72 protein-coding genes, 17 pseudogenes and 1 riboswitch are annotated in these 94,323 nt (G+C 32.4%); of the genes and pseudogenes, 49 read left to right on the top strand and 40 right to left on the bottom strand.

Annotated features, from left to right (window positions below; translation table 11 throughout):
• The first annotated feature begins 313 nt into the window (after positions 1–313).
• The 3 genes and pseudogenes from ABH960_RS24870 (at position 314) to ABH960_RS24880 (ending at position 3,056) form a co-directional block, all read left to right on the top strand.
• Positions 314–850 (top strand): PadR family transcriptional regulator, encoded by a 537-nt coding sequence (locus ABH960_RS24870; protein WP_016093795.1) that lies wholly within the window; start codon positions 314–316, stop codon positions 848–850.
• A gap of 24 nt (positions 851–874) precedes the next feature.
• Entirely contained in the window at positions 875–1,516 is a 642-nt protein-coding gene (locus ABH960_RS24875; RefSeq protein WP_016093796.1) for a CPBP family intramembrane glutamic endopeptidase, read from the top strand.
• 109 nt (positions 1,517–1,625) lie between these two features.
• A pseudogene (locus tag ABH960_RS24880) lies at positions 1,626–3,056 on the top strand (IS4 family transposase).
• 447 nt (positions 3,057–3,503) lie between these two features.
• On the opposite strand, the gene ABH960_RS24885 reads toward ABH960_RS24880, so the two are convergent.
• The 3 genes and pseudogenes from ABH960_RS24885 to ABH960_RS24895 all read right to left on the bottom strand — a co-directional run bounded on the left by ABH960_RS24885 (position 3,504) and on the right by ABH960_RS24895 (position 5,438).
• On the bottom strand, positions 3,504–4,355 hold the full coding sequence (locus ABH960_RS24885) for a pentapeptide repeat-containing protein (protein ID WP_404449037.1): 852 nt from the start codon (positions 4,353–4,355) through the stop codon (positions 3,504–3,506).
• 88 nt (positions 4,356–4,443) lie between these two features.
• Positions 4,444–4,747 (bottom strand): annotated as a pseudogene (locus tag ABH960_RS24890) (helix-turn-helix domain-containing protein); the annotation flags it as partial.
• Positions 4,748–4,811: 64 nt separating this feature from the next.
• Positions 4,812–5,438, bottom strand: a pseudogene (locus ABH960_RS24895) (recombinase family protein).
• A gap of 247 nt (positions 5,439–5,685) precedes the next feature.
• On the opposite strand from ABH960_RS24895, the pseudogene ABH960_RS24900 reads away from it, so the two are divergent.
• Positions 5,686–6,712, top strand: a pseudogene (locus ABH960_RS24900) (DUF4158 domain-containing protein); the annotation flags it as partial.
• A gap of 82 nt (positions 6,713–6,794) precedes the next feature.
• Here ABH960_RS24900 and ABH960_RS24905 read toward each other — a convergent pair.
• Positions 6,795–7,091 (bottom strand): hypothetical protein, encoded by a 297-nt coding sequence (locus ABH960_RS24905; protein WP_404449039.1) that lies wholly within the window; start codon positions 7,089–7,091, stop codon positions 6,795–6,797.
• Between the two features lie 944 nt (positions 7,092–8,035).
• On the opposite strand from ABH960_RS24905, the gene ABH960_RS24910 reads away from it, so the two are divergent.
• The 3 genes from ABH960_RS24910 to ABH960_RS24920 all read left to right on the top strand — a co-directional run bounded on the left by ABH960_RS24910 (position 8,036) and on the right by ABH960_RS24920 (position 10,491).
• Positions 8,036–8,521, top strand: a complete 486-nt coding sequence (locus ABH960_RS24910) for a DUF6241 domain-containing protein (protein WP_002130387.1) — start codon at positions 8,036–8,038, stop codon at positions 8,519–8,521.
• Positions 8,522–9,065: 544 nt separating this feature from the next.
• A complete protein-coding gene (locus ABH960_RS24915; RefSeq protein ID WP_404449042.1) occupies positions 9,066–9,365 on the top strand; it encodes a hypothetical protein in 300 nt (99 codons plus the stop codon).
• Between the two features lie 418 nt (positions 9,366–9,783).
• Positions 9,784–10,491 carry an IS6-like element ISBwe3 family transposase gene (locus ABH960_RS24920; RefSeq protein WP_404449044.1) on the top strand — a complete coding sequence of 236 codons (708 nt, stop codon included), beginning with the start codon at positions 9,784–9,786 and terminating at the stop codon, positions 10,489–10,491.
• Between the two features lie 468 nt (positions 10,492–10,959).
• On the opposite strand, the gene ABH960_RS24925 is transcribed toward ABH960_RS24920, so the two are convergent.
• Positions 10,960–11,172, bottom strand: coding sequence for a hypothetical protein (locus tag ABH960_RS24925; RefSeq protein ID WP_404449046.1), 213 nt, complete (start codon positions 11,170–11,172; stop codon positions 10,960–10,962).
• 575 nt (positions 11,173–11,747) lie between these two features.
• Here ABH960_RS24925 and ABH960_RS24930 point away from each other — a divergent pair.
• The 8 genes and pseudogenes from ABH960_RS24930 to ABH960_RS24965 all read left to right on the top strand — a co-directional run.
• Positions 11,748–11,921 (top strand): annotated as a pseudogene (locus ABH960_RS24930) (IS6 family transposase); the annotation flags it as partial.
• Between the two features lie 174 nt (positions 11,922–12,095).
• On the top strand, positions 12,096–12,680 hold the full coding sequence (locus tag ABH960_RS24935) for a sigma-70 family RNA polymerase sigma factor (RefSeq protein ID WP_404449048.1): 585 nt from the start codon (positions 12,096–12,098) through the stop codon (positions 12,678–12,680).
• Positions 12,664–13,479 (top strand): DUF4179 domain-containing protein, encoded by an 816-nt coding sequence (locus ABH960_RS24940; protein ID WP_404449050.1) that lies wholly within the window; start codon positions 12,664–12,666, stop codon positions 13,477–13,479. The genes ABH960_RS24935 and ABH960_RS24940 overlap by 17 nt, the downstream gene beginning before the upstream one ends.
• Before the next feature lie 329 nt (positions 13,480–13,808).
• Positions 13,809–14,031 (top strand): annotated as a pseudogene (locus tag ABH960_RS24945) (YxeA family protein); the annotation flags it as partial.
• A gap of 392 nt (positions 14,032–14,423) precedes the next feature.
• Positions 14,424–15,191, top strand: a complete 768-nt coding sequence (locus ABH960_RS24950) for an ABC transporter ATP-binding protein (RefSeq protein ID WP_001244390.1) — start codon at positions 14,424–14,426, stop codon at positions 15,189–15,191.
• The gene (locus ABH960_RS24955; protein WP_404449052.1) at positions 15,181–17,163 is read left to right on the top strand and encodes an FtsX-like permease family protein; all 1,983 of its coding nucleotides are present in this window, start codon (positions 15,181–15,183) and stop codon (positions 17,161–17,163) included. The genes ABH960_RS24950 and ABH960_RS24955 overlap by 11 nt, the downstream gene beginning before the upstream one ends.
• Before the next feature lie 81 nt (positions 17,164–17,244).
• Positions 17,245–17,916, top strand: coding sequence for a response regulator transcription factor (locus tag ABH960_RS24960; RefSeq protein ID WP_404449054.1), 672 nt, complete (start codon positions 17,245–17,247; stop codon positions 17,914–17,916).
• Positions 17,913–18,935 (top strand): sensor histidine kinase, encoded by a 1,023-nt coding sequence (locus ABH960_RS24965; protein WP_404449056.1) that lies wholly within the window; start codon positions 17,913–17,915, stop codon positions 18,933–18,935. The genes ABH960_RS24960 and ABH960_RS24965 overlap by 4 nt, the downstream gene beginning before the upstream one ends.
• A gap of 272 nt (positions 18,936–19,207) precedes the next feature.
• Here ABH960_RS24965 and ABH960_RS24970 read toward each other — a convergent pair whose 3' ends face one another.
• From ABH960_RS24970 to ABH960_RS24985, 4 genes are all read right to left on the bottom strand, one after another.
• Complete coding sequence (locus ABH960_RS24970; RefSeq protein ID WP_404449058.1) at positions 19,208–21,037, bottom strand: FtsX-like permease family protein; 1,830 nt, start codon at positions 21,035–21,037, stop codon at positions 19,208–19,210.
• 16 nt (positions 21,038–21,053) lie between these two features.
• A complete protein-coding gene (locus ABH960_RS24975) occupies positions 21,054–21,815 on the bottom strand; it encodes an ABC transporter ATP-binding protein (RefSeq protein WP_000595175.1) in 762 nt (253 codons plus the stop codon).
• A 279-nt stretch (positions 21,816–22,094) separates the two neighbouring features.
• Entirely contained in the window at positions 22,095–23,171 is a 1,077-nt protein-coding gene (locus ABH960_RS24980) for a sensor histidine kinase (RefSeq protein ID WP_404449060.1), read from the bottom strand.
• Positions 23,168–23,854 carry a response regulator transcription factor gene (locus tag ABH960_RS24985; protein WP_404449062.1) on the bottom strand — a complete coding sequence of 229 codons (687 nt, stop codon included), beginning with the start codon at positions 23,852–23,854 and terminating at the stop codon, positions 23,168–23,170. The genes ABH960_RS24980 and ABH960_RS24985 overlap by 4 nt, the downstream gene beginning before the upstream one ends.
• 757 nt (positions 23,855–24,611) lie before the next feature.
• Between ABH960_RS24985 and ABH960_RS24990 the strand changes: the two genes are divergently transcribed.
• Entirely contained in the window at positions 24,612–25,319 is a 708-nt protein-coding gene (locus ABH960_RS24990; protein WP_404449130.1) for an IS6 family transposase, read from the top strand.
• Between the two features lie 117 nt (positions 25,320–25,436).
• Here the strand turns inward: ABH960_RS24990 and ABH960_RS24995 are convergent, their stop codons facing one another.
• Entirely contained in the window at positions 25,437–26,285 is an 849-nt protein-coding gene (locus ABH960_RS24995; RefSeq protein ID WP_404449064.1) for a LysR family transcriptional regulator, read from the bottom strand.
• A gap of 652 nt (positions 26,286–26,937) precedes the next feature.
• Here ABH960_RS24995 and ABH960_RS25000 point away from each other — a divergent pair.
• From ABH960_RS25000 to ABH960_RS25025, 6 genes and pseudogenes are all read left to right on the top strand, one after another.
• Positions 26,938–29,041: pseudogene (locus ABH960_RS25000) on the top strand (peptidoglycan D,D-transpeptidase FtsI family protein).
• 466 nt (positions 29,042–29,507) lie between these two features.
• Positions 29,508–30,953: a L,D-transpeptidase family protein gene (locus ABH960_RS25005; protein WP_404449066.1), complete on the top strand. Its 1,446-nt coding sequence runs from the start codon at positions 29,508–29,510 to the stop codon at positions 30,951–30,953.
• Between the two features lie 574 nt (positions 30,954–31,527).
• A complete protein-coding gene (locus tag ABH960_RS25010; RefSeq protein WP_404449068.1) occupies positions 31,528–32,346 on the top strand; it encodes a C39 family peptidase in 819 nt (272 codons plus the stop codon).
• Between the two features lie 26 nt (positions 32,347–32,372).
• Positions 32,373–33,053: a response regulator transcription factor gene (locus ABH960_RS25015; protein WP_149191230.1), complete on the top strand. Its 681-nt coding sequence runs from the start codon at positions 32,373–32,375 to the stop codon at positions 33,051–33,053.
• Positions 33,050–34,897: a sensor histidine kinase gene (locus ABH960_RS25020; protein ID WP_404449070.1), complete on the top strand. Its 1,848-nt coding sequence runs from the start codon at positions 33,050–33,052 to the stop codon at positions 34,895–34,897. Before ABH960_RS25015 ends, ABH960_RS25020 begins: the two co-directional genes overlap by 4 nt.
• Positions 34,898–35,099: 202 nt before the next feature.
• Positions 35,100–35,318, top strand: coding sequence for a hypothetical protein (locus ABH960_RS25025; protein WP_404449072.1), 219 nt, complete (start codon positions 35,100–35,102; stop codon positions 35,316–35,318).
• 207 nt (positions 35,319–35,525) lie between these two features.
• On the opposite strand, the gene ABH960_RS25030 is transcribed toward ABH960_RS25025, so the two are convergent.
• Positions 35,526–35,750, bottom strand: a complete 225-nt coding sequence (locus tag ABH960_RS25030) for a hypothetical protein (protein ID WP_000486589.1) — start codon at positions 35,748–35,750, stop codon at positions 35,526–35,528.
• 431 nt (positions 35,751–36,181) lie between these two features.
• Positions 36,182–38,296: a phosphatidylinositol-specific phospholipase C domain-containing protein gene (locus tag ABH960_RS25035; protein ID WP_404449074.1), complete on the bottom strand. Its 2,115-nt coding sequence runs from the start codon at positions 38,294–38,296 to the stop codon at positions 36,182–36,184.
• Between the two features lie 558 nt (positions 38,297–38,854).
• Between ABH960_RS25035 and ABH960_RS25040 the strand changes: the two genes are divergently transcribed.
• The 4 genes from ABH960_RS25040 to ABH960_RS25055 all read left to right on the top strand — a co-directional run bounded on the left by ABH960_RS25040 (position 38,855) and on the right by ABH960_RS25055 (position 43,953).
• Positions 38,855–41,059: an N-acetylmuramoyl-L-alanine amidase family protein gene (locus tag ABH960_RS25040; protein ID WP_404449076.1), complete on the top strand. Its 2,205-nt coding sequence runs from the start codon at positions 38,855–38,857 to the stop codon at positions 41,057–41,059.
• A gap of 530 nt (positions 41,060–41,589) precedes the next feature.
• Positions 41,590–42,303, top strand: coding sequence for a response regulator transcription factor (locus ABH960_RS25045; protein WP_404449079.1), 714 nt, complete (start codon positions 41,590–41,592; stop codon positions 42,301–42,303).
• Complete coding sequence (locus ABH960_RS25050) at positions 42,300–43,379, top strand: sensor histidine kinase (RefSeq protein ID WP_033728918.1); 1,080 nt, start codon at positions 42,300–42,302, stop codon at positions 43,377–43,379. The genes ABH960_RS25045 and ABH960_RS25050 overlap by 4 nt, the downstream gene beginning before the upstream one ends.
• Before the next feature lie 76 nt (positions 43,380–43,455).
• Positions 43,456–43,953: a DM13 domain-containing protein gene (locus ABH960_RS25055; RefSeq protein ID WP_404449082.1), complete on the top strand. Its 498-nt coding sequence runs from the start codon at positions 43,456–43,458 to the stop codon at positions 43,951–43,953.
• Between the two features lie 87 nt (positions 43,954–44,040).
• On the opposite strand, the gene ABH960_RS25060 is transcribed toward ABH960_RS25055, so the two are convergent.
• Positions 44,041–44,190 carry a hypothetical protein gene (locus ABH960_RS25060; RefSeq protein ID WP_201053798.1) on the bottom strand — a complete coding sequence of 50 codons (150 nt, stop codon included), beginning with the start codon at positions 44,188–44,190 and terminating at the stop codon, positions 44,041–44,043.
• 341 nt (positions 44,191–44,531) lie between these two features.
• On the opposite strand from ABH960_RS25060, the gene ABH960_RS25065 reads away from it, so the two are divergent.
• Positions 44,532–45,359, top strand: coding sequence for a DUF1835 domain-containing protein (locus ABH960_RS25065; protein ID WP_404449084.1), 828 nt, complete (start codon positions 44,532–44,534; stop codon positions 45,357–45,359).
• 123 nt (positions 45,360–45,482) lie between these two features.
• Here the strand turns inward: ABH960_RS25065 and ABH960_RS25070 are convergent, their stop codons facing one another.
• Positions 45,483–45,677, bottom strand: a complete 195-nt coding sequence (locus ABH960_RS25070) for a hypothetical protein (protein ID WP_404449134.1) — start codon at positions 45,675–45,677, stop codon at positions 45,483–45,485.
• Positions 45,678–46,036: 359 nt separating this feature from the next.
• A riboswitch (cyclic di-AMP (ydaO/yuaA leader) is annotated at positions 46,037–46,182 on the top strand.
• An 88-nt stretch (positions 46,183–46,270) separates the two neighbouring features.
• On the opposite strand from ABH960_RS25070, the gene ABH960_RS25075 reads away from it, so the two are divergent.
• The 5 genes from ABH960_RS25075 to ABH960_RS25095 all read left to right on the top strand — a co-directional run bounded on the left by ABH960_RS25075 (position 46,271) and on the right by ABH960_RS25095 (position 51,659).
• The gene (locus ABH960_RS25075; protein ID WP_404449086.1) at positions 46,271–47,767 is read left to right on the top strand and encodes an amino acid permease; all 1,497 of its coding nucleotides are present in this window, start codon (positions 46,271–46,273) and stop codon (positions 47,765–47,767) included.
• A gap of 25 nt (positions 47,768–47,792) precedes the next feature.
• Positions 47,793–48,284: an MgtC/SapB family protein gene (locus tag ABH960_RS25080; protein WP_404449088.1), complete on the top strand. Its 492-nt coding sequence runs from the start codon at positions 47,793–47,795 to the stop codon at positions 48,282–48,284.
• Between the two features lie 774 nt (positions 48,285–49,058).
• The gene (locus ABH960_RS25085) at positions 49,059–49,850 is read left to right on the top strand and encodes an alpha/beta fold hydrolase (RefSeq protein ID WP_404449090.1); all 792 of its coding nucleotides are present in this window, start codon (positions 49,059–49,061) and stop codon (positions 49,848–49,850) included.
• Between the two features lie 502 nt (positions 49,851–50,352).
• A complete protein-coding gene (locus ABH960_RS25090; RefSeq protein WP_404449092.1) occupies positions 50,353–51,105 on the top strand; it encodes a YhfM domain-containing protein in 753 nt (250 codons plus the stop codon).
• Positions 51,106–51,491: 386 nt separating this feature from the next.
• Positions 51,492–51,659, top strand: coding sequence for a hypothetical protein (locus tag ABH960_RS25095; protein ID WP_186317327.1), 168 nt, complete (start codon positions 51,492–51,494; stop codon positions 51,657–51,659).
• A 59-nt stretch (positions 51,660–51,718) separates the two neighbouring features.
• On the opposite strand, the gene ABH960_RS25100 is transcribed toward ABH960_RS25095, so the two are convergent.
• From ABH960_RS25100 to ABH960_RS25120, 5 genes and pseudogenes are all read right to left on the bottom strand, one after another.
• Positions 51,719–51,991 carry an HU family DNA-binding protein gene (locus ABH960_RS25100; protein ID WP_404449094.1) on the bottom strand — a complete coding sequence of 91 codons (273 nt, stop codon included), beginning with the start codon at positions 51,989–51,991 and terminating at the stop codon, positions 51,719–51,721.
• A 93-nt stretch (positions 51,992–52,084) separates the two neighbouring features.
• Positions 52,085–52,522: a hypothetical protein gene (locus ABH960_RS25105; protein ID WP_404449136.1), complete on the bottom strand. Its 438-nt coding sequence runs from the start codon at positions 52,520–52,522 to the stop codon at positions 52,085–52,087.
• A gap of 32 nt (positions 52,523–52,554) precedes the next feature.
• Positions 52,555–52,896 (bottom strand): hypothetical protein, encoded by a 342-nt coding sequence (locus ABH960_RS25110; RefSeq protein ID WP_404449096.1) that lies wholly within the window; start codon positions 52,894–52,896, stop codon positions 52,555–52,557.
• 80 nt (positions 52,897–52,976) lie between these two features.
• Positions 52,977–53,703 (bottom strand): annotated as a pseudogene (locus tag ABH960_RS25115) (methyl-accepting chemotaxis protein); the annotation flags it as partial.
• 27 nt (positions 53,704–53,730) lie between these two features.
• A pseudogene (locus ABH960_RS25120) lies at positions 53,731–54,273 on the bottom strand (MCP four helix bundle domain-containing protein); the annotation flags it as partial.
• 323 nt (positions 54,274–54,596) lie between these two features.
• Here ABH960_RS25120 and ABH960_RS25125 point away from each other — a divergent pair.
• A pseudogene (locus ABH960_RS25125) lies at positions 54,597–54,905 on the top strand (HBL/NHE enterotoxin family protein); the annotation flags it as partial.
• Positions 54,906–55,613: 708 nt separating this feature from the next.
• On the opposite strand, the gene ABH960_RS25130 reads toward ABH960_RS25125, so the two are convergent.
• From ABH960_RS25130 to ABH960_RS25140, 3 genes are read right to left on the bottom strand one after another with little or no spacing between them, the layout of a single operon-like run.
• Entirely contained in the window at positions 55,614–55,727 is a 114-nt protein-coding gene (locus ABH960_RS25130) for an LPXTG cell wall anchor domain-containing protein (protein ID WP_404449098.1), read from the bottom strand.
• 53 nt (positions 55,728–55,780) lie between these two features.
• Complete coding sequence (locus ABH960_RS25135; RefSeq protein ID WP_187770559.1) at positions 55,781–55,936, bottom strand: MSCRAMM family protein; 156 nt, start codon at positions 55,934–55,936, stop codon at positions 55,781–55,783.
• On the bottom strand, positions 55,908–56,120 hold the full coding sequence (locus tag ABH960_RS25140) for a hypothetical protein (protein ID WP_404449100.1): 213 nt from the start codon (positions 56,118–56,120) through the stop codon (positions 55,908–55,910). The genes ABH960_RS25135 and ABH960_RS25140 overlap by 29 nt, the downstream gene beginning before the upstream one ends.
• 579 nt (positions 56,121–56,699) lie before the next feature.
• On the opposite strand from ABH960_RS25140, the gene ABH960_RS25145 reads away from it, so the two are divergent.
• From ABH960_RS25145 to xerS, 13 genes and pseudogenes are all read left to right on the top strand, one after another.
• Positions 56,700–57,929 (top strand): helix-turn-helix domain-containing protein, encoded by a 1,230-nt coding sequence (locus ABH960_RS25145; RefSeq protein WP_404449102.1) that lies wholly within the window; start codon positions 56,700–56,702, stop codon positions 57,927–57,929.
• A 93-nt stretch (positions 57,930–58,022) separates the two neighbouring features.
• Positions 58,023–58,366: pseudogene (locus ABH960_RS25150) on the top strand (DDE-type integrase/transposase/recombinase); the annotation flags it as partial.
• 773 nt (positions 58,367–59,139) lie between these two features.
• Complete coding sequence (nheA, locus tag ABH960_RS25155; protein ID WP_002203998.1) at positions 59,140–60,309, top strand: non-hemolytic enterotoxin subunit A; 1,170 nt, start codon at positions 59,140–59,142, stop codon at positions 60,307–60,309.
• Positions 60,310–60,359: 50 nt separating this feature from the next.
• On the top strand, positions 60,360–61,514 hold the full coding sequence (nheB, locus tag ABH960_RS25160) for a non-hemolytic enterotoxin subunit B (protein WP_215556871.1): 1,155 nt from the start codon (positions 60,360–60,362) through the stop codon (positions 61,512–61,514).
• 274 nt (positions 61,515–61,788) lie between these two features.
• Positions 61,789–62,946, top strand: coding sequence for a non-hemolytic enterotoxin subunit C (gene nheC / locus ABH960_RS25165; protein ID WP_404449105.1), 1,158 nt, complete (start codon positions 61,789–61,791; stop codon positions 62,944–62,946).
• A 136-nt stretch (positions 62,947–63,082) separates the two neighbouring features.
• On the top strand, positions 63,083–63,223 hold the full coding sequence (locus ABH960_RS25170) for a hypothetical protein (protein ID WP_404449107.1): 141 nt from the start codon (positions 63,083–63,085) through the stop codon (positions 63,221–63,223).
• 109 nt (positions 63,224–63,332) lie between these two features.
• Positions 63,333–63,473 (top strand): annotated as a pseudogene (locus ABH960_RS25175) (recombinase family protein); the annotation flags it as partial.
• Between the two features lie 443 nt (positions 63,474–63,916).
• Positions 63,917–64,078, top strand: a complete 162-nt coding sequence (locus tag ABH960_RS25180; RefSeq protein ID WP_198285756.1) for a glycine zipper domain-containing protein — start codon at positions 63,917–63,919, stop codon at positions 64,076–64,078.
• 363 nt (positions 64,079–64,441) lie between these two features.
• Positions 64,442–66,106 (top strand): M4 family metallopeptidase, encoded by a 1,665-nt coding sequence (locus tag ABH960_RS25185; RefSeq protein WP_404449109.1) that lies wholly within the window; start codon positions 64,442–64,444, stop codon positions 66,104–66,106.
• Between the two features lie 197 nt (positions 66,107–66,303).
• Entirely contained in the window at positions 66,304–67,011 is a 708-nt protein-coding gene (locus ABH960_RS25190; protein WP_404449132.1) for an IS6 family transposase, read from the top strand.
• Positions 67,012–67,195: 184 nt separating this feature from the next.
• Positions 67,196–67,564 carry a DUF898 family protein gene (locus ABH960_RS25195; protein WP_404449111.1) on the top strand — a complete coding sequence of 123 codons (369 nt, stop codon included), beginning with the start codon at positions 67,196–67,198 and terminating at the stop codon, positions 67,562–67,564.
• A gap of 645 nt (positions 67,565–68,209) precedes the next feature.
• Positions 68,210–68,374, top strand: a pseudogene (locus ABH960_RS25200) (HNH endonuclease); the annotation flags it as partial.
• Between the two features lie 970 nt (positions 68,375–69,344).
• Positions 69,345–70,418 (top strand): tyrosine recombinase XerS, encoded by a 1,074-nt coding sequence (gene xerS, locus ABH960_RS25205; RefSeq protein WP_404449113.1) that lies wholly within the window; start codon positions 69,345–69,347, stop codon positions 70,416–70,418.
• A gap of 651 nt (positions 70,419–71,069) precedes the next feature.
• Here xerS and ABH960_RS25210 read toward each other — a convergent pair.
• The 11 genes and pseudogenes from ABH960_RS25210 to ABH960_RS25260 all read right to left on the bottom strand — a co-directional run bounded on the left by ABH960_RS25210 (position 71,070) and on the right by ABH960_RS25260 (position 83,735).
• Complete coding sequence (locus tag ABH960_RS25210; protein ID WP_404449115.1) at positions 71,070–72,341, bottom strand: tripartite tricarboxylate transporter TctB family protein; 1,272 nt, start codon at positions 72,339–72,341, stop codon at positions 71,070–71,072.
• A gap of 319 nt (positions 72,342–72,660) precedes the next feature.
• Positions 72,661–72,945: pseudogene (locus ABH960_RS25215) on the bottom strand (ribonuclease); the annotation flags it as partial.
• A 102-nt stretch (positions 72,946–73,047) separates the two neighbouring features.
• Positions 73,048–73,743, bottom strand: coding sequence for an ABC transporter ATP-binding protein (locus tag ABH960_RS25220; RefSeq protein ID WP_002204028.1), 696 nt, complete (start codon positions 73,741–73,743; stop codon positions 73,048–73,050).
• Positions 73,740–74,552, bottom strand: coding sequence for an ABC transporter permease (locus ABH960_RS25225; protein ID WP_404449117.1), 813 nt, complete (start codon positions 74,550–74,552; stop codon positions 73,740–73,742). The genes ABH960_RS25220 and ABH960_RS25225 overlap by 4 nt, the downstream gene beginning before the upstream one ends.
• A gap of 81 nt (positions 74,553–74,633) precedes the next feature.
• Positions 74,634–75,140, bottom strand: a complete 507-nt coding sequence (locus ABH960_RS25230; RefSeq protein ID WP_002204026.1) for a nitrous oxide reductase accessory protein NosL — start codon at positions 75,138–75,140, stop codon at positions 74,634–74,636.
• Positions 75,140–76,417, bottom strand: coding sequence for a right-handed parallel beta-helix repeat-containing protein (locus ABH960_RS25235; protein ID WP_002204025.1), 1,278 nt, complete (start codon positions 76,415–76,417; stop codon positions 75,140–75,142). Before ABH960_RS25235 ends, ABH960_RS25230 begins: the two co-directional genes overlap by 1 nt.
• A gap of 316 nt (positions 76,418–76,733) precedes the next feature.
• A pseudogene (locus tag ABH960_RS25240) lies at positions 76,734–76,952 on the bottom strand (DUF2187 family protein); the annotation flags it as partial.
• Positions 76,953–78,177: 1,225 nt separating this feature from the next.
• Positions 78,178–80,034, bottom strand: a complete 1,857-nt coding sequence (locus ABH960_RS25245; protein WP_404449120.1) for an ABC transporter ATP-binding protein — start codon at positions 80,032–80,034, stop codon at positions 78,178–78,180.
• Positions 80,021–81,790 carry an ABC transporter ATP-binding protein gene (locus ABH960_RS25250; RefSeq protein WP_404449122.1) on the bottom strand — a complete coding sequence of 590 codons (1,770 nt, stop codon included), beginning with the start codon at positions 81,788–81,790 and terminating at the stop codon, positions 80,021–80,023. Before ABH960_RS25250 ends, ABH960_RS25245 begins: the two co-directional genes overlap by 14 nt.
• 169 nt (positions 81,791–81,959) lie before the next feature.
• The gene (locus ABH960_RS25255; RefSeq protein WP_258550634.1) at positions 81,960–82,091 is read right to left on the bottom strand and encodes a hypothetical protein; all 132 of its coding nucleotides are present in this window, start codon (positions 82,089–82,091) and stop codon (positions 81,960–81,962) included.
• Between the two features lie 144 nt (positions 82,092–82,235).
• Entirely contained in the window at positions 82,236–83,735 is a 1,500-nt protein-coding gene (locus ABH960_RS25260; protein WP_002204021.1) for a DHA2 family efflux MFS transporter permease subunit, read from the bottom strand.
• Between the two features lie 192 nt (positions 83,736–83,927).
• Between ABH960_RS25260 and ABH960_RS25265 the strand changes: the two genes are divergently transcribed.
• A complete protein-coding gene (locus ABH960_RS25265; RefSeq protein ID WP_016093733.1) occupies positions 83,928–84,833 on the top strand; it encodes a TetR/AcrR family transcriptional regulator in 906 nt (301 codons plus the stop codon).
• Between the two features lie 497 nt (positions 84,834–85,330).
• Here ABH960_RS25265 and ABH960_RS25270 read toward each other — a convergent pair.
• The 3 genes and pseudogenes from ABH960_RS25270 to ABH960_RS25280 form a co-directional block, all read right to left on the bottom strand.
• Positions 85,331–85,552: pseudogene (locus ABH960_RS25270) on the bottom strand (DDE-type integrase/transposase/recombinase); the annotation flags it as partial.
• Between the two features lie 3 nt (positions 85,553–85,555).
• A pseudogene (locus ABH960_RS25275) lies at positions 85,556–85,820 on the bottom strand (tautomerase family protein); the annotation flags it as partial.
• A 44-nt stretch (positions 85,821–85,864) separates the two neighbouring features.
• Positions 85,865–86,413, bottom strand: coding sequence for a DUF4865 family protein (locus tag ABH960_RS25280; RefSeq protein WP_404449124.1), 549 nt, complete (start codon positions 86,411–86,413; stop codon positions 85,865–85,867).
• Between the two features lie 237 nt (positions 86,414–86,650).
• Between ABH960_RS25280 and ABH960_RS25285 the strand changes: the two genes are divergently transcribed.
• Positions 86,651–87,475 carry an MBL fold metallo-hydrolase gene (locus tag ABH960_RS25285; RefSeq protein WP_016093926.1) on the top strand — a complete coding sequence of 275 codons (825 nt, stop codon included), beginning with the start codon at positions 86,651–86,653 and terminating at the stop codon, positions 87,473–87,475.
• A 328-nt stretch (positions 87,476–87,803) separates the two neighbouring features.
• Here the strand turns inward: ABH960_RS25285 and ABH960_RS25290 are convergent, their stop codons facing one another.
• The 3 genes from ABH960_RS25290 to ABH960_RS25300 all read right to left on the bottom strand — a co-directional run bounded on the left by ABH960_RS25290 (position 87,804) and on the right by ABH960_RS25300 (position 90,732).
• Entirely contained in the window at positions 87,804–88,343 is a 540-nt protein-coding gene (locus tag ABH960_RS25290) for a helicase (RefSeq protein WP_215599840.1), read from the bottom strand.
• A 385-nt stretch (positions 88,344–88,728) separates the two neighbouring features.
• A complete protein-coding gene (locus ABH960_RS25295; protein WP_113937300.1) occupies positions 88,729–89,301 on the bottom strand; it encodes a tyrosine-type recombinase/integrase in 573 nt (190 codons plus the stop codon).
• A 588-nt stretch (positions 89,302–89,889) separates the two neighbouring features.
• Positions 89,890–90,732 (bottom strand): arylamine N-acetyltransferase family protein, encoded by an 843-nt coding sequence (locus ABH960_RS25300; RefSeq protein WP_404449127.1) that lies wholly within the window; start codon positions 90,730–90,732, stop codon positions 89,890–89,892.
• A 1,113-nt stretch (positions 90,733–91,845) separates the two neighbouring features.
• Between ABH960_RS25300 and ABH960_RS25305 the strand changes: the two genes are divergently transcribed.
• The gene (locus tag ABH960_RS25305) at positions 91,846–92,901 is read left to right on the top strand and encodes an alpha/beta hydrolase (protein ID WP_016093769.1); all 1,056 of its coding nucleotides are present in this window, start codon (positions 91,846–91,848) and stop codon (positions 92,899–92,901) included.
• A gap of 530 nt (positions 92,902–93,431) precedes the next feature.
• On the opposite strand, the gene ABH960_RS25310 is transcribed toward ABH960_RS25305, so the two are convergent.
• On the bottom strand, positions 93,432–94,323 hold an 892-nt coding region (locus tag ABH960_RS25310), incomplete at its 5' end, for a sialidase family protein (RefSeq protein WP_483862333.1).

The raw sequence follows: 94,323 nt of genomic DNA on the forward strand, positions 1-94,323 counted from the left end.
AATCTTTAAAGCACCTACATATAGACTTTCGAAAAAAAGAAACAATCTCGCCTATCATTGACGTTACATGAGCTTAGCTTGATAGCGATGGGGTACCGCCACATGCCCATCAACCTAAGAAATTCTTTTCTCCCCATAACGAAAAAATAATCCCAATTCTTATAAATAGTGGTATTTTTATATTTGAAAAATTTAAGCCCAAGTACAAAAAACTAGGGGATTCATAATGTATAATTTCATACATTCAAATAAAAAGTTATTGCTCAATATATCGAAACGATATATAATTTAGATATAAAGTTGAGGTGACAAAATGCTTGAATATATCATATTAGGTTTGTTACATGAGGAATCGATGAGCGGCTATGACTTGAAGAAGAATATCGATCACTCTATCGGTTTTTTCTACAAGTCCAGTTTTGGTAGTCTATATCCCGCACTTAAAAGGCTCGAGGAAAAAGAATGGGTAAGTGTAAAAAATGTGAAGGGTGATAGTAAAAACAAAAAAAATTATACGATACAGAATGCAGGAAAAGTTGCACTTTTCAAATGGCTTGAGCAGCCTTTACAAACTACTAAAAATGAACACTTAGTAAAAATATTCTTTATTGATTATCTAGAGAAAGACAAACGCTCGAATCTTTTAAAAGAATTTTATTATCATTTAAAAAATCAAAAGTCTAAGCTTCAACAAGTCGAGGAAATTGTTGCAGTACAAACGTCTCAGTCAAGTAATTCTGAAGAATTTTACCATCGTTCTTCACTCCTCGATTATGGCGTTCGTCATTTAGAAATGGAGATAAGCTGGCTAGAATATCTTATGAAAAGAAAAAACAATACATGTAAGTAACATCTTTAGTTAATGGAGGTTCAAATGAAGACAATTTTGTTCGAGAAACGTCCCTTTCTTGAAATGGTGATTTTTGTAGTCGCTATGTTAGTCAGTACTTTTTTTATTCCACAAATAAAAGGATTAGTATTCATACTACCGATTGTATATTTTTTAATAGAGAGAATGGCTAGAAAAAGGACAAGGGAAAGTATTGGATTTAATCGAAAAAATATCTTGAGCGATTTGAAACATTCTTGGCCACTTGTAATATTGGTTGGCGTGATTTTACAAGTGATTTATTTCCTTTTGTATAAAAATATATTTCCAGAAGTGTTAGATCATGTATTAGAAAGAGCTGATTTCATTGAAGCAATTAATGGGAATTTACTTTTCACTTTATTAATATTAGCTTTAGGAGAAGAAATTACTTTTAGAGGTTTAGTGCAAGGAAGACTTAACTGGCTTATAAAACCTGTTTATTCGATTTTATTATCATCTATCATTTTCACATTGATGCATATATCTATTGGGAATTTTATTGTGGTTTTAATAGATTTAATAACAGTATTCATAGATAGTATGATTTTTGGGGTTATTTTCTATAAAACGAAGAATATCTATATTTCTTGGATAGCTCATGCATCTGCCAATATCGTTGCTGTTTTACTTATGATGACTATTTAAATTAAAAAAATCCATTCTATATTCATTAAGCTGAGATAAATTTGTATTCAAATTACGAAAAAAACGCTATTCTTTTTGTAGAATTATACAGGAAGGATGGCGTTTTTGTATGAATTTATCGATTTTAGATGAACTAGAATTGTTTTCTAAAGAACTACAACGATATATGTCACCGTATGCTTTGGAACAGTTAGCTAAAGAGATAGGATTTGTTCAACGAAAAAGTAAATACCGCGCACAGGATTTTGTGGCTCTATGTGTTTGGTTAAGCCAAAATATAGCAAATACTTCATTGACACAACTATGTAGCTGATTAGAAGTTAACACAGGTATTTCTATGAGCCCAGAAGGACTCAATCAACGCTTTAATTCCCAAGCTGTACAGTTGTTACAACAAATATTAGCCTCTTTACTCCATCAACAATTTTGTTTATCTAGCCAAATTCCAACATCGTATACAAACTATTTTCGTCGGATTCGTGTATTGGATTCTACACATTTTCAGGTTCCAGATAAATTTGCCTCTACATATCAAGGTTCAGGAGGTAGTGGTCAAAGTGCTGGTGTGAAAATTCAATTAGAGTACGATTTACTAAGTGGTCAATTTCTACATGTTCATGTAGGATCGGGAAAACACAATGATAAAACGTATGGATCCACTTGCCTAACGTCTCTTCAACCACACGATGTATGTATACGTGATTTAGGATACTTCGACTTAAAAGATCTACATATTATAAGCGAGTGTGATGCTTATTTTATTTCACGATTAAAGCTCAATACTCGTATATATCAAAAGAATAGGGAACCTGAATACTTTCACAATGGAACGATAAAAAAGCATTCTGAGTACATTCAACTAGATATGGAGCAATTTATTGACCAATTAAAGTCTGGTGAAACATATGAGATTCCTGAGATTTATATCGGAATGTATCAAAAACTTCCTGCAAGACTTATCTTATATAAATTAACTGAAACACAAATGAAACGTAGGCAAAAAGATTTAGCATCTAAAGAACATAAGAAACAAATCACCTATAAAGAACGCAGTAAGCGGCTTAGTGCAATAAACTTTTACATTACGAATATCCCTTCGGAATATCTACCAAAGGAACAAGTATACGATTTTTACTCCTTACGATGGCAAATTGAATTGATATTTAAAACATGGAAATTATTTTTTCGTATTCATCATTGTAATTCTGTAAAATTAGAACGGCTAGAGTGTCATTTATATGGGCAATTAATTAGTATCCTTCTTTGTTCCTCCACTATGTTTCAAATGCGTCACTTACTCCTCGTCAAAAAGAAACGAGAATTAAGTGAATATAAAGCGGTCTATATCATTAAAGATTACTACCTACTTATATATCAATCTCTACAACAAAACACCCAGGAACTATCAAAGACCTTTCTTCGTTTGTTCAATCTCTTGCATAAAAATGGGCGGAAGTCTCATCGATATGAGAAGAAAACAGTCTTTGATATATTGGGTGTCGTGTACAATTATTTCGTTACTCACAATCATGTAGCTTAATTAAAAAAATGAAACCCGTTAGGGTTTATTTGGTATGCAGATTTTTAGAAAGCTGATATCAACTCTTTAGAAAATAGAAAAAATCTAGTTGACGGACTTTTACTTAATCTTAGCTTGATGGCGATGGGGTCCCGCCAACATAACGCGAATTTCGTACGTTAAGGAATTATTAGATGTCTTTTTTTGATATGAACCATCATATGGGTGTTTTTGCCCATCCCCTCGAAAAGGGGGAATAAGAAAAAAGCAAGTTTCTTAAAGGGGCCCCGTCAGGAAAATGCGTATTTACAACGATAAGGAAATTCCAATATTAAAAAATCCAACTTCCCCGTAAATTTATAGAGAAAATTGGATTTTGTATTTCTTCATTAATGCTCTCTTTTCTTGAATAAGGCTGATAGTAAAACCATCTTCAAAAGTCCTATTCAATACGAAAATATATACAAATTAATTAATCCAATGAGAAGGTCGATGTATATGAGAGGGTAATGATGTCTTTACATCACCTTTAGCCGAATTAATCTGCATTTGGGTCAAAAACATACTGGTGGACAGATTTGCGCCACTGAAATTAACATCTCGCAAATCCGCACCAATAAAATTCACTGCCCTTAAGTCCGTATTTCTCATGTCCGCGGCAATCAAATAGGCTCCCCTAAAATCAGTTGCTCTTAAATCTTTTCCCTTAAATTTTTTACCCATCAAATTAGCTCTCGCATGGTTAAAATCTTTAATTTTTCGAAGACTCGGCATTTTATCGATTGTATTTCTTCTGACAAAATCACTTGCTGAAGTAAGCAATTCATTTAGAGAAAATCGATATATCACTAAATCAAGTGACAATAAATTATCTGCGTCCAACTCCGTTAAATCCTGCAATTCCTTTAACTGTTTTCTCAATTTATCAGCTAAATCATCCGGTATATTGTAAGACAGAGCTTCTGCTACGTATGCTATCATCTCATGTATTTGCTCCATGATGGGAAATACTTGAAACATTTTCTTCCCAATCTCAGGGTGTTCTCGCCAACTCTGACCGTTAAAAGTAACTTGAGAAACGACTTGTCCAGCACCCAAACAATCAAATACTGTACAGCCTTTGAATCCTTTTTCCTTCAACTGACTATGAATTTGGCAACTATAATCAGACTGCAAATTCATACAAGGAGTGCCTGCCGATTTGTTAATTGGAAAATCGCTTGATGCTACAATATTAAGTGCTGTACAGCAAAGTCCAAAGCACTTCGTACAATCAGCTGTTAAACTTTCTCTAATGTTTTTGGCTGTTTTATTATTCATTTTCTACCTTCTATCCTTTAGTTAAAAAACTTTTTAATTTATTATATAAGACTTGAATAACCTGGTCCTTTAATGGAGTAAGAAATGGCTATTTGTTCTCTTCCGATAGCTTTCTATATAATGAAGCCCTGGATACATTTATAATTGCGCAAATTTGATTTACAGTCATTCTTCCCTCTTTATATAGTTTTACTGCATAATTCATTCCTGCATGATTTTTATGATATTTCTTTAACTGGCCTTTTAAACTATCCTTCTTTCTTAGCCAGCTCAATCCCTTCACCTTGACGCATACGGATTAGATCTCGCTCTAATTGATTAACACCAGCCATTACTGTAATTAAGAATTGGCTGTATAGATCATCTATTGACAAATATGTCCATGTATCCTTGGGTAGGGTCCCGTCAGGAAAATGCGTATTTACAACGTTAAGCCGATTTTCGTGAAGGGCCCCCTTAAAGGAGAAACTTGCTTTTTTCTAAGGTGGATTCGTATTCTTTGACTCTTCTATAAAATGTATTACTCTTCATTCCTACTCTTTGCATTGCTTCTACTGCAGTAATTTTATGATTTTTCCATTCTTGATAAGCTTCTATAAAATTATCATCAATTTCAACTTTCTTACGCCCAAATTTCACTCCTTTTTGAAGTGCAATTGTAATCCCTTCTTTCTGCCGATCACGTATCCTTTTTCTTTCATCTTCAGCCATATAACTTAATAACTGTAGAATTAAGTCTGAGATAAGGGTTTCAATGCCATTTAAATCTTTATATTTCATTGTATTAAGAAGGGGCATGTCTAACACAACAATATCAATTTCTTTTTTCTTAATTAATTCCTGTCATTCGTCTAAAATCATTTGTTTATTTCTCCCCAACCGATCTAGCGATTGAATATATAAAACATCTCCTTTTCTCAACATACGTTTCATAAGTTGATATTCAGGTCTTTTGAAATCCTTTCCACTAGCTTTTTCTATAAAAATATATTCTTCAGGGATTCCTAGCTCTGTTGCAGTTAAAAGTTGTCTGTCAATAGATTGGTCTTTACTACTTACCCTAATATAGAAAAAATTCCTCAATATAAGTCTCCTTTCCCAGTTCAAATGCTTGGCATACTCTATAATTTTAATCATTATAAGTTATAATAATAATATTATTTTAGCTTCACAAAGTATACAAACAATATGACATATTTCAAAAATAAATATGTTGTATTTATGAAATATTAAAACCTTATCAAACTCAGTGTGTCAAAAAGTATACTTTTTGACACACTATAAGCTATTATAAATATAATACATAAGGAGGTGTAGAAAACAAATAAATATGAATACTCAAAAGCGATTAACTATTTTAACAACAGATGAAATACATCAACTTTATAGTAGACCACTGTTTACAGCTAAAGAGCGTGTGCAATATTTTTCCCTTTCTCAAATGGAAAATGAATTATTATATACATTACGATCAATAAAATCTAAGGTCTATTTTATTCTTCAACTTGGATACTTTAAATCAAAACAATTATTTTTTCAATTTAACTTATCGGAAGTGGAAGAAGATATTCAATATATTCTCAAAGTACATTTTAGCAGTGCTGAATTCTTGGATTTTAGTCCTGTTGATAAAAAAAACTAGAATAAATCAACAACAACTTATTCTTAAACGATTTAATTATCATCTTTGTGACTCACATTCTCGACTAGACTTAAAAGAACAAGCCTGTCGAGCTGCAACTGTAAGTGGTAAACCCATTTTTATTTTTCGTGAGTTAATAAACTACTTAACTAACAAACGTATTGTTAGTCCTGGTTACAGCTTTATGCAAGAGATTGTAGGAAATGCTATTACATATGAACAACAACGACTCATTACTATTATACAAACTCAACTATCTGAGACCGATAAACAGCATTTAAAAGAATTATTATATAATTCTTCTGGGTTATATGAAATTACTCGGATAAAACATGAGCCTAAAGATTTTAGTATGAATGAAATTAAACGTGAAATTGAATGCGGGAAAGATATCCATTCTCTTTTTCAACTGGCCAATATAATTTTGCCTAAACTAAATATCTCTAATGAAAGTATTAAATACTATGCTTCTTTAGTAGAGTATTATTCTGTATATAAGTTAAAACGGTTTAATGAATCCCTTATTTATATGTATTTACTATGCTTTATTTTTCATCGTTATCAAAAAATGAATGATAATTTGATTAATAGTTTTATTTATAAAATGAGAAAATACAACGATGATATACTATCCTTCGCTAAAGACCAAGTATATACCTATTACACAGAAAACCAGAATAACGGTATCGTGTTAAACATACTAAAGAACATTTCACCAATTGCCTGGCAGCATATCAATTTTTATGGACGTTATGAATTTAGTAAATCCCCAACTGTAGTAAATTTAGATGCAATTATTAAGGAAACTGATATTCTAACCAGGTTAGCACAAGAAAATTCATTAAAAGAAAAACCTTAAACAAAACAGCAATCTTCCTTTTTAAGAAAGATTGCTTTCTTATTCCCCCTTTTCGAGGGGATGGGCAAAAACACCCACGTTGTAATTCGATTGTGTAGTTCCATGTACCACCGCTATGAAGGTTGATTTGTGTAAAATCTACTGTCGTAGCTCCAGAACCATAATAGTTGTTATCTGTAAAACCACTAACCCCTGATGTATAACCGTTGTAACCACCGTAAATATAACCTGCCATAATAAAACAGCCTCCTCAAATTATTAAAGTTTTTTTTGACTCGATGCTCTTATTTCTTTTTGTTGCTGGAGCATCTTCCTCCGGAGCCTCACTCAGATCATATTGATCTGCTGTTGGAGTAGAACCCCCATCAGCCTCGACAAGCTTGTCTCTTAGAGGTACAGACCGCAAATCAGAAAAAACAAGTTAAGCAAACTTCAACATAAAATAATGTGAACCTTGTTCCGCTAAGAGTATTTGGATGCAACACAATATCATTTGTGTTACATTACAGGAAGAAAATCTATTAAAATTGGCCACTAATGCTACGCGATTTACTGAAAACAATCCATTTTTATATGCAACATAATTAAAATGAATCGAAAACTCTTAGTGTAGTTGTTTTCCAAAATGTGGGGATACCCCTATTTAATCAAGTTATCTAGTAAATTAGCTCCTTACCTTATTAAGTGAAACGAAAGTAGAATAAATAAAACATTTAGGAAATTTTTTTAAATAATAGTTTTAATAGATAACTGATGTACTTCTTCTATAAACTATAAAAGGGGGGTCTTCCACATCACTATCAAACTAAGACTTAGGAAATTTTCAGGGGAGTGGTGTAGATTATTTAAGAATTTACATACATCATAAATCCTAATGGGGTTTGTTTTTTTCAATTAAGCCGCTCGATCTTTAGAAATGGTACAATTGTAATTGACACCTAATATATCAAAGACTGTTTTTTCTCTTATTGATGAAATCAAATTGGTTGAAAGCGCAGGTTACCTATTAGAAAAGGAAAAAAGGATCATATAAGGAATTGTTGTACTGCACTGATAAATTATACCTGTTTTTAAAAAGAACATAGAATTTATGCTTAAATTATTAAAGAGCGCAAATGTCGAGCTGCTCTATAAAAGTTATATTGCAAATGGCTCTTCATAGTAAAGGAGGATTAATAAATGAGAAAAATAACGAAAGTATCATTGATTTTAATTTTTTGTATAGCGATCGGTGTTTTAACAGGTTTTAAAGTTGGGGATTACCTCGGGAATCACAAAGAGGAGGAAATGATCAACTCGGTTAAAGGGGAAAAAGTCGAAGTGGCAGTGGAAGCTGAAAAACGCATAAATGATACAATGCTCAAAATGACTAATCAAAAGGTGTTATCCGATAAGAAAGAGGGCTTTATCAAAATGAGTGCCGAGAATATTCAAGAAGTAAAAGAGGCAATCACTAAAAGCACTCCAATGTATGTAAAGCATTTAGGAGAGTATCGTATGATCATCGATCGATGGGAACACGGGGATTTTTCTCAAATAGTTAAAGAGCATAATATGTTGAGTAAGTGGAAAGATGGGAACGACGGTAAAGCATATAAAGAGGCTACGCCAGAGCAAGAAAAGGAGTATCTCTTGAAACAAGCAAAAGCTGAATTAAATAAATAATCTACAACAAACAAAGGGTGAAAAAATCGCTCTTTGTTTGTTTTTAGTGTTTATAGGTGAAATGTTGCAAATTTCATTTTCGTTTGAACTTTATTTAAAATATAAGCTGTCCATATACCAAATTCTTAGAGATTAAAAGAGGAACATTAGTTGTTCCTCTTTTTATTTTAAACAACAAGAAAGCAGAATAGCCAATGACAAACACAAATAGAGAGATAGGTCGGATTTAATATTTTATATTTATACACATTTATATGTATATTTTATTTGTATAGATTATAAACCAATAAAAATATATACCTTTCTGTAAGAATCCCCCATTCTTCTATATTAACCAATACTTATATTTTTTAAGAATTTATTATTAAATATATATTGATTTAAAGTTTTTTATTCAAAATATCCATTGGAATTTTCAGGTTCCTTAGACCGTTGTTTGTTCTCTTTATAAATTCACATAATTTTCAAGTATAAAAAGCACATCTGTTAATAAAAATAGAAACCTATCTGCGGATAGGTTTCTTGTTTATACTTATCGTATCCTTTGAACAATGAGTCAGTTATTAATTTTCATTATAAGTTTAATGTTTACGAAAATAAAAATACAATCCCGAAAGCCAGTGATATTTTAAACGATTTTAAAGAAAGTAAAGTGTTGTGTGAAGGGAAGTATTTTTTAAATGTACAGGTGGTATCTTACGAACAAAATTCAGTGACTTATTTAGATGCAGATTATCCTGAAAACAATATTCTTTTTGTAGTCGGAAAGGATGGAGAATTTAGAGATATAAGGACATTAAAACGTACCGGATGGCTTAAGTATACCGTAGTTCCATTCCCCTAGTAATTGATGTAATAAAGTAGGTAAGAAGATTTTTATAGCTACAACACCTCTATTTAGTAACACAGTATTTTAAATTTTAGTTGTAGTACAAAGTTTAGTTTTTATGTTTCAATCTAAAAAGATAGTCCGATATTTTTTTAGGAAGGAGTTTGAAATATTACACTTAAAGAAACGGGTGCGTTAGTTCAACAACGAACTCAAAAAGGCCGGTGTAAAATCGGCTTTTTTACTTAACTAAAAAATCAACAGTGTCATTTAACAGAGCCAAATAAAAAAAAGCCTCTATCTTAAATTACTAAGTAATAAAAGATAGAGGCTTTTCTTATCAAGTCCTTACGGACTTAATGGTTCTGGTGCAAAAAATCTCTTAAACCTGGACATACTGATATTACTACTCTACAAAAGGTGTGTGATCAGTATGGAAAAGGAGAATTTGTTCAAATGGAAGCATTATCAGCCTGAACTAATCTTATTAACAGTAAGGTGGTACCTACGGTACAATTTGAGCTTTCGTAACCTGGTGGAAATGATGGAGGAAAGAGGATTATCAATTGCTCACACAACGATTATGCGCTGGGTTCATCAATATGGACCTCAATTAGAAGAGAAAGTACGACATCATCTAAAATCAACCAATGATTCATGGAGAGTCGATGAAACCTATATTAAAGTAAAAGGGCAATGGATGTATTTATATCGTGCCGTTGATTCAAAAGGGAATACCATTGATTTTCATCTAAGTAAATCAAGAGATAAACAAGCCGCCAAGTGCTTTTTCAAGAAAGCCCTGGCTTTTTCGTACGTTTCTAAACCTCGCGTGATAACAGTAGATAAGAACCCTGCCTATCCTGTAGCAATTCAAGCGTTGAAAGAAGAAAAACATATGCCTGAAGGCATCAAGCTAAGACAAGTTAGATATCTCAATAATATAGTGGAACAAGATCATCGTTTTATTAAGAAACATGTGCGTTCTATGTTAGGGTTCAAGTCTTTTGGCACAGCTACATCCATTCTTGCAGGAGTAGAAGCTATGCATATGATTAAAAAAGAACAGATTGATTTACGGGATCAGTCTGTTCAAAATCAGAAAGAATTCATCCATCAATTGTTTGGGCTAACAGCATAAAATACAATTCTGCTCGAAATATATGCGCTATATTCTCTTTTATTTTATCTTTGCACCAGAACCAGAAGATGACCGTCTTTGATATTCTAGGGATTGTGTATAAAACGACGGTGAAGCATAGACAAGCTGCCTAGCGAAAAAATCGCGTTTTAATAGGCTTCTTTAGCATGCCTACTTTTTTATCACTTGCTAGTTTTGAAACAAGGATCATTTCGTACCTAGTAAATTACTTGGTTAGCTTGATGGCGATGGGGGATTGCCAACTAAACGCTAATTTCGTACGCTAAGGAATTTTTAAGTTGAAAAACTTGGTTTTACCATACGTTAACAAAGTACCATAAACGACATTTAATGTTTGTTATGGTACTTTGTTTTTGATAATGAGTTTTGGAACTGGTTTTTGACTGTATTTCTTTCAGTTATATTAGAATTAAATAGAGTTCCTTAAACGATCGTTTTCGGTTCTTATTATACAATCATTGTTACATCGAAACCATAAAAATATAAATATATCCCCCCGATTAAAAGTGCCGCAGCAACGATTAATATTATTACTCCATCCGGACTATTAAGAATTTCTTTTATATGTTTTTTTGCTATTTGCTTAGTTTCTCCACTTGAAAAGAGATAAACAATGGAATGGAGAATTAGTAAGAAAAATGCCGTAATTAACTCTATCATGGCTTATGTACCTCCTAATATATGTACCTTTAATTAAACAATAATTGCCTTATACATTATATCAGCTAGGGTACATGGAAGTATAACAAATTATTTGTATAATTTATTTTATTAATCGATATGTTAAAAAAAGACACTGAATAATTCTTTAACGTACGAAATTCGCGTTATGTTGGAGGGACCCCTACTAGGGGTTCAACCGAGATACATATAATTTTGGGTCATAGGCTGTATTTTATTCCGATTTTCTGATTATTGTGTAACAAAAAGGTATTTTAATAATAATGTTACGAATTATTTTTAATACAGTATTTTGTTACAGCTAGTTGGGGTACGGAAACGATTCAAAGAATAATCCGCCACAACTGAAAATTTTTCCAATTTATGCGGGTTTTTTTCTTATATTTCATCTTGTAGGGGTCACCATATCAAAAAAAGAATTTAGGTGGGAGATTAACTGTTTGTAAGAGCCCGATTCGGGAGGGCTGATTAAAGTTTTATTGTTATCTCTTATAAAGAGTGGGTACAATGATTTTTGCTTATTCCCTCTTTTCGAGGGGATGGGCAAAAACACCCATGTAAAGAGACGTTTTGCCAAATCCGCAGGATTTCAAAATCTTCGTCATGCTTCACGAACCATAAAAGGGATTGAAACGATTCAAGCCATATATAAACAAAGACGAAGTCTTGAATCAGACTCCGTCTTTTCAGTGTACAAAGAACTACAGCAATTAGTAGCGATTGCTTAAAGTCTATTTCCAATCTGTAGACCTCTCTATATTTTTTCTAACTTTGCAACAGAACCACGTAATCTATATACGTCTTAAGAGATGAAAAAAATATATTTTTTTTTATCAAACTTGGAACTTTATCTTGATTACTGTCCAATATATAGTGAAATCAATTTTAAGGAGGGTGCCTGTTTGGCCAGTAATGACAACATAAGCACCTGGATAGACCGTCTGTTATCCGGTGACGAAGAAGCTTTTGAATATATATTTGATTTAACAAATCAGAGAATATATGACACCGTATTTGCTATAGTTAAAAATGGTCATGATACAAATGAAATTGTAAATGAGGTTTACTTTCAACTATGGAAATCTATCTCAAAATATGATCAATCTAGACCTTTTTTATTTTGGTTGAATGGCATTGTCTATAAACAAATTAGTCAATGGCGAAAACAAGTTTGGAAGAGGGTGCGTTTATTTGAAAAACAGCATTCAATGCAGGAGTCTGTTGTAGAAATCCCAGAAAAATTATTACTTGAGAAGGAAACACAAAAGGAATTGTTAACATTGATTCAAGAATTGCCTTTCAAATTTAGAGTTGTGATAGTGTATCGTTTTTATCACGATTATACGTATGAAGAAATTGCAGAATTATTACAAATCCCTATAGGTACGGTAAGATCTAGAATTCATAGAGCGTTAGAAAAAATTAGGAACCAATCTAATATAGAAATAGATGAGGAGGAATATAATTCAAATGTCATTTTCAAATGAATTAAAAAAAGCAATGAAACAAGAAGTTCCTAAAGAAGTAAAAGAACGTGCATATCAATCATTTACGCAAATTCACAAAAGGGAGAACAAAAAGAAATTGAAAAAGAAATTATTAATAACAGGTGTAGCGGCAGCTATCATTATACCAACTAGTACAATGGCACTAAATAAATCTTATTTTACGCAACCTCAATTAAAATTGAATGACATGATTACTGATCAAGTTAGAAAGTATGCAGCAGCGGGAAAATCTATACCTTTGGATCAAAAAATAACAAATCAAGGAATTACGCTTCATTTAAAAGAAATGTTAATCCAAGAGGATAAAATACTTGTTTACTACCGATTTGAACAACAAGATGGATCAATAATTCCGTATGAATTTAATACAAATGGATTGCATATCGTATCCAGTGGCAAAGAAAAGGGTAAGCAAGTGGCAAGGCCAACATATAAAAATGAAAAATTTAATACTGTAAGTGAATTGGATTTTCTTAGTAACAATAATCTAGACAGCTATCAAAAGGATCGTATTGGTAATCCAAATGCACCGGATATAGGTATGTTTTACTTAACTGATGCAAAAGGAAAGGCTTTTGAAACTGCACTGGCTTTTCAGGATAAACCAGAGGGAACAGTAGTTTTTGAAGTACTTCAAGGAGAAAAATTCCCTAATTCTTTAACTATAAACATAAATATTAATAGAGTTGGAAAAACAGAAGGAAATTGGATAACCAAAATTTTAGTTGATGTAGAGCATAAATCCGTACAAAAGACTGATATGGATAAAAATCAGTAGAAATCATAAGACAACATCCGTATCTTATACTTTCAAAAAATTATTCAAGTATAAGGGGTACAATATATTATTTTTATTTATTAAAAAAATCCATATAATTTTCATAATATTTTCTTTAAATAGAGGAAACTCATTCAAAATGGAAGAATGGAGAAATAACTGCTGTTATATTTATGGAAATGTTAGAACTAAAGAAAAACATCTTTTATAAAATTATGAAGGAATATGAAGAAGTAAATAAGGGCTTTTCCTATAAAGCGTACCACCAACACTCTAACGAAACTCTAGCAAACCATCCGAATTTAAAATCTGTACGTATTTTGATTGGTAACGGAGAAACACCAAAACGTTTTAATTATAATTTAACTGGATTTGATAAAGACGGTAAAGAAAAAAGAATTAGAATTCAATACTCAAAAAAACCTTCATAAAGAAGCATTCCTACGCGTCTAGTACTCTGATAAAAAAGTTGAAGAAGATGTATCAGGTTGGGAAGAAGTGAAGCAGGACGAGATTCCTGCGAAAGTGAAAGAAAAACTAGCTGCGAAATAATAAAAATAAATAGGGTTTGGCCTTAACGGTCAAATCCTTTTCTGTTTTCAAAATCTTTTTCTAAAATGACTATGAATCCATGTCTTTTAAATAGAGCTGTTGTTACGCCGTAACCAGTTTGTTTATTTCCACTAATTACATAAGTCTTATCGTTTTTTGCACCAGAACAGATACCCCTACGTTTATCTGCCTCTTTGGTAAGGCATCGAATAATCCTTACCTATACTATCGCGATTTCTGATAACTTACATGTCGAGGTATCGCTCAATATAACAAAAATGTAATGTTAATGAAATGTAATTCCATCGATACTATAAAAGAAATTATATAAAATGAATTACATAAATGAATGGGAGTTAAACAATTTTTATAATGAAAAAGGAGAAGTATTAATGCGAAATATATTAAATGTAGAAAAAATTGAAAAATATTATGGTAATAAAGATAATGTAACAAAGGCTATAGATAATATTAGTTTTAAGGTAGATGAGGGAGAATTTGTTGGGATAATGGGGCCTTCAGGAAGTGGCAAAACTACATTACTTAACTGTATATCAACTATTGATAATGTTACTACGGGAAAAATAATGATAAATAATAGTGACATTACTCGGTTAAAATCAAAGTCACTAGATAAGTTTAGAAAAAATGAATTAGGGTTTATATTTCAGGACTTTAATTTATTAGATACCCTTACTGCTTATGAAAATATTGCCCTAGCGTTAACAATAAAAGGTGAGAAAAGTTCAAAAATTGATGGGAAAATACAAGCAGTTGCAAAATATTTAGACATTGAACAAGTATTAAGCAAATACCCTTATCAAATGTCAGGCGGACAAAAACAAAGGGTTGGTTCGGCAAGAGCTATCGTAACAGATCCATCTTTAGTACTTGCAGATGAACCAACAGGATCGTTAGATTCTAAATCAGCTAGATTATTACTCGAAAGATTTGAAAGTCTAAATAAGGATTTAAAAGCTACAATACTTATGGTTACTCATGATGCATTTACAGCAAGCTATGCTCGTAGAATTCTTTTTATTAAAGATGGAAAAATATTTATCGAGTTGGTAAGAGGGAATGATTCCAGAAAAGAATTCTTTACTAAAATTATCGAAGTTATAACCCTTCTTGGAGGTGACGATAATAATGTACTCTAAGATTGCTATTGGGAATGTAAAGAAAAGTTTTAAAGATTATGCAATATATTTCTTAACACTAACACTGGCTGTTTGTATATTTTATAGCTTTAACTCAATAGAATCACAAAAGGCACTTATGGAAATTAACGCTTCAGATAGAAAGTATGTGCCTACAGTAATGAACGCTATCTCAAATGTTTCAGTATTTGTATCCGTAATATTAGGTGGTTTAATATTGTATGCAAATAATTTCTTAATTAAAAAACGTAAAAAAGAATTAGGAATATACATGACTTTAGGTATGGGAAGAAGAAACATATCCAGAATATTAGTAACAGAGACATTTCTAGTTGGCGTTATATCTTTAGTGAGTGGACTTATAATAGGTATTGGAGTATCGCAGGGGTTATCTACATTTGCATTAAAGCTATTTGACTTGCCCATCAATAAATATAAATTTGCAATTTCAACAGGTGCTATAGGTAAAAGCGTATTATACTTTGGAATCATGTTTTTACTTGTTATGTTATTTAATGTATATGTTGTTTCTAAATACAAAATAATTGATTTGTTAACAGCAGGTAGAAAAAACGAAGATGTAAAATTTAGAAATCCTCTTATCTATGTAATCACATTTATTATGTGTGTAGCATCACTTGGATATGCATATGTGACTGTACTAAAAATCGGATTGAATTTTACTAATCCTATGCTCGTGGTATCAATCATTCTTGGCATATTAGGTACATTGCTGTTTTTCTTTAGTTTATCTGGATTTATATTATATGTTGTAAAGAAGAATAAAAAAGTCTATTTTAAAGGTTTAAATATATTTATCATCAAACAAATAAATAGTAAGGTTAATACAAATTTTATATCCATGTCTGTAATCTGTTTAATGTTATTCCTTACAATGGTGGCTTTATCTACAGGAATCAGCTTTAACAGAATGATGGACGCCACAACGAAAGAAATAACACCATTTGATGCCAGTATTACGTTGGAGAATAAGGATGAAAGTTACACTATAGAAGAAGTATTAAATAAAGCTAATTTTAAAATAAGTAATAACGAAAAATATGTATCTTATAATGTATATCGAACAGGGATGGAAGTGGTGGACTTTGTACCAGAAGGTAAAGATTATAATAACGATATAGATTTCATTAAAGTATCTGATTATAATAAAATTTTAAATCTTAAAGGTGAAAAGGAAATCACTTTAAATAACAATGAAATTTTACTTTTATCAAATGAAAGCCGGTTGGCTAATTCGACAAATGAAAGATTAAAAAATAGCAATAAGGTGAATATTAAAGAAAAAGAATATTTGGTAAAAAACGCTAAAGTTATACAAGAGAATCTTTACACTTATGATGTGCGAACTAATTACTTCACAATCGTTATAAATGATGAGTTTTTATCAGGCTACAAAATTACTGAATCCGTACTTAATGTAAATTATTTAGATGGAAATAGAGAAGAATATAATAAAAAATATGATAACGTTGCACGGGGTTTTTATGACGAAAATGGCCCGAAATTAAATATTAATCGTATAGCAGGCAAATCAAAGGATGAAGTTTGTGCAGGAAGTAAGGGATTGAAAACTATCGTACTGTTTATTGGGATATATATAGGTATTGTATTTTTAATAACGAGTATGGCTGTATTAGCTCTTCAACAATTATCAGAAGCCAGTGATAGCATAGATCGATATAAATCTTTGAAGAGAATTGGTTCAAACGGAACAATGATCGACAAAACGATTTTCATTCAAACTTTCGTATACTTTAGTCTTCCAGTTTTTCTTGCCATAATTCATTCTATAGTTGGAATTTATGTAGTCAATTATTATATTAACACATTTCAACAAACAGACATTATTTTACCAGCATTGATGACGGGCTTAGTATTTCTTGTAGTTTATGTAGTATATTTCTACACGACATATGTCGGTTATAAAAATATTGTAAAAAGTAATACTTGATTTTATAATGCTTATTAGGGCTATTACACTTTGTTTCTCAAGATGTAATAGCCTTATATTCTGTATAGGGAGGGAAAAGTCATGAAAAAAATCATTCTGATTGAAGATGACGAAATCATCAGAGAAGAATTACAACATTTTTTTATAAAGTATGGATATGAAGTAAAGGCTCCCACAGATTTTAATCATATTATCAAACATATAGAAAGTGAGAATGTAGACCTTATATTACTAGACATAAATCTTCCTGTGTTCGATGGCTATTATATATGCAGAGAAATACGTAAAACTTCAGATGTTCCAATCATCATGGTTACAAGCAGAGATAGTGATGTAGATGAACTAATAAGTATGAATTTAGGAGCAGATGATTTTATAACAAAGCCTTATAATACAGAAATACTATTAGCAAGAGTAACAAACATTTTAAGAAGGGCATCTGGAGATTTAAAGACGAATCATATCTTAATTTATAGAGATTTTAATTTAAATCTCTCAAATGCAACAGTTACTTATCAAGACAAGTCTGTAGAGTTAACTAAAAATGAAGTTAAAATACTCTCATGCTTAATAAATAATCGCGGATATATTGTAAAAAGAGATTCACTCATAGAAACCTTATGGAAATCTGATTATTTTGTGGATGATAGCACCTTAACTGTTAATATAAATAGATTAAGAAAAAAGCTTGAAGAGATAGGTATAGAAAATCCAATTGCAACAAGAAGAAGCTTAGGGTATATAATGCCATGAATATAGGTGAATTTATTAAAGATAAAATGGTAGTAATACTATTTAATGTACTGGTATTTATTATACTTGCAGGTATATTGCTGACTGTGAATGTTCAGTTCATTATAATATTCTTTGTCTTTTGTATTTGGTTTTTTCCATTGATTATATATATGGCTATAGAATTTATAAAATGTAAAAATTATTATAATGAGATTAATGGGATATTAGAAAAGTTGGAGAAAAAATACCTACTTCCAGAGGTAGTAAAGGAATCAAACTTTATACATCGGGAAAAGCTTAACGCTATACTGAAAGAAGTAAGTAGAGATATGCATGAAAATGTAAAATATTATAGAGATATGCAATCGGATTATAGGGAATATATAGAAACATGGGTACATGAAATTAAGACGCCGATAGCTTCTACAAAGCTAATAATTGAAAATAATCAAAATGAAGTAACTAATAAAATAGACTCCCAATTGGATCGAATCGAAGGGTTTGTAGAACAGGTGCTGTATTATTCTCGAAGCAATAATGTCGGTAAGGACTATATTATAAAACCAATCAACCTTGATGATGTAGTAAGAACTGTAATTAAAAGAAATTATAGAGATTTTATTCATAAGAGAATAAAATTAGATATACAGGATATTGATGAGATTGTATATAGTGATGGGAAATGGATTGAATTTATTATTAATCAAATAATAGGAAATTCCATAAAGTACTCAAATAACAAAAAATCAATGATACGTATATATTCAATTAAGAAAGCTAACTCAGTAATAGTAACCATAGAGGACAATGGAGTAGGGATAATACCTAAAGATATAAATAGAGTTTTCGAAAAAGGATTTACTGGAGAGAATGGAAGGAGATTTAGCAAAAGTACAGGAATGGGCTTGTATCTATGCGAAAAACTATGTTCAAAATTAGGATTGAAAATTGGCATTGAATCTGAAGTGAATAAAGGAACTAGAGTTACATTAATATTTCCGTTGTCAGGTATGGTAACTTTTGAGTCTTATTTATAAAAGAAATGCTGCCATCTTTCCACGAATTTCGTATGAAACTTATAAACAAATTTAGAACGGTATGAAAAGAGTAGAAATTCTCTTCATACCGTTTGTATTATTTAGCCAATGAACATATTGATATATTTAATTAAAGACTATGCTCTTTATCCATTTCATACAATATAAAAAAACACCCGCGATTGTTCGAGGGTGTTACTTCGCCTGTTTAAACTTCTACAGTAAAACAGGGTCCGATTATGTTGATACTTTTTATAAATAACATCATTACATTAATCTTTTTTCGGGAGTACAATTCCTTTAAATAATTGAACAGTAATCCAGTAATACATCGAGTAAATTACTATAAAAATAACAAGTGGTAACCAAATGCGAGAGTACGGATCGATTAAAAGAGGACTAAACATGTTCATACCAACTAATATATGAGTAATCCCCACAATTGCTGGGAATAAGAATATGAAGAATAACTCTTTATAAATTGATTTTGTTAATAATTCTCGGCGGACACCAATTTTATGAAGCATTTGATAACGTGTTACATCTTTTGATGCTCCCGACAGAACTTTAAACATTAAGCAGCTTGCCATCATTGCTAAAAATGCAACTCCAACGAAGAAACCCATAAACATTAGTCCGCTGGCAAAATCATGATTCATAATATATATTTGATGCTTACTATCCAATTCTTCCGCTTTCACATTTTTATATTTTGCTATCTGTAATTCATCAAGTTTTTTCCATTTTTTTATGTAGGATCCAAAATCATCTGTTTTCCCCATAAACACAGTACTTTCTTTACCCTTCAACCCATCGTATATGTTTTGATCTACAATTTTTATTTCATAATCAGGATATAAATAATTTGGCTGGATCGTTCTGAAAGCCTGAATCCATTGTTTTGTATCTGTCTCTGCTTTAGCCCGTTTTATTGAAAATGCACCAATGGGAAATTCCTCTGAAACTTTCTCTATTTTCATACCTTGTATGAAAGGGCGATTTTTCTCTACATCTTCTTTAAGATAATAAACATACTTATCATCCACTTTGTAATGATATTCTAGTTTTTCTTGAAATAAGATACCACCCAAAATTGTCTTTTCTTCCGCTGTTGGATTATGAATGACTGAATCGTAAATTTTTATTTGATCTGTAATTTTTAGGATGTTGTTTTTAAATGCCATCCCACAAGCAATTCCACCAGCACCAAGAGCCACTAAGATTGCTACTGTTGCAAGCACATTTGTTAGACCATTAATGCGGAAATTTAATTGTGCAAAAGTAAAAGCATTGAGGCCTTTTTCACTACGTTTTTTATTACTCTTTAACTTGTTTATCATAACTGGGAGAAGTGATCCAAATATAAGGTAAGTACCAACGGTTGCTGAGATTAATCCAACGGCCATTAATCCCAAAATAATTAGCGAATTTGCATATGACATATAAATCAGTGATGCATAACCAATACCTAATAAAAGAATACCAAGGAATGCAATTACAACGGTCATTTTTCCTTTTATGGCAACACGTTCTGTTTGTTCATCTGCATGTACAAGTTGCAGTACAGAAATACGAGATAATTTAATACTATTCATAATTGCCGATAAAACAAATAGTGCAAAGAAGAAGACGCAAGTAATAGCTATAGATGGTAGATAAAATGATTTATAACCTTCGCCAGCAAACTCGAGTTGTTTCATTAATAGCTGACCGATACCTTCTGCAAGTCCTACACCAATTGTAATTCCAATCAAAAGAGATGTGGCACCTAATATGATTGTTTCGATAAACATAAGTAAGGTAACTTTATGCTTTTTTGCTCCTAACATCATATACATACCAAATTCTTTTTGACGAAGAGCTGATAAGAAAGAGTTTGCATATAAAATATAGAAAAATGTGATAACTGCTAACAAAAAGGAACCAATTTTAAATACAGACACGATATCACTAATAGAAGAGTTAGATTCAAGGAACGTTTTATTGGATGCTAGCGTTTGAAACATATAAAAAGTTGAAATAGAGACAATAAGACCAACAAGTAAAACAATGTAATCTTGCAACTTACTTTTTAGGCCTGACATAGAAAGCTTAAATAACATGATTGAACTTCCTTCCTTACGCTTTTTGTGTGCCTAGGTTTGCAAGCACGTCTAAAATTTCTTTATAGAATTCTTCACGGGTACCACCGCGATGAATTTCTTGATATAACTCACCATCTTGAATGAATAAAATACGCTGACAGTAACTTGCGCTGTAAGGATCATGCGTAACCATCATAATGGATACACCTTGCTCTTTATTTAAGCTTGTCATGGCATCAAGTAAACTCGTTGCATTTTTAGAATCTAGAGCTCCAGTTGGCTCGTCCCCTAAAATAATTGCAGGTTCATGCACTAACGCACGTGCTGCTGCGGAACGTTGCTTTTGTCCACCAGATACTTCAGAAGGATACTTTTGAAGTATTGCTGTAATGCCTAACATATCAGCTACTTTTTCTACTTTCTTTCCAATATTACGAGATGAAACACCTTGAAGTGAAAGTGGGAGTGCTATATTTTCATATATAGATAAATTCTCTAATAAGTTAAAGTCTTGGAAAATGAATCCTAATTTTTGCGAACGGAAATCAGAAAGCTCACCTTGTTTCATTTTCGTTATATCCGTACCTGCAATTTGAACAATGCCGCCCGTTGCTGTGTCTAACGTTGAAATTACATTTAATAATGTTGTTTTACCAGAACCAGAAGGCCCCATAATACCAACAAATTCTCCCTCTTGAATTGAGAATGATACACCTTTTAACGCGTGTGATTGATTCTCACCTTTTTTACCGTACAATTTTTGAATGTTTTTTACATTTACAACTGGTTTTATCATATATATCCTCCTACGTTTTTTTTATTTCTATAAAATAAGGGTTATTCATATTTGCTACTAACAAAATAGTCGTGTTGCATCTACCTTTTTCATGAGGGTGTCACGATGTATCCACTTGAAAGCTGTAAATAAAATTTTCTTTTTAATTTCTCCTCACTCCTCATCGCTTTGAATACATACATGATAAACTATGAAAATTAGGAAACACCCTGTAAAATCCTTAAGAATTCTTAAGTTTTTATAAAAAAAGCTTATGGAACCTGTAGTTCCATAAGCATTCTATCTAATTGGATGTTCAACAATAAAGGACATCCAACCATCTTTATATTCTGCATGTATATTACCATGATGAAGTTCAACAATTCTTTTTGAGATAGCAAGGCCCAGACCATTTCCCTGATCATCTTTTCTTGCCTTGTCCCCCCTGAAAAACCTTTCAAACAATTTATTTGGATCGCTAACAGGCGGTTTCTCGACTTTATTTGACACTTTTAAAATTGCTTTGTTATCCATTAATTCAAGACATACGGTTAATTCGGATGGTTTTATGCTGTACTTTATCGCATTCATAAAGAGATTTTCATATACACGTACCATTTTTTCTACATCTATAAAGATAGGTATTGTTTCTTGTGTGATTGATTTTTGAACGATTAAGCTTTCCTTTTCAAATATAGGAATGTATTCTCCAACTATTTGCTCCAACAAACCTGATAAATCAACTTCATTAAGATTTAACTTAGCATCTATGCCTGATAAACGAGTATATTCAAACAGCTCATCAATTAAATATTTCAGTCTCTGTGACTTTGAATAAGTGGTTTCAAGGTATTTCTGTAATTGTGTGTTACTGTTGTATTGCCCTCTTTTTAATAAATCTATATAGCCAATAATAGATGTTAACGGTGTGCGTAAGTCATGAGATACATTGGTGATAAGTTCATTTTTTGTACGTTCTAATCGTCTTTCTTGTTCAAATGTATTTTCCAATTCCTTGGACATATAGTTGATATTTTGAGCAAGTTGGGTCAATTCGTCCTTCCCCTTAATCCCAATGGTCAAACCCAGTTTTCCATTTGCAATATCATTCACATTATCCGAAATGAGCTTCAAATATACTATTTTCTTTCGTACCAATATCAAAAAAATAATTATAAAGTTAAAGATTGCGAACGCGAATAAGAACAACAATACCAAATTGAATTCAAACATACCAAATTCTTCGTGTTTTATAAATAATGGATCTATGACGTATGCCAAAATGAGGATTGTTAAACCAAATGAAATAAAAAAACTAACTGCAATAGCACCAAGAAGTTTTATAATGATCTTATTTCTGAAACTAACATTCTTCATATTTTATACCCATTTCCCCAAACAGTTTTAATATAAATGGGATGTTTAGAATCTTCTTCAATTTTGTCTCTTATTTTTGTAATATGCACCATGACGGTATTATCAGATTTATAAAAAACTTCTTTCCAAACTGATTCATATATTTTTGAAACACTCAGGACAATCCCTTTGTTACGGACAAGTAGTTCGAGAATATCAAACTCTTTTGGAGTTAGCCTTGTTTCTTTTCCCCTTACCCATACTTGACGAGTATCTGTATTCACGGTTAAGTCACCAATTTCTAGAATACTTTTATTATGTTCTATTGACGTATTGTATTTTTTAAACCTTCTTAATTGGGATTTTACCCTAGCGATTAATTCCAATGGGTTAAACGGCTTTGATAAATAATCATCAGCACCAGAGGCCAGTCCCTGAATTTTGTCTATATCCTCAGATTTTGCAGATAGCATAATAATAGGCATATTGCGATCTTCCCTAATCTTCATACAAGCTTCAATACCATCCATATTCGGCATCATAATATCTAAAATAATAAGATCAAATTCCTTTACTTCTAACAATTGTAAAGCTTCCAAAGCATCTTCTGCCTTTTGAGTTTTTAGGCCTTCATTTTCCAGGTATACAGAGATAAGATTTCTAATCTCTTTATCATCATCAACAATAAGAATGTTTGACTCCATTTTATTCCTCCACATGTTTTCTCATATTGAACATTTAAAGACAATTGCAGGTGAGACATGTCTATCGTCTCTTTATTGTAAATCTAACAGCGAAAAACAAGAAACAAGAAACAACATACTGAATATAGTGATACTGTTCACCTTAATATAATGTTCATTATATTAAGGCTAAACATTATCCAATTCATTAGATTTCATCTACTTTTAATTAACTTTCTTTTGAATACACCTGTGCTTGACCCAATTTTGACAATGTTTATTTTCTTCAATTCAGTTCCTTCAATTAATTTGTCTCCAAGAAATCTAGAACTTGGAAGGACTGGAACGACTAGTTTTTTGTTCATTATATACAGAAATAAGAAAGCGAATCGTATTCATAATTAATCACACCGTATGTTTGCATTCATAATCATACTCTAGAGTCCAAACCTTAAGAAATAGGGGCAAAAGTTCTTAAGAATTCTTAAGCTTTATGCAGCAGGTTGTCATCAGTATAAATGTTCGTTCTTAAATATTGACTATTACTTTCTCGATGTAATGATAGTTATTAAAAACAACTTTAATATAGTAAAGTATTTAATATAACTTTCAATAATCCAAGAGTAAGGTCATACGTCATTAAATAGGTATTATACTATAAGAATCTAGAGTGATTTATAAAAAAAGGTTCTGGTGCAAAAACTTAAGGACAATTGCAATGAATCTATAAATCTTGGACATACTGTTACTATTACTTTAGAAAGTGTGCGTGATTGGTATGGAAAAGGAAAATGTATTCAAATGGAAGCATTATCAGCCTGATATTATTTTGTTAACGGTAAGATGGTACCTACGGTACAATCTCAGTTTTCGTGATTTGGTGGAAATGTTAGAAGAACGGGGTTTATCCATTTCTCATACAACGATTATGCGTTGGGTTCATCAGTATGGTCCTGAATTGGACAAACGAATCCGTCGTCACCTCAAACAAACAAATGATTCTTGGAGAGTCGATGAAACATATATCAAAGTAAAAGGTCAATGGATGTATCTGTATCGTGCTGTTGATTCGAAAGGAAACACAATTGATTTTTTCCTAAACAAAATAAGAGACCAGAAGGCAGCAAAGCGCTTTTTCAAGAAAGCTTTGCGGTCTTTTCATGTTTCAAAGCCACGTGTTATAACTGTCGATAAGAACCCAGCTTATCCTATAGCAATTGAACAGTTAAAAAAAGAAAAAAGTATACCTGATGGTATGCAACTTAGACAACAAAAGTACTCGAATAACATAGTAGAACAAGATCATCGCTTTATAAAGAAGCGAATCCGTTCCATGCTAGGGTTCAAATGTTTTGACACAGCTACATCCATTCTTTCTGGAATAGAAGCCATGCATATGATTAAAAAAGAACAGCTTAATTTACGGGACCAGTCTGTCCAAAATCAGAAAGAATTCATCCATCAATTGTTTGGACTTTCAGCATAAGATACGATTTCGTTAGGAATATATGCGCTTTATTCTCATTTGTTTTATTTTTGCACCAGAACCTTTTGGAGAACTTAGGACTTTTGTTATAAAAATATTATTATTTATAGATATTTACTATAAACTCTGTATATTTTCTATGAATTTTCTCATAGTAAGCGACAAAGCCATATCCTTATTTCTAACAAATGTTGTTTCAATTTTCCCGTATTGTTCAGGTATTTCATGCCAATAAATATTGGGAATGTTTGAGAAAAAAGTTAGAGCTGTAACTGGAAGAACCGTAATGCCTAGACCAAGTGATACGCTATGTAAAATCATTTCTAACATATTAAACTCCATAATTTTCTTAAGAAGAATTCCTTCATCTTTCAACCATTTTTCTAAAACAAAACGATAGCCACATCCGGGGCTAAACACTAAAAATGTTTCATTTTTCAAATCTTGTATATCAAATGTAGGACGATTTGAAAATAGAACAAGTGTCTTCGTACTTACCTTATATTGCTCTAAAGAAGAATCTTGAATCGGACTTGTTACAAAAGCACCATCTAGCTTAAATTCTAGGATGTCTAAGATCAGACGTTGACTAACATCAGTTTTTAAAGAGATATCTACATTAGGAAATTGTTTATGATAGCTGGCCAAAATGGTTGGTAAGGGATGAACAGTATCTACAGTTCCAATATTGAGAAGACCTGTGGGATTATTATCATCTGTAAACGTATTTTGTAATTCTTCGAATTCTTTTAACAATTTATTAACTTTCTTAAGAAATATTTGTCCATCACCAGTTAATGTGATACCCCGAGCATGTCGATAAAACAAAACTGTATTTAGCTCTTGTTCTAGTAGTTTAATACGCGCTGTTACATTTGATTGTACATAATTAAGGATTCGTGCTGCTGCGGTAATATTTTGAACTCTTGCTACGGTTTGAAAAATTTTTAAGTCTCGAAAATCCAACGTCCTCTCCACCTTTATATGTTATTGTGATCATTTTGAATGATGTGTTCCATTATTTTTAACAATTTTTCATAATACGATTGATAAGTATAGAATGTACTAAAGATAGATTTTTAACTCTTAACTGTAAAAATAGCTTTAGTACATAGAAACTATGGGGGCCTCAATGTACTAAAGCTCAAATATACTAATACATTTATACTTTAAAGAGCTTAAACTTTAAATAATGATGGCTATTTGTTTTGAATTTTTCTTGAATTACATTATTACTTACGACAATAGCTTAAATCAATTTATAACTTTTATTTCGTATATACAATTTTTTATTTTAGAATAAACAGATTTGCATAAAAAATCAGTCTGTTGAGAACTTTTATAAAAATTCTACTTGTTAAACATTTATTTTTCACATGAATTTACACCCTGAATTTTTTCTTGAAATATACATCTTTATATAATCTTTATATAAAATTTATGTTGTTTTCTGTTGCATATGTTTTTATCTAGTGAGTATGGAAATTTTATTATTGGAAAATTCTCAAATAGTTATTGTAGACATAATGTAAATGCAGGGGGAAATACTTTTGGGTTACGTGATGGGGATTTTTTAAGGATATTAGTTCATTGTATTGAGTATTAAAAGGAGATTAATATGAAGCAATCAAAAACATTACAAAAAAATAAGGTATCTATAAGGTTAAATATACTATTTTTGTGCATTTTTTTATCATTTTCAGCTATTATCATTCGGCTTGGAAAAGTACAAATTGTTGACGGGGAGGGTTATAAGAATGCAGTTGAAAAGCAAGAAAATGCGACGGTTAGTACTACTGTTCCACGTGGTCAAATTTTTGATAGGGAAGGTGAGAAAGTGGTTAATAATACTGCTGTTCGTACCATTTCGTATACAAAGGGGAAAGATATCACTTCTGAAGAAATCTTAAAAATAGCAAAAAAGCTCTCGAAAATACTTGAAATAACAGAAGAAGATATAAATAGGTTGACTGAAACAGACAAAAAAGATTACTGGATGCAGTTAAACAAGGAAAAAATAAAAAAAAGATTACAAAAAAAGATGAAGAAAATCTACGTAAACAAAATATTGAAGGAAAAGAATTTGATAAGAAAATAGATGAATTGAGACGAGGACGCGTCACAGCAGAGGAATTGAATGAATTAAGTCCACAAGACTTAAAGATATTAACTATTAAAGGGAGAATGAATTCAGGTTATAAAATGACACCACAAATTATAAAGAAAAATGTATCTGAGAAAGAATAAGCTACAATTAGTGAAAACTTATCTGAATTTCCAGGAGTTGATGCAACTATTGACTGGGAACGTAATTATGTAAATGGTGAATTATTCCGTTCTGTACTAGGTAATATAACAAGTACTGAAGAGGGGCTTCCAAAAGAAAATTTAGATTACTATTTAGTTCGTGATTACGATCGCAATGATCGTATTGGGAAGAGTTATATCGAGCAACGATATGAAGACGTACTACATGGAACTAAGGCAGAAGTTAAGAATGTTACTGATAGAAAAGGGAATGTTATTCAAACGGAAACGATCTCTAAAGGGAAAAATGGCAATAATTTAATTATGACAATTGATATGAAATTACAGAAGGCGGTAGAAGAAATTCTTGAAAAGCAATTAAAAGCTTATAAGGGGTCAGAGCCTCTTTTAGATCGGGCATTTGTAGTGATGATGAATCCGAATACTGGAGAAGTATTATCTATGGCGGGTAAAAAATTAGGGAAGAAAGATCGGAACATAGAAATAGCTGATTATGCTTTAGGTACGATGACGAGCTCATATGAGCTTGGATCAACTGTAAAAGGTGCCACAGTGTTAACGGGATTTGAAACGAAGGCTATTACACCTGGTACAAACTTTAATGATGCGCCTATGAAGTTTAAAGGGACAAAGGAGAAGAAATCTTGGAAAGATTTTGGGATTGTTGATGATTTAAGAGCCTTACAAGTTTCTTCTAACGTCTATATGTTTAATACGGCATAAACATAGCAGGAATAGATTACGTACCAAATAGCTCATTAGATATAAAGGCAAGTGCATTTGAAAAAATGAGATATTATTTTGGGCAATTCGGATTAGGGGTTCCAACTGGAATTGACCTCCCAAACGAAACATCTGGAATAATGAAAAAAGAAAATTATCAACCAGGTTTCTTGTTAGACTTAGCTATCGGACAGTACGATACGTATACTCCTTTGCAACTTGCACAGTATGTTTCTACTATTGCAAATGGAGGAAATCGATTGAAACCACAAATTTTGAGGGAAATTAGAGAACAAACTACAAAAACTGAAGACATTGGTAAAATTGTGAAATCAATGGAACCAGTTGTATTGAACCATGTAGATATGAAAAAAGAATATATAGATCGAGTAAAGGAAGGGTTTAGACGTGTATTTCAAGAAGGTGACGGAACTGGTGTGAGTACTTTCAAAAACCTTCCTTATAAGCCTGCTGGTAAAACTGGGACAGCACAAACAGTTTATGGCGGTGATGATAATAGTGTTGGTAAGGATCAGGAAGGCAATCGTGTTCGTTGTTATAATTTAACTTTAACAGGGTACGCTCCATATGATAAACCAGAGGTGGCATTTTCTGTTGTTGTCCCATGGATAATTAATGACAAAGGCAATAAAGTTAATTCAATAATTGGTAAAGAGGTTTTAGATGCGTATTTTAATTTAAAAAATAATCAGGAGAAGTATGCAAACTAAAACTATGTAATAAGGATGTAGAACCAAATTGACTTAAGGCAGTAATCTGAATGAATACTGTAGAAAGACATGGAATTGTGAACTATTTTTAAAGTATGAAATAACTTGATAGCGATGGGAGACCGTAGCTATCAAGTTAAAACTTTAAGTCTCCCTAAATGGAAAAGTTGAGTTTTTTATGGCACCGAATTTCATATTTATCGTTTTGGGAAACTTGTTCTGCTAGATTTTCAGGCATAGAGTAGGGCCACTATTTATAATGATTTATTACTTATATAAGACTATTTAGTGTGAATGAAAAATTTATCTATCATTTTTTATGTGTCGTTTATTAAAAGTCTAAATTAGATCAATTAATTGCGATAAAATCCGGTCAAAAATAATGGAATTTTAAGAACAATAAGGTACATTAGTCAATGATTTTAGTTTAAAATCTATTGACTTTGGTGTAAACGGGGGAAGATTGATGAACAACAATAGAATAAATGAGTCAGTTGAAGAAGCTGATAAAAAAAGAGTAAGATTAAGCAAATGTTTTACAAATTGGAAGTTTATTGCAGTGGTTGGTGGTATAATCACACTTCTCATTGGGGGAATGATTTGTTATCAGGCAACTCACTTCAATTCGAATGTTACGATTAACGACAAAAAAGTCAGTGGTCTGAGCGCTGATCAGGCAATACAGAAATTAAAAACATCTGGACTAGCAAACAAAGTCTATGTAGACCAACAACAAATTTTAGATGAAAAAGATACAAAAATGGAACTTGCAGAAAAAGATTTGCCTCAAATTAAGAAACTATTAAAAAGCCAGTGGACACTTTTCCCTTCCTCAAAGGAAAAGAATTATTCATTGTTACCAGAAAAGGCAGAACAATATCGTAGTAAAACGATGAAAAAACTTGTAGAAGAAAAGCTCATCTCTATGAATAAAAAATTAAAAGCGCCTCAAGATGCCATGGCGAAGCTTGAACAAAGCAAAGTTGTTATCTCCAAAAGCGTTGAAGGAAAACAGTATGACATTATGAGTTTACTGAAAGATTACGACAAGCAGAAGCATAAAAGCGAAATTCATTTGAAGTCTGCATACTTACAGCCTATTAAAGAAGACGATCCGATTATCAAAAAAGAGGAGAAAGCACTACAAAATCTTCTTCAGCAGTCCGTTGATTATAAAGTGCAGAATGAAGTTTATCCTTTAAAAGCGAAAGGTTTAATTCAAAATGCCTCTATGTCAAAGGATATGAAAGTTACTATCGATGTGAGCAATATTAAGAACAAGGTTACTGAAATTAACAATGCTAAATCAACATTAAATAAAGATTTTACATTTAAAACTCATTCTGGGGCGGTTATATCAGTAAAAGGACAAGGCTATGGCTGGGCACTGGATGTTGAAAAAGAAACAAAACAAATTCAACAAGGCTTTGAGAAAGGCGAAAAATCACTTTCTACTTCTAATATTCACGGAAATGGTTGGAAGAAGGAAGGGATCGGCTATGAAACAACATCGAATAATGGCATCGGAGACACGTATGTGGAAATTTCAATTGCAGAGCAACAAATTTGGATTTACAAGGATGGAAAATTAGCAGTTACAACAAATGTAGTAACTGGGAAACATAGCACGGGTGAAGATACTTCACCAGGTGTGTGGTACGTTCTTTATAAACGATCACCGTATACACTTAAAGGTAGCGCAGTTGGTAAAGGTGATTATGCAGTTAAAGTAGATTACTGGGTTCCATTCACAAATAGCGGTCAAGGATTCCACGATGCTGGCTGGCGAACAAACTGGGCAAATAATGCCTATTTAACTGGAGGATCGGGAGGATGTGTTAACCTTTCTCCTAGTATTGCAAAAAATGTGTATGATAATTTAAGCACTTATGAACCGGTTATCGTGTACTAGTAAATATCAATCTCGTGTGAGGCGATGTATGTATTAAGAAATTAAATTTATAAAAGAATCAGTGAAATCAATATGGAGGATGGGATGGAACTTTAATTAGCTGGAATACTACGAATCATATAGAAAAAGTTGAACAAGCAAATAATCAACACGAAAATAATGCTGATGTATGGATTTGGTCTAAATTAGACGAGTAAACGTTTCGTTTATGTATGACTTTTGAATCGGTACTTTTGTATTCAATCCAGATATGAAAAGTATACCGTGTGAATTTTAAACATATTAAGCAAACTACATTATTGTAAGTAGGTGAATTTTTTCTTAAAAATTGTAGGAGTTTCCCTTGCATTTTTTCCCTGTTTTTGAATTCATGATGTGTGATGAAATGGTTCAATGCATAATAGTAAATATTGCATATCGATAGCACGATTTTTTACACATACGATTAATACGCGTGTAAGAGTCGTTTTTATATAATATTGATATAAATTTTAATTTTTCTTTATATAAATATGATTTTATATATATATTAAAAAATTAAAATCTACTTAGAAAATAATAAGGAGAGATACTCATGAATAAAATTAGAACGACAACATTCTGTTTATTCACTCTAGTGGTGTTAGGTACAAGTATTGAGATGTCAAATAATGATAGCCTTACAATTACTAATAAACAACGTGCCTTAGCAAATGAAGTGAAACAAAGATTAGAAGTAGAAGAAAAGCGTAATGTATCTGTAGAATCCGCCAATGAAGTGGTAGTTGAAAATGAAAATGTGCCTATAGGACAAGAGAAAGAAATTGCAAGGCCATTGGATGTTCCACTGATTTTACAAAAGCCAGAATTGATGCGTGGTTGTGAAGTAACGAGCCTTGCAATGGTACTACAGTTTTCAGGTGCGCAAGTCGACAAGATGGAGCTTGCTTCAAAAATAAAACATGTAACATTTCAGAGTAATGGTTTGAAGGGAAATATGCATAAAGGGTTTATCGGGAATATGGCTACTTTTGATAAACCTGGATTAGGTGTATATGTGGAACCGATTTTAAAATTGGCAAAGTTATATGTTCCAGAAGAAAAAGTGAAGGATTTAAGCCACAAAGAACCTCAGCAAATCTATGAGGCGATAGAGCAAGGGTTCCCTGTATGGGTATTAACAAATGCTCGTTTTAAACTGTTACCCGATGATCAATTTTATACATGGAGAACATACGAAGGGGAAATGAAAGTGACATATCATCAGCATAGTGTCGTAGTGACAAATTATGATGACCAATATGTATATATTAATGATCCGCTAAAGACAGAGAAACATATAGCGATTAATCGAGATGATTTTGAACAATCATGGGTTCAAATGGGAAGGCAAGCCATGACCATTTCCATATAGATAAGCATAGATCGGATGAGAATTATATGAAAAAAGTGTTGATTATTGAAGATGAAAAAATCATAAGAGAGGCGGTAGCACAATATTTCTCTCATGATGGATATGAAGTAATAACAGCGGAGGATAGCCGAATAGGATTAGAATTATTTACTGCACATGATGATATCAATTTAATCATATTAGATATTATGCTCCCAGTCATGGATGGATGGTCAGTGTGTAGACGTATTCGTAAGAACTCTACTGTTCCTATTATCCTATTAACAGCTCGAAGTGATGAGGATGATACATTACTTGGGTTTGAATTAGGAGCCGATGATTATGTAACAAAACCATTTAAACCAGCTATTTTACTAGCGAGAGCAAAGCGTTTATTCAAAGAGACAACTCAAATTGTACAATTCCAGGACTGCATTGATTTATGTGGTATTTATTTAGATAAATCGGCACGTTCTGTTTCTATAGATGGAAAAAAAGTAGATTTTACACATACAGAGTTTGAAATTTTACTATCGTTAATGCAGCATAAGGAGCAAGTATTGACAAGGGACACGTTAATTACGAACATTTGGGGATATGATTATGTTGGAGATGATAAAACATTAACTGCACATATGCGTAATGTACGTGTGAAGCTAGGCGACAGGGCAAAACATATTACAACTGTTGTTCGAACGGGCTATAAATTCGAGTTAGACAGAAGATGAGAAAGAAAATAGTTTTTCAATTGTTTTTTCTAACGTTTTTATTATGCTGTATGATTATTGCTGTTATATTTTTTGGACAAATGTATGTGATGAATTACTTGTATATAGATAAAGAAAAAGAACATGTTCAGAAGCAATTACAACAGTATAATACATTTTATGAAGCTTATAAACAGGATGAAAATAAACTGCAGAGTAAAGAACTCTCATATGAAAATCAGAAAGGCATTATGATTGCAAGGCTTGATGAAGCAGCAAATATTAAGAAATTACCGTCAGGAGATTATTATATAAAAGCGATAAATAAAAATGATCCAAGTCGAACATCTAAAGTTGTATTTAATAATTTAATTAATGCAAAAAAAGATATGGATCCTAATTTCAGTATTTTAATTACAAGTTTAATTAATAAGACGACCAAAATAGCTATTATGGATACTGCAAGTAAAGGGTCAAATAAAGACATAGTTATTCCTACAACATTAAAAATAAAAGGTTATGATGGAGGGTTTGTCTCGCCTACCTATTATCAAATAGACAAAATCATGATGTCAGGTGTTAAAAATGGGATGAAGATTTTTTCAAAAGAAGAAAGCGAAAAATATTATTTTTTAGAAGGAATTGTAAAAGAAATAAGTTTCCCAGTTTACTTCAATTCAAAAATTGATAACACATTATATAGTAACGAAGTGTTTGCAAATCGTATTTTACAATTTCAATCGGAGTGGATTACCGATAAAGTGAAATTAAACGGAGAAGAATGGGTACAAAACGAGATTAGTATAAATGGAATCAAGTATTTAGAAACCATTAAACCAATATTAAAAGATGGACAAGTGAAAGAATTTATTTATTCATTGTCTTCTCTACAGCCAATTACAAAAGCAACAGATATAATGAGTGATTACTATGTATATATTATTGCATTTGTGCTGGTTCTATCGCTTATTGTGTCTTTCTATTACTCAAGAATCATTACAAAACCATTATTGAAAATTAATGAAGCAACCAAAAAAATCATGGAATTTGAGTTTGAAGACCAGCTTTCTATAAAGTCTAAAAATGAAATTGGGGAGCTATCCTCCAATATTAATCAGCTTTCAGAAAGAATGGAAGGGTATATCAATCAGTTGAAAGAAGATTTAGAAAAAGAAAAGCAATTAGAACAAACAAGAAAAGATTTTATTGCAGGTGTTTCACACGAATTGAAGACACCACTCAGTGTCATGCAAGTATCGGCATCTATGTTGCAAGACGTGTTTGCGCCTGAAATGAACCAATATTATTGGGAAGCGTTAGAAAAAGAAATAGAGAAAATGAATATACTGATTGATGAGATGCTCAATTTGGCTAAATATGAATCAGGAACGTATCAAATACAGATGGAGCAAGTTAGTATAGGGGATTTGATTCAACAGGCTGAAAAAGATCTACACACTCAAATTGATGAAAAGTCACTGCAAATCAAAATGAATATTGATGATGTGCGTGTGAAGGGAAAGGCTAATTTATTGGAACAAGTGATAACGAATCTGTTTACGAATGCAATTCGTTATACAGATTCGAGACGAATGATTGTGATAGAGGTAATAGAAGAAGAACATGGCGTATATATAGGGTTTGAAAATAAAGGATCGCATATTGCAGAAGAAAATATAGAGAAAATATGGGATCAATTTTATAGAGTGGATAAATCAAGAAAACGAGTATGCGGTGGTACTGGCCTAGGTCTTTCGATTGTAAAGAACATATTCGAATTACATGCTGCAGAATACGGTGTAACCAATACGGAGGATGGGGTATTGTTCTACTTCCGTTTAGAAAAGTGGGATACAAAACAGTAACGTGCTTTTAGCTTCAAAAATAGTCTAAATCCTTAAGTTGATGGATGTGGGGTACCGCCACATCGCTATCAAGCTAATAAATAGGTTACCCCCAAAACGAAAAAATATGTTAAATTCCCATAGATAACTATCTTATATTAATTACATAACCTAGTGTGTGATATAATAATATAAAGATATTGTGTTTAAAGGGGGATTCAAATTGGTTAAAAACTTACCTTTACTAATAGTGATTTTAATACTAGGTGTAAGTTCTTCTACATTAAGTACGAACGGATACTTTTCTCCAGTTATAGAATGGTCTTTAATGTTTATAAGTATTATTTTAAACATTACTGCGGTGATAGGTTTATCACTACACGTCCTTGTATATCAACCTATGAAAAGATTTGAAAAAAATTTAAAAGAGACCTTCAAATAAAATAATTATATTTGAGGTAACACCACATCGCCATCGAGCTAAAAAAATGTATCCATAAAAAGAACAAATACGCTATTCTTTCTGTAGAATCATAGGAAAGGATGGCGTTTTTTTTCATTTTAAGGAAATTTAGTTTTGTTATCTTTCCTTAACAACAAACAAGACGCCACCCAGATCACGGCAGCGCCTACAATAATTGCTATTGGTTTAATCATTAACAAATATATCTGGCCCCTTCTTCAACGCATACGAGAAACCCGAAATAAATACAACACTAAAAATAATAATAGAAGACCACATATTAAAATGATATTCTTTACCTGCAACTAAATTATATATGTTATGGACCAAGAAATTAGCACCTATAATAATTCCGCCTAACATTGAACTAATTAAAATGCTCATTAAATAAAACTTGAACTTCTGGAACATTTCCCTTCTACCCCTTTTCTAAAATAAATTTTATTTAGGTTATACCAGAAAATTGTACCATTTATTTTCCATATATTATCAAAACTATGTTTAAATTAAGGTTATTTTAAGGAAGGCATTATCTATTCAAATGTCCATTTCGGGGTTCCACCAATATGCCCATCAAGCTAATGAAACTAGTTGCCCCAAAACAAAAAATGTATATTTTTACCTGGAGATGCCAATTTTCTCGTTTTGGGGGTACTATAAAATTTTAGGTTGATAGCCATGGGGTACTGCCACATGCCCATCAACTTAAGAAAAGAAAAACACCCCTAAAACGAAAAAATGCGCTGACTTCTCAAAGTAACTAACTATAGAGAAAGAAAATTTTCATTTAGGGGGTACTTAAAAACCTTAGCTTGATGGGCATGTATGGTGACCCCTATTAGTTAATTTTGTAAAGTTTGGAATTTTGCTTTAAAAGTCCCATTCCCTGAATACCCACCTGGATTAGCAATATACAGGTTATTTTTATTTGCACCTGAAGGAATCGTTACGATAGAACCATGTTTAACATTCGACCAAATTGTAGGGTCTGTATCACCAGATTTATCACGCATCACTCTGAAGTTAAGTACTGATGCACCAGGACCTTCTATCGATACTTGAACTCTTGTGCCGTCAGCAAGATGCCCTAATGAGAAATTACCACTGGATCTATTCTTTTGACCGGGTTGTGGTCTGTACAAAGAATCAATTTGTGCTTCTAATTTTTCTGTTCGTTGAATCAACTTAAATTTTTGGTTTTGCGCCCCTTGAACCTGTCCCCACACATTAATGTTCGTGCCATTTGCAGTTCCTCCACCAGTTACGTCTAATACCGTCTTACTGGCCTTGTTTTCTAAATACAAGTATCCATTCCCAGCTCGTTTTAATATCCAATAGGCTCCATCATATGTCCCCATAGACGGTGAAGTGTACACGTTGATTGAATCTTGCGTCCAAGTTAATGCTTCATCTATTTTCCATGCACTTTTAAGTTGATATGCTTTTTTATTGGAATCATATACCAAATCCCATTGTCCATTTAGTTCCCTGTTCGTATGCCCCCATAGAACTACATTGTACCTATTATTTGAAAGTGATGTCTGCATAGCCACTTCACTGCTATTGTTTAAAGCAGAGACAATGCTATATTTACCATCAGGTATTCTTACTTCTTCGCCTTCCTGTTCATCTACAGTTAGCGTTTGACTTTTAATTAGTGTTGAACTACCACCATTCTTTACATAAACGTCAATCTTATCACCCGTAAATAGAGCTAAACCTTCAAATCTAAGATCGTGTCCCACATCCGTTTTATCCCAATAACTATAATAAGGACTTCCACTATCGACGTGACCAATATAGGTACCGTTTCGATACACCACATAACTATTACGTAAATATGCATCCCCACCGAATCCAACACGTAAGCCTGAAGATCCTTTTGGTGTTATGTAGCGAACATCTCCACTATTGTGCCTTTCATTCAAGCGAATAACACGATCAATTAAGCCCTTTCCAGGGAAATCAGCTGCAATAATTCCGGTATGACGAATAGGCCACTGTTGGATATATTGAGTCGTTAATAGATTTGTTCCACCATAAAACACCTGACCATAGTATCCACGTGGATAATCGGGCCATTTATCTGTTCTATGTTCCGTAATCATTTTCATACTTTCATTTGTACCACTACCTCGATACCCACTTGCTACAAAATAAGGTGCAGCTCCCATTGAAATAAATCTCCATGCTCCGTTACCACTTAAATAATTTAAATAGATAGACTGTTTGTCGCTTGCATTAGCAGCTTTCAAATGATTTCCTACGGCAGTCCATTTCGCATACATGGCATCTGCGCTATCATCTACATCAAATTGGTCTTGCTTATTTAGAGTATTATAAGGAATACCAAATCTTTTTCCGTCTGTCGGAAAATCTGACATTACTACAATTTTGCCTTTCACTTCATTTAGCGTCGGATTATTGGATGCGCCTTTCCAAAAATAATTACTATAGCTAGCGTTGTTATAATAGTTATCTTCAAAAATTTGCGCCCACGTTTTTGTTGTGCTAGCGTCTGTACATTTTCCAGTACCAGGACCATTACATTCATTTTTCACGCGCATAAATATTGTCTCTCCTGGATTTGTTCTTAAAAATGCAGTGATTTTATCTAAAATATCACTACTAAAAATTGCATTTTGATTAACAGATCCATGATAAGCCTTTAAGAGAGCGTTCGATTCTTTACGTAAACGAATATCCAAATATCGAATACCAGAATTTAATTGTGTGTTTACATCCATTGTTTGCGTTTTAATATAGTCATCTGGATACAGGCCACCACCACCATATCGTGACATGGAATTATGGGTTCCAGGTATAGACAGCTCACTTATTTTAAGAGTGCCTGGCATTTTATTCATCCAGTTTGGATTCGAATACCCAATACTAGAATCATGAGAATATCCTTTATCATTGCTCGCAATTTCGATATCGTTCACCTTTAATTCCATATTACACAACCTTCCTCTACTTATTTTTTTATTCATTTTTCTAATCCTGATGATACTCAATAATTATAGATTAATAACTTTTTATTTAGAATATTTACAATGCAAATAACCATAATATCCATATTGAGAAAATCTTTTCAAATATGAAACTCGAATACAAAATTTAAATAAACTAAGAAGGGGATATCTGTAAAAGTTTATATTTATGAATAGTTTTTATTTTCAAATATCTAGTGATAAAAAGAAACTATGATACCTCTGTAAAATTGTTTCAAAAGATACACCTTTATAAACGTTTATTTTTAATGACCACCTTTAAAGAGCATTGTAATTAAATTTGTATATTTTTTACAAAAACGAGGTATCATTTTTGTTCGTAACATATTATATACATAAAATAAAAAATAGATTCGTGAAAGACTTTTGTAACATTTGTGAAAGAGAAATGAAAGAATTGTTGGATATGATGAAGTCAATCTTACTAGAGGATATGCTCTCAATAATTTTTATTACTAGTAGATGTTCAAAAACATATAGGAAATATGGAGGAAAACAAAAATGAAAAAAGACTTTAAAACGATTAGAATTGGAAGGAAATTAATTCCTGCCACAGCGGCATTAGGTATTCTTTTTTCTTTAGCCCCTGTTGCAGAGAACAAAGCTAGCGCAGGTTTAGCCACGGTGTTGGATGTGACTATTACTTCATTAGGTATAGTGGCTGATGTTTATGAAAAGCTTGGGATATCTGTAGGGGATCCTGACTTATCTAATTACACTGGCCCCTATGCAGAGAATGTATCTTACAGAGCTCCTAACTTTAAATCTGGGGAATTTAATATTTCTGTGCATCATACAAAAGGAGATTCCAATTTCACTAGAACGATTAAAGTACTCTACCCAGATGGAAAAAGTGAGATGAAAGACTTAAAATCGGGGCAACAGCTTAAGATTACAGAACCCGGTACAATTGTAGATTTGAAACCCTTCGCAGAATCTGTATCAGAGCACGATCTTCTTTACATTACACAAGCACAATTGAACGAAGGGAAAACTGGAGTTGCACTTAATCAAGTTACCACCGTATACGTAGAAAAAACATCCGGTGAAAATAAAGTACTTGTTGACGAATTTTATAAGAAGAAATTTGGAGCAGATTCTCTAGATGGTTTTAAAGGGTTAGGGGTGGACCGTTTTTCTTATTTAACAGAAGAACAAAAGAAGGTGGCAACTTTGACTTCACATCCAGTGAACAGAGAAGTTCTTTCTAATTATGTTACGAATAATCCTAAAGCTCAAGCAGATTTTAATGACCGATCAACTAATGTATTTGCTGAGATTACCAATACCCTAGAGACACCTATTACACTACCAGATAGTATACTAAATCACGGTGAACCTTATAAAATTATCCCCTATAAAAAAGGGACCAATAAAGTATTGGTGAAAGCAGGGTCAAAATATCTTTCAGGGAGAGAAGACAATAGAGGGATCCAATATTCAGATTCGTTTGGTGCTGATGAATTGTTTGAACTTGTCTCAGCCCCCGCTTCATATAATAATAAATGGCAGTTTCATTTGGTAAACAAGAATGGAGTACGTCTGGCTGGTAATGCTTATGGTCATAAATTCGGTACAGATTGGAGTTACAAATCTGAAATTAGTTTCACTGCAATAAACAATGATGAAGTTAACAACTGGTTAATCGACTGGTACCCTGGTAAAGAACATGAGAAACAGAAATATGAAGGAGTAAAGTTCGAACATGATAAAAGTGATACCTCTATATGGACAGCATACGATTCCTCTGGAAAATTGATAACGAATAGTTGGGTAAACCGAAGTAACAGCTACTATTATACAGATGCTTCAGGAGTTCTCTTGAAGGGTTGGCAGGAAATTAAGGGCAATACGTATCATTTTAATCCGGCGTCTAACGAGATGGCGTTGCCAAATTCATCTAATGCACAGATTGAGGGTAAGAACTATCACTTCAATGATTCTGGTGTTCTGCAACGATCAGCCTGGAAAGGTGAGCAATATTCTGATGCTTCTGGAGCGTTTGTTAAAGAAGGTCTGCAAGAAATAGAAGGTAAGCTTTACTACTTTAAAGATTTCAGTGTTAATAAAAATCAACTGCGTCTAGATGATCAACATGTCATTCTTCACTTTTCCGACAAAGGCGTACTTGAAAGAGCTACCGATCTGAATGGAAAAGCACTAAGTACTCCAACTACTGTAACTCTTAACGGCAAACAAGTGGCCTTCGAGCTAACAGGTTCTGTAATAAATCCAGGAGTCAGTGTAAAACTTGGTTCCCCCCTATCAATCCAATATTATAGCTTAGAGGATGGAGCTGCCTATTCAGGTTGGAAGGTAATCGATGGGAAAAATTATCATTTCGAAAAAGGCAAACACTCTACTTTCGATGGCCATCAAACCATTGACGGAAAAACTTACTATTTTAATAATGACGGACAAGCTCTGCTGACAGGGTTGCACCAAATAGAAGGTAAGCTTTACTATTATGACAATAAGGGTAAAATGCAAACGGGTTGGCAAGAAATCAATGGTAAATGGTATTATTTCGATGATTCTGGAGCAGCTAAGAAAGGATGGTTCAATGTTGGTGGTGGGTACCATTTCCCTTATTTCGGATACTTTACTTATTATGCCAAAGAAGATGGCTCAATTTATCAAAACGCTACAGTTGAACTTAATGGAAAGACTTATAAATTTGACAGTCATGGACACAAAGGTTATTAATGATCCAAAGATAGTTTATTTTTTATAAATATGATTTTCCAAATGAAATCCCTCAACCTAATTATTTCTGCTGAGTTTATCTTAAAACTTGAGAATACAACTTCACCAGGTATGAATCATCAGCGGAAGTTAGAAAGTATTAAGTAAAGAATGATGCTATATATGTACCTCCTGTCCATATGGATAGGAGGTACATATATAGGCTTTTAAATATAACAAATCTTTCTATACAATTGTTACCTCTATTCCATGCGCCACAAACTAAACACCCCCCCGTAATTATTCTTTTAGGATGGTACATAAACAGAACTTATCTAGTCATACAAGTAGCAAAATGTTAAAATGACCATCTGTATTATAGAATCACTTTTAATAATTTTTAGTGAATATAAGACCAGGGCAATGGATTCTAACCTAGCAGTACTGTCAGTTATAGCAACTGTATATCCAGATTCCATAGATTTATTAGATTAAAGTAAATAAGAGAAACATTTCTTTTGTGATTGGTAAAAAAGAAGAGAGGATTATATATGAAAAAAAGAATTTTAATCGTAGAAGATGAAGAAAACATTCGAGAAGTATGCAAACGGTACCTAGAGAGAGAAGGATATGAAGTATATACAGCTATCAATGGAATGGAAGGCTGGGATGTATTTCATCAATATCAACCAGATTTGATTATTTTAGATTTGATGATGCCCAAAAAAGATGGATGGGAATTATGCGAGGAAATTCGTCAACAATCAAATGTTCCTATTATTATGTTAACTGCTAAGGGAGAGGAAAGAAATCGAATTTTAGGCTTAACAATGGGTGCAGATGATTATGTAACAAAACCATTTTCACCTCGTGAATTAGTATTAAGGGTTCAAATTATATTAAGAAGAGGCAGCCAGGTAACGATACAAGCAAAAGAATATCTATCAGAAGTGATAGAATTTCCAGATTTAAAAATTTATCCAAAGACAAGGTGTGTACTCGTTTGTGAAAATAACGTGGAATTAACTGTGAAAGAATTCGAGGTACTTTATGTCATGGCACAGCATCCAAAACAAGTGTTTTCCCGTTCGCAACTTCTTGAACTTATTTGGGATTTTGAACATGAAGGGGGTACAAACACAGTGACCGTGTTAGTGAGTCGTTTACGTGACAAGCTGGAAAAGCATACGACAAAGAATCGTTGGATTCATACGGTTTGGGGAATAGGATATCGCTTTGAGCCAAATGGAGGAAATGAAACATGAGTTTACGTATTCAATTGTTATTGATGAATTTATTAAGTACCAGTATCTTGGTAATTGCTATATGGTATAGTGAAACGCAAATGTTACTTGAACCAGAACAAACACGGCTATTAACAGTAATTGCGGTTGTCGGACTGATTATTTCAACATTTATTTACTGGTTAATGACACGCCCTATCATGAGGTCCATTCAAAATTTAATTGAACTAACGAAACAATTTAGCGATAGACAATTTGAAACGATGTACATAATTGGAAAAGAACCACGGGAGTTTAAAGAATTAACAACAGCCTTTCAACGGATGGCTAAAAATTTAGAAGAAGGGTTTACTAAGTTAGAAGAAGGGGAAAAGGCACGTAAGGAGCTGATTACGAATATTTCACACGACTTACGAACGCCTATGGCTAGCATACAATTGATGATAGAAGCATTACAAGATAACTTAATTGAAGATCCTGAAACGAGAAAGCAGTACTTAGAGACGACCTTAAAAGAAATAAATCGATTAAGTGGATTGATTAATGACTTATTTGACCTTTCAAAGTTAGAAATTGGACAAGTAGATTTTCATCCAAGTTTTACACATATGGACAAAATTCTTTTAGATGTACTAGAGTCACATTCTTTCTTATTAGCAAACAAACAGATTGATTTACAATTGCAGGTTCCTGATACATTACCTCGACTTTTAATTATGCCGTGTAAAATAGCACGGGTCATCAGTAATTTGTTAGATAATGCGATTCGGTATTCCCCTGTTTCTGGAACAATCGAATTGATTGTAAAGGAAAATAAAAAAAAGCAACAAGTCCAATTCATTTTGCGCGATGAAGGAGAAGGAATTACTCCAAATGACCAATTACGCATATTTGAGCGTTTTTTTAGAACGGATAAATCAAGAAGTTCACAATCTGGTGGATCCGGACTCGGATTAGCCATTGCAAAATCATTGATTGAAATGCATAAAGGAGAAATTGGTGTGAGAAATCGCTTAGATGGCAAACAGGGAAGTGAATTTTGGTTTACTCTTCCCATCACATCAGAAAAAAATAAGACCGCTGAAAGACTTTTGTAATACTTATATTATAGAAATGAAAGACTTCCTTGTTAACATACTACTATACAGTATGTTACAGGAGGTTTTTTATTTTATGAAAAGAAAACATGTATTGATTATAGGAGGTTTTATAATTGTCGGAGGAATTTTATGGTCTTTGTTCCGCCCCGAGAAATTATTTATTGATAAGCAAGTGAATGAAGCATTGCCACAAACAGAAATACAATCAAACGAAACAAAACAACAACAAGAACGAGTAATAAGTGAAGGTCAGTTTCAAAATGGTGTCCATGAAACAACTGGAACAGCAACAATCCATCAATTAGCGAATGGAAAACGTATTTTACGACTTTCCAATTTTTTAACTTCTAACGGGCCAGATGTTCGAGTTGTATTAGTTCCTACGAATCGTTTGAAAGATAATGAAGACGTTAACAACCATCGGTATATTGAATTAGGAAAGTTAAAGGGAAACAAAGGAGACCAAAACTATGAAATTCCTGAAGGGATAGATATAAGTACATATGTTTCGGTTTCTATATGGTGTAAGAGATTTAATGAAAACTTTGGTGCGGCTTATTTTGAAAAGTAAGAAAGAACATAAAAATGTGGGGTGTGTACATGCCCCATTTGGATTGACAAATGGGGGGCAGACCACTGTATGGTGACCTCTATGTAATTAGTTTTTTTTATCCAACTTTTCTTTTGCTTTTTTAGGTATATCTTCAGGTTTTACTTCTTCATATCTATCAATTCCATAATAAGCTTCATCTTTATATTTCCCACCTACTTCAACACGGAGATATGCATTCACCCGTAATTTTTTCATTCCCATATGCATTATACGCTTTCAATGTATCTAAAAAAACATCTATTTGCTTACTGAAGGAGGGAGGCGTATTTACATAATTTTCGTTATAGGATGATAAATGTCACTTTAAAACTTTAAAACTTTAAAACTTTAAAACTTTAAAAACAAGACCTTCAATTTTTTTACAGATAAAATCATCTGCAATGATAGGAAATCGTCAACCTTACAAAAGTGTAATGTAACTTTGGTAGTTATTTTTTTGTAAGCTATTTATAATAACTTTAGTAAGAGGAATTCTCATATATCCTATCTATATAGAGAAAAATAGCTGTATTAAGTTAATAAGGAGATTACATATTATGAATGTTATACATATTACCTTTGGAGATTCTGCATATGGAAATTTAAAGAATGCTTTTCAACAAAGAAATGAGTACAAAAATGAAAAAGTGATTTGTGTTAATGAGGATTTTTCGATAGGTCCTATTTATAAATTAGATTCTATTGAAGGAATGCAAGAAAGAAAACAATGGCTAAAAGAGGTGTTAACAACAGTTGGCCCCACTTCAGACTTAGATTACTTAGATTGGATTGAAACTACGCTTAAACAGAATTCGCAAATTGTAGAAGAGGTTCCAAGTGGGAGTAAAGTAATCTTATGGTATGGCGAAAATGCATCTGATGTCATTGGTGTAAGGTTTGTTTTATCACTGCTTCATGATAAAAATATGCAGGTTGAAGAAGTGAATGTTACAGATTTTAGCCATCATATTGAATTTACAGTGCGTGATTTACAGGACAAAGAAATTCCACATGTACTAAAAAGTTTAGGTGAAATGCCTTCTGAACTGGTTTTAGAAGCCATTCAAACGAAAAAAAAATTGTCTCAAGAACAAGTTCAAAGTTTAATACAAGATTGGAAAAAACACTCCCAAACGAATGGTGTCTTAAGAATATTAGTAAATGGACAACTAATTACTGTATCTGAAGATTATTATGATGTATCCATCTTGGATAATACGTCAAATGAATATCAACGTGCGATCCGTATTGTTGGAAAAGTGATGGGGGAGAATGAACAACGTATAGGTGATACTTATTTAACTTTCCGTGTTCACAAATTAATTCAACAAGAGAAATTAAATTTCCAAGGTAATTTAGTAAAAATAGAAATCCGATTACCATAGATAATTGCATATTTTGAACAAAATGCTATTACTTGTAGAAAATCCCAATTATAGAAATAGCGTTTTTGTTCTAAAAATAACACAATTTCTTTTTTAACGAAAATAATGTTATTCTGTAGATCTTTAAACATTTAGTTTATAGTTTTTTGCTTCAACAAATACGTCAAAGTGAAAGTTTAGATATTTTTGTCCTTGTACATATACATTCTTAATAGTATTATAAGGAATTTCTAATGTTAATTTTAAAGCAAAGAACCCTGTTACCCCACTTAACTTTAAAATTACACTTTGATTATCAAATAATACTGCTCTTCCCATGAACTCCCTCCTAACTTTGATTAACATGTATTTTCTAAATTATACCCTCCCCATACGAAAACAATATATACTTAGTTACCATAACCCCACTTATCAGTAGTCCATGTAATTAAAAATAGTAAAGACACTAGTAGATAATAGACTCAATAAAAATGTGGCACAGTATTTTTATTTAATTCAAACTCTTCTTCATGCATTACTATACTTGTAATTCTCACTTTTTTTAAAGTATGTAACTTAATTTAAGAATTCAAATTATAAATAAAGTGTGCAGCGCGAAAAATCCACCCCTGAAAAAACGTTTATTTTCTTGTTTACAAACAAGAGGACATAGGAGTAATATATTGTACATAAATTCATATCACTATTCGCTGAATCCATATGGAGCGGGGGAACCAAATTTTGTGCGATTGCACTTGGGGTGAATCTTTCTTAAATGAAGGTAGGGCTACTCTCAAGGCCCGAATCCGACAGCTAACCTCGTAAGCGTTTCGAGAGGGGATACTATGGTGACTTTTAAAAACACTGGGTGAACTTTGGTGTCTTTTTTTATACTCTTTTTCTGGAAAATAATTCAAAAAAGGATGAGGCACTTGAAAGAGACACCCATAAAAACGAAAAATCCACTTTTTTCTTTCCCTTCTAATTCCCAGCCTTCTGAATTAAGAAGAGAATTAGGGATGAGACATTTAACAATGATTTCTATAGGTGGAAGCATTGGGACTGGGTTATTTATAGCAAGCGGAAATACGATTCATACAGCAGGACCTGGTGGAGCAATTATAGCTTATTTGTTGATGGGGTGTATTGTTTACCTGTTGATGACCAGCTTGGGAGAGATGGCAGCGTATATGCCTACATCTGGTTCTTTTAGTACGTATGCTTCTAAATTTGTAGATCCTGCATTTGGTTTTGCGATTGGTTGGAATTACTGGTTTAGCTGGACTATTACTCTTGCAGTTGAAATTTCATCAGGAGCTATTCTTATGAAATATTGGTTTCCATACAGTCCATCTATTCTTTGGAGTGCGTTATTCATCCTGTTTATGTTTGGAATTAATATTCTTTCAGTGAAACATTATGGAGAAATGGAGTTTTGGCTTTCACTTGTAAAAGTTATTACTATAGTCGTGTTTATTATGTTAGGAATAGCCACGATATTTGGAATTTTCAAAGGAAATCCCATTGGATTTCACAATCTAACAATTGGAGATGCACCCTTTCATGGAGGTTTTCTTTCTATTTTTAGTGTGTTTATGATTGCGGGGTTTTCCTTTCAAGGTACAGAAATGGTCGGAATTGTAGCTGGAGAAAGTAAAGCTCCTGAAAAGCATATTCCAAAAGCTGTGCGGCAAATCTTTTGGAGAATTCTCTTATTTTACATACTTACCATTTGTGTAATTGGAGTCATAGTTCCCTACACAGATCCGAATCTAGTTAACAATGATATTAGTAATATTACAAAGAGTCCTTTCACACTAGTATTTGAGAAAATTGGATTCGCATTTGCGGCTTCTCTTATGAATGCAGTTATCTTGGTATCTGTTCTATCAGCTGGTAATTCTGGAATGTATGTTGCAACCCGAATGTTATGGGTAATGGCAAGAGAAGGGAAAGCTCCAAAGTGCTTAAAAAAAGTAAATAAACAAGGTGTTCCTATTAATGCATTACTTATGACAACGGCTGTGGCAATCGTAGCGTTTGCAGCTTCTTTATTTGGAGAAGGGCAAGCATTTATATGGCTTTTGAATGCTTCGGGACTTTGTGGATTTATTGCATGGTTAGGGATTGCTATAAGCCATTATCGTTTTCGTCAGGCTTTTTTACATCAAGGAAAGAATTTAAATAAGCTCCCGTATCAAGCAAAGTGGTATCCTATCGGTCCTATTTTAGCTTTTGTAATATGTACTATTATTATTTTAGGACAGAATTATTCAGTCTTTATAGGGTCACATGTCGATTGGTATGAAGTACTTGCTACTTATATTGGTTTACTGCTGTTTCTTGTATTTTGGTTCGGCTATAAAATTATAAAAAAAACAAAGGTGATTCCATTACAACAAGTCAATTTAGAGCATGATGATCATTAAGGATGGAAATTAAGGAGACAGAAATATGGAACTAGACATTCTACTCAGGTTACTTGTAGCAATACTTGTTGGAGTAATAATTGGTTTAGAACGTCAATGGCACAATTGCATTGCTGGATTACGTACAAATGTACTTGTTTCCGTTGGTGCTGCACTTTTTGTACTATTAAGTGTACTCACTCCAACTGATAATACACCTACAAGAATAGCTTCTCAAATTGTAAGCGGGATTGGTTTTTTAGGTGCTGGAGTTATTATGAAAGATGGATTGACAGTTCGAGGACTGGATACCGCAGCAACCTTATGGTGTTCTGCGGCTGTAGGAACATTAGCAGGTAGCGGCTATTTACTTATAGCTATAACAGGAACCATTCTTATTGTCAGCATAAATAGTTTACTAAGACCTGTTTCAAAATGGGTTTCCGAAAAATCTGAAAAAGGTTTTAAATATTCCCAACAAGTTACCGCTCTCTCTTATAGAGTAAAACATAAATCATCAGAGAAAAAAGATTGTTAAAGAGAAGCTAATTTTAACTAATTCCCCGAAAGAATTCTCCTTCCTCAAGCGTGTGAAGGGCGTAGCCCAACGGTAGGTGAGAGATGAATTTCGGTTCGGCATAGCCAAAAACTTTTGATAAACTAGCTATATGAAGTTCTTTGATAACTTGATATATGAGGTTGCAGGAAGAAAATAGAGTGCGAAAACCAAGCCATTCGGTTCCTGCGTAAAATATCAACCGTACCAAAAGAGCGTCCAAGCGTTGGACATCTAGGGGTGGAACACCCCGAAGTAACGCTCAGGGAGACGAAAGGGTACTTTCGTCGTGGAACTGAGAAGCTCCCACTTCAAGCTTTGCTAAGTGGCGAGTAGTTCACGAACGTTATCAATAATAATAAAAGAGACCTATTCCAGATGGGCAAATAGAGAAATAATTAGTGGGCAATTTATTCAATATTTGAACTGATGAAAAATACTTTCTACAAAGTAATCAAAGAACAATTACAGTCATCAAGCCAATTTCAAGATCTAATTTCAATTTTCAAAGACGTTGAAAAATATTTTTTAAGAAAATGAGTTATTTCATAAAAAATTATGCAAAACAAAAAGGAACCATAGCCGGTTCCTTTTTGTTTTATTCCTTTCAAAAGGTAAACCTTTTCGAACACACGTTTAGTTCAATAAAGCCCGTCCCGTTTCGATTCCCTGGCCTATAACTTGAATTGGTACTCATTCATGTTAACCAAAATGAATATCTATTGTTGTAACTATATTAACTAGGGAGGAATCTTCATGGGATACTTTGTTACCGTAGAGTCAGGTGTGAATTTATATGTAGAAGATATTAACCCTGGGGGAAATAAGACCCTCGTATTTTTACATGGCTGGCCGTTAAGCCATAAACAGTTTGAATATCAGTTTAATATTCTTCCTACTATGGGCTATCGCTGTATTGGTATAGACTGGAGGGGATTTGGCAATTCGGATAAACCAATGAGCGGCTATACTTTTAACAGACTTGCAGATGATATCCGCACAGTAGTTGCTACACTTCAAATAAACAATTTTACTCTTGTGGGTCACTCTACCGGTGGGTCTATCGCAATTCGATATATGTCTCGTCACAATGGTTTTAGGGTATCAAAGCTTGTTCTTATTGATGCGGCCGCTCCAACTGGATTTACCGCAGAAACTGCTAATAACTATCTTAAAGAAACCTTAAATGATCGACCTAAAATGATGCAGGACGTAACAGATGGCTTTTTCTTTCAGTATATAACTAAACCATTTTCGGACTGGTTTTTGCAAATGGGACTACAAGCAGCAAGTTGGTCGACAGCTGCTATTATAACTACATTAAGAGATGAGAAGCTACATGCGGATCTTCCGAAAATTAATGTTCCTACTTTAATCGTTCACGGCATTCATGACAAAGTTATTCCCTTTGCACAAGCTCAAGAACTAAATGAAAAAATAAGAAATTCACAGCTTGTTCCGTTTCAATATAGTGGTCATGGCCTTTTCTGGGAAGAACGCGAGAAATTTAACCAACTATTGGCACAATTTATTCAGTTAAAAATTTGACCTAAATTCAAAAAAACGGAGGGACGATAGCGTAATAATCGAGTACGCTTTACGGACAGTAAAATATTTGCTGTAATTGGGGTACGGAAACGATTTAGGGAATGAGGTGCCACTCAGGGATTTACTTACAGAATGATTTGAGGAATGCTCTGACATATCTAAATCTTACCCATTTAAATTTATAAAAGAAGAGTCCATTTTGGATTCTTCTTTTTATATACTACAAAAGGTACACTTTTCTAGTTTGAGATTAATTGGAAAATTATATTTCATTACAACTATAAATTCATCGAAAAATAGTAAATTATATTCCGATTTAAATGCTAATTAATAAGTAAGAATGCACCATTCTTCTCTATTTACCCAAACTCACATTTTTTGTGATTTATTATGATATAGAAATATGTATTCTATAACCTATTCGAAGCGCTAAGTTTTTTAGGAAATACAGTGTAATATTGCTATAATTAAATTATTAATATATTTTAGGGGGGAACTCAATTTGAAGAAAACATTAATTGTTGGAGCATTATGTTTATCACTCGCTTCCTTATCTGCTTGTGGCGATGGCAGTGAGAAATCATCAACTGTCGCGAACAAAAATGAGATTATTATACATATACCTAAAGAAAAATCTAGAAACCTAGAACGATTTGATATATTTTCTCAAAATGTAAAAGATAAGAAAAATGATGAAATACAAATTAAGAATTATTTAACTGATGAGGAAGCAAAAGTACCAACTTTACAAACTGTAACTTATAAAGACGAAAAATTCACTTTTACTTACAAGTACAAATCTAACTATAGAAAAGATATATGTAATAAACTAGTTACTCCACAAGAAACGCATGGTCTAGTATATATGCTCAGAGATTGCGCACAGTCAGAAGATGGTATTATACTTCTTTATACAGCGAAGGATGGTGAAGGAGTAAACTCCATAGAAAATAAATCAGTTGAATTTATTGAAGTTGAGGGGGATAAGACCTACATATTCGTAAAGCAATTTGATGTTGGAGCATTCGTAAGTGCTATCGAAACTACAAACTTTGATACACCTTCAAATGCATCTAGTACACAAAAGCCAAATTTCAAAGTAAATGTTCACTTTTTAAGCGGAACAATTCAAACATACTATTTGTGGATTGACAAAGAGAAATCACAAGGAATAATTATGGATTCAGAACAAACAAACCAAGGACATGAAATCGATAAAATATTTGTAGATAACATCATAAAAGCGTTAAATTAAAACAACATATTTTAATGAGCCTCGTTAAGATGCACTTTTTAGATGATTACATGAACTCCATTACTACGTTAAAAATTGACCGCCATCACAGGCGGTTTTCTTATACTCTGCAATCCTTCGAACCCCACCAGTCGTCCAACACATTCTTCTTCAAGTACAGAAAGCATATTTTCAGTCTAAAACTATTTTTTAATAGTCTAATACTTTTCTCTATAGTCTAAAACATTTTTTAATCAAACAGTTAATAATCATCATTCTCAAAAATTAACAAATATGATATTATTTTCTTTAAGCGATGTTTCTTAAAAGTAAATGGTAGTTCAAGTTAGGGGAAGGGCACTCATACGGGTGCCTTTTTTTTAGAAATCATTAACGGAGAGTGCAACATGACTATTATCAACTTGGATACTTTTCGAACACAAAAAGAAAAACAAATGGTGACGGTACCAATCATTGAACGGATATACAAAGAAGATGGCGAAGTTAAGATTGAAGTATCTGGGGAACAAGAAGTTTCTAAAGCCTGGCTAAACAGACACGATAAGAAAGTATAATATGTTACTAAAGAAAAAGAATCTGATATGAATATCAGATTCTTTTTCACTATGTATAATTATTTCACTGCTGCTTTTAATTCTTTTCCGGCTTTAAAAGCAGGGACTTTAGATGCAGCGATTTGCATTTCCTCACCTGTTTGTGGATTACGTCCTGTACGTGCAGATCTTTCACGTACTTCAAATGTACCAAAACCAAGAATTTGTACTTTCTCTTCATTTGCAAGCGCATTTGTTATAGCACCTAATACAGCTTGTGTTGCTACAGCAGCATCTTTTTGTGTAAGTTCTGCTTTTTCTGCTACCATTTTTGTTAATTCGGTTTTATTCATTTTTTGCACCTCTTTAAATGTAATAAGAGATTATTATAACGTATCTACGTTTCTCAAGTAAACAAAGATATATAGGAAAAACCCTAGCAAGAATTACTTTTGCTTTGTCTTGTTCGATAGTTTCTTCTTTTTTTGAACAAAGGCCTTTAACTTCTTTAAATAATCAATTTCCATACGCAAACGTTCATTTTCTTCTTTTAATGCCTCTATTGACCCTTCAACAATCTCATGATTTAATTTTGATATTGTATTTGTGTTTTCCATAGCAGGACGTCCTCTCTTCTTTGTATACAGGGAATCTACGAACTGTTTCATATTGTTACTATCTTGTTTGGTATTCAATATTTTATTATTAAATTGGCATGGAATAAATCCAATAAAATTCAATAAGTATAGACAAAAAAGCTTATCCTTTAGTACTTTATGATAAGCTTTTTTATTATTGTCTTCATCTCTTTTTCGTTTTAGGAGTATTTTGATTTGTTGATTTGATTGCCTGTTGGCGATGGGGCGAAACCACATGTCAATCAAGCTTTAAGTAATTGTTCCTCCCTTTTATTTTTTTATTCTTTAATTTTAAATCGTGAAATTAATCCTTCTAATTCTGTATTTTTATTCTTTATTTGCATGGCTTGATTTGTTATTTCTGTAATGGCTGATGCTTGCGATTGAATGGCTTGTACGGTTTGATTTGTATCTATCGCTACTCTTGCAGAAGTTTCTGATACTACTGATAGTGAAGCGTTAATTTCTTCAGTTCCAGCAGACATTTCTTCTGTTGTAGCTGATACTTCTTGGATTTGACGCGTTATCTTATGAATGTCTTTCATGATTGTTGAAAAGGCTTCGTCTGCTTCATTAGCAGCATTTCTTCCTTGGGTAGCTTCTTCGTGTCCTTTTCTCATGATTTGAACAGTATCTTTTGTATCTTGCTAAATCGATTTAATTAAATCATTTATTTCATTTGCGGATTGTTTGGATTGTTCAGCTAAATCTCTCACTTCAGCTGCAACAACTGCAAATCCTTTTCCATTTTCTCCTGCACGTGCCGCTTCGATTGCAGCATTTAAAGCAAGCAGATTTGTTTGTTCCGCAATATTTGTAATCGCGTCTAAAGCTTTATCTATATGCTGTGTACGCATAATAAGACGTTCTATCACCGTAGATGTTTCTTCAACAACTGCATGCACATTATTCATTTGAGTAATAGATTGCTTGATTACTTTACTACCATTATTTACACGATCTGTTGTAGCGACAGATACTTCAGCAACAGTTAATGCTGATTCAGCTACTGATTGAACTCCATTTGTTAGGTCATTCATTGCTTTTGAACTTTCATGAATATTAGTAACTTGTCCTTCTATTTGTTTATTTACTTCATTAATTGTTAGAACAGCTTCGTTAGATATTTTAGATGCCTGTTTTGTATTCTGCAACATACTGTCAGTAGAGGAGGTAACTTCGTATGTCGTTACTTGTATTTTCTCAATTAAATGTTGTAAATTATCTAACATGTTATTAAAAGAAGTAACAATAACTCCTAATTCATCATTTGCTTGATAGGAAGTACGTATTACTAAATTTCCATCTGCTACTTGTTTTATATCATGCTGTAATAAAGTAATTGGACGATGAATAGCTGTTTTAATGACATACCCAATACATATAATAATTGCAGTCCCCAAAACTGAAATAAGAATATAAATCATTATTGCAGTTTTGGCGCTGCTAGCATTTTGTTCCTGTAATTGTTCTGCTTGGTTTCTATTAGAATTAGCGAATTCTTGAATAGAATTAATTGATTTTTGCATAGCAGGCTTAACTTCTTTTAAATAATAAGCATAAGCCTCTTCGTTTTTGTTTTGCATTGATAAATTTTGTGCTTCTTTCATTTTCGGTCTTAACTCGCCGAAATTTGCTTTGAAATTTTAATATAATTCCTTTTCTTGTTGGGAGCTTAACGTTGATTCTAAACTTTTTATTAACTTGTCATTTTCTTCACGTATTTTAGACAGATTATTTGCCAACTCTTTGTTTCTATTTTCATCTGTTGTAACCATGAGTTCCATAAAATTAACATTAGCATCATAGAAATTAGATTCCACAGTCTTTACACGTTGAATTGGAAGTAGCATGTCTTCATACATACTTTCAGAATTTTTGTCTGCTTTCATTAATGCTATTACCCCTATAAGGGATAAAATAATACATGCAATACTCGCTGTAATCATTAATGCATTTAATTTCGTACCAATTTTACTGTTTTTTAGAACTGACATTAAACCACTCCTTATTAAATCTTTATATTACGCTATACATCTTAGGATATAAAACAACAAATAACGACATGTTTTTTAGAAATGTTTTTATTTGTTATTTTATGTTATAGATAAATATGTAATTTTGTACATCTGAATAAAAGGAAATATTGTGAGTAATGATATTAAATTATACTGAAATTTTTACAATCTAGTTAAATATAAACACAACTGGTACGAACACAAAGAAAGGCGAAGGGCACACTAATAGAAGTTTAGTAAAGTTGCAACAGAACCAATTAAACCTTTAAAATTTAGTCAGACTATTTTATCAAAAACCACTAATTAATAGGAGGAATTACCATGAAAAAACGTTAGTCACAGGGTTATTAGTTACAGCAGTATCTATAAGTTGCTTGTCACCTGTAAATACTTTTGCAGAAAGTAAGACAAATTATTCACAACAAACAAATAGTCTAAATGAGGCTGCTATGAATAGGTTATCAAATTCGATTAGGACATTAGGATCACAGACGCCATTAATTCAAGGATATGGGCTAATCATATTAAAGCAACCAGACATTGAAGTAAATGCTATACCTGGAATAACAACTGATCAACGTAATGCAAGAGATCATGTTCAAGAATGGCTGAGGAACAGTTAACAGGACAATATAGATTACACTAAGTTAAAGATGTAAAAAAAGTATCCAAATAAAAATGAATGCGTTTTCCTTTTATTCACATGAAATTCAAAAAAATGATCATGAATCCAAAAAACGACCTCTCAGATTGCTTTGTAAGGTTTTTGATTACTCAGGGTAATACCATTAAGTGTCGATTGAAAAAAATCCTATACGAGAGATAAAAAGGTGGCAAAACGTCCTTTTGTTTTTGTTCGTAATTTTAAGTTCATAATACTTAAGCCAATTTAATATAATACAATTTCATTTATAGGTAATCTGATTATTAATCAAAAATAAAGGGAAAGATTCAAGTAGCCATATATATTTATCTATAAAAAGTGCCATACAAAGAATGCCTAATATAAAAATGGATTTAAAGCAATAATTCCTAAGTGACATTTCTTTTGTTATAGAATAAACAAATTTGAGGTCAATTTATTGTGCACTAAGTGTCTAATGTCTACTTTTACTTTGGATTTATATTACAGCACCTATTAATTAGAGGCGTTGCTTTTTGTTAATTAACAACCATTGTACTCAGAAAATTAATAATATGTTATTTGATGCTGTAATAAAGCTGGGTAGCATAGAGACTGTTAATACAAAGATTAACAACATATTAAAAATATTTTTCATATGTCTTGTCTCATTTGCTATTTCTATTCATTTTGAAATCTATTCATTTCTTGTTCTTTTGCGGAAAAATAATACCAATGTTGCGACCATTAATATAGTGCCAATTAGATAAAAATAGTTGGTACTATACCGCCAGTATTTTGAATATTCCATTCGTTTTTGTGTTTTTTATTTTTATGTTTTGTACTGATGATGAGACCTCTACCTCAATTGGATCTTCTAAATAACATATATCCATTTGGTGCTTGAATTTCTTCCACTGTGTACTTTCTGAAGCATAGTGGTTCAGAAATAGCCTTACCATTTACATCTGTTGTTAATTTCTCAATCTCTTTACCATCTTTGTCTAAAATTCGGAACACAGCATTTTTTCAGCTTTACTTTTGAACCAGCAGCATCCACTTTTTTAATCTCAATTTGTCCAAGTGATTGAATTGAAGTTTTGGCTGTGGGTTCTTGCGGTGGTACAGTCTCTCCTGTGGCTTTCGCTGTATTTTGAATCTCTTTTCCAGCTTGGCCCTCGCATGGAATACCACTGTATGCCACTCTGTATTTGTCACATCTCCAAACTTACCGTTTGCTTTTCCTGCATCAAATTCACCCTTGTCTGTGTCGACTGCATCTGTCACTGTTTAGCCATCTAACTGTAATGTGCCTGGGACATATTACAATCCTTCTGGAAATGTATCCGCAATGGCTAAATTTAGCAAGAAGCGTATTTCTTGTTCGAATCGTATACGCCGGTTCATCCCCTATTTCTGTATTTGTATTTTGTAGGTTCTTCACTGTTTTATCGGATTCTATGATTGGATCTTGTAGAATCAAGAAACGATCTCCGCTCATTTCACTGTCGTTTAGAAAATTACAAGAAATAGATCTATTTCTTTCCACGCAGATAAAGTGTCTTTCACTCTTTTCCTATCTATTTCGATATTTAGATACTAATTACAAATAAATAATATATGATTCTCACAAAAAATATAGTGATATTTTGTCGAGAATTGTACTATTTGATATTTTATAGTAATATTTTGTCGTGAGTTATACCTGACGGCAAATAATTTATGAATCTATAAAAGAACAATTTAAAAATTTATCATTTAATCCAATTAAAAGGAGAAGGTAATGAATAATCCCATCGACATACAACACTTGTGTGATCTCGCACATAAAGCCTTTAATGTACCTGTTCACATTTTATCTACAGACAAAAAAATCTTATATCATTCTATTTCTGATGATGTTTGTAGTCCATTTTATTCTTCTAAAGAAGAACATCTTAGTGACATTTATCAAGGAAATGATCCCAATAACTTCCCACTTTTCAGATGTAACAGTTATCTTGAAAATTTCGTCCTAATTCATATAGCAAATCATGATTATGTAAAAGGGACTATTATAATCGGTCCCACTATACATCCAAAGGGCTCAGGTGATATAACCTTTAAAATTCGGAAAGAATTTAACTCAAGTAATAAAATTCAAGAAAGACTAGCCTATTATCAGTGCCTACCCGAGATTAAAAAAACTACTTTAATTGATATCGGAATCTTATTACATTACATGATTTTCAATGAAAAATTAGATGTAGATATCGTTTTAGAAAAAAATAAATTGCTAGAGGAAGTTCCCAATAAAATTGTGAAACCTGATTTATATATTTTAAAACGCCGACAAAATAATCCTGAAACTCACAACATGGCATTAGTACATAATTATTTTTTAGCAATCAAAGAAGGAAATAAAGAAAAGCTATTACAATATATGTATGCAATTCCAAAAGAAGGTGATGGGATTGTTTTAGCAGTAGATCCACTCAGAAACCAAAAGATTCTTGGAATTATTGCGATTACTCTAGCTACTCGATATGCGATAGATGGTAACCTTCCATCAGATATTGCTTTTTCTCTTAGTCTTTTATATATACAAACCATGGAACAACTAGATAACGTAGACTCTGTAAAGCGATTGTCAGGAGACGCTTTACGTACTTTTGCAGATTGTGTGAAAGAATACAATGCTCAAAATTATTCAAAAACGATTACTGCATGCCTGAATCATATTAGAAAAAATGTTTACAATGAAATATCTCTCAATAAACTCGCTGATCATTTGGCGATTACCCCTACTTACTTATCTAAATTATTTAAAAAAGAAGTGGGAATTCCTTTAAGTGAATATATTCAAAGGGAACGAATAGAAGAGGCAAAAAAATTATTAACACTAACTACATATCCATTATTAGATATTTGCACTTCGCTTAACTTTCATGACCAAAGTTATTTTATAAGGGTTTTTAAAAAAATTACAAACATGACTCCTAGACAGTATCGTGAAAAATATACTGTAATATAAGCTTGGTATCTGTTTCTGGTGCAAAAACTTTAATATACGTGTAAGTAAGCTCTAAAACTTGGGCATATTGTTTCTATTACTCTAGAAAGGGTACGTAATTTGGTGAAAATGATGGAGAAACGGGGTTTATCCATTTCTTATACACCTATTATGCGTAGCGTTCATCAGTATGGTTCTGAATTGGACAAATGAATCTGATTTCACCTCAAACCAATGACTCTTGAAGAGTCCATGAAACATATATCAAAGTAAAAGAGCAATGGATATATATCATGGTGTTAATTTGAAAGGAAACACAAACCATTTTTTTCTAAGCAAAACAAGAAACCAGAAGGCTGCAAAGCGCTTTTTCAAGAAAGCTTTGCGGCCTTTTCATGTTTTAAAACTTCTTGTTATAACGGATCGATAAGAATCCATTTTATTATCTTCATGTTAAGTATTGAGGTGGTTGGGATGAATTGTATTTCAGAGGGTTTTTATGACTATATAAAGATGTTTCTGAATAATATAGTAAATCAAAGAGCGTGATAAATTAAGTATTTATTAATAGTAATATCGGGAATTATTCCATAAAACTTAATAATATAACATATATTACTTGATATATCCACATTTCATGCAATTATGCATACCTAAATAAAGGTAAAAAAGTATAAGTAATACCATTAAATTATTCTATAAGTATTTTTCTAAAATAAAAACTAATTCCTTTGAATTAATATAGTTAGTTTTTCATTGGATATATTAAGTTATAATCATTATAAATTACTACAATAGAATCCATCATTAATTTTATTAGTATAATATCCTATCACTCATATTAAGTATGTAACAATAAAATCATCAAATACATAAGATAAAATTCTACTATTTACGACAAAATCTTACTATATACGCATCGGAAATTTAATGTTTTAATAAATAACATAACTGGTACGACCACTAAGAAAGGAGCAAATTACACTAAATAGGAGTTTAGTAAAGTTGCAAGTAACATTATGTTGATTTGAACTTACTTAATATTCAGTTATTTTAAAAGGGGATCTCGAATCACTAAAGTATCATATTTGTACAAAATTGGTTTTAAGTTTCTACATAGCAAAAGTGATTTTATTTCGCAATAAAAGTATAAGCAATGTACAGTATAATATCATTTTTGTAATCCTGTAGGAATCTTACCGACAAACACCAATTAATAGGAGGAATTACCATGAAAAAAACGTTAGTCGCAGGGTTATTAGTTACAGCAGTATCTACAAGTTGCTTCTTACCTGTAAATACTTTTGCAGAAAGTAAAACAACTTATTCACAACTAACAAGTAGTCAAAATCAAGTTGCTATGAATAGATTATCAGATTCGATTAAGACATTAGGATCACAGACGCCACTAATTCAAGGATATGGGCTAATCATATTAAAGCAACCGAACCTTGAAGTAACTGCTATACCTGGAATAACAACTGATCAAGGTACTGCAAGAAACCATGTTCAAGACTGGCTGGATACATATAATCCAAAACTATTCAATGTAAATCAAGACATGCAGGATTTTGGGACAAGATTTACAAATTATTATGATATATTGGTTGAACTAGCTGAAAAAATGAATGACGATTCGCAAGCAAAAGAAGACTTTGTAAGTACTTTTAATGCACTTCAAGATCAAATGCAAGCAATTCAGTATGATATGAAAGGAGATTCAGTAGACTTAAACAATTATAAAAATGAATTGGTTGAAGATAGTAAGAGTTTTTCTAGTAAAGTTAGCAGAGCGATTGAAGGTTATAAGAGTTCAGGCGGAGAAATTGAAAAATCAAGAACGGAAATTAGACAACTTGAGGAAAACATTCAAGATGATTATACAAAACTTCTAGCTCTACCAAAAGAAAATGTAAAAGGTTCTATAAATATTGGAAAGTCGGTTATTGATATTTGGATAGACGCAGGTAAGGATCATACTTTAGACACGTCTAACTTGGAAGTGATTTATAACCAAGTTGGACAAGTCCAAAATGATGAGGTAACAAAACTGAATAATGATGCTCGTCAGAAGCAACAACAAAAAATTCTATTGCTACAAAAATTATCAAAAATTGAAGTGCAAGCAACTCAAATGACACTTATTGATCTACAGTTAAATAACTTTACAAGAGTAGTTAAAAAGCAAATTGAGAGTTTTGACAAGCTAGTAAGTAGTTGGGACATCTTTAATGACACAATGATTCAAATGAAGAGAAGTCTTAGTACTGATGCGAAAATAGATTCTAATGCATTACAAGCACAATTAAAAGAACTCAAAACGTTTACGGATGAATTGAATAAACAAACAACGGAATATGAAAATAGTGTTACAAACATAAAAGTAACAGAGGCAAAATAGTAGAATGAAGAAAAAATCTTAATAATATAATATAAGGAGATATAAATATTATGAAAAAACCTTATAAAGTAATGGCTTTATCTACATTAATTGCAACAATCGCAGCGGGTAGCATTACGCCATCATATGCCTCAGCAGCGGAAAATACAACAAAACCAGCACCTATTTATGCTGATGCAGAAAATAACTACCCTGAGTATTCACTTGGACCAGAAGGGCTTAAAGATGCGCTAGAGAAAACTGGATCCAATATGTTGGTAATGGACCTGTATGCTTTAACTATTGTTAAACAAGCAAATGTTAATTTTGATGGTTTAACTGTAATTAACAATGATTTACAAAAAAGCATTAAGGACAACCACGATGCTTCTAAAACAAATGCAAAACAATGGTTAGATGGTTTGAAACCGCAAATAATCCAGACGAATCAAAATATTATCAATTATAATACACAATTTCAAAATTATTATGATGTTTTGGTAGAAGCTGCAAATAATAATGACAAAGAAACGCTAAAAGCTGTGCTTACAAGTTTAGATGAAAGTATTTCAGAGAATAAAGGTGCAGTGGACAGGTTAGTGCAAGATTTGAAAGTCTTTCGCGGCAAATTAGAACTGGATACACAAAATTTAAAAACTGATACTAACAAAATCACAGATATTTTATCTGGTCAAGACGCTGGAATTCCATTGATGCAGAAACAAATCGAAGCAAATCAAACATTAATTGATGAGAATAATAAAGTTTATATTGCATCGTCGGTTGCAACTGCTCTCGGTGCATACTTAACTGCTACAATTATCTTTGCGCCTATTGGTGCAGGTGCATTAGGCGGCGGGATATACGGAGTTACTACATCGCAGCAGCAGATAAAGACAGCACAAGATGAGATTATAAACCTATCAAAAAACATTTCAACTGCGCAACAACAGGTAGGTAAGTTAACGGTCTTGAAAAATAATACTAATAATTTAACAGCAACAATTGATGCAGCTATTACTGCTCTTGAAAATGTAAAGAATCAGTGGCAGACAATGGGGGCAAAATATAAATCATTGAATGACAATGTTGACAGAATTAACCCAGACAAGCTTACTTTATTAAAAGCAGATCTGAATATAGCTAAACGTAGCTGGGAACAGGTTAACAAGTATGCTGAAAATATTCAAAATAATGAGATTAAATTCGTAGAAGAGAAAAAATAGTATTACTTCAAGAAATTTCCGAAGTAATGAAAAATATAATATACTGACTTTCCCTTTTGAAGAACACATAATATGAGTCTCCTGTTCAAGTTTGAGCAGGAGATTTCCTATATAGTTATGAAACTTGATAAAGATTATAAAATAAGAAAGTATGAAAACCTCTATTTTAATATGTTATTTTATTTGCAATAATCGTAATTCATTTGAAGTAAAGAATAGAAGCTTATGGATTTAATAAAATACGTAATATATTTGAGAGAATAGATGAAAAAGGGTGAATAAAAAAATGTATAAGAAAGTTATTTTATCAACGATCATTACTGGAATGGCAGCGAGTAATGTAATCCCACTTCATACTTTTGCAGCAGAACAAACTGTGAAAAATAGTATGTCCCAACAGCAAGAAGATAGTAAGAGCTATTCTCTTGGTCCTGATAAATATAAAGAAGTAATGGAGAAAATGGGGGCAAGTATCCTTACAATTGATTCATATGCTCTAACAATCATTAATCAACAACTGACAGATTTAAGTAAAATAAGTTCTATAAATCGTGATTTACAGGCAAACATGATTCAGCATCAAAATGATGCGCAAACGAATGCAATATATTGGTTTGATGATCTAAAGCCTCATATGATGAAAACGAATCAGAATATTGTAAGTTATAATGATACCTTTCAAGCGAGTTATAATCAATTACTAGCTGCCTTGGATCAAAAAGATACAATGACATTTAAAAATGAACTGGAGAATTTATATACTAATATTTTGAAAGATAGTCAAGAAGTGGATGGACTACTAGAAAAGTTGAAAACATTCCGAAATAAAATGGCCGAAGATACAAGAAGTTTTAAAGCTGATTCAAATCAATTGATCTCTATTTTAGAAAGTACGAACGCCGGTATTCCACTTCTACAACAACAAATCAATAATTATAATAATACAATTAAAGAAAACTATGATAAACGTGGTGGCTATATAGCTTTATCTGTATTTATGCCCCCAGTTGGTATACCATTGATTGTCACTGCTGACAATAATATCGCATCTGCACAGCAAGAAATAGAACAATTGAAGTCCAGAATTTCTGGAGCAGAGGCAGAATTAGTTATTTTGACAGATGCCAAAAATAAAACGGAACATATGACTGCAACAATTGATACAGCTATTGATGCGCTACAAAATATATCGAATCAGTGGCATACAATAGGATCAAAATATAACTCATTGCTCAAAAATGTTGACAAGATTAATCCAGACAGGATTGCTTTATTAAAAATAGATCTGAAGATAGCGAAGGATAGCTGGCAGGACCTTAAAAATTATGCAGATAAATTATATGAAGGTGCTAAGATTGTACAAAACGGACCGATTGTACAAATAGGACAACCAATAGAAGGGATTGTACAAAACGGACAGGATTGCTCCTGAATGTTACATAATACACTCAAAAAAAGTCTCTTGGAAAACAATGTATCACTATGAGCTAGTTTTACACGTATCTCGACTGAACCCCAATATTCCCCCTTGCTATATTTAAAAGAAAGAAATGTGAGGAGAGAAGGCCATGCGGAAAATTCTTATAGGAAATTTAGTAGTATTTGCAATACTAATGAGTATTTCTTTTGAACATAACGAAGTCGCAACTAATTCTAAAGAAGAAACTAAAGAGGTAGATTTAATGTCTATCTTTCCATTTGAGTATTAAAATAGAACCATCCCAATTAGATAAACCCTATTAGGATGGTTTATTGAACCTGTTATAACGATACTTCAAGGTATCCCATATGACTTGTTTCAAAATAGGAGAGTAGAATATGAGAAAAATAGGTTATGTTCGAGTAAGTTTTGTTAATCAGAACCCAAAGAGACAATTACAACAAATGAAGGGAATTGGAATGGGCATTATATATGAAGAAAAGGTATTAAGTGCTACCCAAGACAGAGCTGAATTTCAAATGAATATATATACTATAATATAGGTAATCCTTTTTATTATTTATATTTTTGTTATTTCCTGTTGCAGAATCCTTAAGCTATTAAGGATTCCTTTTTTGTATCAAAAATCCACAAATAAAAAAAGATAAGATCGGCGAACACAATCTTATCTTTAGCACAAGGAGTAAACAAAAGGATAACCATCATATTTATATTATAGTTTGTTTTTTGTTAATTTCGAATATCGAAAGTAAACTTTTAGTCATTAGTTTACTTTCACACACCTAAAAACACTAACTTTATTCTAATTCTCCTGGTATCCTCAAAATAGAAATAAAAGTATACATTCAAAATGATAAAATACTATTATATAATTAAAATATTGTGTTTATTTATCTTCACGACATTATAAATATGGCATTCATTTAACATTCATAATTCTGATGAAGGGAAGTTTACCTTTTTGGATAAAAATATACAAAGTCATGCAAAAACGGTAATTGGAATTTCTATAGGAATGTGTTTGGGGACAACTTTCGGGTTGCTTATTAATAACCTTGCTCTGGGGATGGTGATTGGCATTACTATTGGATTTGGAATTTCTAAAATAAAACAAAAAAAATAACTTTATTTATACTATACAACAGCAATAGAATAACCCCTTACTTTTGAAGTGGTAAGGGGTTATTCTTATAAATTTTAACTTGATGGGCATGTATGGTGACCCCTTTTTCGGAGGATGGGCAACGATTCCCAATTAAAATTTATACACTATGCAAAATTGCATAGTGATTATGAAAACCTAGAAAACTCAGCACTTTAAGGTCCTGTACAACCAAAATTATAAGTAAACAGGTATAAAAAATATGAATTATTTCCCATTTATTACAATCCCCTACCTTTACAGAATCTATATATAAAAATATAATTTTCAAAAAATACAAAAATTCTGTCTAGAACAGGATGTAAAAACAAGGGAGAAGAAAATATGAAAACAAAGAAACAAAGTCTAGCAGTTTTATTGTCGGCTGGTGTTATTGCTACATCAATTAGTTTACCGACACCTAGCTATGCCGCTACATCAAGTAATGTGCTGTCTACAGAGAAGTATAATGAGGTCATCAAGTCTCCAGAGTTTATTTCTGGACAGCTGACTACACCATCTTCAACAAAAACTGAGGATGTAGTATTTCGATATGTTGATGAAAATAAGGACAAATATAAACTAGGTACAAAAAGTGCTAAAGAATCATTCACTGTAAAGAAACAAGAAGATGACAAGTTAGGTGCAAAAGTTGTTCGATTACAACAAACATATAGCGGTGTTCCAGTATGGGGATCTACACAAGTTGCACATGTTGATAATAAGGGAGTATTAACTGTTTTTTCTGGAACCGTAATTCCTGATTTAGATAAAAAATTACTACAACCAAATCAAAAAGTCTCTGCTGATGAGGCAGTGTCTATTGCTGAAAAAGAACTAAGTTTTAAACCAAACTATGATGTAAAACCGACATCTGAACTTGTAGTATATGCAAAAAATGACACAGTATCCTATGCATATCATGTTCATTTAGGATTTTTATCTCCACAACCAGGTAACCATGATTATTTTGTCGAAGCAGAGACTGGAAAAATCTTAGATCATATTGAAGTTTTACATGCAGCAAGCACCCCAAAAAATATTATTGGGACAACAACAACAGGAACAGGAAAAGATTCATTTGGAAATACAAAAAATTTGAATCTCTTACAATCTAATAATACTTATTATTTAGTAGATCAGACCCGTGGAAAGGGAATTTATACGTATGATGCACAAAATCAAGGAAGTGATGATGACACCTCGTTTCTCCCAGGTGTCCTTTTAAGCAATAGCACTAACAGTTTTACAAGCAAAAATGCACAGGCAGCTGTGGATGCTCATACTTATGCCGGAATTGTATATGATTATTATAAAAACGTTCAGGGAAGAGATTCCTATGACGGAAATGGGGCCAAAATTGTTTCATCTGTTCATTTTGGAAAACAGTATGAAAACGCATTTTGGGATCCAGACCTAAAACAAATGGTTTATGGAGATGGAGATGGATCAACACGTTCATTTACAGCCGCAATTGATGCTGTTGGTCATGAACTAACACATGCAGTAACAGAATCATCATCCAACTTAATTTATCAAAATGAATCTGGCGCACTTAATGAATCAATGTCAGATATTTTTGGAACATTAATCGAATATTATAATAACTCTAATCCCGATTATCTAATCGGAGAAGATTTATTCTTCCAATCGGGACAAGCCCTTCGTTCTATGAGTGATCCAACACAATACGGTGATCCAGACCATTATTCTAAACGTTATACAGGAACGAATCAAAGCAAATTAGTACACACAAATAGTGGGATTATCAATAAAGCGGCGTATCTTGTTGCAGAGGGTGGTACTCATTATGGAGTAACTGTGAACGGTATTGGTAAAGATAAAATGGGTAAGATCTTTTATCGCGCAAATACTCAATATCTCACAGAATCGGCAACATTCTCTCAGACAAGACAAGCCCTTGTACAGTCAGCCGCAGATTTATATGGAACACAATCAGCTGAGGTTACCTCTGTAACCAAAGCATTTGATGCTGTTGGTGTTAAATGATTTGGTTCTGGTGCAGCTCTTGCAAGTAATCTCCTAAACTTGGACATACTGATAGTATGACTCTAAAAAAGAACTTGTAGGGATTCCTACAAGTTCTTTTAATCGGTTCTGGTGCAAAAAGTATAACACTTGTGCAATGAATCTGTAAATCTTGGACATACTGATACTATTACTCTACAAAAGGGTGTGTGATCAGTATGAAAAAGGAAACTTTGTTTAAATGGAAGCACTATCAGCCAGATATTATTCTATTAACTGTACGTTGGTACCTACGGTACAATCTTAGTTTTCGTGATTTGGTAGAAATGATGGAGGAAAGAGGACGATCCTTGGCTCATACAACGATTATGCGGTGGGTCCATCAATATGGGCCGGAGTTAGATAAGCGAATTCGACGTCATCTCAAACAAACGAATGACTCCTGGAGAGTAGATGAAACGTACATAAAAGTAATAGGACAATGGATGTACCTATATCGTGCCGTTGATTCTCAAGGGAACACGATTGATTTTTATCTCAGTAAATCTAGAAACCATAAGGCTGCAAAGCGATTCTTCAAGAAGGCTTTGCGGTCTTTTCATGTTTCAAAACCTCGTGCAATCACAGTTGATAAAAATCCCGCCTATCCGATTGCTATCAGCGGGCTGAAGAAAGAGAAAAAAATGCCGTTAGGCATTCAAATCAGGCAGATAAAATATCTAAATAACATCGTAGAGCAAGACCATCGTTTCATTAAAAAACGTATACGCTCTATGTTAGGACTTAAATCTTTTCGCACAGCTACATTTATTCTTGCAGGAGTAGAAGCCATGCATATGATAAAAAAAGAACAGATTGATTTACAGGATCAGTCTGTTCAAAATCAAAAACAATTCATTCATCAATTATTTGGATTAACAGCGTAAAGAACGATTCCGGTAGGAATCCTCATTGTTTTTTGGAATGTATCCTTTATTTGCACCAGAACCAATGAAATAACTAAACGTTTAAAAAATTTATGGGCGTAACATTTTTGTGCTAAAATATGTAAGGTTATATTGAATAAAATACGTGCGCTAATCACGATAAACTGGCAAAGGAGTGTGTTTTATGGCAGAAAATATTAACATAAACGTTAATGCAGGAAGTAACTATGGACCAGAATCAAAATGGGGGCGTCAGTCTTTCTTTGATGGTGGACTTTTAAGCTTCATTGGTTGGAGTATCTTGGGAGCGCTTATTACAGTGTTCACGCTTGGTATTTGCTATCCGTGGGCGTTGTGTATGGTTTATGGTTGGAAAATTAACCATACTGTGGTTGATGGGCATAGAATGAAATTTAACGGTTCAGCAGTTGGCTTGTTTGGTAACTGGATTAAATGGCTACTTCTAACAGTTATTACACTAGGTATCTATGGTTTTTGGGTTAGCATTAAACTTGAAGACTGGAAAGTAAAAAATACAATCTTCGTTAATTAAGTGGATATTTTGATTCAGTACCTTAAGGAATGCATTATGAAATTACGTACATTAAAAATAATTCAATTAGTGTTATATAGCGTTGTTTTAATTCTTATGATTGATTATAGTAATCATTAAAATATTTATGTAAGGGTTCATGACTTTAATTTCTCTATTAAGTGAGTGCAATAATTTTCATAAATTACTATTTTTAAATAATATAGAGAAATGGTTTTTGAGTTGTCAGAGCTCTATCAGAAAGCAAGCCTGTTCCAGCAGACTTGCTTTTTTTGCTATTTATTAAGTATGCAAAAAATGCCAACGTACCAGTTAGTTATCCTGAAGGGAGCGCGACCTATTGGAGTAAGTTATAGCGTTTTTTACGGTGTTTATAATTATCTGGGCGATTATCAAGCCATTTGCTAAAAATAGAAGACACAACACTAACCACGAGTGGAAAAACAAAATTGGTCAAAGTTTATTCACGTTTCTAAGTCCAATGAATAGACTGAAGGGATCTAATAATGTGATAGAAAAGACTGCTTGTTTTGTATCATTAGTATTTATCACTTGTTTAACATCTTTATGGATTATCATTCTAACATTTGATATTGCTTAGTTGGAGGGGGAAGCTTTATGAATGAATACAAAGCCAAACAACAGAAGCATAAGAAGATGCAACTCGTTATCCATCATATAAAAGAACTCGAACATCATTCAACACTTGTATTAGATATAGATAATCTAGAAACGATCTGTGTGGATTACCACAATAGAAAACACGGAAGCACATTCAAAAAGAAAAATTGTTTACTTACTTATATTTAGTTTACATAAGAGATATTATAGATATTTGAAAAAAAGGAGTAAAATCCGTCTCAAAATGAAAAGAATTCTTATCTTATTGAGACGGAAGGAGAAATTGCGAAGTTATATTTTAAAATCTATATTAGAATTAAAAATCACTGTATGTTCACATAAACAAAGTATAATAAAGAATACTTTTTCCAGGACTATAGGAAACATTCTTTTTCAATATAAAAACAATTAAGTTTTGGGTAAAGCACAACCTATTTAGTCTTAAGTGGTTAAAGTTACCCGTATTGCATTGAAATTTTTTTAACATGTATTTATATGCTAGCTATACCCTATAAGCAACCATGTAATCAATACTAAAATGTATAGGTGAATGTATCTGCAACTAAAAGATATTCATACTGATGAAAGGTGCATGATGCATTTTGTTGGATGAACATAAAATAAACACTCCACAACTTCGCACGAAATACCAATTTTACGAACAATAAGAGAGTCTTTTAAAAATATAATATAGCATCTAGGGATTTCGAACCTATATCCATGAATTTTAGTGTATTGCTTTGAAGTTATATAATAATAATCAAATGCCGATCTACACATAAAGAATCTATATAAACAATTACATATTAATTTACACAAGTTTATCTTACGTTGACCTGATTAACTATAATTAATTTAAGCAATTCACATTTTATAACGCTCTGTAAACAATTTTTAATGTGCTCTGTATATATTTAATCAATTTCATTGTATATACAGTTATATATAGATTTTTCACCTGTTTTTATAGCGTAATACAAATTTATAGTTTGGTTCTCTATAATTAATACTAGAACAATTACAATATCACCTATTTATTTTTGCACGCATTTTAGTAATCCATAATTTAATTATGTAAATAAGTCTGTGTAAAAATTGAATTTAACGCGAACTTGTGTTCGTATCATTTTTCTGTTATAGTATATATGAGGTGATTTTTATGGATTACAGCAAACAACGTCAAAAATCTGTACATCGTAAGAAATTATACGAAAATTTAAATGAAATGCCATTTTACATAGAAGAATTTGTGGAGTACAAAGAATTGCATGATGCCTCTCCCTCCACCCTACTGAATTATGTATATGATTTTAGAGTCTTCTTTAATTGGCTATTATCTGAACAAATTATTGAATTTAAGTCCATTAAAGACATATCCTTCTCTGATTTGGAGAATTTAAGGAAAAAAGATATTGAGAACTTTATGAGATTTCTAAAACTACAACAAAACATGCAAAATTCCTCTGTTAACAGAAAAATTTCAGCTTTAAAATCTTTATTTAAGTATCTTACTTCCCTTTCAGAAGATGAAGATGGAGAATGCTATTTTTATAGAAATGTAATGGCTAAAATTGAAATACATAAAGATAAAGAAACATTAAACGCCCGTGCGAAGCGTATGAGATCTAAAATATTCCATAATGATGACGATCAAGAATTTTTAAATTATGTTAAGTTTGAACATGAAAAAGCTTTAACAAAACATCAATTGTTCTATTTCCTAAGAGATAAAGATCGTGATGTAGCTATTCTCTCTCTCTTTCTTGGTAGTGGTATTCGTGTAAGTGAATTGGCCGATCTTCGTATGGAAGATATAAACTTAAAAGAAAGACTAATTGATGTAATACGAAAAGGAAACAAAGAAGACTCTGTATGGATTACCCCAATTGCATTGAATGATCTTGAAAAGTATATGGAAATTAGAAATAACAAATATGTTCCAGGGAAGGAATTAAAAAATGTGTTTCTATCGAAGTATAAACATACTGCACAGCCTCTTTCGGTTAGGGCTATCCAAGATATAGTAGAAAAATATACTAAGGCTTATGGTAAAAAAATGTCTCCTCATAAATTAAGACATACACTGGCAAATAAATTATATATGGAGGAAAAAGACTCATTACAAGTGATGCAGCAACTTGGGCATACCAGCCAAGATACGGCCTTATTATACACACAGCTTGGAGAAACAACTATTAAAGATAGCTTAGGCAGAATAGGAAAAAATAAATAATAAAAGTTCAGCAATGCAAAATTGCTGAACTTTTATTATTTTCCCTGCTGTAGTGGTTTTAAATGTTATGTATTATTCATTTCATCTTTAATTTTATTATATAAAAAATACATAGGTTAAATTCTAATCTAATTGGTATATAAAAACTCTCTCTTGTTAGATTAGATAAATGAAAATTTTAGATTCCTACAATTGTTGTTTACGTTAAATCGGAATTTAACGAACAGTTGGATGATGGGAAGTAGACCTCCCCTCTTACTTCATAAAGTGTTGTACAAGGGCGTGAAAATGGATAATTTTCAGACAAGAAAGTGGATACTTCTGTTTTTGTTATTGTTTTTGGACAAGAAAACAAGTATTAAACGAATCTTCTTTATTGGTAATTAGATATTTTACGTTATTAATTAGTATCCAGTTTCATTTCCTTCTGCATAAAAACATGTTTTACGATAAAGAAAAAGAATCCATTTTGAAAAAAGATTAATCAAAATAGATTCTCGTGTTAGACATATAAAATTAGTTTTTATACAAGGGTTTAATCTAAGATTCCCAAAAAACTTCTTAAATCAATATTTCATTAAATTTAACGAAGGTTTTTAATTTAAACTTCATTTTAAAGCTATAACTATATTTGTGGCCACCCTTATAGTACTATTCTATTGTAATGCTCCAATCTCCATCTGCTTTTACTCCAAAACTATACATCCCTGAATCTTTGAAAACGTGAGAAGAAGAACCTTCATAAGAACCAATTTTATTCACTAATAAATTCTGATCATTCACTTTAATAATAAAGTTTCTTGAACCTGTATGCTTTAACTTAACAATATGATTTCCACTTGGGATATTAATGAATACTACATCATCACCATGCCCGTTAATTGTCCCTGGAACCGATTCTGATACAAGTGGTGTTTCTTGCGTTATTGCTACATTCCAATCGCCACTCGATTTCACTTCTAAATAATATTCCCCACTAGCCGGAATCGTAGCTGATACCTTCCCTTTATAACTACCTATTGTATTTACTAACAATCCAACATCTTTGCCACTAGAATCTTTTAAATGTATTATAAAGTTTCTTGAACCTGCATTATTAAAATCAAAAAAAGCCAAACCTGACTTTAGATTAACTTTATTTGTGACAGAATCACCAGATCCTTCTAATTTCTGTTTATTATTTTCGTATGATTCTTTTAGCTTTCTATCAGCTTCTTCTTTTGCAACTCTTTTTTCTTCGTTCATTCTATTTTCTTCATCTTTAATGAAATTTCCTAAAGAAGCTTCGTCAGTTAACGTTTCAACTTTAATAACCTCTTTTGCATTTAATACCACTCCTACAATTTGCCCATCTTTAGTATCAAATGTGTATAATCCAGCTGGATCGTAATTGTTATAGTTTCGAACTTTTAACTTACTGTCTTCTTTTTTTTCTTCAAATTCCTTTATACTCATACCGATAGTAAACAATGATTTAATTTCTTCCGTGCTATACTGTTTGTGAGTAGGTTCTCTAGATTCTTCTTTTGCATCTACTTTCCCCACATCTACAGCAGGTTTCTTTTGACTTGTAACATTTCCATCGCTACTTTCAACACTTGTACTATATGGAATTACATTGTCTAGTATGGTATATGTGGTAAATGCAATAAGAACCACAATGAAAGTTTTTAATTTTCCGGATTGTTTTTTTACAAATTGTAAAATTAGTTTTACTGTAGCGCATGCTCCAATAATAAACGTTATTGCGGCAAATCCACCTCTTACTCCAACAGAAAATCCAGATATGATTAAAGCAAGACCGAATGATATACCAGCAATTTTCAGCCATATGATAGCTGGTTTTTTTCTTATTTTCTGTATTAGTGAGTATACTAATAAACTGATTGAAGCAAACATTAAAATTGTTATCAAAATGTCCATACTATTAAGTTCTCTCCCTACAATAATTAACTTAGTAAATATTAATACTCCAGTTATTATAATAACCTTATATGCTGTAATAAGGAAGTGGTGATATTTTTTTATGAAATACAAATAGGAATTCTATTTAGATAACTATATTTTTAACAATAAAAGAAATAACTGTACAAGAACATGAAAATTGATACTTTTTAGACAAGAAAGTATCAATTTTCATGAATGTCTTTTGTTACTTATGTAGAATTAAATTTTAGTTGAACTTCACATTTAATTAGGTTTTACTGAGAACTAAAAAAGAGAGCATGGCTCTCTTTTTATACTATTTACTATTTAGTTTTGTTTCAAATTCAGTTAAATGAGTTGAAGCGTTATTAAACTTTTGTTCAGAAATTTTAATGGATTTTCTTGCTTCTTTCATTCTGTCTTCCATTGGAGCTACATCTCGTATTCCTTGCAATATAGCATTTGCTGCATTTTCTCTATAATTTGCCGCAGCACCAAACTCTTCTCTAAATTTATTTATTTTTTCTTTTAAAGTTGGGTCATTTATTTTATCAGAGGAATTAAAGTTAATATTTTCTTTTGACAATTCCCTGTATTTAGTATATCCAGTTTCCTATCTTTCTACAAAAATTCCTCAAAGAATTAGAGATACAAGTAAAAATAAAACAGCTACTATACTGAAAGCAGCTGTTTCCTAATGTATTTATCTTCTATGCATTTGTAGTAATGTTATCGTTAAATTTTCTAAATCTCCATCATTTTTAATTTCCTGTATGACTTTTCCTTCTTTCATAAAGAGTATCCGGTCACCAATTTCAGCAGCTACATCCATCATATGTGTGGAAAAAATGATCATGGTACCATCTCTTTTTAAAGTCTTTAATATTGTTAAAAACTCATCTACCCAATACGGATCCAGGCCATTTGTCGGTTCGTCTAATATCAAAATTTTAGGATTTCCAAGGTACGCCTGCCCAAATAATAGCCTCTGTCTCATCCCTTTAGATAATCTATGTAACCGTTCATTTTTTTTCTCATTTAAGCCTATTGATTTAATAACTGCCTGTACTTTTTCTTTTCCTATATTTCGAAAAGCAGCATAAAAGAATAAAAATTCTTGAACTGTCATATCTTGCTGTGCATGAAAATCATCTGGCATATAACCTATTTCACTCACATACTGTTTTCTATCTTTCTGTAATTCTATATTCCCTAATTGAACGGTACCAGTTGTAGGTGTTGTAATTCCAGCAATTATATCAAGGAGCGTACTTTTCCCAGCTCCATTCCCACCGCATAATACGATACACTCTCCTTGTTTACTTTGAAATGAGATTGGAGCTAATGCTATTTTCTTTTTATATCTTTTACATACTTCTTTGAGATTTAATACTGTCATTTTTTTCTTCTCCTCTCCACTTGCCACCCCGCCACAAACAAGAACACGATTGTATAGATAATGCAGTATATTAGTAGAATCCAAATAACAGCTTTACTTTGAAAAATCATTACCAATTGATCATATACTTGCCCAAATATTGCTCCACCACCTAATTGAATTACAAATATAATTCGAAGGAATTCTGCTGGGTTGCAAAACAAGAACATTTTTATTAATGGTGCAATCATTGAATATGGAACAAAATTAAGAACACTAATTAAAGCCGTTGGCCACATCATAATAAGAAAGAACCAAACTACGATACTTATGGCTAAAGCTTGCCACCTAGTTATAGAAAAAGAACCGATTGTTATTCCCAGTAATAAAAATAAAAAAATTAATAAAACAGAGAAGATATACGTTGCTACCACCCAAAATATATCAAAATTACTACCGCTTACTAACCCAATGATTATACTTACTCCAAAACTCATTGAAAAAATAGCTGTTTGCGCTATAAATTGACCGATTATTTTACCTATTACATATGAGTTACTCTTTAAAGGATACGTACATAAAAGTCTCCATTTCCCATTTTCCACTTCGCCTGCGATAGAAAATGCTCCTATAATTAACATAAGTAAGGGTACAATATATAAAATAAGGTTTACCATTGTCCCCGCCACATTTGTATAACCTACTAAAGACGGGGTATTTCTTTCCATAACAAATATTAAAGAAAATATAGTTATCCAAAGAAACAAAAACATGTATGCAAGTTTACCCCTTACTGCACTACGCCATTCTGAATATAATATATTCCACATAGCTATTCACCTCTCTACTGAAAAAGACAACCATAGTTGGTTGTCTTTTTCTCACTAATTTTTCATAGTAATAATCACTTATTAGTGAGAATGTCCACTACCATGATCTTTCTTTTCTTTTCCCATCATCTCTTTATTCATTTCCCATTTATGTTCTGCAAGCTCTTTAGAAGAAAGGATTTCTCCAGTATGTTTTTCTACGAAGCTGTCTGCATCTTTCTTTTCTTTAAAAGAAATTACATTATAAGCCATTGGCGTCTTAATTGATTTGTCATATATATATGTAGCTTTATCCACTGCAACCCAATCTTTTGTATTGTAATCTCTTACAAATTTCTCTTGTATTTTTTCATTTTTATGTTCATCCATCCATTTATACATACAACCAATATCATCAAATTTTAGAGCTTTTCCATTTTCTAAAATAACCTCAGTTGGAAACTGATTATCCATTACTGCCATATTACAAATATCACACTTATCATTTTTTTCATTAATAGCAACCGGTTTTGTTTCTTTGTTACCACATCCTACTATGGCAAATACCATACATAAACAAATAGCAAATAACATATACTTAACTCTCATCAATTTTTCCTCCCTAAAATAAACAATATACTTCCCATTAGTAACATACTTACACTTACAATCAAAATGTTAGAGTGAAATGCCATCCCCTCACCTTTTTGCGGAACACCTTTTGGCCTCATGCTAGGCTCTTTATCTAGCAATAAAGATTGATCTGGAATTTTTATGAAACTTTGTAAAATACGCATCCCTGGTGATTGAAAGAACAACTGATATTCTGGAATATCTTGTGTTAACAGAAGAAAATAGGCATCTGCTTTGTATGGAATATTACTAGTACCTGAACCGTCTGCATCTACTTTTAAAGAAGCGTCCCAATAATTATTATAGATATTGTTTTCCCTGCTTTGTGTAGCTTGCGATTCATTAACATTCCCCATCATTACATTTTGAGTAAATTCATTTGCACTGGCATCTTTAAATTGTAAACCGATAAAATTATTAGAAATTGAGTTATCCATAATAGTATTGTGATCTGCCTTTTCTACATAAACCCCTACTCTATTATTAGCAATTTCATTTTGTAAAACTTTTGTTTTTGTCGCATCATATAGTAATAAGCCTTGTGCATGAACATTACTTTTATTGTAAATAAAGCGATTTCCTACTACAGATGTTTCCTTTGTTCCCATAATCATAGCACCTGTTGTATTTTCTTTTGATATATTTTTTTCAACAACTGTCCTATCAGAATACATAAGATGAATGCCATAACGAGACTGCCAGATTGTATTTTCCTTTATTGTATTATTGTCGCTTTGTTCCAAATAAATACCATCACGGGCATTTTGGATTTTGATGTTCTCAATAAGATTGCGATTGGATTGCCATAAATCAATTCCATTAGCCCGTCTTTGTCCAACGATCATACTATTCTCAATCTTTATATCCCTAGCATTTTCTAACTTAATCCCTATATATGACGTATGAACTTCCAATCCACTGATGTAGTGCTTATCTCCCTCTACAAATATTGCTGGCTGATCAGTATTATCATTACATTGTTCTATTTTCAAATCTTTAAGGATAATGTTTTCCTTATTTATTGTAATGACAGGATCTTTACCACAAGAGATTATTTTAGTATTTTTATCTCCTTGTATTGTAAGCGGTTTCGATATTTTAATTGTTTCATTATAAGCTCTATTCTCTAATGTAATTGTTTCATATGGGGAAGCCGCGTCAATTTTTGATTGTAATGTAGACTCCGCATGAATACTTACTCCTGGAAAACAAAAAAATAAAAATAACAGAAGAGGAGAACAAATCTTCTTCATATACAGTTCCCTTCTCTCAAAGCTATTAGTTATCACTATAGAAGAGAATACCAATAATTTGTGTGAAATTTGTGAAAAATAAACGTAGTTTTTGTGATACATATAAGATTATACCTGAAGGTAAAAGAGTTACTACACTTCATTAGAACATGATTTTTAAACAAATAAGTTTGTTTAAAGAAGCCAATACCTACAACTCATTTATTCGCAATTATACATACGATATTTATATAAACCCATTCAAGAAATTACTACAAGTAGTTATTGAATTACGTACAAAAGAAAAGTTTGTTAAGGCAGCCGTATAAGAGCTATGAACATTATTTTTTATTTGCGTATGTAGCACCTTTTTATAGTAACCATGTTTTACTACTTGCCTAACATCATCTACTTCAATTTTCATTATTTGTGAAACATCTACAACAATTGTATTCTGCAGAACACTCACTACAAATCCCGTTAATTGCAAGTTAGGATTTTTACGATATGAAAATTGAACGTAATCCCCAATTGCTGCCTTTTTGTTATGCTCCATTTGGTACCCCCTAAATTATCATTAATTATTCAATAGGTTTCCCCTTTTTTGCTTCTTCATACTGGTTGGCAAGTTTATAAAAGAACACGTAATCCTATTTTTCATAGCCTCTACTGCAGTAATTATACCTATAAGACTTCAATCTTAAATAAAATAAATACTTAATTATTTTATGGATTTTGTATAGCACTTTTATATTAAAATGAAAGTAAATTAACATTCAAAAATTCACTTTCAAATATTATATTATTACTGGCTAAGTAGTTTAGACCTTCTTGTCCTATGTTCAAAAGGTTTAGACTTTCATGTCCAGTTATTGAGACATGAAAGTACCTACAAAATTTATGATAATGGCTATTTATCAACGATTGTTCATGAGATTTTAGTTTAGACTTTTATGTCTTTTTACAATTAATGATTTGTTGTACAAGGACATGAAACTCCAAACTATTTAGACAAGAAAGTCTAAACTTTCGCTTTTAGATATTGGTTGGGACAAGAAACTCTAAACTAAAATTTTATAGATTTACAGAACTAACCACATTTAATCTTGTACAAGATGCTCCCCTTCTTACCTAATGACCTATACCATCATTTCCATTAATTTATTAATATAAATATAATGTTTTTGATGGATTATGAGGGTTACATTATCTTGAAGGAAAACTTTCCCCCCAACAATTCATATATGATTCAAAAGGTCTATGTATTTTTGAAGTCCTTCAAAATGTTTTCTCGAACCTTTCGACACATTGATTTTTATAGAAATATAACTACTTCAAAAGGCGTACCTTTTGAAGCGGAATTTCAAGTAAGTTGCACTCAATGTTTTTATAAATAAAAAACATTATTCAAACAAAAAAGAACCCATTTTGATTAAACTCCCAAAATAGATTCTTTTTATTTATTACTAAATAGACTGTTTAACTTTTTTTTACTTTCGATTTACAATCCATCTTTTTATATTTAACCCTATCATTATGGCAGTTAAAATACTCCATAATCCCACAGTGAAACCTAAAGGATACTGATTAATAAGAGGGATTTTTGTCAGTATATCATTAACAATTAATTTTAAGCCATTTCAACCAACCTCATCCAGTAAATTAATTTTATGGTCTGGAAAGAGTCTATATCTATTTCTAGCCCTACCTACTATACCTTCGTACTTCATTCACCAGCTTTTAGCAACAAGGATCCTGAGAAAGAAGTTAGTAATTAATACTTAAGAGACTGATTCAAATTGACTATTATACAGATCCGCATAGAATCCACCTTTGGCTAGTAACTCCTCATGGTTTCCAGTTTCTAAAATGTCTCCCTCTTTCATCACTAAGATCAAGTCAGCATTTTTTATCGTCGAAAGACGGTGTGCAATGACAAAAGATGTTTTCCCAACTGTTAAACGATCCATTGCTTTTTGAATTAATAATTCCGTACGTGTATCAACTGAGCTCGTAGCCTCATCTAGAATTAATAATGGGGCATTTTCAATCATCGCACGGGCAATCGTAATTAATTGTTTTTGTCCAGCTGATAAATTCGCTTTATCATTTAATACGGTATCATAACCTTTAGATAAGTTTTTAATCGTATTATGCAGCCCAACTGCTTTACATGTTGCTATGATTTCTTCATCTGAAACATTTTCCTTGGAATAGACAATATTGTCGCGAATCGTCCCTTCGAATAGCCATGTGTCCTGAAGTACCATACAGAATAGATCATGCACATATTCACGAGTTAATTGATTTATAGGAACACCATCAATAGTAATTTCTCCACTGTTGAGTTCATAGAATCGCATTAATAAATTGACTAATGTCGTTTTTCCAGCGCCCGTTGGACCTACGATAGCTACTTTTTGTCCTGCATTCACTTTAGCAGAGAAGTCTTTTATGATTAGACGATCTTTATCATAGCCAAATTTAACATGATTAAATTCCACATCCCCTTTGACATTGTCTAATCTCATTGTTTTTTCACTTTCATCTGACAATTCTTCTTCTGCTAAAAATTCAAATACGCGTTCACTTGCTGCTGCTGTAGATTGCAGATTCGTTGCAGCTTGTGCTAATTGTGATAAAGGCTGTGTGAACAAACGAATATAGACCATAAAGGCAACGATTGTTCCAATTGTAATTACACCATTTGTCACAAGTAATGCACCAACAATACAAACTGCTACATACCCAAAGTTCCCGATAAATTGCATGATAGGCATCATAATCCCAGACATAAACTGTGATTTCCAAGCATTATCAAAAAGACGATCATTGATTGTATGGAATAATTCTTTTGCTTCCTTTTCGCCGTTATATGCTTTTACGATATGGTGACCTGCATACATTTCTTCAATATGTCCATTGATTTTCCCAAGTTCAGCCTGCTGCTGTACGAAGTATTTTTGAGAACGCTTCATAATCAATGTCATTAGAATAAATCCAATTAAGGTTGCAACAATTCCTGTTATAGCCATAATCCAGTTGGTATAGAACATCATTATCAATGCGCCAACAAAAGTTGCGATTGCCGTTACTAATTGTCCTAGGCTGTTATTTAGCGTTTGGCCAATTGTATCAACATCATTTGTTACACGGCTTAATATATTTCCATAACTCGTTTTATCAAAGTAACTTAAAGGGATTCGATTCATTTTTTGCGATAATTCTGTACGCATTTTTTTTGTGATTTTTTGTGTTACCGTTGCCATTATAAACCCTTGTATATAATTAAATACCAAACCTAATCCGTAGAGAACCACTAAAATGATTCCAATATTTTTGATTGCACCTAAATCAATGTCACCCCTAATCCCTTCTTGGATAATGTCGGTCATTTCACTTAATTTTTCTGGGCCATATACATTAAATGCAGAACCCACAAAAGCTAATATTAAGGCGAAAATAACAATGGGTACATAAGACTTACAGTAGGAAATCAGCTGTTGAATCGTTTTTTTGAAATTGTTTACTTTTTGTCCTTGGGCCCTGCCACCCATTGGACTATGCCCTCCGCCCATCTGTCTCTCATTTTTTGAGTTTTTTTCATGATCTCCAATGGTATAATCATTTTTGGCCATCAGTCAATTCCTCCTTCGAAAGCTGAGAATATGCAATCTCTTGATACGTCTCGCAGTTATCCATTAATTGTTCATGTGTTCCATTCCCAACTACTTCTCCCTCTTCAAGAACAATAATGCGGTCTGCATCTTTAATTGTTCCGATGCGCTGTGCAACAATTAAGGTAGTGGCATCCTTCGTTTCTTTTCTTAAAGCAGAACGTAGAACCCTGTCTGTTTTGTAGTCTAATGCCGAAAACGAGTCATCGAATATATATATTTCAGGTTTTCGATAAATTGCACGAGCAATCGATATACGCTGTTTTTGTCCCCCAGATACGTTTGTACCACCTTGTGATATCTGCCCTTCATATTGTCCTTCAAGTTTTTCCACGAATTCTTTCCCTTGTGCAATTTCCAATGCTTCTTTGACAGCATTTAGTGATGAATCCATATGTCCAGATTCTCCATAAGAAACGTTAGAAGTTACAGTACCACTGAATAACACAGACGATTGTGAAACGTAGCCAATTTTATCATGTAGAGTTTCTTGTCTGTAATTCTTTACATTTATTCCATCAACCAATACTTCACCTTCAGAAACATCATTGAAACGAGGAATTAAATTTACCAAACTTGTTTTTCCACTCCCCGTGGATCCAATAAAAGCTACCGTTTCTCCTTTTTTTGCAGTAAAGCTAATATTACGAAGAATATGGTTCTCTGAATCTGGATATTTAAAGCTAACATTGCGGAACTCAATCTCTCCCACAATACCTGGTTTTCCTTCTGTAACTGTACCCTCTTTAATTGTCGCTTCTGTTTCAAGTACTTCCATAATACGTTTTGCTGATACCGTAGCACGAGGTAACATAATAAAAATCATACTTACCATCATAAACGCCATTACAACTTGCATGGCATACGCTGAGAAAACAACTATATCCGAGAAAACTGTAATTCGATTTATCATCTGTGCTTCGTTAATCAAATAAGCACCAATCCAATAAATTGCAACACTTAAACCAGACATAATTGCAGTCATTCCTGGTCCAATAATTGCCATTAAACGATTGGCAAAAAGATTTGTTTTTGTTAATTCCATATTAGCTTTTTCAAATTTATTTTCTTCATAGCCCTTAGCGTTATAGGCACGTACGACGCGCATCCCTGTTAAGTTCTCACGAGTTACACGGTTTAAATTATCAGTAAGAGTTTGGATGATTTTGAACTTTGGTATTGCAAATAGAATAATCACAGCTAACATCATGCATAAAACGACAACTGCTATACCTGTCGCTGTTGTCAATTGCCAGCTCTTTCCTGAAATTTTCATGATTGCCCAAACAGCTAGAATTGGTGCTTTTACAATTATCTGTAATCCCATTGCCACAATAAATTGAATTTGCGTAACATCATTAGTTGAACGAGTAATCAAGCTTGCTATCGAAAAACGATTAATTTCTTCCAACGAAAAAGATAAAGTTTTATCAAAAACTAATCCGCGTAGACGTTTTGATAATCCCGCTGCAACCTTAGCAGCAAAGTATCCTACAATAACAGCAGTAACCATACTTCCTACTGCACAGAGTAGCATATATGCTCCAGGTCCAATAATTTGAGAAAAGTTCGTACCCTCCATTTGGATTAATGTCGTGATTTCAGCCATATAGTCCGGTAGCTTTAAATCAAGCCAAACCTGTACTGTAATGAATGCTATACTTAATAGAACAAGTATCCATTCATTCTTTTTTAAATACTTAAATATTTTCAACATATCGATTCCCCTTTTACCTTATAGTGTAAGATATTCGAAAAATTATTATGCAGTCCAGTGCTGAACTACAAATTTAGCAATACACATTAAAACTGCCCATTTTTCCGAAGCCTATAAGGGATTTTATATATGATTATAAGAACAAACGCTTTGAAAGCTCTACAAACTTCTACACGTCTTCTTTCCGAAGCTTTTTCAGTTTCATTTCCATTTTCTTAATTCCTTGTTCGTGTTTCTCTAAAATGATTTGTTTACCAGCATCCATAGAAATGATATCAGCTATCTCAAATTTTATTTTCATTTCATCTAGAATTTTAATATATTAACGAAAGAAACAAGTTTGACAAACTTTCACATAGATATAGAAGAATGTAAACCAGAGAATCTTTCTATCCTTTCTGGTTTACATTCTTTTTGGTAAAAAAGAGAATCATCTTTGAATCGACTAACTTATTTTTTCATTCAGCACATCTGATTGATCCGAAATTGGAACTGTTGTCCGCTTAAGGAAAAATGAGAGAATAAATGCAAAACCAGCAATAACAGCTGAGACAAGAAATGCATCATTGATTCCTGAAATAGTCGCTTCCATGGAAATATGCTGTTGTATTTTTAATAAAGCATCACCTGTAGGTGCACTTGTTAGCTTGCCCATAGTATCCGTCATCATTTCTTCTACATGTATTGCCGTACGATTAGACATAATTGTAACAAGTAGACTGCCACCAATTGCTCCAGATACTTGTTGAATTGTACTATTCATTGCTGTACCATGTGGTGTGAATTTTGGTGGTAATTGATTTAAACCGTTCGTCATAATCGGCATCATAACCATTGAAATACCGAGCATACGTGCTGCATATAAGACGACTAAATGCGTATACCCTGTTGAACCTGTTAGCTGACTAAATAAGAATGTGGTAACAATCACGATAGCTAAGCCAATAAATGCCAACATTTTCGGACCAAACTTATCAAATAATTTCCCTGTAATTGGCATCATAATCCCCATAATTAATGCTCCTGGTAACATGAGTAAACCAGAATCCATAGCAGAAATGCCACGAATGTTTTGTAGATAAATCGGTAATAACAGCATGGCAGAGAACATTGCCATATTTAACGCAACAGAAATGACGGATGATAGAGCGAACATTGGATATTTATATACTCTAAAATCAAGCATTGGCTCATCAAGCTTAAATTGACGAACGATTAACCCGACTAATGATGCCAGTCCTAATACAATTGTTAAATAAACATTTGGTGAATCCCAGCCGCTGTTACCAGCAGAACTAAATCCATATAAAATACCACCAAAGGCTAACGCAGATAACACGACGGATAAAACATCAATGGTATCATTAGTTTTTTCTTTATAATCCTGTAATTTAAAGTAACCTAAAATCCAGACTAAGAACATAATTGGTACCATCATTAAGAATAAAATTGGCCAATCATAATGTTGAATAACCCATCCAGATAAAGTTGGACCAATAGCTGGTGCGAAAATCATTACTAAACCAAACATTCCCATAGCGGAACCACGTTTTTCGGGTGGAAATGTTGTGTATAATACGTTCATTAGTAGCGGCATAATAAGCGCTGCTCCTGAAGCTTGAATCATACGAGCAGATAATAATATTGGAAAGCTTGGTGCAAATCCACCGATTAATGTACCAACTGTAAATAATCCCATAGCGGTTAAGAATAGACGTCTAGCTGTATATTTTTTGATTAAAAATGCAGTTGTCGGGATTAAAATCCCATTGATTAACATGTACCCCGTCGACAACCATTGTACGGTTGAAGCACTCACATCAAAATCCTTCATAATAGCTGGTAGAGCTATGTTAAGTAACGTGTTACTTAATAAAGCAACGAATGCCCCAGTCATTAATATAAACAATAATCCAAAAGAAGTTTTTGATTGTTTTTCGGACATATATATACACTCCCTTCACCTTTTGTACTTCGTGTACATTTATATACTTTCGGTTTAATAAAACTTATGATACATCATTAGCGGTCTATTATCAACAAAAATATACCATCCGTACAAAATTGTACGGATGGTATATTTTTGTTATAATCTTATTATAAATATGGAAGCATAAATTACAAAGGAGTGCAGATAGTGAATAAGAAAAAAAAGTATGTTATAGATAAGGCACATGAATTATTTATTGAAAAGGGATATCATGCTACATCTATTCAAGATATTTTAAATCATAGTGGGATTTCAAAGGGTTCTTTTTATAATTATTTTTCTTCCAAAGGCGAACTGTTTAAAACTGTATTTAGTTCCATTCTAGAAGAGATAGAAATAGAACGGGATAAACTACTCATTGGAGAAGATTGTACAGATATCACTGTCTATATAGAACAAGTTATTCTTATAATGGAGCTTAATAAAAAAAATAAATTAATGCAATTAATCGAAGACGTGATTGTATCTAATGATCCAGAGTTGATTACATTCATAAAACAGTCTAAATATCTATTTTTAAATTGGGTATATAAACGATTCTTAAATATCTTCCCAGAGAATAAAGCAATTTATTTAATGGATTGTGCAGTTATTTTCATTGGTATTTTGCAGAATATCCTTCATACGAATAATGTCTGGAATGAAACAATTACAACAAAGCAGATTGTTTCATATTGTATGGATCGAGTAAATACCATCTTAGAAGATATTAGTAAAAAAGACATTCAGCTATTTACACCCGATCACATAAATGAATTATTACCTCAATCAAGTTACAATGATTTTTTTAATAATGAGTTCTCAATTGCTACGTTAAACTTAAAAAAAACAATTGAGAAGACATTAAATGATAAAGAACAGAAAATAACTACCTATTTAAGTCTGTTACATTTTATACAAGAAGAAATTATGTATAATAAGGAAAATCCGAGGATATTTTTAATCGAGAGTGCTTTATCAACATTGAAAAACAGTCATGAACTCAATAAGAGGCAGGAGTATATACAGTACGAAGAAATTTTAAAAAGTATGAATTATCATCCGATTTCATAAAAAATTGTAAGTAAGAATGATAATCCAATTGCATCTCGGTTCAAACTAAGGAAAAATATTTCAACAAAGATTAATTAATTTGTAAACATCCTATACAATTAAATACGAATGTATATGTGAAAAATTCAGCTTAAAATCAGATTTGAACTAAAAGTAATCCCATAATCTATTTTTACACGTATCTCAGCTGCCCCATCAAACTACTATTTTGAAGTATTCCCAAAACGAAATTTTCATCTCTCTACAACTATTTATATGAATTTAGTTCGTTTTTGGGGGATAATAAATTTCTTAACTTGAGGACGATGGGATACCGCTAGCATTTCGGAAAAAAACAAGCTAAGCAAAAAAAATAAGCTGTCTATATAGACAGCTTATTTACATAATTATCGAAAACGGAAGTTAATGTATCTATTAGTATTGGGAATCAATGAGTGTATAGGTTTTGCTGCAAAGTTTGAAAAAGCATAAACAGGTTGGTAAATGAGGAACAATGTTTAGGAAGTAGCTAGTAATTGTTGAAGTTCATTGTACGTTGAAAAGGCGGAGTCTCTTTGAAGACTTCGCCTTTGTTTATATAGGGCATGAATGGTCTCGATACCAATTATAGTACGTGAAGCATGACGAAGATTTTGGAATCCAGAAGATTTGACAAAGCGCCGTTTTACATGTCGATGATCCTGTTCAATCAGGTTATTGAGATGCTTTATGGTACAATGTTTCAAACTCTTTTTTTGATTTATTGTTCTTCCTGGCCCACATGTAATAGAAACATACATTATTTTTTCTGTTCTCTTTTTTTCTCCTTCTAACAGGTAATACGGATCGTAAAAAAATTGGTTAGATGGATAGGGAAAAACATTTGAAAGTAATCATTTTCAGGAACTTCGAAATGTTCAATTAAAGAAAGGTGAATACTATTGCTTACCTTTTTAATTCTTCTTTATTCGATAGACCTTCAGGGTAATAAACGTTAACAAAAGGCATATACTCTCATTCCCTTTCTTGTTGTGTGGTTTTGAGATTAATTGTTATTTTGAAATATGCAAAACTTCATATATTGTAAGGTTGTCTGATGAGTTAACTTTTGGTTTTTCTTGATAAAAACTGAATTGACTATATCCCCATTTATCTGGATTATAAACTAATAAATTCCCCAAACTTTTTTCTGCATTTTCCACATAGTGATTAATAGTATTAAATGGCGTATTGGTTAATGATTTGCTTTCAGTAATATTCCCTGCATATTCAACAACATATTTACTTTTAATAAAATCTTTTTCTAAGTCAATAGACAAAGGAACACCGATATTAATTTGTTGCCATCCGAAGGATTCTAAAATATTGTCATAAAAACCATCAAAGATAAATTTGTTCATTCCTTGATAGTTATTCCAAATATATAACGGTGCATAGGAATTATATGAACTTTCATTCTTCTCTGCCTCAGTGATTAAATACGCTTTAAAGTTAAGCCCTGGAAAACTGTCCGTCTTGTGTCCATTGTCTTGCACCCTTTTTTTAATAATCCCCATATCATAATCTTTTGGCAAAATGACCTTATATTGCATTCCAATCATGTTCATCACTCACTTTCAATATTATATAAATTATGATAAATCGATATTAAATAAATGTAAAATAGGTATAAATTATACACGGTATCATTTATAATGATACCCAATAAGGGGTGTTATGTTAATTAAAAGGTAAGTATATATAATTGTTTTTGAAGATTCTCAATATATAAATAGATTAATTTTAGTTTGAAGTTTATAATTAATTTGTGAGAAATTTTATAACAAAGGGGCATACATATGTTAAATTACATCTGCACTACATGCGGCGTTCAATATTCTAAAAGTCAAGAAGTTCCTTCTGATTGTATAATTTGTAATGAAGAAAGGCAGTATATTAATCCATCTGGACAATCATGGACTACTCTTGAAAAAATGCAAAAAAGTAAATTATATAAAAATGAAATTTTAAAAGAAGAAACTGGTTTATATAGCATTAATACAAAACCTGAATTTGCAATTGGGCAGACAGCTTATTTAATACAAAGTCAAAATTTTAATGTTTTGTGGGATTGTATTACTTATTTAGATGAAAATACAATACAAGAGATACATAAATTGGGAGGTATACAAGCAATTGTACTTTCCCATCCTCACTATTATTCTACACAAGTAGAATGGGCAGAAACATTTAATGTTCCAATTTATATTCATGAAGATGATAAAGAGTGGGTAAATCGTTCAAGTAGACAAATTATTTTCTGGTCTGGAGAATCTTTGGTATTAACTGATGAGATTACAATTTATCGTTTGGGAGGGCATTTTAAAGGTGGAGCTATTTTACATTGGAAAGATGGCAGTGATAAAAAAGGGCTTCTTCTGACAGGCGATATCATTCAAGTTGTTGCAGATCGTCAGTGGGTAAGTTTTATGTATAGTTATCCAAATTTGATTCCGTTACCAGCTAATAAAGTAAAAGAAATGGTAGATAAGATTAAAGACTTACCTTTTAATCGTTTGTATAATGCATTTCATAGAGTAATAATCGAGGATGCAAATGAAGCTGTTCAAAGATCTGCTGATCGCTATGTAAAAGCTTTACAAGGAACACTTTTTCATACTTAAATCTTAAAAATAAAGAATGACTGTTAAAACAGTCATTCTTTATTTTTAGATTTATATAGGGGTACAGCCGCATGCCCATCAACTTAAGAATTTTATAATGCCCCATTGCTATCAAGCTAATATTTTATAGTACCCCCAGAACGAAATTTTGTATTAACTTGTAACAAAAAAGCTTATTTTTTTGTTTTGAGGTATTTGCTTTTCTTAGCTTGATGGTGATGTGGTGATCCCTAAAAACAAGGACAATAAAAAAGACCGTCTAACGACGGTCTCATGAAGTAAAGCCCCCCTTTAGTTGAACAAAAGCAGGTAAGTTTCTCATGATTTCTCACTTCTTAAATTTTTTTTGTTTGACAAAGATAAAGTGGTCTTCAGGCTTCCAAACGTGCAGATGGTCAGCGATGTATCCGCGTAGCCACAACACGCCATTAATTCGTCTAAGATAAAAGCCTTTCGGAAAATCATCGTCTTTAGTTAATATTTCCGATGCTATTGTGATGGAGCCAGATGGAGCTTGATGTTGTTGTGAGGCATTCCCCAAATAACCTTCAGGCTGTTCCAGATACTCCAATCTTAGTTGAGGTCCCAGCTCAAGCGGACACAATTCCAAACCAAGTTCGCTCGCTCTTTTAAAGAGCTGAGCCGTAGTAGCTCCATCAGGAAAGCCAAGGTCTATAACGGTTAGTTCAACGGTCTCCAGGCTGTACTTTGTATTAGAAGTCGTAAATTTATCATCAGCTAGCAGTCTTTCTCCATACTCATTCATCAAAATGGAGTATTGTTGCAATTTCTGAATAAGCTGTGATTTCGTAAGTCCGCCAACCTCTACTGTTCTAGTAATAATTGGACAATCAGGGTATATTCGCATTTGTAGTCACTCCTAAAAAATTGGGTATAAGAATTTAAAATTAATACATTCTACAATTTTCCATAAATCCCTTTGTTGGAGTAAAGACCCATCGCTATTAAGCTAACAAAATTAAACTTTCTTAAAATGAAAAAATACGCTATTCTTTCTGTAGAATCATAGGTAAGGATGGCGTTTTTTATTGATTACAAATGGTCAATTGGTGTTCCCGTCCGAAAGAGGTATGAAATAGAGTCTTAAATTACAGTCCAGTTTATAAAAATCACCCTATAAAGGGGACTATGGAAAATGCTAATCCGTCCTATATGAGGTACCATCAACATTTTAACGTTTGTTGATAGTACCTCATATATTTTCAACAAAACAAAAAAGCATTTCATTTAAATTAGATGCGGAATGTGTCAAGTACATTATCTTTTTCTTCCTTATTAATCCCGATGTATCTTAGTGTAATTTGTGGTGTACTATGATTCAATATTTCTTGTAACATAGCAATATCCTTTGTTTGCTTGTAAAACCAATATCCAAATGTTTTACGCATGGTATGGGTACCTAAAGATTCGACTCCGGCAAAACCCCCGGCTTTTTGTAACTGTCGATAGGCTTGAATTTTACTAATGGGTTTATCACCTTTTCGAGAAGGAAATAACCAGATACTTTTTAGATCTTCAGCGTATGGAAGTACTTCCTCAAAAATGGATGTAATATTTATGATACGCTCCTTTTTTGTCTTTCCTTCTTTCACTTTAAATTCTTTCCGTTTTTTTCGCTTCAGTTTTAAAATTTCATTCGTTTCCATTTTGAGTAAATCACTTACACGTAACCCCGTATTAATACCAATTAAAAATAATATATAATCACGATCTGAACAATGACGTTTGAGCGACCATTTCATATCATTAAGCTGTTCTATGCTCCGAATTGGTTGTACATCAATTAAATGTTGCTTTTTATCCATCTGCTTTTCAATCCCTTTATTTTCAATGATTTGAATGTATACTTTTTTGTCTATTTTTATTACATCAGTGAAATTAGATAAAAGTCAATGTTTAAGGAAAAATGAAAGTAAACTTTTGGCTAAAAGTTTACTTTCGTTTCTATTAGAAAAACAAAAAGACTTTGTAGCAATTGCTACAAGGTCTTTTTAAGATAACAACAATAATACCTTTGGTTCGTATCAATTTGCTATTTTCATACTTTTGTAAAACTCATTTTCACTATATGAACATTAAACATGTTTTAAGCAATCAACTACATTAGAATCATTACGACCACTCCGAAAATAAAGCATAAAAGCCGAGATTCCTTAACGTGGGAAAATCGGCTGTTTATCTTCCAGAAAATGTCTTAGCGTGGGTTTTATGTCATTTGGTTGGCGGGACCCCTACTACTGCTTAAAAAATTATGCTTTTCCACTCTTAAAACATATTATAAATAAATTATACTAACTACCTAAATTGAAATTATATAAAGATATAAAAATGTAATTTTATTTAAACAAATCTATTTTTAAACAACAAAGAAATTTTATATATGTTAGTTTAAGCTAGTCTCTTTCTAGAATTTTATCAAGGTATTTATCTAGAGAAATATTGAATACTTCTTTAAGAATCTGTTGATACTCTTCTTCATTTATAATTCGTTTACTTTTTTGGCCTTTTCTAGTTTCTGTAAAACTTTTTTTAGTAAGTGAAATATGTCCATCTTCAATTAATTTGCAGACAATGTATCCTTTGTTAAAAGGTGATTCGGGGTGCTCTACAATAATATTTTGTATAGCATTTACTTTGTTTGTATCTATTTCATCTAATGAAAACGCAAACCCAGTGCACCATGTATTAGTAGGTTCAGAATTAAGGAATTGGGCACTCTCCCCATCTTCTCCTTTTTTCAATTCTAGTAGGTAAGTTCCTTTTTCAGTATTCTGTTTACGAATACGATATTTTCCCGTTTGAGATGAGATCACTTCACCACTAAATGGAACTGGGTGTAATGGAAGATGTGAGGCAAGCCCCCCATCTATAATATATTTCTGATTATTATAATTTAAAATAATAATCACATGTCCATCGTCAGGCTTCCACTTATCACCACCTATATCGTAGACCGTACCAGATATACGATAGACATCAAATCCACAATCAAGTAAAAAATAATATAATACGGTATTGAGCTCGTAACATAGTCCTCCGCGTTGAGTTAGGAGTAATTTTTCTTGAACATTTTTTCTAGTAATTTTCCGGATATTTTTGTTCATAACGTCTAAATTTTCATAAGGTATTACATATGCCATTTGCTGAAGAATTTCATGTAAATTTTCAAACCTTACATCTTCTTTCGGAGATATCTGTAACCGTGAGAAAAAATTTTTTTGTAAATCAGTCAACATTGTATATAACCTCCCATTTATAGAAAATTTAACCATCTAACATAATGATACACTAAATAAATATATAATCAAGTGTAATAAAAACAAATCAAGTTATTTTATGGCTTGTTTTTACATAAGAAGCCTCACCATATCAAAAAAGAAAATTGTAAGCTTAGACATAATTCAGGCAAACTTTTATTTTCTATTGATGTTCTTCTTATTTACAGGGCAATTAACTTTTGCTAGCTAATTTTTTAATTTCTGGAAAAATATACTTATTTATCCCTTTTCTCATATAGTATCTTTAATAATCATTTATGAAAAAGGCGAAAACAATACTATTGGTTTTATCTTCCCTTGTTGTTAAATACAGCAATTGTATCCCTGATAGAGTTTTATACTACTTAAATATGAGATTAAAAAATTAATTTTAAAAGAAAAGAGAACCCATATAGGCTCTCTTTCCTTGGCATACTTACAACATGGAGAATGTTGAGACAACTCTTTCAAAACTTTATTAGGGGAAAGTTTTAAAAAATGTACTCACAATAACCTTTACATAAATGTAATATATAGTAAATTGATATAAAATTTTCTAATTATTTGTAACTTTCTGACACGCATTATAACCCTTGTCCTACAAGAAGGTACTAATGTATCGCTATTAAGCTAAAAAAACAAATATCCCCAAAAAGAAAAAACAAGTTAAATTACCCATAGATAACTATCTTACAATCAATTACATCCTTATTTTTTGATATCAAATAATAAAGATGTAATGTTTAAAGGAGGATTCAGATTGGTTAAAAACTGAACTTTACAAATAGTTATTTTAATACTTGGTGTAAGTTCTTCTGTATCAAGTAAGAACGGATACTTTTCTCCAGTTATAGAATGGTCTTTACTGATTATAAGTATTATTATAATCAGTACTGCAGTATAGGTTGATTACTACACGTCTTTGTATATCAACCTTAATATCTTTCCATTTTCGCTAAATTAGCTAATAGAAACTCCTCTGTTATTCAATTTAGAAGTGATATAATTAAATAAACGATACCATCTATGAAATTCATATTAAAAATAACCGGTTATGCTCAGACCGAGAACATGGATGCAGGAGGTTAACCGATGACACAAGTACAAATACCCAACCAACGAGTAGAAAAAAAGCGCAACTTCAAATTAGTTAAGTTTACAGGGATTGCTGTTTTGATGATTGTTCTAATCACGGCTGCATTCACCATTTGGACACCTCAGCCAAGCATTTGGGTGCTCCAAATGCTTGGCAGCAAGAATAATCCTGAAAATTATGGCTCCCACCCATCCGATTTGCCGGCTCTTATGAAACAAACTCGGGTTCTCTCTGACATCTCATATCCATCCAAGTACCAAGAAAATAAATTGGACCTTTACCTCCCTCAAACTGATTCGAAGCCACTGCCTGTGATTATCTTTATCCACGGTGGAGGCTTTATTAATGGAGACAAGTATATGCCTGCGGATTATTCAAGGGCGCTTGCCTCGGAAGGATTTGCTGTAGTATCCATGAATTACGAGTTAGCGCCAGGGGCCACTTTGTTTGATCAGACGAAGCAGGTCGGCGAGGTATTGTCTTATTTGCAGCAGTTAGCTCAAAAATACCCCTTGGACCCATCGCAGGTGATCTTGGCCGGTTCCTCAGCGGGAGCTTTCTTGGCCGGGGAGTTTGCCCTGATCCAAACCAATTCCGAATATGCAAATCTCGTGGGAGTCCCGCAATCCGTATCGACGAATACAATCAAGGGCTTATTACTATATAGCGCCCCCTACGATATTACAGCATTTCAGCATAGTGATCTAAAGCCCGTGCAACAATTCATAATCAAACGTATGGGCTGGGGCATTTTGGGTGATAAGAACTGGATGGACAATCCGAAGTTTGATGTCTTAAATCTGTCAAAGTATATCACTAAAGACTTCCCTCCTGCATTTGTAACCGACGGCAACACGAATTCATTTGAAACACAAGCCAGGACTTTCGTCGCTACACTTCAAGAAAAGGACGTCCCAGTTACTTCTTTATTTTTCAATCCCAATGAGATAAAAGCTGGTCACGGCTATCAGTTTGATATGGCCTCTCCAGCCAGTATACTTAGTCTGAAGCAGACAAAGACGTTTCTGAAGGGGATCACTTCCTCTAACTAATCTTTGAGGTATTTGCCCGATCAATCTGTTTTATAAAAATCATATTCTTATATTAAAAGAGCAACTCCATTTTGATCAAACTTTATTCTAAAACTACAACCTTCAAATAAAATAATTATATTTGAGGTAACACCACATCGCCATCGAGCTAAAAAAATGTATCTATAAAGCGAATAAATACGCTATTCTTTCCTATGATTCTACAGAAAGAATAGCGTATTTTTTCATTTTAAGGAAATTTAGTTTTGTTAGCTTAATAGCGATGGGGCGGGACCCCTTTAATCATTTAGGGCAACTTTCTTACTTTGATTTGTTGCTTTTGCAGTTGCGATATATACCCCGATTAATACAAATATCATTCCGATTATTTCTTTCCAGCTCATGATTGAACCATAGAATACTACGGAAATTTTCGTTTTGGGGAGCAACCAATTTCTTGACTTGATGGCGATGTGGCGAGACCCCTTACCAAACTCCTAAATGAAATGTATAGCTGAGTAGTTACCTTATTTTTCAAAAAAACATTCTGATTATTTCTTTTTCACTTCTTCTACAAATTCCCATGTCTCTCCGTTATCTTTTGATTGATAAAGTGCACTACTATCGCCATTGTAGTCTCCATCTGCCCCTTGCCCAACTAACATATTAAAAACCCCATCTTTCTCATATGGCATACTAGGAGAATCAAAAGGACTTATTGTGGACTGTGTATGATCTAATTTCACTTCATGCAGCGGATATTCTACCTTTTTGAAAGATACCCCCCCATCATCTGTGCGATATAACTCTCCCTCATTACCAGAAGGTCTAACTGCTCCTAAAAACCCAAGTTTATCATTTATAAAAGTGATCCCTGATACACTACCAATCCCCCTATTAAATGGGTCTGGATTGATAACCTCCCATGTTTCCCCTTCATCACTAGTCTTGCTTAATGAATAAAAGGCGCTCCCTAATGCTTTATCTGTCATATTTAGTTTATAACCAACTTCTTTTGATAGGAAAAACTGTTCTTTTTCATTCTTTAAATCTTGTTGTTTCTTCTCTTTAAGCCTATCTTCATTTGGAGGCGTCTTTGATTTACTCCAACTTGCGTCACATATTAAGTTATATCTAGCAGGGACTAGCTCTTTCTCTTTTCCAGGGACATATATAGATACAGTATATCCAATGATATCAGAAGCTGCTTCTTTAAGACTCTGCCCCTTACCATCCTCAGTAATATTAATAATTCCCTCTGTATTGGATCCCCAATTTCTTTTTCCATAATAAATCAACCCATACTTACTTTCATTCCACTTTCTAACCGTTTGCTTAACTGGAATCGCCTTAACCGTTTTAATTAAAGGTTCTACTAATTTATCATCATCATAATCAGGCTTTGCATACCCGTCTCGTATTATAGTAATATCTTCTGATTTC

It is taken from the genome of Bacillus sp. RC252, from assembly GCF_044909215.1.
GTDB lineage: Bacteria > Bacillota > Bacilli > Bacillales > Bacillaceae_G > Bacillus_A > Bacillus_A mycoides.

Coding starts and splice junctions, on each gene's coding strand:
- ABH960_RS24910 (WP_002130387.1), top strand. CDS start 8,036: ATGAGAAAAATAACGAAAGTATCATTGATTTTAATTTTTTGTATAGCG.
- ABH960_RS25190 (WP_404449132.1), top strand. CDS start 66,304: ATGAAAAAGGAAACTTTGTTTAAATGGAAGCACTATCAGCCAGATATT.
- ABH960_RS25300 (WP_404449127.1), bottom strand. CDS start 90,732: ATGTTGACTGATTTACAAAAAAATTTTTTCTCACGGTTACAGATATCT.
- nheB (WP_215556871.1), top strand. CDS start 60,360: ATGAAAAAACCTTATAAAGTAATGGCTTTATCTACATTAATTGCAACA.
- ABH960_RS24870 (WP_016093795.1), top strand. CDS start 314: ATGCTTGAATATATCATATTAGGTTTGTTACATGAGGAATCGATGAGC.
- ABH960_RS24965 (WP_404449056.1), top strand. CDS start 17,913: ATGAATATAGGTGAATTTATTAAAGATAAAATGGTAGTAATACTATTT.
- ABH960_RS25005 (WP_404449066.1), top strand. CDS start 29,508: ATGAACAACAATAGAATAAATGAGTCAGTTGAAGAAGCTGATAAAAAA.
- ABH960_RS24920 (WP_404449044.1), top strand. CDS start 9,784: ATGGAAAAGGAGAATTTGTTCAAATGGAAGCATTATCAGCCTGAACTA.
- ABH960_RS25085 (WP_404449090.1), top strand. CDS start 49,059: ATGGGATACTTTGTTACCGTAGAGTCAGGTGTGAATTTATATGTAGAA.
- ABH960_RS24980 (WP_404449060.1), bottom strand. CDS start 23,171: ATGAAGAATGTTAGTTTCAGAAATAAGATCATTATAAAACTTCTTGGT.
- ABH960_RS25020 (WP_404449070.1), top strand. CDS start 33,050: ATGAGAAAGAAAATAGTTTTTCAATTGTTTTTTCTAACGTTTTTATTA.
- ABH960_RS24970 (WP_404449058.1), bottom strand. CDS start 21,037: ATGTTATTTAAGCTTTCTATGTCAGGCCTAAAAAGTAAGTTGCAAGAT.
- ABH960_RS25280 (WP_404449124.1), bottom strand. CDS start 86,413: ATGATTGGAATGCAATATAAGGTCATTTTGCCAAAAGATTATGATATG.
- ABH960_RS25250 (WP_404449122.1), bottom strand. CDS start 81,790: ATGTTGAAAATATTTAAGTATTTAAAAAAGAATGAATGGATACTTGTT.
- ABH960_RS25045 (WP_404449079.1), top strand. CDS start 41,590: ATGAAAAAAAGAATTTTAATCGTAGAAGATGAAGAAAACATTCGAGAA.
- ABH960_RS25225 (WP_404449117.1), bottom strand. CDS start 74,552: ATGTGGAATATATTATATTCAGAATGGCGTAGTGCAGTAAGGGGTAAA.
- ABH960_RS25070 (WP_404449134.1), bottom strand. CDS start 45,677: ATGGGAAGAGCAGTATTATTTGATAATCAAAGTGTAATTTTAAAGTTA.
- ABH960_RS25015 (WP_149191230.1), top strand. CDS start 32,373: ATGAAAAAAGTGTTGATTATTGAAGATGAAAAAATCATAAGAGAGGCG.
- ABH960_RS25130 (WP_404449098.1), bottom strand. CDS start 55,727: ATGGAATATTCAAAATACTGGCGGTATAGTACCAACTATTTTTATCTA.
- ABH960_RS25035 (WP_404449074.1), bottom strand. CDS start 38,296: ATGGAATTAAAGGTGAACGATATCGAAATTGCGAGCAATGATAAAGGA.
- ABH960_RS24960 (WP_404449054.1), top strand. CDS start 17,245: ATGAAAAAAATCATTCTGATTGAAGATGACGAAATCATCAGAGAAGAA.
- ABH960_RS25065 (WP_404449084.1), top strand. CDS start 44,532: ATGAATGTTATACATATTACCTTTGGAGATTCTGCATATGGAAATTTA.
- ABH960_RS25195 (WP_404449111.1), top strand. CDS start 67,196: ATGGCAGAAAATATTAACATAAACGTTAATGCAGGAAGTAACTATGGA.
- ABH960_RS24940 (WP_404449050.1), top strand. CDS start 12,664: ATGTCATTTTCAAATGAATTAAAAAAAGCAATGAAACAAGAAGTTCCT.
- nheA (WP_002203998.1), top strand. CDS start 59,140: ATGAAAAAAACGTTAGTCGCAGGGTTATTAGTTACAGCAGTATCTACA.
- ABH960_RS25295 (WP_113937300.1), bottom strand. CDS start 89,301: ATGGATAAAAAGCAACATTTAATTGATGTACAACCAATTCGGAGCATA.
- ABH960_RS25100 (WP_404449094.1), bottom strand. CDS start 51,991: ATGAATAAAACCGAATTAACAAAAATGGTAGCAGAAAAAGCAGAACTT.
- ABH960_RS25145 (WP_404449102.1), top strand. CDS start 56,700: ATGAATAATCCCATCGACATACAACACTTGTGTGATCTCGCACATAAA.
- ABH960_RS25030 (WP_000486589.1), bottom strand. CDS start 35,750: ATGTTCCAGAAGTTCAAGTTTTATTTAATGAGCATTTTAATTAGTTCA.
- ABH960_RS24875 (WP_016093796.1), top strand. CDS start 875: ATGAAGACAATTTTGTTCGAGAAACGTCCCTTTCTTGAAATGGTGATT.
- ABH960_RS25110 (WP_404449096.1), bottom strand. CDS start 52,896: ATGAGAAAAGGACACGAAGAAGCTACCCAAGGAAGAAATGCTGCTAAT.
- ABH960_RS25255 (WP_258550634.1), bottom strand. CDS start 82,091: ATGAAAATAAAATTTGAGATAGCTGATATCATTTCTATGGATGCTGGT.
- ABH960_RS24990 (WP_404449130.1), top strand. CDS start 24,612: ATGGAAAAGGAAAATGTATTCAAATGGAAGCATTATCAGCCTGATATT.
- ABH960_RS25210 (WP_404449115.1), bottom strand. CDS start 72,341: ATGGACATTTTGATAACAATTTTAATGTTTGCTTCAATCAGTTTATTA.
- ABH960_RS25095 (WP_186317327.1), top strand. CDS start 51,492: ATGACTATTATCAACTTGGATACTTTTCGAACACAAAAAGAAAAACAA.
- ABH960_RS24885 (WP_404449037.1), bottom strand. CDS start 4,355: ATGAATAATAAAACAGCCAAAAACATTAGAGAAAGTTTAACAGCTGAT.
- ABH960_RS25055 (WP_404449082.1), top strand. CDS start 43,456: ATGAAAAGAAAACATGTATTGATTATAGGAGGTTTTATAATTGTCGGA.
- ABH960_RS25050 (WP_033728918.1), top strand. CDS start 42,300: ATGAGTTTACGTATTCAATTGTTATTGATGAATTTATTAAGTACCAGT.
- ABH960_RS25290 (WP_215599840.1), bottom strand. CDS start 88,343: ATGCGAATATACCCTGATTGTCCAATTATTACTAGAACAGTAGAGGTT.
- ABH960_RS24925 (WP_404449046.1), bottom strand. CDS start 11,172: ATGATAGAGTTAATTACGGCATTTTTCTTACTAATTCTCCATTCCATT.
- ABH960_RS25260 (WP_002204021.1), bottom strand. CDS start 83,735: ATGTCCGAAAAACAATCAAAAACTTCTTTTGGATTATTGTTTATATTA.
- ABH960_RS24975 (WP_000595175.1), bottom strand. CDS start 21,815: ATGATAAAACCAGTTGTAAATGTAAAAAACATTCAAAAATTGTACGGT.
- ABH960_RS25170 (WP_404449107.1), top strand. CDS start 63,083: ATGCGGAAAATTCTTATAGGAAATTTAGTAGTATTTGCAATACTAATG.
- xerS (WP_404449113.1), top strand. CDS start 69,345: ATGGATTACAGCAAACAACGTCAAAAATCTGTACATCGTAAGAAATTA.
- ABH960_RS24985 (WP_404449062.1), bottom strand. CDS start 23,854: ATGGAGTCAAACATTCTTATTGTTGATGATGATAAAGAGATTAGAAAT.
- ABH960_RS25220 (WP_002204028.1), bottom strand. CDS start 73,743: ATGACAGTATTAAATCTCAAAGAAGTATGTAAAAGATATAAAAAGAAA.
- ABH960_RS24955 (WP_404449052.1), top strand. CDS start 15,181: ATGTACTCTAAGATTGCTATTGGGAATGTAAAGAAAAGTTTTAAAGAT.
- ABH960_RS25285 (WP_016093926.1), top strand. CDS start 86,651: ATGTTAAATTACATCTGCACTACATGCGGCGTTCAATATTCTAAAAGT.
- ABH960_RS25080 (WP_404449088.1), top strand. CDS start 47,793: ATGGAACTAGACATTCTACTCAGGTTACTTGTAGCAATACTTGTTGGA.
- ABH960_RS25235 (WP_002204025.1), bottom strand. CDS start 76,417: ATGAAGAAGATTTGTTCTCCTCTTCTGTTATTTTTATTTTTTTGTTTT.
- ABH960_RS25185 (WP_404449109.1), top strand. CDS start 64,442: ATGAAAACAAAGAAACAAAGTCTAGCAGTTTTATTGTCGGCTGGTGTT.
- ABH960_RS25060 (WP_201053798.1), bottom strand. CDS start 44,190: ATGAAAAAATTACGGGTGAATGCATATCTCCGTGTTGAAGTAGGTGGG.
- ABH960_RS25230 (WP_002204026.1), bottom strand. CDS start 75,140: ATGAGAGTTAAGTATATGTTATTTGCTATTTGTTTATGTATGGTATTT.
- ABH960_RS25305 (WP_016093769.1), top strand. CDS start 91,846: ATGACACAAGTACAAATACCCAACCAACGAGTAGAAAAAAAGCGCAAC.
- ABH960_RS24950 (WP_001244390.1), top strand. CDS start 14,424: ATGCGAAATATATTAAATGTAGAAAAAATTGAAAAATATTATGGTAAT.
- ABH960_RS25040 (WP_404449076.1), top strand. CDS start 38,855: ATGAAAAAAGACTTTAAAACGATTAGAATTGGAAGGAAATTAATTCCT.
- ABH960_RS25010 (WP_404449068.1), top strand. CDS start 31,528: ATGAATAAAATTAGAACGACAACATTCTGTTTATTCACTCTAGTGGTG.
- ABH960_RS24905 (WP_404449039.1), bottom strand. CDS start 7,091: ATGGCAGGTTATATTTACGGTGGTTACAACGGTTATACATCAGGGGTT.
- ABH960_RS25245 (WP_404449120.1), bottom strand. CDS start 80,034: ATGGCCAAAAATGATTATACCATTGGAGATCATGAAAAAAACTCAAAA.